Genomic DNA, 115,343 nt, shown 5'->3' with positions numbered 1-115,343 from the left:
TGCCAAGATGTCATCTATCCGCTGTTTGTTGGGCGTTAGCGTGTCTTTTTCAGACAACCAATGATACAAAAAAGAGCGTTGGCGAGCACCTGATAGCTTACCGAACTTTTTTAACTCTAATTGACTGTCCACTGTTAACCTGTGCGTTATTAGCCTGTGTGTTGTTAAATCGTCTACTGCTAAATATCGGTTAGGGTATGGCAGTTGGGTGGCTGAAACACAACAATCATTCACCATCATCTCTTTATCGTTATGGTACACGTCTTGTAAGATGGCATCAGCATCGCTCATCAGATTACTTAAGCGAGTGATGTTACCAATGACCTGTGGATAACGCTGTTCAATGATGGGCAACAACTCACGGCGTAACCAGCTACGGACATTTGTCCCTGTCAAGTTGGTTGGGTCATTGACATAGGGTAGGGCATGGCGGTGGGCGTGTTCATTGATGGCATCTCGGCTGATGCTTAGCCACGGTCGCCATAGATAAATGGGCTTGGTCAATGGCTTGATTGAGCTTGTTGGCAACTGATGTTGGTTTGAATGGTTGTGTTGGTTTGAGTGGTTAATGTTGATGGGTATGTCATGGCATGACCAGCTTGTCATGCCAGATAAGCCTTTTACCCCTGTGCCAGTAAATAATCGCATCAACAGTGTCTCACTTTGGTCATTGGCATGGTGAGCGGTCATGATGATGTCATGGCAGTTGATGTGTTGGGCAATGGCAGCATAGCGAGCATGGCGAGCGGTTTGTTCATCTGTGCCATTCACATAAGCTTTAATGACCACACATTGACTGCCATTGTCGCTTGCCCATTGGCTAACTTGCTTCGCCCAAGCATCATTGGCGGTCTGTATGCCATGATTGACATGGATAAACTGTGGACAAAATGGTAAATGTCCTTTTGCATATAACTGCAAGCACACTGATGCCATCACCAGTGAATCTCGACCCCCACTCAATGCCAGCCAAATGCGTTTGCCTACCAAGTGCGAATGCAGTTGATTCATACTTTTTAGTAAAGCATTCTGTAGCAAAGTTTCATTTGTATGACTTAGCAATGTATGACTGCCTTTATTCCATGTTCAAGATTATTCCATGTTTAAGATGGTGTGAAGTTTAAGATGGTGTGAGCCAACCAAGTGAATAACTCAGCTAACAGCCCAATTGAGAGTTGAAGGCATAAAATTTCTCATAACGTAATTGACAACGCTCATCGGTATCCATGCTCTCAAGCTCTGCCAATTGCTCAAGTAATAAGGCTTTTAGCCCAACCATCACAGTCTTGTCATCTATCTGGGCTCCTTGACCTTCATCAACAACAACATCGATAAGCCCTAACTGATGCAGGCTTTTGGCATCTAATTTGAGTGCGTAACTGGCATCTGGGGCTTTTTCAGCTGTTTTCCATAAAATGGACGCACACCCTTCTGGTGAGATGACCGAGTAGATGCTATTTTGTAACATGTTGATTTTATCACCCATGCCAATCGCCAACGCCCCACCTGAGCCACCTTCACCGATGATGGTAACGATGATGGGTGTTTTTAAACTGCTAAATACTGCAATGCTTTCGGCAATGGCGATGGCCTGTCCTCTCTCTTCGGCTTCTACTCCGGGGTATGCTCCTTGCGTGTCGATAAAGGTCAAGACAGGCAAACCAAACCGTTCTGCCATTTTGGCAAGACGCACCGCCTTACGATAGCCTTCAGGATTGGCCATACCAAAGTTGTGGGCAATGCGTTCTCTGGTACTGCGTCCACGGTGTTGCCCGATGAGCATGACAGGCTTACCAGCCAAACGTGCCAAACCACCAATCACCGCCTTATCATCACCATAGACCCTATCACCATGTAAGATATCAAATTCGCTAAACAACTGATTGGCATAATCCATAAATAATGGACGTTTGGGGTGGCGAGCAAGCAGTACCCGTTGCCATGTGTCGCTGTTAAGGGCATTATCAATGCTGTTGGGGGATTTGGTATTGGTATCATAAGTTTGAGTGTTGGGAATTTGGCTGGTCATATTTGGTCACTTTTTATTCAAAGATGGTTTTATTCAAAGATGGGCATTTAAAAATGGAGTACTAAGGGTATAAAAAAGATACAAGTGTAAACTAATAATAAGTGTAAACCAATCGCTAAATCAAGCTGTTCCTTAAAACCCATCTAAACCTACCCAAAAGCAAATTTAGCGTTTAATTTCTACTTCAACGTTGTTTGCCTTATTCATTTGAACTTGGACTTACATCAACTCCATAGACTAACACGGTAGAACCTACCGCTTGTTTATATTAAGATAAAGTTAGGACTTTATCCGCCTTGTTTAAAATGTTTAAACTTGCATTCACATCACGGTCATGACTTGCTTTACAATTTGGGCAAGTCCATAGACGTGTTGCCAACGTCAAGTTTTCTTTAGCCATCACAAAACCACAAGATGAACAGGTTTTACTGCTTGGATAAAATCTGTCCACTTCTTTAACAGTTTTGTGATGAATGTTGGCTTTGTAGATGAGTTGCCGCTTAAATTCATAAAAACCCAAATCGCTAACAGCACAGCTTAATTTGTGGTTTTTAATCATGCCTTTAACGTTAAGGTTTTCAAGGCAAATCACATCAAATTGTTTTACTAAGTTGGTTGTTAATTTGTGTAAAAAGTCTTTTCTAATGCAGCTGATTTTATAATGCAGCCGTGAGAGCTTGGTTTTCGCTTTTTCACGGTTGTTACTGCCTTTTTGTTTACGGCTAAGCGATTTACTTAGTTGTTGTAATTTTTTAAGGTTTGTTTTTAAAGGTTTGGGTGCCCCAATTTTTGTGCCGTCTGATAACGTGGCTAAATCGGTAATCCCTAAATCAATGCCAACACTTTTGTGTGTTTTGGCATTTAATTTTGGTGGATTGTCAATTTCCACACCAACCGATACAAACCATTTACTGCCTTTTTTAAAAATGGTGGCGTTTAAAATTTTTCCATTAAAACGCAAATTTTCTTTGAGCTTTACCCAACCTAAATTAGGAATTTTTATCTTTTTGCCAATCAATTTAAATTGGTCGTTGGTTAAGCTAAATTTGTCGTTTATGCCTTTTTTCCTAAACTGCGGATATTTGGCTCGCCCTTTAAAAAAGTTGTCAAAGGCTTTGCCCAGTTGAATTATGGCTTCTTGTGGACTGCATTTGGTTACTTTTGCCATAAAGGGAAATTGTTGCTTTTTTATGCTGTTAAGTTGTTTTCTAAGTTTAAATTGATTTGGGCTGTTCAGTTTGGTTTTGTCAGTTTCTATGCCGTTTGCTTGACATTCATCACGATAATTTTTATCCGCTTGGTATTGTTTTTGCCATTCGCTCAATGCCCAGTTATAGGCAAGACGTGCGACACCGCAAGCCTTTTTAAAGTAGGTGGCTTGTTTGTTATTGGGGGCAAGTTCTATTGTGTGTCCTAATATCATGGATTTTCTTTAATCATCTGTTTGATTTGCTTTTTGTATTTTCTAAGTCCATACAATCGGCTACTAAGCTATGAATAATAGCAAGCATGTCTTCAACCAACTCCCCAAAAAAGACACCATCAACCCAGCCAATCATACCGCAATCCAATCATACCGCAATATGGTCAACAAAACCGTATCCATCACTCATTGTTATTGTTGACGCTAAGCTGTCTGTTCCATTTACTAAATTGCTCTTGCTCTTCTTCCAAATCACTTTTCAGTAGGGGCATATCATCGCTATGATGGTTTGCCTCCACTTGCCAATGTGTGTTTGATAAGGCAGTTAGGTGAAAGGGTAAGGGTTGGTTACTGCGACTGTGATTAACCAAAACCGCCAATCGCAACAGCAACACCAGATGCACCAGATTAACGCCACCCACATTCAATGCTTGTTCTAGAGCATCAGATTTGAGTTTACGGCGGTGATTGCCAACCAGTTGTGCCATTTTTAGCTGATCAACCTGTGAAAACCCAGGCACATCAGAATGCTCAAGCAAATAGGCACTGTGGCGATGATAACCACTGTGGCTAATCGCCAAGCCGATTTCATGCAAAAATGCCGCTCGACGTAATAAATCACCATCTTCAACTTGTAGGTTTAGTGGCTTTTTGACCGCTTCAAATAATTGCTGACACGTCCGTACCACCCGTTTGGCTTGGCGTTTATCCACCGAATATCGTTGTATCAATGCCTGTACACTGCGATCTCGCACATCTTCACTGGCGAAGCGACCAAGCATGTCATACATCACGCCTTCACGCAATGCCCCGTCTGAGTAAGTCATGGTCTCAATTCCCAACACACGTATGACCGCAATCAACACCGCCACCCCAGCAGGAAACACCGCTTTACGATGTTCTTTGACCCCTTCTAGCTCAATGTGGTTAACATTACCGATTTTAACCAGCAGTTTTTGTAATTTTTCCACACCATCATAGGTAATGCGTTCTTGTTTATCTGCCCAACCTTGTTCTACCAATACGTTACGGACAGCTTTAATTGTACCGCTAGAGCCAATCACACTGTTCCAGCCCACCTCTTGATAACGACTGCTGATTGCCAAAATTTCTTTGCGAGCAGCGGCGATGGCTTTGTCAAATGCTTTATCCGTGATGCCACCGTCATCAAAGTAGCCTTTGGTGAACGCCACACAGCCCATCTGTAGGCTTTCGGTTAATATTGGCTCAAACGCTTGTCCAATGATGAACTCTGTCGAGCCACCCCCAATATCGATGACCAACCGCTGGACACTACTGGCATTGGTGTGTGATACCCCCAAATAAATCAATCGAGCTTCTTCTCGTCCTGCGATGATTTCGATGGGTTTGGGCAAAATTTGATTGGCCTGTTTGACGAATTCGTTGGCATTTTTGGCTTGGCGTAAGGCATTGGTTGCCACGATACGCAATCGCTCAGGGGACACCGATTCTAATCGACCGACAAAACGACTCAAACAATCCAACCCTCGTTGCATGGCGACATCGCTTAAACGGTTTTTATCATCTAATCCTGCTGCCAGTTGGACTTTTTCGGACATAGATGCGACTTTGCGAACTTCACCGTGGTCAAGACGAGCAATCGCCAAATGAAAGCTGTTTGAACCGATGTCAATGGCTGCCATCAGTTCATTGTCATCTAAAGAAGCGTTTAAAGACGCATTTGTCAACATGGTGGCAGATAAATTACCAACCATCAACGATAACCTTTATCATACAAGTCTTGATAACCGCCATGGTTAACCACATTGGTATAGCCCATTTCTAAGAGTGTCTTGCGAGCCACCTCAGCACGGCGACCAGAACGACAGTACAAATTGATGGGGGCGTTTTTATTCGGCTCAATGGCTTCAATACGGTTTGCGATTTGGTCAGGCGTGATGTTTAATGCCCCTTGTAAATGCCCATCGGCATACTCTTTGGCACTACGAACATCAATCCACACACCCAAGGCTTTGGCAGGAGGTTGGCTTATGGCGGTTGTTGTGGTTAGATTTTGGGCAGTGGCATTGAATGAGCAGGCACTTAAGCCAAAAGTTGCCACGGATAATGCCAATAAAACGGCGTGTTTCATCATCGTCTCCTGATGAAATGGATTGATTGTGAAGTTATTAAAATTAAAAGCTATTAAAACTAAAAGTTATTAAAACATCACTATTGGGTTACGGTTTTTTCAATCAATTTTTCAGCATTGGCAAGCGTGTCTTTGACATCATCAAAGTCAATCTGACTGCCTGCTATCAGTGCGTGCGTGTCTTCAAAGCTGACCAAAACCTGACCATCTGTTTCGGTAACCAGCACTTTAAGGGGTAATTTTAACGCAAAATGAGGGTCTTTTTTCATCAATGGCGTGCCTGCTTTTGGTGTGCCAAAAACGATGACTTTGGCAGGCTGCATGTCCAAATCCACTTGTTGGGCAGCGTGCTGGTGGTCAATGGTGGCAAAGATGGTCATGTTTTTATCTTTAAAAGCAGACTGCAAGCGACTGACGGTGTCATTAAAATCATAACGGCTGGCGATGGTTTTGGTGGTGTGTGTTGTGTTCATGGCGTGATGCTCCATGGTTTGGGTGGGTATGGTTTTAGCAGAGCTGGGTTGTGAGGTCAGGTGGTTGCCACAAGCGGTCAATGCCATCATGGCAGTCAACGACATCACCATGGGCAAAGCAAACCGCTTGGTTTTTTTAACTGAGTGTTTCACTGAGTGTACTGTCATAAATCATCTCTCTGGGTTTAATTAAAATATTTTTAATGACTTTCTTATTATCCACAAAAAGCATTGGGCAACTCTCCCAATGCTTTTTTTAATGTTGCTTTCAATTTTAATGTTGTTTTCAATGTCGCCAATGTTATTATGTCAGTCATCACATTGTCAATTATCTAAACACCATTATCTAAACACCATTATCTAAACACCATTATCTAAATACCATTATCTAAATACCATTATCTAAACACCATGCCACCATCGGTCAGTATGGTTTGACCTGTGATGTAATCGGCATCTTTGGACGCTAAAAATGACACCAAGTTGGCAACATCTTCTGGCTGTTGTGGGCGACCAACCAAGATGCCTTGGGTAAACTCTTTCCATGCTTGTTTTGGTTCATAGCCTTTATGCTCAACAAAAGCAGCATCAATACGCTCCCACATCGGCGTGTCAGCAACCCCTGGGCAATAAGCATTGACACGGATATTATGCTCGGCAAGCTCTTTGGCGGTAGAATGGGTGAACGAACGCACCGCATGCTTGGTGGCACTGTATAAGCTTAGCATCTCATAAGATTCATGTCCTGCAATGCTGCACGCATTGATGATTTTGCCGATGCCGTCTTGTTTTTTCATCTGCTCAGCCGCCGCTTGTGTACCAAAAATCACGCCTTTAATGTTCACTCCAAGCACACGGTCAATCTCTTTTTCTTCAATTGCCAAAAATGGCTCAACCGACTCAACCCCTGCGTTATTGACAAACACATCTATCTGTCCAAATGCCTTAACCGCTTCATCGACCAAGCGGATTTGGTCGGCTTTTTTAGAGGCATCACCAACAACGCTGATGCTCTCATAGCCTGCTTTGTCAAATTCATCTTTGGCCGTTTTTAAATTGTCTTCGCTGATGTCATGCAACACCACTTTAAAACCATCTTTTGCCAAACGAGTGGCGATGGCATTGCCCAAACCTGCGGCAGACCCTGTTACGATGGCAACTTTGCCGTTATTTTGCTTATTTTGTTGATTGTTTTGTGTGGTCATCATGTTATCCTTATATTAATGTGTGATAAACAAATAAGTAAATTTTTATTGAAGCTCTTAACTTAAATTTAAAATTTAACCAAATCTAAGCCAAATGATTGATTTAAGTGGGCAGTATTTTTAAGCAGGCAACATTGCTAAACTAGACCATGTTGCTAAACTAAGCCATGTCATTTAAAACTAAGCCATGTCATTTAAACATTTAAAAAAGCCACTTAAAAACAACAAAAAATTCACTTATGCTTTGATTATAACAACCAATCATTTTTAAAACAGGCATGATGCGTTATTGGCTTGTGTTGTTTATGTAACAGTGTTTGAAACAACCTTAATAATTGGTTGATAAAAGGTGATTGGATTATTATTTGGCTAGATAATAATGCTCAATTTGGGTAAAATCTAAAGTCTTGGCTTAGGTTTGGTTTTAACTTAAGTTCGGTTTTTTAGGTTGTTTAATTTCAGCTCGCCTGTTTAACTTGTTCGTTTATTTAACTGAGTTAGTTTGGTTTAACAGCCATTTTGGTTTATTTTCATTTTTTTAGGGCTTTTTTAAGGGTAAGTTATGACACATTCTCACAATATCCGCCACACTGAGCATCTCATCATCGGTTTTGGTAAAGCAGGGAAAACTTTGGCTCAAACCCTTGCTAAAGCAGGTAAAGAGGTCATCTTGGTAGAAAAATCTGCCGATATGTATGGGGGTACTTGCATTAATATTGGGTGTATTCCATCAAAAAAATTGGCATTTTTATCACATGAGCGTGATGTGTCATTAAGCGATGCCATTGCCCGTAAAAATCAACTGATTGCTAAGCTCAATCAAGCCAATTTTGATAAAGTCAATGAATTAGATAACGCCACGGTCATCACAGGTGAAGCCAGTTTTATTGATGATAAGACCGTGCAGGTGATGACAGCTGATGACACTCTAACAATCACCGCTGACCACATTCATATCAATACAGGAGCGTATAATTGGCAACCACCCATTGATGGGCTAAAAGACAGCAAATTTGCCCATGACAGCACCAGCATCATGCAGTTAACTCAATTGCCAAAACAGTTGGTCATCATTGGTGGGGGATATATTGGGTTGGAATTTGCCTTTATCTTTGCTGGGTTTGGCAGTGTGGTCACGATTTTAGAAACTGCCGATACTTTTTTACCAAAAGAAGATGCTGACATTCGCCAAAATTTGTTGGGCATTATGGCAAACAAACACATCACTGTCAAAACCAAGCAACAAATTAAGCAGGTTAATGATGCCAACAATCATGCGGTGGTTGTAACCGAAGATGGGGAATTGATGGCAGATGCGATTTTGGTGGCAACAGGTCGTCGGGCAAATACGCAAGGGTTAAACCTTGATAAAGCAGGCGTCACATTGACCGATAAAGGTAACATTGCCGTTAATGATAGGCTACAAACCAGCGTGCCACATATCTATGCGATGGGTGATGTGGCAGGCAGTCCACAGTTTACCTATATTTCCTTGGACGATTATCGGGTGGTCAAAAGTCAAGTGTTGGGTGATGGCACACACACCACAAAAGGACGCACTTTTGCCTATGCGGTGTTTACCAATCCACCGCTTGCCAATGTTGGTATGACCGAGCAAGTTGCCAAGGAGCAAGGGCACGCCGTTAAGACGGCTGTTTTAGAAGCGGTCAACATTCCCAAAGCCAAAATCTTAGAGCAAACCGATGGACTATTAAAGGCGGTGATTGATGCCAAAACTGATAAAATACTGGGTGTGCAGTTGTTATGTGACAATGCCCATGAGTTGATTAACTTTATGGATTTGGCAATTCGTCAGGGTCTGACTTATCAAGAGGTTAGGGATTATATTTTCACTCACCCAACGATGAGCGAAGCGTTAAATGAGTTGTTTGCAGGGGTAGAAACGTAGAAACCGCTTAACCAACAACCGTCGTTGTTTGTTAAATTTGGTTTGTTAAATTTGTTATGTTGATGATGGCGTGTTTTTTGCAATAAAAACACGCCTTAAGCCATTTATGTTTATTTCATTTATGTTTATTTTATGCAGATTTCATATTAGCAAACACCTTATCCGCTGCTAAAATGGTGGCATCTAAATCTTGCATGCTGTGTGCTGATGACATAAATGCTGCTTCAAATGCTGATGGGGCAAGATAGATGCCATTATCCAGCATGCCGTGGAAAAATTGGGCAAAGGCTTGGTTATCGGTTTTACTGACGTCATCAAAGTTTTGTGGAATGTTGTTGTCGGTAAAAAATAATCCAAACATGCCCCCTAAACGATTGGAGCGAATGGCAATGCCGTGTTTATCTGCCACTTGGTGAATGCCGTTTAATAAATAATCTACTTTATCTGCCAGTTGTTGATAAAAGCCGTCTTTGGTCAATGAATCAAACATGGCAATCCCTGCTCGCATTGCCAATGGGTTACCTGATAACGTGCCAGCTTGATAAACCCCGCCCAGTGGGGCAACGCATTCCATGATTGCCCGCTTGCCACCAAATGCCCCCACAGGCAAACCTGCCCCAATGATTTTGCCAAAGCAGGTTAAGTCTGGGGTGATGCCAAAATGTGTTTGAGCCCCACCAAGTCCAACTCGAAAACCTGTCATCACTTCATCAAATATTAACACCACGCCATGCTCATCACACAGTTGACGTAAAGTATCATGAAAATCTTGACTGGGAATGACCATGTTCATGTTACCAGCGATGGGCTCAACAATCACACATGCCAGCTCACTGCCCTGCTCATTGGCAAACTTGTTAAAACAAGCGTGCAAAGCATCAATGTCATTGTAGGGCAGGGTGATGGTGTGTTTGGCAAAATCGCTTGGCACGCCTTTAGAAGTTGGTTCACCAATATCAAGCATGCCAGAGCCTGCTTTCACAAGCAGGCCATCACTGTGTCCATGATAACACCCTTCAAACTTGACGATTTTATCCCGTCCTGTATAACCACGAGCCAAACGAATGGCACTCATGGTGGCTTCTGTGCCTGAGTTGGTCATTCGTACTAACTCCACACTGGGGATAAGCTCACAAATTTTATCAGCAATGGTGGTCTCAAAAGGGGTTGGTGCGCCAAAGCTTAAACCATCTGCTGCTGCTTGTTGCACCGCTTCAATGATGGGTGGATAGGCATGACCTAAAATCATCGGTCCCCATGACCCCACATAATCAATGTACGCATTATTTTCGGTATCAAAAAGCTTACTACCCTCTGCTCGTTGAATAAAAATGGGTGTACCACCCACACCAGCAAAGGCTCTGACGGGTGAATTAACCCCACCAGGAATGTGTTTTTTGGCTTGTAAAAACAGTTGGTCATTTTTGGGGTTGTGATGGGTTTTCATGGTTTTCATGATGTGTCCTAATGTTATCGGTAAAAAAATCATCTAAAGAATGTCGTCTAAAAAATGAATGTCATAAACCATTATTATACTCAAGATAATCCATGATACCCAAATTTGCTGCCATTAATTTGCTGCCACTGTAAAAACACCATTGACAAAAAAGACCATTGACGCAACTGGTCAATGGTCATTGACTTCCTCCCCTCCCTATCGTTCGGGGATTCCTTCTGCAAGACGGTCAAGCCCGACCGCAAGCCTAAGATAGTGGCAACCGCCCGTACGACACACCGTACATCTTAGGTTTTTATTTTAAGCTAATCCTACCGTTAGGATTGTCATAGACACGAATTAGCTTAAGTGTGTGTTTGGAAACGTCTTACCAGTTAAGTTACTGCGTACTCGCAATTTAGTCTTAACTTAACTGTGGAATGTAAGACATTGAATATAGTGAGATGAGTATAGTAAAACTTATCGCATTTAACAATTGCCTTATATCCACCGCCTGAAGGCGCAGGTTTACGGCAACGGAGGATAAAAGCGATTATTTTACCAACAAAAAAGGGTTTACTAAAAAAAGTGGGTTGGTTTTGCTTTTTGTTATTTTGCTTAAGGGCTTATTGTGTCTCTGGAGCCGCTTGGGCAGTTGCTGTGTCAGCCTGTGGTTGCTCACCCCAAATGGCAGGGTATTTGTAACCGGGGAAAGTGCTGTGAGTATATTGCTTAAAGCTGTCTGAGTTGTAGGCATTAGTCACGTCCTGTACCCATTTGGCATCTTTGTCTGCTGTTTTCACTGCTGACCAGTTAACATAAGCAAAGCTTTTTTCTTGATATAAGGCATCGGTCAACTTGATGCCAGCGTCGGTGGCGTAGTTGCCGTTAATGACTGCAAAATCAACTTCTTCACGAGCTCTTGGCAACTGAGCCGCTTCCAACTCAACGATGTCAATATTCATCGGGTTGCTGGCGATGTCAGCTTTTGAGGCGGTGAGTGGGTCAATGCCATCTTTTAGAGTAATCCAACCCAAATCATTCATCATCACCAACGCACGAGCGAAGTTACTTGGGTCATTAGGAGCAGAGACTTTCATACCGTCAAAAGCGTCGGTTAAGGCAGTTTTTTTGCCAGAATAGATGCCAAGCGGTGCGGTTGGGACTTGGAAGACTTCCACCAAATCCAGATTGTTTTCTTTTTTAAAGGTGTCTAAGTATGGCTTATGTTGAAAGACGTTGATGTCCAAGTCGCCTTCTGCCAATGCCAAGTTAGGACGCACATAGTCGGTAAAGGTCACAAGCTTGACTTCATAACCTTGAGATTCTAAGTCAGCTTGGACTTGATTACGCACCATGTCGGCAAAATCCCCTTCGGTTGTGCCAATCACAATGGTGGATTTGTCTTTGGGGGCATCAGCAGAGGTGGTGGCATCGCTACTGGTTGTGCTGTCTGTGGCAGCGGTGTCTGTTGTGTCAGCACTGTTTGTGCCAGCGTTGTTGTTACAGCCAACAAGTACCAAACCAGACAAACCAGCAATGGCAGCCGCTGAACAGATGCGTTTATTGATGGAATAAAGGTCAAATGATGTCATATGAGTGTCCTGAATTAAATGGTTTAAAATTAAAATGATTAAACATGAACGAGGTAATATACCGCAATTAATGAGATATATCCGTGAAAAATATTTGGCTGATGTTGAATAAAATTCTTCATAAAAAAATGCTTCATAAGCCAGTTAGCGTTTGTCTAATTTACTTGCCAACCAATTACCAAATCCTTGAATGCCAATCACCATGACCGATAAGGCAATGACGATAAATACCATGACTTCGGTCTGATAACGATAATAACCATAGCGAATTGCTAAGTCACCCAAACCGCCACCACCAATCATACCTGCTGCTGCTGAATAGGACAACAGACTGATGCACAAAATGGTTATTGACAGCACCAATCCAGAACGAGCTTCGGTCAACAGCACCTTGATGATGGTCAAAGGGTTGGCTCCCATGGATTCAGTCGCTTCGATGATACCACGGGGAACTTCACGTAAATTTTGCTCCACCAAACGAGCAAAATAAAATGACCCTGCAATGGCAAGTACCAGTGACGCAGCAATCGGGCCGATGCTTGTGCCAATCAAAGTTTTGGTAAATGGACTCATGGCAATCATCAAAATCACAAACGGAAATGCCCGCATAAAGTTGGTAAAACCACCCAACACAGCATATAATGGCTTATTTTGCAACAGTTGACGATCACTGCTCAAAAACAAAAACACCCCAAATACGCCACCAATTAAAATCGCAACGGTGGTAGAAATGCCCAACATGATAAAAGTGTCAATGGTTGCTCGCCAAATCTCTGGCTTTAGTGTCCAAAGTTTATTAACCGCTTCATTTAAATCCATGGCAGCCATGTCAATCCTCCTGCACCAGCACCAGACTTTGACCCACTGGGGTGGTGGCATGAATTTCGCCATCACGAATGTCAGCAACTTCTAATAGATGCCCTTTATCTAACAATGCTGTTCGATGACAGAGTCGACGCAACACGCTCATTTCATGGGTAACAATGACAATGGTTACACCCAGCTGTTCGTTAATGTCTTTAAGTACCGCAAGCAAACTGCGTGTGGTGGCAGGGTCTAAAGCACTGGTTGGCTCATCAGCAAGCAAGACTTTGGGGTTTGGGGCAATGGCACGAGCGATGCCAACCCGCTGTTTTTGTCCACCTGACAGTTGGGCAGGGTAATGGCTCGCCCTGTCGCTAAGCTCAACGATATCAAGGCATTGCATGATACGCTGATGACGTTGTGCTTTTGGATAGCTTGAAACTTGTAAATTAAAAGCAACGTTGTCATAGACGGTGCGATTTGCCATTAGGTTAAACTGTTGAAATATCATACCAATATGATGACGGGCTTTGCGTAGTTGATTGGCGGACAGATTGGTCAATACTTGGCCATCAATGATGACGTTGCCAGAATCAGGCTTTTCCAGTAGATTCATCAGTCGCAATAGGGTGGATTTGCCAGCTCCTGAGTAACCCATTAAACCAAAAATCTCTCCTTGCTTAATGTGTAATGACAGTGGTTCAACCGCTGTGAACCAATGCGATTTGCCATCTTTTTGACTTTGGAATTTTTTACTGACTTGTTCTAAAACTATCATGATATGGGCAACTGACTTTGGTTGACTGATGGGTAATAAAAAATGGCTAAAAAATGGGCAAAAAGTGGGTGAAAACTGGGTGGTTAAAAAGACGATGTAATATATCATAGCTGGCATATGCCTGCATCTGTTTAACAGATAAAAGCTTATGAAGATTTTGCATAATCAGCATAAATAATTTGCATTAATGAGTTGCATGTCCACATCAAAGTGCGTCGTGCATCAAGTTGCGATTTATTTAGATTTGATTGGCAGTACCACCAAAAAGCGGGTATGTCCTTGCCAAGTGTCGGTAATGATATGACCTCGATGAGCTTCAACAATTTGTGCCACCAAAGACAGTCCTAGCCCAGAGCCTTTTTTTTCTTGTTTTAGACGGACAAAGGGACTAAAGATGTCTTCACGTTTGTCGATTGGCACGCCTAAACCTTGGTCGATGACTGCCAACACAGCATGGCGATAGACGACAGTGGGTAGGGGCTTTTGTCGCATTTTTGCCAAAGTTTCTTGGGCTTTTTGAGCCGTATCACTCATGGCGATACGGGCGGATTTTTTATGGTTTTTGTTTGGGTGTGCTTTTGGGGAATGCTTATCATGTTCCTTATCAAGAGTATGGTGGTTGTTAAGATTGTGTGGGCTGTCAAGATGATTAAGATTGTCGTATTGGTTTGAATGTTGAGTTGTCAGAACGGGGTGGTTGATATTGGTGTGAGCCAAATCGGTATGAATGACATCGACATCAGTGTCTTGTTTATCAGCCCCTAATGTATCAACAGTCAATGTATCAACAGCCAAGCGAGTGGGGATAAACTCAACTTGTTGCATGTTTTCCACGCCATACACATACACTTGCACAGGCGGTATGCCATGTATCATGGCATTATTCAGTAGATTGCGTATTAGGTGAGTCAGTAGTTGTGGTTGTCCGTCAATGATGATTGATTCACCATAAAGATGAGATTTAGGGTAGTGTTGTGATTCTTGTTGTACAAGGGTGTATAGGTCTAATCGTTCAACCTGTTGTAAGGCATGCCCTGCATCTAGACGGCTGACCAATAAAATACTTTCAACCAATTGATTTAAACCAGACAAGTCTCGGTTAATGGCAGCAGCTCGCTTATCAAATTTAAGCTTTTTATCTTCGCTTAGCTCTTGTGCCAGCATGTCCATCATCTCAACTTGTAGGCGGATACGAGTGATGGGCGTACGAAGTTCATGTGAGGCATGTGCCAATAACAAATTATTGGCAGCGACCAGCTTTTCAATTTTTTGTGCTGCTTGGTTAAAGCCCCTTGCCAAGCTTGCGATTTCATCATCGCCATGCACACCAACCCGAGCAGTGAAGTCTCCTTCACCAAGCTGGGCAAGTTGATGATTTAATTGATTGATTCGCCACGTCATCGAACGAGCAATCCACCATAATACCCCAGCCATCAGCATCAATAACAACAATGTGCCTGTGAATAAGTTAAGCACCGCTGATAACGTTGAGCGATGCGGTTGATGTCTGGGTTCATATAGGACGGTATGGCCTGTGCTACTGGTAATTTGTGCTTGGATAGGGGACACTGTCCCAAACAAAATGGGAAAGTTACTCATCAGCCAAGAAGGTTCTTCTGGCAGTTTGGCAGGCAAATCGGCGTTATCAGTCTTAAACACCAAATAACCATCAACAGAATACAAGCCAATTTTGGCATCAAGTGAATCATCGAAGATTTCAAAAGTTTTTTTGACCACTGCCAGCATGATTTGAGCTTTGATGGGGCTGTCAGACGCTTGAGCTTTTTGCAAAAAAGGCTCAACTTGGTTCACTAACTGACTGGCGACCGCTCGAGTTCTTAAACTGGCAGAATTATTTTGTACCGACTGGTTTAACAACAACATGGCAATGGCAAATAATATCAGTGCCACAAGGACACTGACAAATAATTTGGCAAATACCGAACGAAATTGAAACCAACGCATTTAAAACCATTTACCCATACTAACTACCCATACAAATACTAACTACCCATACAAAACAACTGTCCATACAAATTAAGACCATACAACTTAAAATACATCGAATTAAAATACATCGAAATTAAACATGCCCTAAATTTGATCAGTGGCAAACTGATAACCCACACCACGCACGGTGATGATGCGTTTGGGTTGGCGTGGGTTGTCTTCAATCAACGCACGCAAGCGAGAAATATGCACATCAATGGCACGATCGATGTTGTCTGAGCTGTCATCATTGGGCATGGCTTGCCATAACTGCTCACGGCTTAGCACCTTGCCAGCATGGGTGGCAAAATAATGTAATAACTGAAATTGATGGGTGGTCAGACGTACTGATTGCTCATCAATGGTTACTTCATGGCTATCAGGAAAAATACTCAATCGCCCAAAAGTTAAGCTCTCTGATTGGTTGTCAGTGTTATTGGGTAATTCATGACGACGCAACACCGCACGAATACGAGCCAATAACTCTCTTGGTTCAAAAGGCTTAGAAATATAATCATCTGCTCCCATCTCTAACCCCAACACACGGTCAGTGGTGTCACCTTTGGCGGTCAACATGATGATGGGAACTTTATTGATAAGATTGTTTTTGCTGTTGCGAATTTTTTGACAAACCTGCATGCCGTCCATATCAGGCAACATCAAGTCTAATACCAACAAATCAATGTCTTGCTCTTTGACATCTAACATCTCTAACCCTTCGGTGGCGGTGGCTTTGGCGGTAACATCATAGTAATTCATTGACAGATAATCACCGATAAGCTCAGACAAATCTGGGTCATCTTCAATCAATAAAATATGCTTGCTCATACTTGGTTATCCTAATAAAGTGTAAAAAAACAAAAAGTAAAAATAAAAAAGTGAAATTGAATAAAACCATCAATAAAGGTTATGATGCCCAAACATGAAGCAACATCTCAACAGCTAAAATGTTACCAAGACAGCTGTCTTTTTGCTGTGAGCGTTGGCTATTTTGCACAATGGTAAATTTATTTAAACACCTGTTGATGATGTTGCCTTTGTGCATGTTTGTGCATATCGCTGTTAGCAATACAAACGCTAAGGCATAAGCCTTGCCACTTTACCTTCGGCACTTTTTGGCAAATTTGCCAAACATATTAACACTTCTGGCGGAATACCAGAAACCAGATATTGCTGAGTTTGAGCATCATATCGCACCACCATGATAGGCTGGCGAGTCAAGGTCAAATCTTGGTTGATGATCCACACATAAGCCTTGATTGGGGCAGCAACATGGGCATGGGGCTGTAAAAATGCGGACAAATCTGCACCCATCACCGCCGACTTTGCCACCAAAGTACCAACTTCAATCTGACCATAATCCACTTTACCTTGTACCCATAGCCCTTCTTTTAAATAGGGGCGTGACTTATCATCTTCAATGACAGTGATGGTTACTGCCAAACTTTTGTTGCTGATTGGGTCTATTTTAGCAATTTGCCCTGTCATTTTTATGGGCATGACCGTGTTTTGTGGTGAGAAATTGACCACCTGCCCAACCGAAATCTGTGAACGAGTGTATTCTGGCAATATGCTGATAAAATGAAACTCTCGAGTATCGCTAAAAGTGAGCAACGGTTGTCCTTGGTTTAATGGTGTGGACTTGTTAATATATGGCAAATAACTGTGCATCACTTGTCCTGTATAAGGGGCAAGCAGTTCGGACACCACCGCAGATGGGGTGATTTGTTTTAGGGCGGTTGCTTGAATTTCTGGTGTTTTCTGTGGAGGTGGATGACCCACCGCAAATGTTCGCCGTTCTGGCGGTGGGCTGTTGTCTTGCTCAAGAGCAAAGGCATCGCCATCAGAGATTTCGCCAGTGATATGATTGTCGCCATTGTCGCCAAAGACGTGAGCGTTATCTGTGTTGTCATCATAATCATTTGCCCCATGATTATCTTCATGGGTTGTTTTATTGGTCATTTTGTCATCTGAGCTTTCATTGTCTGGGCTTTCATCATCTGGGTCTGTTTGATTGGCATCAGGCACGCTGTCATCGTTAACGCTGTTATTGTTAATATTGCCCCAATCATTATCATCAATGAGCGATTGAGGTAATGATTGGGGCAATGGTGGGGGTGCGATTGATGGCTGTTTGATTATTTGATAGCTCAGTAACACATCACCCTTTTTTACCCATTGGTTAGGTTTTACAAACACTTCTTTGATTTGCCAGTTGGCTTCTGCTTTTAAGAGATGTTGAGTTTTGGGCAACAGACGACCATAGAGCGTCAAATGGGGTTGATAACGTTCAGGCTTGAAGTTTTGAATATGCTCATCAGCCAGCGTGACCCGAGTTGGGGTAATCGTAACCACATGATGGTTGTTTTGGTTGCTATGATGGTTATGGTTATTTGCCTGCTGTCTATTGGCTTGTCCATCATTGTCATGGTCGTTGATTGCCAAATGATTAAGGTGAGGTGCTTGCTCACAAGCACTCAAACCCATTAACATCAAAATAACAAGAACCTGCCAACATTTTGCTGGCTGAGTTAAATAAAGGCGATTAAAAAAAGACTGTTTGAGCATAGAAAATGATAAAATAACCAGCACAACCACCAAACTGAGCAAAAGCCAAACGTAAGTAAAAAGCAATCAGATGGCTGTTATCTTAAAAACTGTCATCTTAAAAAATGTCTTTCTTATCATATCAAAATAAAATAGCAAGATAAGACACCAAGACAAGACACAAATATTGACAAATCGATAAAAATAAGTGGAAATTATCCCTTAATTATGCTAAAAATTGCACAGTACAGTATGTCAGCTGATGTTAAGTGGTTGTTAACCAACAGTGGATTCGACAGTCAGCTTAGACGTTATTATATGACGTAGATGTTATATAAGACGCCATGATAAGCGCCATGTGTCATATATCATAGGCAAATGCTTGCATTTTATCGACAGTAAGATACTATTTTATTTGGTTGATTTATACAACTCCTTTATTTAAACAATAGGACAACACAATGGATAATAATTTTGAAGGGTTAAAAGTCATGATTATTGATGACTCAAAAACCATTCGCCGTACCGCAGAGACTTTATTACAAAAGGCAGGTTGTGATGTGGTAACAGCAGTCGATGGGTTCGATGCCTTATCAAAAATCGTTGACAATAACCCAGACATCATTTTTATAGACATTATGATGCCACGCCTAGACGGTTATCAGACCTGTGCCTTAATCAAAAATAACCCAGAATATGCCAACAAGCCAGTCATCATGCTGTCTTCAAAAGATGGTTTGTTTGATAAAGCCCGTGGACGCATTGTCGGTTCTGATGAATACCTAACCAAGCCATTTAGTAAAGATGAGTTGTTTGGGGCGATTGAACGTTATCGTTAATCACGACACAGATAACGATACAGATATAGGAGAAAGGCATGACTACCGTGCTCGTTATTGACGATTCACCGTCTGAGTTGGCAAAGTTTCGTGAGCTACTGAGCAAGAATAACTACACCATGTTGGAAGCCACCAATGGCGAAGATGGGGTAAAAATGGCACAGGAGCAACTGCCTGATGTCATTTTAATGGACGTGGTGATGCCAGAGATGAATGGCTTTCAAGCCACCCGAAAAATCACCAAAAACTCAGCCACCGCTCATATCCCAGTCATCATTGTCAGCACAAAAAATCAAGAAACCGATCGGGTTTGGGGTAAACGCCAAGGAGCAAAAGAATATCTGACCAAGCCGGTGGAAGAAGCCGAGCTTTTACGCATCATTCGCACGGTAGTGAGGTAAAACAGCGTGGCTGCTAAAGGGTTTATTGAGCTTCTTAGGCTGGCAGATTTGGCAGAAGCCAGAAAGTCAGGTCGTCATAACATTCAAAAATCACAGTGGACAGGCATTGTCTTTGAGATGGCAGGTGAGCGTTTTGTTGCTCCGATGGGAGAAATTAACGAAGTGCTGTCATTTCCAGAGTACACCAGTGTGCCACTTGTCAAGCCGTGGTTGCTTGGGGTGGCAAATGTGCGGGGGCGATTGCTTCCTTTAACCGACATGGTTGCATTTTTGGGGCAAGATAATAAAGTTCGTCTCAATCAAAAAAAAGTGCTGGTTGTTGACCAAGAGCCTTATTACTTAGGGTTGGTGGTTGATCGAGTGATGGGCATTCAGTCATTTGTTGAAAGTCAGTACCGAGCAGAAGCCTTACCCATTGATTCACCATTTGCCAAATTTAATCATGGCAAGTTTTATAAAGATGAACAAGATTGGTTGATATTCATGCCAAGCTTGCTGGTGCAAGATAATCGCTTTATGGATGCCGTGGCGGTGAATTAAGTCAGTGAATTAAATGACTTACGATTTTATCCAGTGTTGCCGTAAAACCACCCACTTCAGGGGGTGGATACAAGGCAACTTAAGTAGTTATGCTTACGCATCGACCGCTGTTTAGTGTGGCGTCCTTTTTAACAGTAAAAAAGGCAAACTAGCCAAAAGCGTATATGACGCAGGTTGGTTTGAACTCAAACGACAACTGGAATACAAATGCAAGCATGCAGGTTGTCGTTTTGAAATCGTGAATGAGAAATACACTACCCAAACCTGTTCGCACTGTGGCGATATGTCCAGTAGTCCGAAAGGTAGAGCAGGTCTTGGAATAAGAGAATGGACTTGTGCAAAGTGTGGCACATGGCATGATTCAGATTTAATGCCAGTAAGAACATTCTTGCGGTGGGGCTTCACCGTCTTGCAGAAGGAATCCCCGAACGATAGGGAGGGGAGGAAGTCAAGACACATTCTATGACACCACATTCTATGACACATTGTTTTAGCGTTGTTTTAACGTTGTTTTATGACAAATTGATGACAAGCCAGTCAATTTATGACAAGTGAATTAGTGAATTTATGATAAGCCAATCATTTCGATTGTTTTGTGCAATCCAATATTAAAACATCATCACATCAAATTATGATGCCAAACCACATCATTAGGTATTGAGGACAATCACCATGAGTAATGCAGTAGCTCCCACTGACACAGGCATAAAAAAAACGTCTGGCAATAAATGGAGTGCGATTTTATGGATATTTGCCGTCGTTGCGGTCATTAGTATTTTATTGGTGTTGTATGCCATTTATGCCGATATGGGAACGAACATGGCAATGGGATTTGGTGTGGCAACCGCCATTGGGGTGTTGGGCACAGCATTTAGTGCCAATAAAGCCATCGGTGGACGACAAGTCATAGAAAGGCTACAGCTGGAGCGTGAAACACTGCGTCAACGCCAAGAGATTGAGGTGGAATCTGAGCGGGCACGCAAAATTCAAGAAGAAAACGAACGCAACCAGATGGCGATTTTGCGTCTGCTTGATGAATTGGGTGACTTAGCGGAAGGTGATTTGACCGTTAATGCCACGGTATCAGAAGACTTCACAGGGGCGATTGCTGACTCAGTGAACTTTGCGATTGACCAACTTAGACAGTTGGTATTGGCAATTAACAGCACTGCTGATAAAGTTGCTCAATCATCAGAACAGACTCAGATGACAGCGGTGGAGCTTGCTGAAGCATCTGAACATCAAGCTCAAGAAATTGCTGGTGTGTCTGCCGCCATTAATGAGATGGCGGTGTCGATTGATCAAGTGTCTAACAACGCCACTGAATCAGCATCGGTTGCCCAGCGTTCGGTTGCCATTGCCCAAAATGGTGCAGACACTGTACAACGCTCAATTGAAGGCATGAACACCATTCGTGACCAAATTCAAGAGACTTCTAAACGCATCAAACGTTTGGGTGAATCATCACAAGAGATTGGTGATATTGTCAGCTTGATTAACGACATTGCTGAGCAAACCAACATCTTGGCGTTAAATGCCGCCATTCAAGCATCGATGGCAGGGGAAGCAGGTCGAGGTTTTGCGGTGGTTGCAGATGAGGTTCAGCGATTGGCAGAGCGTTCAGCTAACGCCACCAAACAGATTGAAACTTTGGTTAAAACCATTCAGGCAGATACCAATGAAGCGGTTATGTCAATGGAGGTTACCACCACCGAGGTGGTGCGTGGGGCAAACTTAGCCAAAGATGCAGGTGAAGCACTCGAAGAGGTGCAGACCGTATCTAACAACTTAGCAGACTTAATTCAAAACATCTCAAACGCTGCCCAACAGCAGGCATCATCGGCAGGCCATATCTCCAGCACCATGAATGTCATTCAAGACATCACCGCCCAGACTTCGTCAGGTACGTTGGCAACCGCTCGTTCTGTTGGTCAATTAAATGAGATGGCGGCAGCCTTGCAAGAATCAGTATCTGGCTTTAAGTTATCTGAAGATGATGTTTTTACCGCTGATGTTGATTTATAAGTTTTGATGGGGTTGTCAGCTGCTTATTAAAAGCCAAAGTTATTAAAAGCCAAAGTTATTAAAAGCCAAAGTTATTAAAAGCCAAAGTAGCCTTCTGTTATTGACTATTGACTGTTATTGTTGCCGACCTATTAAGGCATGATTTGCCAAACTGTAAATACTTAAATAAACCGCAAGAAACATAAACCGCAAGAAATTTGGCTGACATAACTCAAAACGTCAGTATGATGGATTGATGGATATCAGGTGAACATGAAACGTGGACTTATCAATCCTAAGCAGTGGCTGGTATACATTGAGCAACAAATTGGCTTTATATTACCAACTTCTCAACAGCTTTGGTTGACTCATGCGATTGAGCAGTTTGCCAAGCAATCAGCGATAAGCACAGAAACACTTTGGCAGTCCTTGCCAAATGACAAAGGCTTACAACAACGCTTTATTGACCATGTGGTGATTGCTCAGACCCATTTTTTTCGTCATAAGCCTTCCATTGAGTTTGTGACGCAAGTGGTTGGCGGTCGGTTGTCTTATATTCTTACTCATTCTGAACTGTCTGATTTGAGACCATCACCAAGCACGATGCCAACCATAACAACACCAACCATAACGCCCACGTCTTCTAATCGCATATTCTCTAATACTTCAAATGCAACAACGGACGCAGTTAAGGTGTGGTGTGCAGGTTGTTCAACAGGTCAAGAAGTGTGGTCGCTGGCAATGGCGATACACAATCAGGTGTCAAAGCTGACGGATAATACTGAGAATTGGTTAGCCAATTTGAGTATACTGGGTACAGATGTCAGTCTTTCGGCGATTGAGCAGGCAAGGCAAGCACGATATCCCAAGCGTCAGCTGATAGAAATACCCAAGCAATACCATTGCCATGTTCATCATAATGATGCTAAGCAGGGTGAAGATGGTCAGGATAAAGACAACGGTAAAAGCAGCCATAAAGTAAATAAAGCAGATACAGAGCAGTTTTGGCAAGTCTCCAGTCATTTATTTGCAATGGTGAACTTCGTTCAGAGTAATTTATTTTTGCCAGCAAAGACTGCCCAAGCAGACATGTATGATGTGATTTTTTGTCAAAATTTGCTGATTTATTTTCGAGAATTTGACCAAAGGGACTTGTTGGCTCGGTTTGTCAAGCACTGCCGTGTGGGTGGCTATTTGTTGTTGGCCCCCGGTGAAGCCATGTCATGGCAACACCCTTTAATGAAACGAGTGAAAAGGACAGACATCAACGCTTGGCAAAAAGTGGCCAACACAAATGCGTCTTGAGCAAATGTGTGTCTATTTGTATGGGTGATAACAACAGATGATAAAGAAAGACAAAAAATATCATTTTTTAAAAAGTTGCATGATTTTTGCAGATTTTTTTAATGCTTGTGCTAAATTAGAGACATGCCCTAATCGATATGCCTTAATAAATAAAAGCCATATTGACATCATTGTATGAATATGAGCGTTTGATGAATTCAGATGGCACGATTCAGACAATCTTATTAAGCTAATTTTATTAAGATAACATTAAATAAAGCGACAAGAAAGCCAAAAGCCACTAGGAGCTAATATGACCATTACAAATTCAAATCTATTGTCTTTAGACTGGCTATTGCCAGTATTAAATGCCGAATTGGCATCTATTCAGACATCGGTTGCGAATGGTGAAAAAGACAATGGAAAGCTTGCTCCAGAATCATGGCAACAGATTGCCAAGCAATATTGGCAATTATATGGGGCATTATCGGTGGCGAATTTGCCTCAATTTGCTCATGTCGCATCGGTGTTGTCAGCAACCAGCCGATATTTGTCTCAAGATGATGTGGCAGATGAATCGATGATACTGCTGGTGCAGTTGTTAAAAGTTACCCACTCAAGTTTGCATCATCAGCTTAAGCAACGCATCACGGTGGGGACTTACCAGCCATCGTTACTTGCCCAAAGTTGTGAGTATTTATATGAACGACTGCCCGAGCAGTTTCAGCAGTTGGTGCCGTTTGCCCATGACGAGCGTGAATCAACTCACCCTCATCAGCCAGATGCCCAAGTTGATGATGCAATGGGTGTCATGAGCGAAGATGATGCCAGTGATGCCAACCATCAGCAAGATTTGTTGTCTTTCATTCATTTACCAGAAAATTATCAATTAATTCAATTGAATGAAACACAGCAACAACAGCTACATTTGGCATGGCGGCATCAGCTCAATGCGTTATTGAAAGCCAATAGCAATGACAGCCAAGCCCTTAAACAACTGGATAAATTTAGTCACTATTTGTGGCGGTCAGCTCAGCTTATCAGCCTTGCCAAAGCTTGGTATTTGGGGCAAGTGTGGTTTAATGATTTGGCACACAATTCGTTGCCCAAGCCACGGCAATATGTTCATGTGTTGTCGCAGTTTGATGGTTTGGTTGAAGAGACACTCACGTTAACAGAGCAGATGCCAGCTGACGTTCAGCTTAAAGTCAATAAGCTGTTGGCACAACTGTTCATTCAGCTAAATATTTTGCCCCATAAATCTGAACAAACCGACAAATTAATTAATGGTTTGCAAGGGGTGATGACAGATGAACAACAGCTGTTTAAGGACATTTTACAGCGTTTAGAGTCGTTGATTTTTTCGTTAGATGCCCCTGAGACTGTGCTAACAGAGATGCAAAGCATTAAAAAACAGCTCAGCCATCGTGGTTGGATACTGTATGTCAATTATATTGACCAAGTGTTACAAGACTTGCAAATGGTTACTGCTGAACCTGACATGCTGGGCAATTTGCAATGGCAAATTGAGCGACAAATGCAAGAGCTTTATGGGGCAATCTTTAATACCCAACAAACCATTGAAGAAAAAATCGGTGAAAGTGCTTACAGTAGCCCTTATCATCATGACCATCAAGCGATGCACGGGCAAAGCCTGTCATCTGAGAATGTGGACGAACGCCAAGCCTTACGACAAGTACGCATTGACATTGAGACGGTTAAAAAAGACTTTAAATCTTACTTGCGTCATCAAGACAGCCGTGAGCTGCCAAAAGCTGAGCAATTAACAGACATTGAACAAAATTTAAGTGCGTTGGCACTCAATGACGTATCCGCCACAGTCAATCAGTTGGGGCAGTTGTTTGAAGCGTTACGTCAAAGTAATCTACAACAGCTGGATTGGCAGTTGCGTGATGCGGTTGCCGAAAGCATCGCTGAATTTGAGCTGTTTTTGGATTATTTGGCGGGGCAGATTTTTGATGATGTGCGGTTACAAAAAACAGAACAAAAAATTCAACGGTCTTTGGCATTGTTACAACAACAATTGGCAGAGCCTAATAACATTCATGTTGAAAATCCAGACAAAATCGCCCAACCTGCACAAGTACGCTATGATGACAGTGGTGAAATCCAATCAGACGGTGTGAATCAACCCACAGATGGCGTTAATATGAGCGTTGATGCTGGCAATGATGCTAATGACGCTGATTCTGGTGCGAATGCTGATGATGATAATGTCAATCTGACAGATGACGATGTGTTTATGAGTGAGCCTGTTTTGTCCTCTGATGACGCTGGCGTTTCTGCATCAGGTTGGCAGCTGACGGCTGAATTTATCAAAGCTCAAGACACGCTTAAGCCAGATGACTTTGACATGGACGAAGAGTTTAGAGAAATCTTTGTTGAAGAAGCAGGCGAAGTGCTAGAGAGTATGGAAGAGCTGTTACCTCGTTGGCAACAAGACCCCACAGATTTAGAGACGTTAAAAGAGATTCGCCGTGGTTTTCATACCTTAAAAGGCTCTGGACGCATGGTGGGGGCTTACAATGTTGGGGAGATGGCATGGGGTGTTGAGAACATGCTCAATCGGGTATTGGATAAAACCTTGCCTGTGAGCAATGAATTGGTTGAATTCATGGCTGAAACTCAAGCACAATTACCAATTTTGGTTGAGAATTTTGCTCAAAGTCAACCGCCATCCATCGACCCTGCGGTGACGGTTGTTAAAGCTCACAATCTCTTAGCACAACAGCCCATCAACACAGGATTGGTCAGACAAGGGACAGTCAGACAAGAGACAACAAAAGACGTTCAAACTGAGCCAAGCACACAACAGCCAGTTGATGTGATTGATGATGCTGATGCGATTCATGATACCGATGTGCCAGTCATGGCTGACGTGAGCAGCGGTACAATCAATGGCGAAAATCAGCCTAACGCTGGCTTACCTGCGGTGATTGAAGCGTTTTTAACCAACATGAATCTGCCTGCTGATGACGATGGCACCGATGCTGACATCAAAGACATTTTCATTGAAGAAGCTTATGAGGTATTAGACACCATTGTCCCTGAATTTGAATCATGGGCGGCAGACACAAGTAACCTAAAAGCATTGACAGAAGTCAGACGAGGATTCCATACCTTAAAAGGTTCTGGACGCATGGTGGGGGCAAACCACTCAGGCGAGTTGGCGTGGCATGTTGAAAACATGCTCAACCGAGTGTTGGACCACAGCATCGCCCCAGACCGTGGCATGATACAGCTGATCAGTGATGTGCTCAATCATTATCCAGTCATCATCAAAGCTTTTGAACAAGGTGATGACAGCTACCCTAAACAAATGTCATTATGGGCAGCCACCGCCCATGCCTATAGCAAAAAACATGGCGAAGAATTTGATTATCTTGCCATCAGCGATAAACAGCATCATTCAGACACAAAACAAGAAGAGGCAGACACAGGACATCAAGACTCAATTGTCCAAGATGCTGTTATCCAAAATACTGTTATTCAAGACACAGCCGTCCAAGACACAGCAACCCAAGATGAGCTTGTTCATACTCAAGTTAATCAAGCTAATCAAGTTAATAAAAATCACCAAGATGGTTTAGATGGCTCACAAGCCCTGTCTGCAATTCATGACATTAATCAGCAGTTTTCTGCTGATACCGTCAATGCTCAATGGTCAGCAATGGGTAATGAGCAACGCATTTTTAATGATATTTTTGTTGAAGAAGCCAGCGAACATCTGCAAATGATCAAGCAGTTTATTGATAAGCATCAGCAGCATGACAATCAACCCATTGATATCACTGATGAATTGGTCAGAGCATTCCATACATTGCGTGGTGCATCAGGATCGCAAGCTCTGCTTGAGATTAGTGACGTGAGCGGTGTGATTGAGCAGACTTTGGCTCAATTACAGCAACAAGAAGAAAGTCTAAATTCAGGGCATTTATCCGCACTTAAGCAATCTGTGAAGCTCATCGAATCGTACCTAACTGCCTATCAACAACAAGCCAACACCGCCAATGCGACCGTCGCAACTGAGCAAACCAAACTTGAGCCAAACAAACTTGAGCAAAATAAGCAAGACTCTGCTGAAGTCGCTAAGACCGCAATGACAGAAAAAAGCAGTCATGAAAAACATCGTGATGACGTTGAAGCACTGCAAGACATGTTAAACGATTCAAAACCAGCGACTGATGATAAGCCAGCCCTACAAGTCCATAAATTATTGGCTGCTAACATTGATGAATTGCTTGATGCTGAATGGGAGCTTGAGCAGTTTTTACTATCAGAAGACAGTCAGCGTGCTAAAGAGTATGCCCAAATGCAGCTTAAGCACATTGACACGCTCAGTAAATTGACTGAATCGAGTAAAAAATTTCAACGCATTCTATCTGTGCTGGCAAGCTTATATAACAGTTTGGCTCACAAATTGTCTCACCAGCCTGACACGGCAGTACAAAATGATATGATTGGTGATTTGCTGGTTTGTCATCGTCAGTTGACCGATTTGTTTGATGCGTTGGCAGGTGGCATGACCCAAAAAGTGGACGAGCCAGTCTTAGCCAAAATTGAGCAAAAACTGGCACAGCAAAATGATGACAGCGATAATGATGACATCGAAGACAAAAAAACCGTCACTAACGACAAAATCGAATCTGACATCAGCCAAACCAATGCACGCACAGATAACGCACCATTACACATCGAGACCATAAACACTGACCCTGAATTGCTAGAGATTTTTTTAGAAGAAGCTCAAGAGCTTGATAACAGCATCGTAGAGACTTTTGCCACATGGCGACAGTCGCCAGAAGATTTGGAGGCATTAAAATCTTTGCAACGCCATTTGCACACCATCAAAGGTGGGGCAAGAATGGCAGGCATCAGCAGTATTGGTGATTTGACCCACGAAATGGAGACGATATACGAAGCCTTTGTCAACCATAACAAAACGCCAAGTTCTGCTTGGCTGACGGTCATGCAATCTGCCCAAGACATGCTGTCAATGTTGATTGATAGGGTAAAAACGCAAGGGCATTCATTCTTTGTGCCCAGTGTGATTGAACAGTTGCACCAATTTGCTGAGTCAGAACAGCTGCCAGACAACACGCAATTACAACTGCCTCAACTGGACGAAGAACCAGCGGGTACTCAAGAAGCAGCAACAGATACCCAAAAAACTGACACAACCACCACTCAAACAACTGCTGATGTAGATGAATTATTGCTTGGTGAGACAACTTATCAGACTTTACTTGAGCAATCGTGGACAGAACAAAAACCAGACTCAGATATCTTGAACGTCTTTTTAGAAGAAGCTGAAGATTTGGTGGAAAGTAGTGGTGAACGTCTACAGGCATTTCGTAACAACACCAGTGATGTGACTATTTTGCAAGAGTTACAACGTCAGCTACACACCATCAAAGGTGGGGCTAGAATGATTGGGGCTAACGGCATTGCTGACTTGGCACATAATATGGAGACGGTCTATGAATCATTGGCTGACCGTCGTCGTCCTGCCACTCGTATGGTGTTGCAGTTGTTGGCACTGTGCCATGATTGGATTGCCCAAGCGGTGATCGTATTAAAGCACAACCTTAACCCACCCAAACCAACCCAATACATCATTGCACTGGAGAAATTTTATCAACAACCTGATAGTTTGGCTGAAGTGCCTAAGCAAAGTTTGCAAAGTTACTTAGATGCCATTGCTGAACATGAACAGCGGATAAAAGATTTGTATGAGGTGACGCATGACATCAGTGATATGCCTGCATCATCGGGTAACTTTGCTCAAGTAACTGACACCACCATGACTGCCAATGAAATGATACGGGTGTCGGCATCGTTGATGGAGCGTATGATTAACTTATCAGGAGAGTCTGCCATCAACCGAGCCCGTATTGACATGGGCATCAGCAGTTTAAGTAACAGCATCGAAGAGATGGGCACAACCGTCCAGCGTTTGGCAGACCAGCTAAGACGCATGGACATTGAGCTAGAAGAGCAAATTTTGGCTCAAATAGATGATGAAACATTGATGAGTAATGAAGGTTTTGACCCCTTAGAGATGGATCAATATTCTTCATTAAACCAGTTGTCAAAATCGCTGTCAGAGTCAGCATCGGATTTATTGGACATTAAGACCACGCTGCTTGAGAAAACTCGTGATGCAGAAAGCCTGCTTTTACAACTGTCTCGCACCCAAGCAGAGCTACAAGATGGACTGATGAATTCACGTATGTTGCCTTTTTCTCGTCTATCACCTCGTTTAAATCGGATTGTCAGACAGACCGCCAATGAGTTGGGTAAACATGTGGAGCTGACCATCATTGGGGCAGATGACGAGATGGACCGAACCATTTTAGAACGCATCACGTCGCCTTTAGAACACATGCTCAGAAATGCGGTTGACCATGGTATTGAGCCACCACAACAGCGACTGGCTCAAGGCAAAGACCGCACAGGGCATATCACTTTAGAGGTCTTACGTGAAGGTGGCGAGGTGGTTATTCACTTGACTGATGATGGCAACGGCATCAACGTCAAACGGGTAAAAGATAAGGCAATCGCCCAAGGACTGATAGACCCTAATGACACCAGTTTGACTGATTTAGACATCATGCAGTACATCTTTAACGCTGGCTTGTCTACCTCAAGCTCAGTCACGCAAATCTCTGGTCGTGGTGTGGGCATGGACGTGGTACAAAGCGAAATCCGTCAGCTGAGTGGTACGGTATCGGTTGATTCTGAGCAGGGCAAAGGTTCTCGCTTTACCATGCGTGTGCCTCTGACTGTGGCGGTGTCTGATGCACTGGTGGTGCGTGTGGCAGACAGGCATTATGCCGTGCCACTTGTACAGATTGAGCGGGTGGTGCAAGTAAGCCCAGATGAGTTGTATCAATTTTATCAGTCTGATGAACACACCATGACCATTGGTAATCAATCCTATCGCTTGCGTTATCTGAATGAAATTTTAACTGGAGCGTTGATTAACGAGCTAGCGATGAGTGGGCACACCACTTTACCTGTGTTGATTGTTAAAAATCAGACAGGACAATATTTGGCATTGCAAGTAGATGAAATTGTCGGCTCTCGTATCGAGGTGGTGGTCAAGCCATTGGGTAAACAATTGTCGCACATCTCTGGCATATCTGCTGCCACCATCATGGGTGATGGGTCAGTGATGCTCATCTTAGACTTGATGGCACTTATCCGTAATGCACCTGCACGTTCTGTGCTTGAACAGCATAACAAACCACAAAGCAGTGTGGCAAAACGCATTTTGGTGGTTGATGACTCGGTAACCGTGCGTAAAGTAACATCACGTTTCTTAGAGCGTGAAGGTTTTGAGACACAGGTTGCAAAAGATGGCGTAGATGCCATCGAGATTTTACAAGACATGACACCAGACTTGATATTGTTAGACATTGAGATGCCACGTATGGACGGTTTTGAGGTGGCAACCCAAATTCGCCATACTGACCGTTTAAAAGATATCCCCATCATTATGATTACGTCCCGCACAGGAGACAAACACCGCCAGCGTGCTTTGGACATTGGGGTTAATGACTATATGGGCAAACCATTCCAAGAAGCTCAGCTGTTACAAAAACTTGGTCAGTTACTAAACGTTGAGGTAAATCTGGAATGATGCCACGTAACCCAGAAGACATCAAAGTTGTGGCGGTTGCTGAATCTCAACAGCAACGTCTTGCCTTGAGTGATACCATCAAATCCATCGGATTGAATTTGGTTGAGTGTGTGTCTAGTCAGGCATTGGTACATCAAAAAATTCCCAATAACATCGATTTATGGCTTGTAGACAGCCAGTATGACGAAGGTCTAAGCCGCTTGATTGGGCAACATGCCAGTGATGCCATGTTGGTGGGCTTTAGTGAAGCACCTTATCTTAATGAAACTCAAATGTATCATCGTTGGCAACGCAAGCTAAAAAAAAGGCTTGCCAAGATACTTGACATGCCAGACATCTATGATACCAAACGCTATCAAATCAAGGACAATCATTGGGATTATGTGGTGGTGCTTGGTGCTTCTATGGGTGGGCCTGTGGCGATTAAGGCATTTTTGGATAATTTATCCCCTAATTTGCCCATTTGTATCCTGCTGGCTCATCACTTTAGTCCAGAGATGGTACAAACACTGCCTAGGGTATTGACTCGCCATAATGATTGGCGATGTCAACTTATCACCACCACTCAAAGCCTACAAGTCGGTAAGGTGTTGATTGCTCCCACTCATCAAATTATCATTTGCGATTCTAATGGGCGGGTTATTTTATCTCGTGAGCAATGGCAATGTGGTTATAACCCGTCTATCAATGATATTCTTAAAAATGCCAGTGATGTGTATGCTGACCAGCTGATTGGCATTATCTTTTCTGGCATGGGTGATGATGGTTGTAAATATATTGATGACATTAAAGCCAATAACAGCCAAATTTGGGTACAAGACCCCAATAGCAGTGCCAGCCCTAGCCAACCACAAGCCATGATAGACACAGGATATCCACAGTTTGTGGGAACACCCATTGAACTTGCTAAAAAGTTAAATGAATTTGTCCATGGTTAGTCCATTTAGGCATCATTGTGTTAACGGTCATGGTTTTAAACATCATGATGTTAAATAAACGCACGCCATAAGTCATTTGTCCTATTTATTGTATTTATTAGGGAGACATCAGATTGAAACAACAACTTAAGCACAACTTTGAAGCAGTCAGTTTGTTGACCACTCGTAACGGTCTACTCGATGTAACCATTGTGCCAGCGATTAACCAACCAGATTGGCTGATACCAACAGCGTTAATCTTAACCATCGAGAACTATGATGAACGCATTTGGACATATTTGTGGCAACAACAAGAAGTATCTGTGTACCATTTGATACCCAGAGACATTGTGCCTGAGAAGTTGATTATCTTAGAAGGTAACACAATGGTGCATCGTTTTGCTTTACAAATCAATGGTGAATTACAAACTCGTTCCATACGCATTTCAGATTTGTTAGATGCCGAGCTGCCACCATCTTTTGCTAAGATAGAAGAGGATAACAGTCGAGAGGACATACGTTCAGGGGTGAATGCTTTGTACCCTTATCAAGTTGGTAAGACTGCCAATACCGCCAATGATGAAGAACAAACGCAAGCCCCAGATGGTGAAAGCACAATGGCAACAACCTATTTGCCATTTGTGTTTCAACCAGTGAAATTTGAGCATGAAGATGCTGTTTATGTGATACCAAACTTAGACAGCATTGCGTATCGCCTAGTGGACTTAGATGGTTAATTTTTTTAATGGCGAAAGGAGCTGGAGCTGGCATGCGGTTTCACAACATGCAATCTGATAAGAAAAAGTGGGCAGTCAGCGTCAGATGGTTTCATTGGAGCAGTGTGGCATTGCTGTTTTTGGTGTGGTTAATGATTGCTCTGGCTGACAGTGATGTCCAAGGTTTTGCCTTTATGGATTGGCATAAAGCCTTGGGAGTGAGTTTATTATTTTGGATTTTAGCAAGACTGATGAATCGCATCATCAGCTCATCTGTTCCACCAATATCCATGCCAAAGTGGCAACATCATATCGCTGTTTTAACGCATTTGGCACTTTATGCCACTTTAATTGCCATGCCCATGGCAGGTATGTTGATGGTGATGTACTCTGGCAGAAGCATCAGCATGTTTGGTTTGTTTGAGATTGGGGGTTGGGTAACACCTGATCGCACCATGTCACGATTTTTTAACAATTTACATACCGATATTCTCTGGCCACTGCTTTTAATTTTTATGGGGTTACATGTGGCTGGGGCGTTGTATCATCAGTTTGTGCTAAAGGATAATAATATTTTGCAACGGATGCGTTGATTGAGATTGGTTGTTGTACTTAAGCTTTAAAAGCCACCTAACTGAAGTTAAATCATTGATATTAAACAACTCAAGCCATTTAATTGTGCATTTGTATGCCCCCATGATTATTATCATTTGGGGGCATCGCTTGATTGCCTAAAATGACGCTTTTATGCGACTGTTTAAAGGCAACGGTTGAAAAGCAACGGTTTAAAAGAATCAATCCAACGCCAGCGTGTCAAGGAACTTTTCAGCATCTAATGCCGCCATACAGCCTGTACCAGCAGAAGTGATGGCTTGGCGATACACATGATCTGCCACGTCTCCTGCGGCAAAAACGCCTTCAATGCTGGTGGCGGTGGCGTTACCAGTTAAGCCACTATTAACCACAATGTAGCCATCTTTCATCTGTAGTTGCTGAGTAAATAGGTCAGTATTGGGCTTATGACCGATGGCAACAAACATGCCCATGACATCTAGCTGTTTGCTTGAGCCATCTTGAGTGGATTCAATGACCACGCCGTTAACCCCCATGTCATCACCCAACACTTCTTTGACTTGGGCATTCCATTCTATGCGAATGTTGCCATTTTTGACTTTGTCAAACAGCTTGTCTTGTAGGATTTTTTCTGAACGCAGGCCATCACGGCGATGAATGAGCACCACTTCGCTGGCGATGTTAGACAGATATAGGGCTTCTTCAACAGCGGTGTTGCCACCACCAATAACCGCCACTTTTTGGTCTTTATAAAAAAAGCCATCACAAGTGGCACAGGCAGACACGCCCAGACCTTTGAATTTTTCTTCAGATTCAAGCCCTAAGTATTGGGCGGACGCTCCTGTGGCGATGATAAGGGCATCGCAAGTGTAACGAGCATTATCACCAATCAGCTCAAAAGGTCTTTGTTGCAGATTGGCGGTGTGAATGTGGTCATAAATCAAAGTTGTGCCGAAGCGTTCGGCATGGGCTTGCATACGCACCATCAAATCAGGACCAGTTAAGCCATGAGCGTCGCCTGGCCAATTATCCACTTCTGTGGTGGTGGTTAGCTGTCCGCCAACTTGTAACCCTGTGATGATGACAGGGTTTAGGTTGGCACGGGCAGCATAAACAGCGGCTGAGTAACCAGCAGGTCCTGAACCTAAAATAATGAGTTTGTGGTGTTGGGCGGTGGTGGTCATAAATGTTCCTTAAAACGGTCATGATAAAAAGACAGGAAAAATGGCAGTATAAACTGGGTGATAACATAAGGGCTTATGCAAATAATAACAAGGGGATTGAGTTAAATTCTATGATTGATTTTATGAAAGATGGGTTTACTTGGTTCTGTGCCAACCCATACCAACCCAAGTAAACACAGTAAAAAAATAACCAACAGTGTCGCAAGATAATGAGCCACATCAGCAAGTGGTACGCCCATTTGGTTGAGCATGACTGACGCATTCATGGCTGATGTGCTGGGGAATACCCAACGCAGATACAATAGTGGTTCAGGCAACATGTGAGTTGGCCATGTGACCCCTGATAAAAATAAAAGTGGCATGGAGCTTGCGACCAATATTTGCATGGCTCGCTCTCTAGAACCCAACCAGATACCCAACAAACACCCCATGGCAATGACCGCAGGGAAATACACCATTAATAACCCCAAAGAACCCAATAAATTTTGATTGCGTGGATAATCATGACTGGGAAATACCCACCCATAATAAAAACACCCCACCCAAAAACCCAAACAAGACAATGCTAAGATTCTGGCAAGCCAACCCTTAAACGTGGTGCGATGGGTGCGATTTTCTACCCATGTGCCAACCAGCATTGCTGTTCCCATCAGATACATCTGTTGCAAAATCAGCATAGAAACAGGGGGAACAACATAACTGCCATAGCCTTCGGTGGTGTTGTATAACGGATTTATGGTTAAGGAGATGGCGTTAACATTTTGCTTGGCTAAGGTGCTGTCTTGCCCTGTGGCAATGGCTTTTTGAATTTTAATGCCAGCCGATACTGTGCCAACCACTTCCAAAAAACCCGTTTGCACTTGTTTATTTAGCAAAAAATAATTGCCATTGGCAAGCACGCTGACTTTGGCAGGTTGTCCCATATTGACGTGTTGATATAACCCTTTGGGAATGACCATATAGCCTGCAATGGTGTTTTGCCACATCAATTCTTGGGCATGATGCTCATTTTGTGCCACTTGCACATCAAGTCGTGGGCTGGCGGTGGCATGATTGATGATGTTTGTGGATAACGGTGAATGATCATCATCAATGATGGCAACAGGCACATCACGAACCACTTCTGTTTTGTATGGCAATGGATAAAAAAATCCATAAAATATCGGAGCAAGGAGCATCATCATCAAACACCCCTTATCATTAAAAATCTGTTGCCATACATTCAAAACTTGGCTGATAAAGCTTTGGGCAGTATTTTGGTCAGTCAAGTTATGCTGAGCAATTTTTTGTTTAACCAACGGTTGTCCAGCAGATGCTGGATTGGTTGGTGTGGGGTGATTGTCCAAATTGGGTGTGGTCATCAGCGTTGCCCCCATTTGCTTGGCGTGCGTAACGCTTGACGGCAGAGTAATGCAGATAGGCACAAACACACCATGACTGACATCATAAACCCAGCCATTGTTGGTAAAGCCAATGCTAAGGGAGCCTGCATTTGTAATTGTGGCGTTTGAATGTGCAAATAATGGGTAAGTGGTAACGCATTTGCCCAATGTTGAGCGGTTGGGTTCATGGCAAGCAAAGGAAAGGTAACTCCTGAAAACGCATATGATGGAGCAGAGATAAGCCCTGTTAATGATAAGCCTTGTCGGTATGACAACGTGGCAAGCGTTAGTATTGCACCTAACCAAAAGGACAGCATCATAAATAATAAAAAGGCAACATAAGTGATTGCCAATGATGATAATGGCACAGGATACAGACGGGTCATGAGCGTCAATGCCATTGCACCCCATAAAGTGTACGCCAGCATCGCCCAAATTAATTTACCATTTAACCCTGCGATGATAAGCCATAGGCTAGGTTTGCCAATCGGTTGGGTAGGATTTAAGCACGCATGCCACTCACCCAATGTCTTATCTCGTAACTCCCTGCCCAACACAGATGCCCCAATGACCATGGATAAAATATGTAACATGGCAGGCAGGATAGTAACTGCCAAAAATTGTTGATAATTATTGGCAGAATTGAACAGACCAATGCTTTGTGTCTGTATGGGGGTGTGGCCAGCTTGCACAAGGCTGATGTCTTCACCCTTGGCAATCCGTTGCTTAATCTCTGTTTCGGCGGATAACGTGGCGACTGCCTTTTGTACGCCTTTTTGTATCATGCCTGAGTGGGTGGCGTATTGGGCATTGACATTGAGCAACAGACGGGTTGGCTTGCCAGCCAATAGATGCGTGTCAAACTCATGGGGAATTTCTAACACACCATATATTTGTGTGCGTTCTATGGCTCGCTGAGCGGTTTGCTGATTAGGCAGGTGCATGGCAATGGTCAGCTCAGGGCTGGCTTGCAGATGACGCATTAAAGTCATTGATTGCGGTGAATGGCTATGGTCTATCACCGCAATGGGTATGTTCACCAATAAGGCATTGGCAAAAGTCCACCAAATCAGCCCCACAAACACGATGGGCAACCAAAACAGCATGGCAAAATCCCAACGATGCTGGCTTAAAAAATGCCATTCTCGTTTGGCACTGTATAAAAATGCCCCCATAAACCGACGCATGCCCCCCTGGTTACCAAAATGTCTGTTGCCAAAATATCTGTTGCCAAAAGACCTGTTAACAAAAGAGCTTGCTTGTGGGCTGTCTTGTTGGTGGTCATGGTCATTCGCATGAAAATGATGGTTGGGTGCAGATGGGTTGGTCATGGCAGATGCTCCTGTTCACTGTGCCTGTTTACCGTTTCGGTCAGTGGCTCTGCTTGGTTTATTTGGGGATTTCAACCAACACGCTCATGCCTTGACGCAGTTGTGTGTTAGGGTATTGGGGACGTGCCAGCACTTCAAAGGTACGCATGTCGTAACCGTCTTGGCTGTTGGTGGGTCGCCATGTGGCAAAGTCAGATAATACCGAGCTGGCATACACAATAAACGTTTGTTCATGGGTTTGCCCATTGACTGACAAGGCAGGAATGGTGGCGGTAAACGACTTGCCAATGGCAAAGTGTTGCAAGTGGTCTTCGGTCACATTTAAAGCAAGCGATTGGTCTGTTGGGTCAATGACGCTGACCAATGGCACGCCTTGCCCCACCACTTGCCCTGCTTTGGCGATGATTTTATCAACCCGACCTGCGATGGGACTCTTTAAGTTGGCTTCTTCTTTGGCGATAAGGGCTTCTTTGAGTTTGCCTTCCACTTGTTTAAGCTGAGCTTTGGCAGCGGTTCTATCTTCTTCTCTTGCGCCCATTTTGGCAAGTTCATATTGGGCTTTGGCGGCTTGGGCTTTATTGTCGCTGGCGATGTGGTTAGTGCGTGCTTCATCTCGTTTTTGCTCACTCATCAACCCTTCATTGGTTAATCGGTCAATGCGTTGATGGGTTGTTTTGGCAAGTTCGGCAGCCACTTTGGCGGCTTGGTATTGGTGATATGCCATTTGTATTTCTTCTGGCCTTGCACCGTTGTTGGCTTTATCCAGTTGGCTTTGTGCCATGGCTTTGGCGGCTTGGGCTTCTTCTATTTTGGCGTTGATTTCAGGGCTGTCCATGTCAATCAAGGGAGTGCCAACGTGAATGTCATCGCCTTCTTTGACATGAATATGGGCAATGCGTCCTGCCACTTTGGCGGCGATGGGTGTTTGTTGTACTTGTATCTGCCCTTGTAGCACGATGGGGGCGGTGTCTATGGCAGTTTTGTCTTTTATCAACCCCCAAACCACAAAGACAATCAACGCCAGTATGATTAGGCTGATGATAAGACGGCGGTTGTGGTTGGGCGTTTTAATGGATTTATGGCCCATGTTGTTACTGTTGGTCGTTAAGATGGGTGGGGTATTTGGATAATTGGTTTGGTTTGTGTTGTTGGTTTGGTTTGTGTTGTTGGTTTGGTTTGGGTTGTTGGGCTGGTGCTGGTTAAAAGCGTTATCAGAATCAGTCATAAAAAACCTGCTTATGGCGTGTAACGGAATGTAACTGTATATAATAATGGCATGGGGCATGAGAGTATGGGGTGCTTTTGTTATCCGTTATTTCATCTGTGTTTAATTTGTGCTTAATCCATGTTTAATGATTGTTTAATGATTGTTTAATGATTGTTTGGTGGTTTAATCGTGTTGGTATTGTAAGTAAACGACAGGCAACTTGACATCAGCAGTCTGCATGTGGTGATTAAATGCCAATGGTGTGCCACAACTTTGCATTAAGTCAGCAAGGGCTTGTACATAGTCATTGGCGGTTTTGGCTTGTTCTGTTTTGGCTTTTTCCAAGTTGGCTTCAGCTTGCATGACTTCCACAGCGGTATTCATGCCTTCTTGGAATCCCAATCGGCGAAATCGCACCAATTCTTCTGCCATTTCTATGTTGCTGGCAAGGGCGATGTAATTTTTTTGAGCATTTTTTAAACTTTGCCAGTTTTTTTCTACCAATAGCATGATGTTGTCGTTGATGTCAATTTGGCTAAATTCGGCTTGGTGCAATTTGGCAAGGTTAGACTGGGTAAGCAATCGTTGGTCAAGTCCACCCCACAGCTTCCAATTAGCAGAAACACCAACCAACCAGTTGGGATTTTTGTCCAGTTCAGCACGCATAAACACATTAACCGTGGGTTTGTTACCTGCTTTACCCATGGCGTGTAGGGCATGTGCTTGGTTGTATTTGGCAGAGACCTTGGCAAAGGCAGGGTGATGTTGTTTGGCTTGCTCAATAAAATAACTCAGCTTGGGTATGGGTTTGGTTGAAATAAATAGGGGTGTGGTTGGTTTGATTGGGTATGGTGTCCGCATCAGTCGTTGTAGGGCATTCATTGCCAGTTCTGCATCATTTAAGGCTTTGGTGTTTTCATAATCAGCGTCTGCCAAGGCTTTTTTGGCTTCCAAGCGTTCTAATCGGGAGATAAGCCCCATATCCAAGGCTCGTTGTGCCGCATAATCGGTCTCTTTGATGGCTTGTAGGGCTTGACTGCGTAAAAATGCAGCTTTAATCGCCAGTTGAACTTGAAAATATCGTTTGGTTAAGGTGGTGTATTGTTCTGCCAATGAAATATCAGCATCAGCACGGCTTTCATCAGTCATGCCATTAAGCAGTTGGGTGAGTGATTTGGCTCGTTGTCCATCATAAGCTGACCAAAGTAAGGTTACATTGGCATGACTGCGGGTTTTATCAGTATCAAGGGCATAGGTATCGGGTAGGGGATTGGTTAATAACTCACCAATGTTCACAGATGGATTGGCAGATGGGTTGATGGGTAACGTTTGGCTATTTTGACCAATTTGTTGATTGATGCCATCACTTAAACGGTTTTTTAAAGGTTGGGTATTGATGTGTTCGTCAAGGTGTAAATGAGATGCCGTTGCTCCAAGATAGATGATGGGTTTATTCAATGATTGACTGGCTTTTGCCCGTTGTTCATTGCTGACAATCAACGCATTGTCAGCAGCGATTTTGGGGGAGATTTTAAGTAATAAGGCTTGGGCTTGGCTTAGACTTAAATAATCAGGTACATGAATGTCATAAGTGGGTGGAGATGGTATGTGTGTGGAATGCTCAGCAATATGGTCGCTGATTTGTACCGCAACTTGTTCATTCATTGACTCGTGAATGGGGGTGAAGCTACTGACTTCAATTGGGGCATCAAAACCATGACTGTCATGCCCCATCTTATCATCAGCATACGCCCAGCCAGAGCAACATAAACCCATCATAATCAGCAAATATTTGCCTGTGTGATTGCGTGCCATTAAAAATATCCTGCCGTTCCTTAAAACCTACCTAAATTCACCCAAAGGCAAATTTAGCGTTTAATTCCTACTTCAACGTTGTTTGCCTTATTCGTTTGAACTTGGACTTACATCAACTCCATAGGCGTTTTTAATTGGGGATAGAACTTACCCACCAACGATTAATATTAAGATAAAGTTAAAACCTTATCTGCCTGATTTAAAATATTGATACTTGCATTAATATCACGGTCATGATTGGCATGGCAACTAGGACAAATCCAATGTCTAACCGCAAGTGTCAAGTTTTCTTTTGCCATAATAAAACCGCAATTTGAACAAGTTTTAGAGCTTGGATAAAACCTGTCCAATTCTTTGATGGTCTTGCCCCATTGGTTGGCTTTATAAATAAGTTGCCGTTTAAATTCATAAAATCCCAAATCATGGATAGACCTTGCAAGCTTGCGATTTTTAACCATACCTTTAACGTTAAGGTTTTCAAGGCAAATCACGTCATAACTTTTGACAAGTTGTGTTGTGAGCTTATGAGTAAAGTCTTTTCTGATACAACTGATTTTGTAACGTAGCCGTGATAGCTTGGTTTTCGCTTTTTCACGATTTTTAGAGCCTTTTTGTTTTCGGCTGAGCTGTTTGCTTAGTCGTTTTAATTGTTTGAGTTTGGTTTTTAATGGCTTAGGAGCTTGTGCTTTTGTGCCGTCTGATAATACGGCTAAATCACTTATGCCTAAGTCTATGCCAACTTGTTCGCCTGTTTTGTTTAATGGTTTGTTAATTTCATCAAGTTCAACGGCAACTGATACAAACCATTTACCGCCCTTGGTAAAAACTTTGGCGGATAGGATTTTGCCATTGTATCTTAGATGTTCGGTCATTCTAACCAAGCCCAGATTGGGGATTTGAATGTGTGGTTTGTTATTTTTACTTTTAAGTTTAAATTGGTCGTTGGATAGGCTAAATCTATCATTGACACCTTTCTTTCTATATTGGGGGTATTTGCTTTCGCCTTTAAAAAAGCGTTTAAAGGCATCTCCAAGTTGCATGATGGCAAGTTGTGGGGAGCATTTGGTAATTTCTAGCATAAAGGGGAATTGTTCACGCTTAATGGCATTAAGCTGTTTTCTTAGTTTGCCTTGTGTGGGTTTGTGAAGTTTGGTTTCGTCAAGGGTTAAACCTAATTTTTGGCAAGTCTCACGGTAATTTTTATCGGCTTCATATTGTTTTTGCCATTCGCTCAATGCCCAATTATAGGCAAATCTTGCAACACCACACGCTTTTTTGAGATGGGTGGCTTGTTTGTTATTGGGTTTAAGTTCTATGATGTGTCCACGAATTATAGTCATTCCAACATTGCCTTAACTGTTTCTAAGACTTTTTTGTTTTTCTTGCTTTGTGAGCCGTATAAACGAGCAGAAATAGAGACACCTAATCGTTTTGACGCTTCGTTTATGCTAATTAATCTATTCATAATTGGGCATTATAAACTGGATTTGGGTAGAAATTAACTGGCTGTTTTTAGTCCTTGCCATTGTTTGCATTGTTTGACAGCCATGTGCATATGATAGATAACCAGTTTGGCTCACAACAGCATCGCATCATGCGAAAAGAATGGGTATCTTTTTTTTGCTACTTTTGCTAATTGGCAAGTAAAAATAACCCCATCGTACCACATTTTTCACCCACACAAAACCCAACTGACCCCAATACAATATCAAAAAATGCTCAGGCTCAATGAAGCCAAACGGCTGATTTTATTGCACAAAACCACCATCACCCAAATTGCTTTACAAGTCGCTTATGAAAGCCCCAATCAATTTAGCCGAGAGCATAAGCGATTGTTTGGAATCAGTGCCGAACAAACACAACAGCAGGCTTAAGTCGCCATCTAAGCGATGGTTTGTGTCATTGGTTAAGTCATTATTTATGCCATATTTATGCCATTTTTTGTCATGCGGTTTTTGGGGTTTGTTATAATGGGGGTTTTATCAATTTTGCCCGTATCTCTTTTATGTTGATTGCCAACCCATCTTAACCTTATTAACGTGTTAATGTCTTTAACGTGGTTGACGTTATTAACCATATTAATAGTGTTAAAAACATTAACAACATGAATGATTAATTAATGTTGTTAACATTGTTATGATGGAAAAATTTGGCAAAGGGCTGTCAGCATCAGGTGGTGATTTCTGTGTCCATTGAGCAAGTGATTGTGTACGTTAAAAAAGGCATCTTAACCTTGTGGTGGTTGTCATTGGGGTTATATGTGTTTGTGATTTTGGCATCATACTCACCCAATGACCCCAGTTGGTCGCACATCAGCACCGACATGGCAGAGATAACCAACATGGGAGGCACAACTGGGGCGTGGCTTGCGGATATTTTGTTATCCATGATTGGGTTGGCAGCTTACTGGTTGGTACTGATGGCACTGTATGAAGCGGCATTGATTTGGTGGGAAAGACGGAGCAGTGGGGTCAGATGGGCATTGGTGCGAGCAGTCAGTTATTTGTTTTTGCTGATGAGCAGTGCCACCTTACTGTATGTGGTGGGATTGTATGCGATGGGTACGTGGTTTGGTCAAGGACAAACGGCTGACTTGGCAAGCCAAACATCGCTGGGCATCAAAAGCACAGGCGTGGCTGGTTATGAGCTTGGAAAACGCTTACAAGCAGTGCTTGGGACATGGGGCAGTTTTTTGTTTTCACTGCTGTTTATCTTTGCGTTAATGACGATGACGTTTGACATTTATTGGCGAGCATTTTTTACTCAACTGCTATCATTGCAATGGCGTGGATCACAGCAGGATAATCAATTGCCTATTTTTAAAGCAAAAAATAGCCTGCGTGATGCCATGGATAAACAAGATGATGAATTTGAGCCAAATCAACCTGATGTTAACAAAACCAATGTCGCCGCCCGTCAAATACCCTTGCCACTTGTGGACAGACAAGCGGATAAACAACACAAACCAATTGATGAACAAACCCATACACGTCAAGATAATTTTGGCTCATCAATGTCATTAACACAGACAGCTAAAGCCAGTAACAACCAAAACAACCCAGTGGGCAGCTATTTGCGTCAGTTTGTCAAGCAGACAGGGCTACAAGAAATCATTGCCGAGCAGATGGCCAATGCTCAGATTGACCATACAGAAAATCAGCATGACAAACCTCCTTTACCAGATTATCCCATCTCTCATCAACCTCTACAGAAACAGCCTCCAGTGTCCACAATATCAACCACGCCCAGCGCTCCAGATATACAGTTACCACCATCTCATCAATTTGACCATCAATACATTGATAAACCCACTGATTACCCGATTGATGAGATGAACATGACTGATGATAAATCTTGGGCATATGAAACCTTATGGAACGATAAACCACGGTGGGACGATGACTCAGGGTGGAACAGCAATGAAAAAAAATCTTTTACCCCCAATAACACCCCACCTGCCAACCCACTAAAACCGCATCAAGAGCATTCTTTAACTCACAAAGAAGACAGTGAACGGACAGCTAAGAATATCGAACACGTCAACATGATGCCTAAAACCAAAAGCATCATGCCTAAATCGCCTGAATCAGAGCAAACAAACATCAGTCAAACCAAGATTAACCATGACGCATTAAAGCAACGCACACCGCCCAACATTCGTTTTGATGTTCCAGATGTGGCACAAAGTAACCTTATCACCGATATGGTTAATGATGATGACGATGATAACAACAATAATAATGGCAATGACAATAATAATGGCAATAACATGAATAATGGCAATAACATGACCAATAACCATATGGTGATGCCAGACATTCATGATGACATGGCGTTTGCTGGTAAATCTCGAGCCATGCACACCGCCAAATATCGTGCCAACCTGCCAACCTTGCCACCACTGAACATACTGGACAAGCCTGACCCTAACCGCAAGCCCAGCTATACTGCTCAAGAGCTACGGCAATTATCTGAACTGCTGGAAATAAAACTACAAGACTTTAATGTCAAAGCTGACGTGGTCAATGCCATTCCAGGACCTGTGGTTACTCGTTTTGAAGTGGAGTTAGCAGCAGGGGTTAAAGCCAGTAAAGTTGTCAGCATCTCCAGAGATTTGGCACGCTCACTGTCCATGGCATCGCTTAGGGTGGTGGAAGTCATTCCAGGTAAGCCTTACATCGGTATCGAAGTGCCTAACCGTAAGCGAGAAATGGTACGGCTTATCGAACTGCTTGCCACCGATAAATATAAAGACCCCAAAGGGCAAATCAGCATGGCAATGGGCAAAGACATCGGTGGCAAACCCATCATCACCGACTTAGCAAAAGCCCCCCACATGCTGGTGGCGGGCACAACAGGCTCAGGAAAATCAGTACTGGTTAACGCCATGCTGTTGTCCATACTGCTAAAATACACCCCAGAGCAACTTCGCTTGATACTCATCGACCCAAAACAGCTTGAGCTTGCTAACTACAATGACATTCCGCATCTGCTGACCCCTGTGGTTACCGATATGACCGAAGCTGCCAGCAGCCTGTCATGGTGCGTGGCAGAAATGGAACGCCGTTACCAACTCATGAGCCTGCTTAAAGTGCGTAAGCTCAAAGAATTTAATAAAAAAGTCATCGCAGCCGAACAAGCAGGCACACCCATCATCGACCCCCTATGGCGACCTAATGACAGTGTTAGCATTGACAAAGCTCCCAAACTCAAAACCCTACCCATGATTGTCATCGTAGCAGATGAATTTGCTGATATGATAATGCAGGTGGGCAAACAAGCCGAAGAACTCATCACCCGACTTGCCCAAAAGTCTCGAGCCGCAGGCATTCACCTGATGTTAGCCACCCAACGCCCATCGGTTGATGTCATCACAGGGCTTATCAAAGCCAACGTTCCTGTGCGAGTTGCCCTAAGAGTCAACTCAAAAGTGGACTCACGCACCATCTTAGACAGTGGTGGTGCAGAAGACATGCTGGGTAATGGCGACATGCTGTTTTTAGGGCCTGGACAAATCGAACCAGAAAGGGTACATGGGGCATTCGTCAGTGATGAAGAAGTCAACCGAGTGTGTGAAGCATGGCGAGAGCGAGGTGCTCCTGACTACATCGACAATTTTTCTGATAACTTTAATCCCATAGAATCTGGCAGTGGTGGCAACAACTCAGGTGAAGACGATGACTTATACAATGAAGCCGTTGCCTTTGTTATGGAAACTCGCAAAGTTTCCGCTTCCAGCCTACAACGAAAATTTAGCATTGGCTACAACCGAGCCGCCCGCATCGTCGATTCCATGGAAGAAGCAGGGCTCATCAGCCCCATGGACAAATCAGGCAAGCGAGAATTGTTGTTTTAGCCCATTGAACCTGTTCATGACGCATGAAAAGCATGCGTTACGCAAAAAACCATAAAAATAAAAACACCACCATACATCATGTATGGTGGCGTTTGGCATTTATTAACCTAAGATGTCTAAATCAGGTGTTTAAAATAAACCACCTTTTGAATTATTTAATCTTGGCTTCTTTAAAAATAACATGTTTGCCAGCTTTTGGATCAAACTTTTTGATTTCCATTTTGCCAGGCATGGTGCGTTTGTTCTTTGTGGTGGTATAAAAGTAACCAGTACCAGCACTTGAAACTAATTTAATTTTATCACGCATGGGGTTGCTCCAAATTGACAGATAAGATTGGGCTGATTGGGTTGACAGTCTTAGATTTTTTGACCTTGGGCACGCAAATCAGCCAGGACTTTATCGATACCGTGTTTATCAATGATACGCATGCCTTTGGTAGAAACACGCAAACGTACAAAGCGATTTTCTGACTCTACCCAAAAACGATGGTTATGCAGATTTGGCTGAAAACGACGACGGGTTTTGTTGTTCGCATGCGAAACATTATTGCCCACCATGGGGCGTTTTCCAGTCACTTGACAGACTCGAGACATGGGGAACTCCTAATCTATTGATGCCCACATAGGGACATCTTTCACAGTGTGCTAGGGCATTTGTAGAGTAAGTGGCATGGACACAAACAAACGCTGGCAAAGCAAATGATAATAACACCCAACATCAAAAAATGACCACCAGTTAAAGGCAAACAGATGGCTATGGATTGAGTATGCTGAGTGTGTTGGACGAAATTTTAAAGCGGTAATTTATACCACTTTTGCCAAAAAAAAGCAAATAATTTGATGAGCTTTTGCCGTTTAGCCCAAAAATTTGCGTTGACAACAGATTATTTGATATTTTAGGTTGTAAGTTTGTGACAAACAAAGTAAAGTTATGCAAAGATTTCTGCAACATTGAGAATGGATTGAAATTTGTGGTACATGTCAATTTTTTTGTATGAAATCACCTATTTTTTCTAAACTTATACTGCAATAAAGCGACATTGTAAGATTAAGATACTGCAAATGATCACATGTACTAAGTGAGATTTTTGAATTATTTAGGCAGATAATCAATGCTTTAAACCATCAATGACTGACAAATTGATTGATAGATTATTTTTTATGACATTACGGAGATGACAAGATATGTCAAAATCAGCTCTTACTTGGACTTCCAAGGCATTTCATCTGACTGCTTTATCAACAGCATTGGTTTTGGCTGGTTGTGGCGGTGGTGGCAGTAGCGTTGACTCAATTGTTCCTGCCCCTGATTTGGGGGTTGTGCCAACCCCAAGCGATAATCAGGCAGAATCAGAATCATCAAATAATAATTATGCACTTTATATGACTTCAAGTGTACCTGCACTCATGCTAAACCGTGGCACAACTGTGAAAGTATCAGTGCGAGCGGTAGATGGTAAGACTTACGGAGTTGTTGCTGATAAAGAAGTGAAATTCTCCATTACCGATCCCACTTTGACAGGGGTCTTTAATCAAAATGCTGGTGTGGTTAAGACAGATAAACAGGGCGTTGCCACCATTACATTAGAAGTCGTCAATACTTTAACACCAGAACAAAAACAGCATCTGAAAGACAAAGGATTAACCATAACTGCAAGTTTAGGTAATGGTCAAGCAACCCTAAATCTAAAAGGAACAGATAAGAAAGTTACTGCTGAAAAGAACTCAGTGTATGATCTGTATATTACCACGTCTAAACCTAGATTAAAAACAGGCACAGACACCATGACAGTGACGGTCAATGTCAGAAATAAAGATGGTGGCATTGAAAGTGGTGTTCCCGTTAACTTCTCAATTATCGATCCAGTTAAGTATGGTATCACGCTGGCGGGTAAGTCTAGTCAAATAACAGATGAAAAAGGTCAGGTACAGATTCAATTAGAACAGTCTAGTACCACATCTTTGTCTCGTTTAAATCATGAGACTAAGCTGGTTATTACCGTTGATGATACTAAAAATGCAGTTGAAACCATGAGTCTGCCCCTTCAGGTTGTTGGTACTAGAATTCTTGGCATTAGTAGCAACCTAAATATGATATCAAATCAAGACAGAGTAAATATCACTGGTCGTCTGATTGATGGCTCAGATAGAAGCATTGCTAATATTGAAGTTGCGTTGATGAATGCAAACAAGCAAATAGCGTCTGTAAAAACAGACAGTAATGGTCAATTCACATTTTCTGGCATAAGCAGTACTCAATTAATCAAGGAAGATGATGGCTACATATTCGATATTGTTGTTAATCCCAATCCCAAAAAAGATGAATTACAAACATTTAATGCAGCTATTAAGCTGGCAGCAGTTGTTGATAAAGGTATTTCCATATCTAGGGTTAGTGATATCGTTGTAGATAAGATTGAAGAAATAGAAGTATTAGTGCCAGATGCATCTAACGGTGATAAAGTCACCTTAACAACCACCAAAGGACGATTCACCAATGATAATGGCAGTCAGAATGGTAGTAGCAGTCAGACAGCTACAATATCAAATGGTAAGGCTGTTTTTAAAATTCGATCTATTGCACCAGGAGTTTTTAACTTAACAGCAACATACAAAAATAAGAAACAATCTAAGAATTTAAGATTTGTTTCAGTTAAACCTGATAAACTCTTATTACAAGCTAAAAATATTCAAATGACCACTAACTCTTCCACGGAAGTGAAGGTGCGAGTATTAGATGCTAAAGGAGGTGCTGTAAAAAATGCCATTGTTAATTTTTCTGTGGTTGAAGACAGCTCAGGTGGTCATATCGATCAAGCTATTGTAAAAACTGATGAAAATGGCATTGGTGTTATTGCTTACACTTCAGGTAATAATCCGACTGCTAATGGAGGGGTTCGTATTCAAGCCAAGGTGAATGCAGTGGAGTTGCCTGATGGTAAAGTAAATACGGTTTCTGTTGGACCTGCAGAAGTGAAATTAACGGTTCAAACAACGGCTTCATCCATTGCAGTTGGTTTGTCTGATAAAATATCAGACGATGAATCAAAAGTATATTATTTCCGTAATGGCTCAGCATTTGTAACTAATAATAGTGGTCAGCCTGCTGCCAATCAACTGATCACCATTTCCTTAAAACCCAAGACGTATATTAAAGGCAAGTTTAAGGTTGTAATAAAAAATAAAGAAAAATTATGGGAACAAGAAAGTCAAGAATGTGCAAATGAAGATCGGAACTTTAATAGCATTCTTGATATGGGTGAAGATAATAATAATAATGGTCAATTAGATCCTGGATATAAAGCGAGTATTTTATCCAAAAATCTAGTGAGTACGTCTAACAATGGTGTTTATAATTTAATAACAGATGAAAATGGTCGAGCTGATTTTCAAATTCGTTATTTAAAAGAATATGCTGATTGGTTCACCATGGATATGACTGCTGCTACTCTTGTAGATGGTTCTGAATCTAGCCAGCTCCGCGGAGTTTATTTTCCCATATTATCTGATGATCAAGACATAAGTCTTGTTAAACGACCAAATCTAAGAAGTCCATTTGGTATTCACCCAACTTGTAAGTAATACCAACAAGATAAGCCAAAATTAATATAAAATAGTCAATCTTAAAAGATTGGCTATTTTATTAGAAGACAGCTCAGGTAAAATCGATAAGATATCAATTGCTGATATTGGAAGATGATTTATCTAGGGTGTGTTGAACATTGAGAAAGAAAATTTTGCCAAAAAAAATAGCGAGATAGTACACTTTAAGCTCTAACCCAAAAAGAGAACTACTCGCTATGACTAAGCCCAGACTCATGCTAAATGATAAGCAATACAAAAGACTTAAACCCATTCCACTTGAAATTGGATTGTATGACAAACCCAACTTACGAAAGACTGTAGAAGGTATATTGTATCGAATGCAAGTAGGCTTACCATGGCGAGACCTACCCAAATATTTTTAGAAACACAAGACAGTTTACAAAGCCTTCAACCGTTGGTCAGCCAATAACAAGCTCATTTTACTGTTTAACAAAGTAATAAACCAACCAGACATGGAATGGGTCTTTATTGATGGTAGCTACATCAAAGCCCATCAACATAGCAGTGGAGCAAACCCTAAAGACCAAGCGATTACTAAAAGTCGTGGGGGTAATACAACTAAAATACATTTAGCCGTTGATGCTCATGGCAATCCAATTACCTTTATCATCACTGATGGCACAACCCATGACATCAAAATGGCAAAAGACTTGGTAGATAAAGTTGATTTAACCAATGTTGTCATGCTAAGTGCTGATAAAGGCTATGATTCACAGGATTTTCGTGCGTATGTTGAAGAAAAAAAACGCATGCAAACATTCCACAAAAATCAAATAGTAAGCAATCCAATGACCACATGGATTGGTATTTATATAAGTTTCGGCATTTAGTCGAAAACGCTTTTTGCAAAATTAAAGATTATCGAGCGATTGCCACACGCTTTGATAAGCTAAAAAGAAACTTTGAAAATAATGTGGTTCTAGCCTTTGCTTATCAATGGCTTAAGATATGAATGTTCAACAGACCCTAATATTTACTGGAATTTACTAAGATTTACCCAAGCTGTTTGAGCAAGTTGTCCATACCATTTTTATTTTAGCCACAGGGAGATGGTTGCAAAATAATCAATAAAAGATGACAAATAGCAAAAATTCAGCTATAATATCTCGCTTAAAATCGGTGAAGTGGCTGAGTGGTTGAAAGCGCACGCCTGGAAAGTGTGTATACGTTAATAGCGTATCGAGGGTTCGAATCCCTCCTTCACCGCCAACCAAATTTTTTATGTCTTTCCACAATGCCTTAAAGCACCAACACCTCAAAGCTTTCTCTGCATGCGTTATGCGTTTTTTAACTGACCATGGGTCACTTTTCGCCCATCATCTTTAATTTAAATTTAGGTGGGTGGAGATGTCAGCGCTGACACCCTACTCAGTGCATTGCCGTCGCCATAATAGACAATCAATATAAATGATGCTAGTGTATGACCAATGGTGAAAACCAAATATCATGACCGTCATATCCATGTACTCAACAAGATACGCCAAAGATATTAACAGACGTTAGGTTTTGCTGGAGGGCATGGGTTAATTAATCAAAGGATGGGCAATATGCGTTTACTTATTTCATTAATTTTTCCTTGGCTGACATTTTTTACAATAGGTCGCCCAATAGCTGGCATCATTTGTCTGTTACTACAAGTGACCATTCTTGGATGGTTACCTGCAACAATTTGGGCCATATATGCTTTAGATCAATATAAAACAGATAAAAAAATTAAAAAAGCACTCATGCGAGAATAGAAACATATAGAAACATGATGCCTTAAACGCTAAAGTAACAGTAATCGCCACTGGTTAGATTGGTTTATTAAACAACTTTTTGTTTGGGACATCAGATGCTAGCGGTAGAAAGCCCCTTGCTAAAGCTAGAAGAATATGCCACCGTGTGATGGTCCTAGAATTTTCTTGATAAATGGTGTAGAATAATGCCACTTTTTGTTATAATAACGACCATATGCTACTTTAGATTGTGTACTATTTGAGTGGCAACATGTTTAGTAGCAACGTTATTTATTTATATTAACTCAACTTTTTTAATCACTTAAAGGACTCAATCCATGGCCAAAGAGAAATTTGAACGAAACAAACCCCACCTAAACGTAGGCACAATTGGGCACGTTGACCACGGCAAAACCACCCTAACAGCCGCCATCGCTACTGTTGCTGCTAAGCACCATGGAGGCGAAGCCAAAGACTACGCCGCCATCGACAACGCCCCTGAAGAAAAAGCCCGAGGCATCACCATCAACACCTCACACATCGAATACGACACCGCCAACCGCCACTACGCCCACGTCGACTGCCCAGGGCATGCCGACTACGTCAAAAACATGATTACCGGTGCCGCCCAAATGGACGGAGCCATCTTAGTCGTATCAGCCACCGATGGACCAATGCCCCAAACACGTGAGCACATCCTACTATCACGCCAAGTAGGCGTACCCTACATCATGGTATTCATGAACAAATGCGACATGGTAGATGACGAAGAACTCCTAGAACTGGTTGAAATGGAAGTACGTGAACTGCTCAGCGACTACGAATTTCCTGGTGACGACACCCCAATCATCAAAGGATCAGCCCTAGAAGCCCTAAATGGCAAAGACAGCAAATACGGCGAACCAGCCATCTTAGAACTACTAGAAACCCTAGACACCTACATACCAGAACCAGAAAGAGCCGTTGACAAAGACTTTCTAATGCCCATCGAAGACGTATTCTCAATCTCAGGGCGTGGCACAGTCGTCACAGGACGAGTTGAATCAGGCGTCATCAAAGTCGGCGAAGAAATCGAAATCGTCGGCATCAAACCCACCACCAAAACCACCTGCACAGGTGTTGAAATGTTCCGCAAACTACTGGACGAAGGACGAGCAGGCGAAAACTGTGGCGTACTTTTACGTGGCACCAAACGTGAAGAAGTACAACGTGGGCAAGTACTGGCCAAACCAGGCTCAATCACCCCCCACACCAAATTTGACGCTGAAGTCTACGTACTAAGCAAAGAAGAAGGTGGACGTCACACCCCATTTTTAAACGGCTACCGTCCACAATTCTACTTCCGTACCACCGACGTTACTGGAGCAATCACCCTACAAGAAGGCACTGAAATGGTCATGCCAGGCGACAACGTCGAAATGAGTGTTGAGCTAATCCACCCAATCGCCATGGACAAAGGATTACGCTTCGCCATTCGTGAAGGCGGTCGTACAGTAGGTGCTGGTGTAGTATCATCTGTAAAAGACTGATTCTGATAGACTTATTTTAAGAACAGACAATTCACAAAACAAAAATCCACAAAACAAAAAAAGAGTCACTTCGGTGGCTCTTTTTTGTGGTTTGTTATTAAGACAGTGATTGACAGTGGCTATAATGGTTATAAGGATGGCGGTTATTAGGGGAGTAACAGCGAACAATAAAATTTTGTGAAATGCTTGCAAAAAACAATTATTTGCGTATAATAATGCAATTCAAACCACAGGCGATTGGCTCAATTGGTAGAGCATCGGTCTCCAAAACCGAGGGTTGGGGGTTCGAGTCCCTCATCGCCTGCCATTATATTCTCTTCGATTGATTTTGATTCCTTAAAAAGGCGTATCTATGAGCAATCAACAAGACACACTTGATGAAAAGCTTGCTCATGCCAAACAGCTTCTTAATCGGAGGGTAAAATCCAATACTGCAGTTGAAGTGGCTAAGACCAGATCACCCATTGATTATGTGCTTTGGATAGTTGCAGCCATCTGTTTAATAGCAACAACATTTGTAAGGGAACGTTTACCAGGTTATTTGGCTGCTGCTAATGATTTGTGGGTACAAATAGCAATTATCGTTGGTTTGATTGTGGTTGCTTTAGTGTGTTTAGCCATGACTCACCAAGGTAAGGCGTTTAAGACTTTATTAGTGGATGCAGGTGTTGAGCTTAGACGAGTTACTTGGCCTAGTAAAAATGAAACTTTTCATTGGACTTGGGTTGTGATGGTGGCGATTGTTGTTTTTGGTTTTATTGTGTGGTTATTAGACACCATATTTAACCAACTGATTGGTTATTTTATTGGCTAAAATGTGTGGTTGGCTAAGTGCATTGGTCATTTGTCAACACATGATGATTTTAAAGACTTCTGACACAAGAGGCATGACATGCGTTGGTATATTATTCAAGCATTTTCAGGTTATGAAAAACAAGTCCAACGTGCGTTGAAAGAACGAGTACAACGTAGTGATTTCTCTGAGATGTTTGGCGATATTTTAGTGCCAACCGAAGAAGTCATCGAAATGAAAGATGGCAAAAAACGCAAAAGTGAGCGTAAGTTTTTTCCTGGTTATGTACTCATCGAAATGGAAATGAACGATGATACATGGCATATTGTCAATGAATGTCCAAATACCATGGGCTTTATTGGGGGTACACCAGAAAACCCTGCACCCATTACTCAAGTAGAAGCAGATAGAATATTAAACCGTCTGAAGCAAGGTGAACAAGCACCACGTCCTAAAACCATATTTGAGCCAGGTGAAGAGGTGCTGGTTATCGATGGTCCATTCACTGACTTTAAAGGCATGGTGGAAAAAGTTGATTACGAAAAATCCAAATTGCATTTGACTGTTAATGTTTTTAATCGACCAACTCAGGTCGAATTGGAATTTAGTAAGGTTGAAAAACTAAACTAAATAAATCAAACTCACTGGGGAGCCTAATTGGCGTTATTACCCATAAGGAGACAACTCATGGCAAAAAAGATTGATGGCTACATCAAACTACAAGTGCCTGCTGGTAAAGCAAACCCATCACCACCAATTGGTCCTGCATTGGGTCAAAAAGGGGTGAACATCATGGCATTTTGTAAAGAGTTCAATGCGGCAACTGCTAACATGGAACCAGGTTTGCCAATTCCAACTGAAATTACTGTGTTTAATGATAAATCATTCACATTTATCATGAAATCACCACCAGCGGCTTATCTGTTATTAAAAGCAGCTGGCATTCAAAAAGGTTCTGGTGTGCCTAACGCAACTAAAGTGGGTAGTGTCACTCGTGCACAGCTTGAAGATATTGTTAAAACCAAAGAAGCTGATTTAACTGCTGCTGGTTTGGAAGCGGCGGTACGTACCATTGCTGGTACAGCACGCTCTATGGGCATCACTGTGGAGGGTGTGTAAATGGCTAAATTAACCAAACGTCAAAAGCTTATTAAAGAGCGTGTGGATAACGATAAGTTATATAGCATTGAAGAAGCTGTCCAAATTCTTAACGATTTGCCACCTGCTAAATTTAAAGAGTCTATCGATATCGCCATTAATTTGGGGGTTGACCCACGTAAGTCTGACCAAGTGGTGCGTGGTGCGACTAACTTGCCAGCAGGCACAGGCAAAACTAAGCGTGTTGCTGTGTTCGCTCAAGGTGCTGCTGCCGATGCTGCCAAAGAGGCAGGTGCAGATGTGGTTGGTTTTGAAGATCTTGCTGAAAGCATTAAAGCAGGTAACTTAGATTTTGATGTTGTCATTGCTGCTCCAGATGCCATGCGTGTGGTTGGTCAGTTAGGCACCATTTTAGGTCCACGTGGCTTAATGCCAAACCCAAAAGTTGGCACGGTAACACCAGATGTGGCTGAGGCCGTGAAAAATACCAAATCAGGTCAAGCTCAGTATCGTGTTGATAAAGCGGGTATTATTCATGCCACCATTGGTCAAATTGGCTTTACAGCTCAACAAATCGAAGACAATGCCAAAGCGTTGCTATCAGATTTAAAGCGTGCCAAACCAGCCACGTCAAAAGGCATTTATATCAAAAAAATCACGCTATCTAGCACCATGGGTCCAGGCATCACCATCGACCCTGTGCCTTATCGTGTTGCAAAATAAATTATACTCATGATGTTGATTGGTGTTTAAAAAAGCCAATTGATTTTAAAAAGCCAATTGGCTTTAATAATTAATTATTGAATTTAGGTCAGCATGAAATATCATGCTGTCTAAGACCGTAGGTGGGTGTTGCCATGATGTGGCTAAGTTTAATTGCCAATATTTCCAGTACCCTTAATCAGATCAATGTGTGGTTTGGCCTACGCAGACGGTGACCTTATTAGTTATTTTTATTTATCCTGATGTTGTCGTTATGACAGTTATGACTTTATGACTTGTCGTTATGACAATGGTTGAATGAATTAAGTATGGCTAAAAGGACCGTATTGGGTGTCACAGACAAATCGTGTTTTTATGTTTGTCTGTGATTTGATATCAAGCCTTGTTTTTAATGGCAAGGTAAGATTAAGGAGTCAACTTATGGCATTAACGCTAGAACAGAAAAAACAAGTTGTGGCTGAAGTGTCTGAAGTGGCTGCTAATGCCTACTCAGCGGTTGCTGCTGAATATCATGGGATTGAAGTTGCGAAAATGACCGAATTACGCAATAAAGCTCGTGAAAAGGGTGTCGTTTTAAAAGTGGTGAAAAATTCACTGGCAAAACGTGCTTTTGAAGGCACCGCATTTGAGTGCATGTCAGACGGTCTAACCGGTCCTGTCATTTTGGCTTTTTCTATGGAAGATTTGGGTTCTGCTGCTAGAGTCGTGTTTGACTTTAACAAAGAAAACAAAGATGCCCTAAAAACCAAAATTGTATCGGTTGGCGGTGAAGCATATGGACCATCAGAGCTTGAGAGAATCTCTAAACTACCAACCAGAGACGAAGCTTTGGCAATTTTGATGGCCACTATGAAAGCACCAGTAACCAAGCTTGCTCAGACCATGAAAGAAGTTCCTGGCAAGTTTGTTCGTACCGTTGCCGCAGTCAAAGACGCAAAAGACGCTGCTTAATTTTTTTGAATTATGTATTTTTGTTTAACGTAATTCAATCATTTAACCTTTTTAATCGGAGTTACACTCATGTCACTATCTAGAGAAGATATATTAAACGCCATTGCTGAAATGTCTGTTATGGACATCGTTGAGCTTATCAAAGACATGGAAGATAAGTTTGGTGTTACCGCTGCTGCTGCTGCTGTTGCCGCAGGTCCTGCTGTTGCCGCTGATGCTGGTGCCGCTGCTGCTGAAGAAAAAGATGAATTTGACGTTGTTCTTGCTGGCTTTGGTGATAAGAAAGTTGGTGTTATTAAAGCAGTTCGTGAAGCCACTGGTCTTGGTCTTAAAGAAGCCAAAGAGTTGGTTGAAGGTGCTCCTGCACCCATCAAAGAAGGTGTTTCTAAAGCTGAAGCTGAAGAGCTTAAGAAAAAGCTTGAAGAAGCAGGTGCTACTGTCGAACTTAAATAATCGACATTTTTCTGGGCAAAAAAGGCCAGTGGTGCATTGCATTGCTGGTTTTTTTTTATTATAATTAACGACTTAACTTTGACCACTGGCACGCCTTAAGGGTATTTCTTGTCTTAATAACTTGTGTGCGTCGCATGTATTAAGCCAAGCTGTCTGTATTCATCATCTGATTTATTATGCTAACCATGCTAATTATGTAAAGTCGACAATAAAGTGTTTTTAGGCTTTTTAGTTTGTTTGCTTGTATGATATTTGATGTGTGTATCACAGCAGTTGAACAATGTGTTTTGAGCAATGTGTTTTTTGATGTGAATTCAATGTCATTGTTCTTGTTCATCTCTTTGCTGATTTGGTAAGATTTCACATAAGGATTTCCCATAACATATGTGCATACGCATATCGGCAGAACCATTGATTATTATTTGCTAGACACCCATCAGTGTTTGGCGTTTTGTTGTGCGTGTTTTTTGCCATTATTGGATTGGTTTTGCCATATTGATGCCATGATGGTATGGGTCAATGGTTGATGGTCAAATGACGTTCTGTTTTAATCTTCGATACTAGGTTTTAATCTTCGATACCAAGCTGATTGGTTTGGTTGTTCATTTATCTACTTTAAGGACTATGAATGGCATATTCTTATACTGAAAAAAAGCGTATCCGCAAAAGCTTTGCCCAATTGCCCAATGTCATGGATGTGCCGTACTTGCTCGCCATCCAAGTGGATTCTTATGAGCAGTTTTTGCAAGAGCATAAAAAGCCTAAAGGTCGCTCTAATACAGGTCTGCAAGCGGCTTTTTCATCTATTTTTCCTATCGAAAGCCATACTGGTAATGCTGAACTGCAGTTTGTTGAGTATTATTTAGGTGAGCCTGAGTTTGATGAGCGTGAGTGTATTTTGCGTGGTTCTACGTTTGCTGCTCCTTTGCGTGTTAAAATTCGTTTGGTCATTAAGGATAAAGACAGCAAAGATAAAAACAGTAAAGCTGCCATTAAAGATGTGCGTGAGCAAACTGTATTTATGGGTGAAATTCCTTTAATGACACAAAATGGTACGTTCATTATTAACGGTACTGAGCGTGTTATTGTGTCACAATTACACCGCTCGCCGGGTGTGTTCTTTGATCACGATAAAGGCAAATCACATTCTAGTGGTAAAGTGCTGTATAACGCTCGCATCATTCCTTATCGTGGTTCTTGGTTGGATTTTGAGTTTGATGCTAAAGATTTGGTGTTTGCTCGTATTGACCGCCGTCGTAAGTTGTTGGCATCGATTATTTTGCGTGCTATTGGCTTGGATACTGCTGAGATTTTAGATATTTTCTTTGACAGCATTCGTGTTTATAAAGGTGCTGAACAGTTTGAGATTGATTTGGTGGCAGATCGCTTGCGTGGTGAGATGGCACAGTTTGACATTGTCTCTGCTGATGGTGAGGTGTTGGTTGAGCAAGGCAAACGCATCAATGCGCGCCGTATTCGTCAAATTGAAGAGTCAGGTTTGACTAAGCTTGCTGTGCCTGATGAGTATTTGTATGAGCGTATTTTGGCACACGATATTGTTGTGAATGATGAAGTCATTGCTCGTGCCAATACGTTAATCAACCATGAGTTGTTGGTTAAGTTGTCTAATTATGATGTCAAAGAGTTTGGTATTTTATTTACCAATGATATTGACCATGGTACTTATATTGCTGATACGTTGCGTGCAGACAGCACTGGTAGCCGTGAAGAAGCGTTGATTGAGATTTATAAGGTCATGCGTCCGGGTGAGCCACCAACTTTAGATACGGCAGAAAAGCTGTTTGAAAGCATGTTCTTTAATCCTGATCGTTATGATTTGTCTAATGTTGGGCGTATGAAGTTCAATCGTCGTTTGGGTCGCACGTTCGAAGATACAGATGATGTTGATGTGCAGCGTGAACGCAGTGTGTTGAGCAAAGAAGACATCATTGATGTGCTAAAAGAGTTGATTGAAATTCGTAATGGGCGTGGTGTGGTTGATGACATTGACCATTTGGGTAACCGCCGTATTCGCTCCGTTGGTGAAATGGCAGAAAACCAGTTCCGTATTGGCTTGGTGCGTGTTGAACGTGCGGTTAAAGAGCGTTTGAGTTCAGCTGAGTCAGATAATTTATCACCACAAGATTTGATTAATTCCAAACCTGTGGCAGCAGCGGTTAAAGAGTTTTTTGGCTCTAGCCAGTTGTCACAGTTCATGGATCAAAATAATCCATTGTCTGAAATCACGCACAAACGTCGTGTGTCAGCTTTGGGTCCCGGTGGTTTGACTCGTGAGCGTGCAGGATTTGAAGTGCGTGATGTGCATCAAACGCATTATGGACGTGTTTGTCCTATTGAAACGCCAGAAGGCCCTAATATTGGTTTGATTAATTCATTGGCTGTTTTTGCGAAGACCAATTCGTTTGGTTTTTTAGAAACGCCTTATCGTCGTGTTGAAAACGGTAAGGTTACTGATGACATTATTTATATGTCTGCCATTGAAGAAGTGGGTACGGTGATTGCACAAGCCGATTCACCAATGAATGAAAAAGGTGAGCTGACTGATGAGATGGTTACTGTACGTAGTCATGGTGAGACGGTGCGTATGCCTCCAGAAAAAGTCACGCACATGGACGTATCTCCAAGCCAAGTGGTTTCGGTTGCAGCAAGTCTTATTCCATTTTTGGAGCATGATGATGCCAACCGTGCGTTGATGGGTTCAAACATGCAACGCCAAGCTGTGCCTACTTTACGTGCTGATAAGCCATTGGTTGGTACAGGCATGGAGCGTCATGTTGCTCGTGATTCGGGGGTGTGTGTCATTGCTAAGCGTGGTGGTGTCATTGAAGATGTGGATGCGTCTCGCATTGTGGTGCGTGTCAATGAAAATGAAATGAAAGCAGGTGAAGCAGGTATCGATATTTATAACCTGATTAAGTACACTCGTTCTAACCAAAATACCTGCATCAACCAACGCATCATTGTTAACCAAGGCGATGAAATTGCTCGTGGTGATATATTGGCAGATGGTCCATCAACAGATTTGGGTGAGTTGGCATTGGGGCAAAACATGCGTGTTGCTTTCATGCCGTGGAATGGCTATAACTTTGAAGACTCGATTTTGGTTTCTGAGCGTGTGGTGAAAGAAGACCGCTTTACCACCATTCACATTCAAGAGTTGACCTGTGTTGCACGTGATACCAAGCTGGGTACAGAAGAAATCACTGCCGATATTCCGAATGTGGGTGAAGCTGCGTTGTCAAACTTAGATGAAGCAGGCATCGTCTATATTGGTGCAGAAGTTGATGCAGGGGATATTTTGGTGGGTAAAGTCACACCAAAAGGTGAAACCCAATTGACGCCTGAAGAAAAATTGTTGCGTGCCATTTTTGGTGAAAAAGCTGCTGACGTGAAAGACACGTCATTGCGTGTGCCATCTTCATCAAAGGGTACGGTCATTGATGTGCAAGTCTTTACCCGTGATGGTGTTGAAAAAGACAGCCGAGCTCAAGCCATTGAAAAGGCACAACTTGATGGTTATCGTAAAGATTTAAAAGAAGAACTAAAAATCTTTGAGCAAGCCACTCGTGGTCGTATCATCAGCCTGCTTGACAAGCAAAAAGTCAGCGGTGGTGCTGGCTTAAAAGCTGGTACAGTATTGACTGCTGATGCCATGAGTGAAATGACATTAGACACCTTACTTGACATTCAACCTGTTGATGAAGAAGTGGCAGAACGGCTGACACAAACGGCTGAATTTCTTAGCGATAAGCAAAAGCAAATCGATGACCGCTTTGCAGAAAAGAAACGCAAACTAACCGCTGGTGATGATTTGGCCCATGGTGTGCAAAAGATTGTCAAAGTCTATTTGGCAGTCAAGCGTCGCATTCAGCCTGGTGATAAAATGGCAGGTCGTCATGGTAACAAAGGGGTCATCTCCCGCATCATGCCCATTGAAGACATGCCTTATGATGAACATGGTAATCCTGTTGACATTGTGCTAAATCCATTGGGCGTGCCTTCACGAATGAACATCGGTCAGGTACTTGAGACCCATCTGGGTATGGCAGCACATGGCTTGGGTGAGAAGATTGACCGCATGATGAAATCACAGGTGGCGGTCAAAGAGTTGCGAGAGTTTTTAGATAAAATTTACAACCAAGTTGGTGGTGAGCCTGTTGATTTGTCCAGTTTGAATGATGAAGAAATTGTGGCGATGTGCCATAATTTGCGTGAAGGTGTGCCGATGGGTACGGCGGTGTTTGATGGTGCTAAAGAGACGCAAATCAAAGCCCTACTTGAGTTGGCGGATTTATCAACCACAGGTCAGCAGGTGCTTTATGATGGGCGTACAGGACAGCAATTTGACCGCCCTGTAACCGTCGGTTATATGTACATGCTTAAGCTCAATCACTTGGTGGACGATAAGATGCACGCACGTTCAACAGGGTCATATTCATTGGTGACGCAACAACCATTGGGTGGTAAAGCACAATTTGGTGGTCAGCGTTTTGGTGAAATGGAAGTTTGGGCATTGGAAGCATATGGTGCAACTTATACTTTGCAAGAGATGCTGACAGTCAAATCAGATGACGTCGATGGGCGTACTCGCATGTACAAAAACATCGTTGATGGTGAGCAGTACATGGATCCTGGTATGCCAGAATCATTTAACGTATTAACCAAAGAGATTAAGTCTTTGGGTATTAATATTGAGTTGATTGATAAAAAATAATGGCTGAGCGTGTGGCATGTTTCTTCCTTTATTGAAGATAAATTCATGTTGCACGCTGTCATCACTCGTCCAGATTGTTCATTTTATCTTGTGTTGCCTTGATTTTTTATGATGAGATTTTTGTTGTGATATCAGCATTATTTATCTAAAAAACATTGTTTAAAAAATACTGTTTAAAAAACACTGTTTATTGAAAAGCATTGTTTATCCAAAAATATCGTCTACCCAAAAAACATCTGATGCAACCTTAAAAAATAACGGAGAAGCAGTTTGAAAGATTTACTCGATATTATGAAAAGCCCTGCCGATTTTGGCAGCCGTGAATTTGACAGCATTCAAATTTCTTTGGCATCACCAGACACCATCAGATCATGGTCGCATGGAGAAGTCAAAAAGCCTGAAACCATTAACTATCGTACTTTTAAGCCAGAAAGAGATGGTTTGTTTTGTGCCAAAATTTTTGGTCCTGTCAAAGATTACGAATGCTTATGTGGCAAGTATAAGCGTCGCAAATTCCAAGGGGTGATTTGTGAAAAATGTGGCGTTGAAGTGACCACTGCCAAAGTACGCCGTGATCGCATGGGTCATATCGAATTGGCAAGTCCTGTGGCACATATTTGGTTTTTAAAATCTTTGCCTAGCCGTATTGGTTTATTGCTTGATATTACCTTGCGTGATATTGAGCGTGTGTTGTATTTTGAAAGCTATATTGTTACTGATCCAGGTTTAACCAGCCTTGAAAAGTATCAACTGCTTGATGATGAAGATTATTATTCAGCATTAGAGCAGTTCGGCGATGAGTTTACTGCTAAGATGGGTGCAGAAGCGATTCAAGATTTATTAAAAGACATTGACTTAGACGCTGAAATTGACTTACTTCGTGAAGAGATTCCCAATACAGGGTCTGAAACCAAACTAAAAAAAATGTCCAAACGCTTAAAATTATTGGAGTCATTGCGTGATTCTAATAACAAGCCTGAATGGATGGTGATGGATGTTTTGCCTGTATTGCCACCAGATTTGCGTCCATTGGTGCCTCTTGAAGGTGGGCGTTTTGCAACATCAGATTTGAATGACTTGTATCGTCGTGTCATTAATCGTAATAATCGTCTAAAACGCTTACTTGAACTAAATGCTCCTGACATCATTGTTCGTAATGAAAAACGCATGTTACAAGAGTCAGTAGATGCCTTGCTTGATAATGGTCGTCGTGGTCGTGCCATTACTGGTAGCAATCGCCGTCCACTCAAATCATTGGCTGATATGATTAAAGGTAAGCAAGGTCGTTTCCGCCAAAACCTATTGGGCAAACGTGTTGATTATTCTGGTCGTTCAGTCATCGTGGTTGGTCCGACTCTGCGGTTACATCAATGTGGTCTGCCTAAAAAGATGGCATTGGAGTTGTTTAAGCCGTTCACTTATGCCAAATTATTGTCACACGGCATTGCTCATACCATTAAAGCTGCCAAAAAAATGGTCGAGCGAGAAGAGCCACAAGTATGGGATATGTTAGCGATGGTCATTCGTGAACACCCTGTACTGCTTAACCGTGCCCCAACCTTGCACCGTCTTGGTTTGCAAGCGTTTGAGCCTGTATTGATTGAAGGTAAAGCCATTCAGTTGCACCCATTGGTTTGTACTGCCTTTAATGCTGATTTTGATGGTGACCAAATGGCGGTGCATGTGCCATTGACTCTAGAAGCACAGCTTGAGTCACGAGCATTGATGATGTCAACCAATAACATTTTATCACCTGCCAATGGTGAACCCATCATCGTGCCATCACAAGACGTGGTATTGGGCTTGTACTACATCAGCCGTCGCTCTATCAATGCCAAAGGCGAAGGTATGGTGTTTGCTGATATGTCAGAAGCATTAAGAGCATTAGGCAGTGGTGTGTTGAGCGTCAATGCTCAAATTAAGGTGCGTATTACTGAGACTTTAATTGATGATGAAGGCAATCAGTCTAAAATCACCTCCTTAAAAGATACGGTTGCAGGACGTTTGTTGATTTGGAACATCATGCCAGAAGGCATGGCGTTTGAAGAATGTGATAAAGAGATGACCAAAAAGAACATCTCAAAACTGCTTAACTCTTGCTATCGTAAGATGGAAGTAAAAGACACTGTTTTGTTTGCTGACCAGCTGATGTATTTAGGTTTTGCTCAGGCAACTTTATCTGGGGTATCGATTGGTATGGAAGACATGGTCATTCCGCCGAGTAAAAAAGACATCATCGATGCTGCTGATGCTGAAGTGCGTGCCATTGAACAGCAGTTTGCAGAAGGGTTTGTGACCGCAGGTGAACGTTATAACAAAGTGGTGGATATCTGGTCTCGCACCAATGACAAAGTGGCCAATGCCATGATGGAAAACTTAGCAACTGATAGTGTGGTGAATGCTGACGGTGAAAAAGTTGAGCAAAAATCTTTTAACTCAATCTACATCATGTCTGATTCTGGCGCTCGTGGTAGTGCTGCCCAAATTCGTCAATTAGCTGGTATGCGTGGTCTGATGGCAAAACCTGATGGTTCTATCATTGAAACTCCGATTAAAGCAAACTTCCGTGAAGGTTTGACCGTTTTACAGTATTTTATTTCTACTCACGGTGCGCGTAAGGGGTTGGCAGACACCGCATTGAAAACTGCCAACTCTGGGTATTTGACTCGCCGTTTGGTGGACGTGGCACAAGATTTGGTGATTACCGAAAACAATTGTGGCACAGACAAAGGTGTGTTGATGACTCCACACATCGAAGGTGGTGAAGTTATCGAAAAATTGGGTGACCGAGTATTGGGTCGTGTTACTGCCAAAGAGGTGTTGACCGCAGAAGGTGAGACATTAATTGCCGCTGACACACTCATTGATGAACATTGGGTTGATGTGCTTGATAAAAATGGCATCGATGAAGTTCATGTTCGTTCGGTGATTACGTGTGATGCCAATCATGGTGTCTGTGCCATGTGCTATGGACGTGATTTGGCTCGTGGTCACTTGGTTAATATTGGTGAGTCTGTGGGTGTCATGGCGGCTCAATCCATCGGTGAGCCAGGCACTCAGTTGACCATGCGTACCTTCCACGTTGGTGGGGCGGCAAGCTCAGCTTCTGTGGATAACAGCGTGGTGGTTAGAAATGGTGGCACTGTTCGTTTCCATAACATGCGTTCGGTAGAGCATGCTGATGGGCATTTAGTGGTGGTATCACGTTCTGCTGAGATTGGGGTGGCAGATGAGTTGGGACGTGAGCGTGAACGTTATCGTTTGCCTTATGGGGCGAATGTTACGGTCAAAGACGAACAAAAAGTTGAAGCAGGTCAAACCATTGCCAAATGGGATCCGCACACCCACCCAATCATCACAGAGGTGACAGGTAAGGCTCGCTTTAGTGACATCATCGATGGCATGACCGCCACCGTTAAGATTGATGATGCCACAGGCATGAGTTCATTTGAAATTTTTGCCACCAAAGACCGTCCAAGCACCAGTAAGGACATGCGTCCATCCATTGTGCTTGAAACCAATGACGGCAAAGAGGTGGTGTATTTCCTACCTGCTGAAACGGTCATTCGTGTGTCAGAAGGCACTCAAGTAACCGCAGGTTCTGTGCTTGGTCGTGTGCCACAAGCCACTTCAGGTACTAAGGACATCACAGGCGGTTTGCCAAGGGTTGCTGACTTGTTTGAAGCTCGTAAGCCAAAAGAACATGCCATCATGGCAGAAATGACAGGGGTGGTTAGCTTTGGTAAAGAAACCAAAGGTAAAAACCGCTTTGTCATTACCAATGAAAATGGTGAAGAACACGAAGAGTTGATACCAAAATGGCGACAAATAAACGTATTCGAAGGACAGACGGTAGAGCGTGGTGAAATCATTGCTGATGGACCGATGAACCCACACGATATTTTACGTCTCAAAGGTGAGACTGCCCTTGCTAATTACATTGTTGATGAGGTACAAGAAGTTTATCGCTTACAAGGTGTGAAGATTAATGACAAACACATAGAGGTTATTATCCGTCAAATGCTCAGAAAAGTAGAAATCACTGATGGTGGCGACTCTAACTACTTTAAAGGCGACCAGGCGGAATATAATGACATCAAGGCAACCAATCAAAAACTGATTGCTCAAGACAAATTCCCTATACAATTTGAGCGTCAACTGCTTGGCATCACGAAAGCCAGCTTGGCAACAGAAAGCTTTATTTCAGCAGCATCTTTCCAAGAAACGACTCGAGTGTTAACCGCTGCTGCCGTTACAGGCAAAGTTGATGACTTACGTGGTTTGAAAGAAAACGTGGTGGTGGGACGCTTAATCCCTGCTGGGACAGGTCTTGCTTACCATCAGTCTCGTAAAGAGAATAAGTCCACCAGTAACGCAACTTTTTCTGTTCCAACAGCCACTGACATGGATGCCGCTTTAAATGCAGCGATGAACTCTGTGTCTAATAATCAAAACTTCAGCGAGTTTGATAAGGCGTTTGTTAAAGAGTTAAACGAAGACAATAATTCATCATTATCATGACGTGTGTTGTTGTTTTTGCTGTTTGGTTTTTACTGTTTAACTTATTATGTTATTGATTGTATGTTATTAATTGATATAAAGCTCAAATCAGAAGATTTGAGCTTTATTTTTTTTATCATGGTCATTGATGTGAAAAAGATGTCATTGATGTGAAAAAAAGAGTCAGTGGCTTAAATGGGCGATTAATAAATCAACCGTTTACTTGATTTAACTTACTGTGTTGGTTGTGTTGGATTAATTTGGGTTGGGTTAATGGCGGTATGATGGATTTTACTGGTTATGGTCTGTTTGTCTGGCTCTTTATTTGGTGTTTTGTCTGATTTTTTGTCTGGCGGTGGTTCATTAAGGTTATTGGGGTTATCAAAATTATCAACGCCATCAAGGTTAAGGCCAGCAAAATTATCAATGCCCTTAACGTCAGGTGGTGGTGATGAGCGCAACTCTTCTTTTGTCATTGGTAACTTGGATTCGTCCGTATCATTCATCGTCTCTTCTGCCACGCTATTAAGCGGTTTGTCCGTCAGCTCCATACTTTCTTGCTTATGTTCTCTGGATTTGGCTTGATTGTTTAATGAGACCCATTCATTGGGTGTGTCTTTGAGCTGTTTGCCCATAAATTCTATCCACACAGGTAAAGCAAGTACCCCCCCATAAGCACGGTTACCAAGCGTGGTGGGTTGGTCAAAACCAATCCAAACCACGGTAGTCATGGTAGGGTGAAAACCTGCAAACCACGCATCTTTAAAGTTATTGGTTGTGCCTGTTTTGCCAGCAATGTCTGAACGCCCAAGTGATTTTGCTTTGGTGGCTGTGCCACGTTGCACCACATCACGCAAAATATCTGCCATTTCATAAGACGCTCTGGGAGATAAAATGCGAGGTGCTTGTTCGGCTCGATTTAATAAAGGTTCAATGAAGTGAACTTTGTTAAAGGCATCAATCTTTGTGATGCGTTTGGCATCGGCTTGGTTATTTTTATTTTTATCATGATTTTCGGTCACAGTCGATTGTAATACTTTGGCACGTTGTTGATTAATTTTTTCTAAATTTTTATTATAGCAAATGGCACAGGCTTGTTTGGGATTGGCTTGATAAATTAATTGATTATCAAATGAATAAATTTGTTCAATAAAATATGGCTGAATGCGATGACCACCGTTGGCAAAAGTCGCATAAGCAGTGGTCATCTGTAAAGGGCTGGTTTCTCCTGCCCCCAGTGCCAAAGATAAGGTAGCGGGTAGTTTTTCTTTATCAAGACCAAATTGGTCAAGTAGGTTTAGGGCAGTGGGAGTGCCAACTGATTGTAACAGGCGAATGGACACCAGATTGCGTGAAAGATATAAGGCTTTTCTTAAAGGCATTATGCCATAATAACGACCATCTGAATTTTTTGGTTGCCAATCTCCCACTCGTAAAGGGCTGTCGGCTATCATGCTGTCAGGGTGATAACCTTTTTCGAGTGCGGCTGAATATACTAAGGGTTTGATGGTTGAACCAGGTTGTCGCCATGCACTGGTGGCACGGTTAAACTTACTGCCATAATAGTCAAAACCACCCACCAAGGCGATTAAAGCCCCATTGTCTGGATTGATAGACACCAAACTGCCTTGTACTTTAGGAACTTGTGCTAATCGCCAAGTGGCATGGGTTAAATCAGACTTCATGTCAGTCAGGGTGTTATCGCCATTCATTAAGTCTGTTTCTGTCCGTTCAGCATCATCATTGTCTTTAACACCATGGTCTTTAACATCATTGGCTGGTGTGTTTTGTTTATTGTTGTTTTTAAATGAAGGAATTACTCGGACAATATCCCCCATTTTTACCAAATCAGTTGCTCGATTGGGATAACGCCCTTTTTGATTGGCATTTAAATATTTTTGAGCCCGACTCATGCCAGACCAAGGTACATTGATTATCTCACCATTGATGAGTTTGGCATCAAAGTTACGATAATTGATTTTGACCACTTCAGCAGGATACATGCCACCAACCACATTGTATTTAGACAGTGGTTTGTCAGCCACATTGCCTTCAGAACCACGATACCCATGAGCTTTATCATAAGCAAGTAAGCTTTTACGTATGGCATTATCGGCATCTTTTTGTATGTTGCTATCAACGGTCAGTCGAACCTTCCACCCACTGTTCATCACCTGATTGCCATATTTACTAACCAAAGCAAAGCGGGCCATTTCTGCCAAGTATGGCATGTCACCATCAAGTGGTAATTCATACATATTAAGAGCAATTGGTTCTTGAATGGCGGCATCGTGCTGGGCTTTATTGATGTAGCCAAGTGTCAACATGCGCCCAATAATCCAATTACGCCGTATCAAGGCACGTTCAGGGTTGGCAACAGGATTGTATCTTGATGGTGCTTTGGGCAAACCTGCAATCATCGCTGTTTGAGCAATGCTCAGTTCATCAAGAGATTTGTCATAATAACGGCGAGCCGCTGCTTGAATGCCATAGGCACCTTCACCAAGATAAATTTTATTGACATATAAAGTCAAAATCTCTTTTTTGCTAAGCTCTTGCTCTAGCTTTCTGGATAAAAATAACTCAGTTAATTTACGAGTAAAGGTACGCTCAGAACTTAAAAAATAGTTCTTAGCCACCTGCATGGTGATGGTTGAACCCCCTGTTTGTGAGTCATCATCTGTAAATATTTCGGTAACCGCCCGCCCAAGCCCCTTAACACTGATGCCAGAATGTTGCATGAAGGAATCATCTTCTGCTGCCATAAAGGCTTGTATCATCTGTTTGGGCATGTCTTCAAAGGCAATGGGTAATGACATGTCATTGCCAAATTTACCAATCAGCTTACCATCGTGGCTATAAATTTCTAAAGGCATGGATAGCTGGGCAGTTTGAATCTCTGTGACACTGGGCAAACTTGGCTCAATGTACATCGCCATGCCATAAAAACCAATGGGTATGGCAAGCACCAATACCAAAATAAGTGCAAGTACTGCCAAAAACAGTTTTATTAGAACAATCAACAACTTGGAAACAAAGGCTATGGCAGAAGAATTGGACATAGATATCAATTATGACAGTTAAATGACGATTTGTTAGCACTGCCATCATACATGACGTGTACAAATGACAAATAATGAAAAAAAGTTAGGGGTTGGGCTAGTAAAAATGGTCATAAGTTGCGATACTATACCATAAATTAGCCCCCTTGCATGGGCAAAAAAATGATTCAACCATTCAAGGCGACTGACACGTTAATAAACATAAGGATAAAGGCGTTTTTTGTATGGACATGAACATACAGACAATTTTACTGATGAAAACGGTTATTTTTCCTTTTGTCCTATAAATGTGTAAAACTTGTCAAAAAAAATGATGAATAAACTTGAATATCACCTTTAAGTAACGTATTGTTATGCTTTATTACCACATGTATCAAATTACCACATGTATCAAAATGACAGATAAAGGAACATATTGTGGGACTACTTCAAAAGAAAAGTCGACAGTTAGTGGGTGTTGACATAAGTGCCACTTCTGTAAAAGTTGTGCAACTTGAACGTCAGCAACGCATGTTTAAGTTAGTGGCGTACGCAATTGAGACATTACCCCCAGGCTTGGTCGTTGATAAAAATATTGTTGATGTCGAAGCGGTGGGTGAAATTGTCGAAAAAGCACGATTGCGGTCAGGTGCGACCAGTAATATGGCGGCAACGGCTGTCTCAGGTTCGGCAGTAATCACAAAAATCATTGACATGCCAGCAGGTCTTAATGACATCGAAAGAGAAGCCCAAATTCGTTTAGATGCTGACCAGTACATTCCTTATGCGTTATCAGAAGTCAACTTAGACTTTGAGGTCTTAGGACCATCGCCCATAGACCCAAGCCAAGTTCAGGTGCTGTTAGCAGCGTCTCGTTCTGAGAATGTTGAGCAACGAGTAGATACGTTGGCGATTGGTGGACTTAGCACTAAGGTAATGGACATTGAGTCTTATGCCATTGAGCGTGCCTATGGTCTGATGGTAGACAGTTTACCAGCACAGTCTGAATTGGTGGCATTAGTGGACATAGGTCACACTCAGACCACACTTTATATTGCTGATAAAGGTCAATTTGTCTATAGTCGTGAGCAATTATTTGGTGGAGGACAGCTGACAGAAACCATTCAAAATCGCTATGGCCTAAGTTTTGAAGAGGCGAGTATTTATAAGCGTGAACAGACCTTACCTGATGATTATTACAGTGAGGTGTTATCACCGTTTATGGATAATATCGTACAACAAGTTACCCGTTCATTGCAGTTTTATTATTCTTCTAGCCAATACAACAATGTTGACCATATTGTCCTTTGTGGAGGCAGTTCGGTGATTCCAGGGCTGGCAGGTCTGATAGAGCAACGCCTAGGCATCAAGGTGACTTTGGCAAATCCTTTCATCAATATGACCCTTGGTAGCCGTATAGACGGTGGCCAATTAACGACAGACGCTCCGGGGCTGATGGCGGCCTGCGGCTTGGCATTAAGGAGCTTTGACTGATGGCACGCATTAACTTATTACCTTGGCGTGAAGAGGCCCGAGAAAGAAAAAATAAAGAGTTCATTACTCAGGTAGTGTTAATATTTTTATTATCTGCTGCTGTTGCCTTGGCTGTCTGGTACTATTTTGATAATCAGCTGACCGAACAACAGCGAGCCAATGATTTGGTTTCACAAGAAAATCAGCGTCTTGATGGGGTGTTGACTGAAATTGAGACGTTAGAACAACGTCGAGAAGATATCATCTCTCGCATGAAAGTCATTCAAGATTTGCAAGGTACTCGACCTATTCCAGTGCGAGTTTGGGATGATTTGGCTCGTGCCATGCCAGAAGCTTTGTATCTCACCAGCTTAAAACGAGAAGGTAATCTGATTACCTTAAATGGTCGAGCAGACAACCCTAATGTGGTCTCAAATCTTATTCGCAATTTAGACAACAGTGACTGGATGACTGCATCGGCGGTAAGATCGATTACCAAAGACATTCCAAATAACTCCGCTGAAATCATCACACCAGAGCAACAATATGTTACCTTTGAAGTGACAACAACTGTAGTCATACAAGCTGCTAAACCAGATGAAGAACAAGTAACAGAGGATTCACCAGCAGAGGTGACACCATGATGAATTTACGTAAGCCAAAAAAAACATCTAACAACACACCAAAACCTGATAAAGAATCGTTCGACTTTAATGAATTTAGACATAGTTTTGAATCATTAGATACGCAAAATTATGGCACATGGCCATTACCTGTTAAGCTAACGGTGTTTGTTTTTATTGTACTATTAATTGGTGCATTGACATGGGCGTTGCCTGTCAGTAGCAAAATAGATGCCATCAAAGCAGCAGAAAGCGAGCGAGCAACGTTATTAGACACCTATCGTGAAAAAGAATCAAAAGCTCGTCATCTACAAGAGTATAAAGATCAAATCGCTCAGATGGAAACAGAGTTTACCGCCTTATTGGATCAACTGCCAAAAGACACTCGTGTGTCAGAGTTGGTTGAGGGCATCAACATGACAGGTGTTGGCAGTAATATTCGTTTTACTGACATTAAAGTTGAGCCAGAAATCGAACAAGAATTTTTTATCGAACAACCCATCAGTATCAATGCTTTGGGTGGATATCATGAGTTTGGCAACTTTGTTAGTGGTTTGGCAGCTCTGCCTCGTATCATTACTGTGCATGATTTTACAGTAACACCTCGTAGTGAAACGCCCATAGGTCAAAATATCATGGAGAAAATACCAGAGCTTAATCTGTTATTACAAACAAAGACTTATCGATCAAAAGAAGTGGTAGATATCGATGATGGCACAACAATGGAGGCAGCCCAATGATGAACACATCTAATCATTCAGCATTCAAGCTGATGTTGTTGGCATCAGTGATGGTCTTAAATGGTTGTGGTGATCGTGTGGCAATAGCAGATCAAGCAATGGTAGACATTCGCAATCAGCCAGCCCAGCCCGTCGAACCACCACCACAGCCGCAAATCATTGAGGACTTTATTTATAGTTCCAATTCACTAAGAAGCCCATTTATACCACCTGGTTTGATGAATATGCAAAGTGTGCCTTTAACTAATACAGGAGTTCGTCCTGATTTAAACCGAGAAAAAGAATCTCTAGAAGCGTTTGAGTTATCACAATTGGTATTTAGAGGCATGGTGGTATCACCAGAGGGTGAGCAACATGGCTTAGTACAACGTCCAGATGGCTCCATTACCAGTGTGAAAGTGGGTAACCATATGGGGCTAAATGATGGAAGAGTTGTTGAGATAACCCCGACACAGATTAACTTAATTGAAATTGTGCCAGACAGTCGAGCTGGGTTTATTGAACAACCACAGTCACTGGTATCACCTATCAGTTAAATGGCATTTTTTTTGAGGATATTTTTATGAAATGGGATAACAAATCACAACCATCTTATTGCAGTAAACTTAAGTGGGTTTCCATAGATTCATCAGTACAAGGCACATCTTTTATGTCTCAAGCTCAAAGAAAATCTCATAAACTGTTGCCTAAGAGCATGTTGTTTACATCATTAATGTCATTACCCTTATGGGCATCAGCTTCTAACATTGTGGATGTGGATACCAAATCTATCTCGGATTTAGTCTCAGTGGTAACAGTAACTTTTGATGGAGCAGCGGTGGTACCCGAAGCTTATAAATCAAATGTTGATAATCGTATTGTCTTAAATTTTTCAGACTCTCAATCTCCGTTGGCTGGTAATCAGCCTGTTACTGGGACGGGTCTTGTTTCTTCAACCACATTGGCGAGTACTGAACAAAATACTCATTTATTTCTTGACACAATTAAAGCCAGTAATTACAGCTCAGTTGTTGACGGTAATAAATTAATTTTGACCATTAACGGAATGAATACAACCGATACGATGGAGATGTCATCTCCCATCTTATTGTCTCCACAAACCCCAACGCCTATTTTAGAAACACAAACCACCACTCCTGCCACAGTCATTAAAACCACTTCTGAGCCAAAGCAAGAGACGATGTTGGTTAAAATCAATCCTTTGCTTGTGCCACCTTCGAAAGATGGAGCAGGTATGATATCAGGGCAGTATAGTTACGATGGTTTGACTGCTGTTAACTATACAGCATCAGAGCAGGGCGGCAATATCACCATTGACTTAACCAATCCTGCCATTCCTGTGGATATACAGCGTCAAGGCGATAAATTGGTGGTGCGAATGACAGGTTCAACCGTACCTAGAAACTTACTTAAACGTTTGAATATTGGCAGTTCAATTATTACCAATATTGATGCGGCGAATCGTGGGCAAAATGGTGTCATTACCATTAATACCACTGGTGATTTTGAGTATCAAGCATATCAATCTGGTAGCCAACTAAATATTTCTCTCACACCAGCACAAAGTGTGTCTCAGCCCACTTTAGAAGAAAAGGTTTATAGTGGCGAGACTTTATCCATGGAATTCCAAGATGTGGAAGTTCGCAGTGTGCTTGACATCTTGGCTCAGTTTACCGAAATGAACGTGATTGCCAGCGACTCGGTAAGTGGCAACATCACCATAAGGTTGATTAATGTGCCTTGGGACCAGGCGTTGGATATTATCTTAAAAAGTAAGGGACTTGATAAACGTACCAATGGTAATGTGATATTGGTTGCTCCAGCAACAGAATTGGCAGAACAAGAGCGAAAAGAGCTGGAAGCTCAGCAAGCAGTACAGACTTTTGCTCCCTTACGCACAGAGTATATTCGCTTAAGCTATGCCACCGCTCAAAATATATTTAAACTCATCTCTGAAGGACGTGGTGCAACCAGTAGTAACAATCCCAATCACAACAATAACTTAGATAATGGATCACTGCTATCTCCCCGTGGTACTGTGACGGTGGATGAGCGTACCAATACTTTGATTGTTAAAGATGTGTCTGAAAGTATCCGCAATATTCGTGCGTTGATAGAGAAAATTGATATTCCTGTTAAACAGGTGATGATTGAAGCACGGATTGTCTCTGCAACTGAGAGCTTCGGTAGAGAAATGGGTGTGAAATGGGGTATTTTATCTAATGGTGCTGCCACCAATCGTAATTTACTTGTGGGCAGTAATTTGGGTACAGTCAATTCTTTGAAAAATTTTACGGTAGAAAGCACCACAGTTGGTGGCAAAACCATCAATTACCCTAAATATGATGTGAGTATCTCTGATAACTTAAATGTTGATTTGGGTGTGGGAAGTGCTGCTGGTCGTATTGCTTTTGGTTTACTGAGCATGTCAGATTTGTTGCTTGATTTGGAACTTTCTGCCATGCAAGCTGATGGTCGTGGTGAAGTCATCTCTACTCCAAAAGTGTTGACTTCTGATAAACAAAAAGCCAGTATTGTCTCTGGTACACAGATTCCTTATCAAGAAGCGTCTGCCAGTGGTGCAACTTCAACCAGCTTTAAAGAAGCAGCATTGAGTATGGAGGTGACCCCAAATATTACCCCTGAAGGTAAAATTGGTTTGCAGTTGGTCATTAATAATGATGCACCAAGACAGCTTGCCACAGGTGAATATGCCATTGATAAAAATAGCATTAATACCAACGTGGTGGTTGATGATGGTCAGACCATGGTATTGGGTGGGGTGTTCCGTAACACGTTATCTAATGCAGAAGATAAAGTGCCTTTTTTGGGTGATTTGCCTTATGTTGGCAATTTATTCAAACGTAAAGCTCGTTCGAATAATAAAGAAGAGTTGCTAATTTTTGTGACACCCAAACTGATTAATAGTGGTGAGTTAATTCAATAATTGTTTGATAAAGATAAGTAAAATAGAAAAGACGAGCATCAGCTCGTCTTTTTTTGATATAAAACTGGCATCAAAAGCCGATAGTCTGTATGATGAATCTTTATTATTCGGGGAAATTAATGGCTAAAGTACTGCCATCATTGATACTTGTGGGGCCTATGGGGGCGGGGAAATCAACCATTGGACGATTGCTTGCCAAACAATTGCATAGAAATTTTGTGGATACTGACCATCATATAGAAGAAAATACAGGTGCTGATATTCCATGGATTTTTGCGATAGAAGGTGAGGCTGGCTTTCGTCAGCGTGAAACCAAAGCACTGAAAAAATTAATTAAGCATCCTAAACAGATATTGGCAACAGGTGGCGGTGTGGTGATGAGAGAAGAAAACCGCCACATGCTTAAACAAGCAGGATTAGTGATTTTTTTGCATGCTGATGTTGAAACTCAATGGCAACGCACCAAAAGAGATCACAACCGTCCGCTAATCAATCAAAAGAATCCCAAACAAGTCTTGCAAGAGCTTTATGATTTACGCCTGCCACTGTATCGTGAAGTGGCACACATCGAGGTGATGTCCAAAAAAATGTCCACCAAAAAGATGGCAATGTTGGTATTAGAAAAGATACGGGAGTTGGGTTATGATTGCTAAGGGCTAAAAGGTTATGATTGCTAAGGGCTAAAAACAGCCACTTTAAATCTACCTAAATCTACTCTATAATATGTGATTATGAGTAAATTAATTACAATGACAACCATTCGTGGACACATCATTGCCTTAGACCCCAACAACACCCAAGCCACTTATTTTAAAAAGGCTTGTGGCGTTGCAAGATTTTCCTATAATTGGGCATTGAGCGAGTGGAAAAAGCAATACGAAAAAGACAAACAATACCGTGATGACTGCCTAGCCAAAGGCATACAGATTGATGAAACCAAACTTCACAAACCATCTCAAGGCAAACTAAGAAAACAACTTAACAGCATAAAAAGACAACAATTTCCCTTTATGCTAGAAGTTACTAAATGTAGTCCACAACTTGCCATCATGCAACTTGGAGATGCCTTTAAACGCTTTTTTAAAGGTGAAAGCAAATACCCCCAATATAGAAAGAAAGGCGTCAATGACCGCTTTTCTCTTTCCAACGACCAATTTAGAATTGATGGCAAACGCATTAAAATTCCTAACTTAGGTTGGGTTAAAATGCGTGAAAACTTACGCTTTGACGGTAAAATCCTATCCGCCAAAGTCTTTACAAAGGGCGGTAAATGGTTTGTATCTGTTGCGGTTGAATTAGATAAAATTCAAAAACCTTTACCCAAAACAGGTAAATCAGTCGGTTTAGACTTAGGCATTACCGATTTAGCCACGCTTTCAGATAGTACAAAAATCCAAGCCCCAAAACCACTTAAAAACAAACTTAAAAAACTGCAAAGATTATCCAAACAACTAAGCCGAAAACAAAAAGGCAGTAACAACCGTGAAAAGGCGAAAACCAAGCCATCACGATTGCACCTTAACATCAGAAATATCAGAGCTGACTTTTTACACAAACTCACAACTGATTTGGTAAAACGATTTGATGTGATTTGCCTTGAAAACTTAAACGTAAAAGGTATGGTACAAAACCGCAAATTAAGCCGTGCCATCTCTGATTTGGGATTTTATGAATTTAAACGGCAACTCATATACAAAGCAAATCAATGGGGCAAGACAGTCAAAGAAGTGGATAGGTTTTATCCAAGTTCAAAGACCTGCCATTGTTGTAATCATAAAGTAGATGAACTGCCTTTAAACATCAGAAACTGGATATGTCCTAACTGCAACGTAAGCCACGATAGAGACATTAACGCCAGTGTTAATATTCTAAATCATGCAACAAAGGTTTTAACGATGACCTAATCGTTAAAAAGGCGGTGAGTTCCACCGTGTCAGCCTATGGAGCTTATGTAAGACCCAAGTCAAACGACAAGGGCAACGAGCGATGAAGTAGGAAGAAAACGCCAAGTTTGCCCTATGGGTGGGTTTGGGTGGGTTTTTTGGAACGGTATTTTAATCGAGTGTAAATTAAGACAATAACCATCATCAAGACAACCAATATGACCAACATAAGGGGCAAATCAAAAATGGCATCAGAGATTGTGATGGTAGACAGTGCCAGTCACCGCTATGGCATTCATATTCATACTTGTGTGACAGACTGGCGATTGCTGATTGTGCCACATATTGCTGCCAAGCAGGTGATGATTGTGACTAATGATGTGGTCGCTCCTTTATATATGGAGCGTATTTGTCATGCTCTTGATGGTTTTGATGTGCATGTGTGTACGTTACCAGATGGTGAACAACACAAAAATCAACAAAGCATCAATCAAATTTATGATGCGTTGATGCACGCCCACTGTCAGCGAGACGTGACCTTGGTGGCTTTGGGTGGTGGTGTGATTGGAGACATGACAGGATTTGCAGCAGCCAGCTTTATGCGTGGGGTGCGTTTTATTCAAATTCCAACCACATTGCTGGCACAAGTGGACTCCAGTGTGGGCGGTAAAACAGGCATTAACCACCCACTGGGCAAAAATATGATTGGGGCATTTTGGCAGCCACATGTGGTGGTGGCAGATATGAGTGTGTTTGGTACTCTGCCTAAGCGAGAACTGTCAGCAGGGCTGGCTGAAGTCATCAAATATGCTTTAATCATGGACATGGATTTTTTAATGTGGTTAGAAAATAATATGTCGAGACTGTTGGCGTTAGATGAGATGGCATTGCAATATGTGGTTAAGCGATGTTGTGAAATGAAAGCACAGATAGTTGCTCAAGATGAAAGAGAAGCTGGGTGCCGAGCTTTATTGAATTTTGGGCATACCTTTGGCCATGTGATTGAGACGCATGAAGGTTATGGTCATTGGTTGCATGGTGAAGCGGTGGCGGTGGGTATGGTGCAAGCAGCACAACTGTCGCAGAAGATGGGCTGGATAAGTCAGACAGACTATGCACGAGTAAAAAAGTTGATTGCCAGTGCCAAATTGCCCATTAAGCCACCTAATATTGCAGTAGATGTGGCATTAGACTTGATGCAACATGATAAAAAAGTGCAAGCAGGGCAAATTCGACTGATTTTGTTAAAAGCTTTAGGCGAAGCGGTGGTTACCACAGAGTTTAACCAAATGGATTTGTGTGAAGTGCTATCGTGATACAATGTATCTTTTATTGTGGTTGTCATAAGATTTTATCTAGGTAAGTTAGTTATGTCACAAGCCAAATCCCATCATTTTTCAACCCATCGTCGTGGCTTGGCGTTAGTATGGTTGTTTTTTACTTTGATGATGTTGGTATTGACCGTGTTGTTATGGATGTTCTCGGCTGCTCCCAACATGTCACATGCCATCAGTAATGAGCCAATTGAAGATAATGATAAGTTAGGCAAGTCAGGCACAACCATACAGCAACTGACCATGTTCGATAAACTTGATGAACTCAATGAACTGAGTAATGATGTTCAACCAATTAATCATCATAATGTCATCTATGATTTAAGGGATTATCCCTCTGAATTTCAAGATAAAGCTTATTTAAACAAGCACAAAAATAAATGGACGGTACAAGTGATGAATGTGGCTGAGAATGAAATCATCACTGACTATTTAAAGGGGAGAGAAGATAGACAAAAGTTTGCTTATTTTCGTTTTTTAGATACCAATAATCAGCCTCGCTATATGCTTACCTATGGACTTATGAACAGTGTTCAAGAGGCAATGGGAGCGACCAAATTGGTGAATTTTGGCTTGCCTAGAAATGTACGGGTCATTCCTGAACAAATCAGTCGCTATATTGGCATTATTGATGATTATGAAAAAATGCAACCGTTAGTGGATTTGGATCATAGTCATCACAGAGAAGTCAATCTGCAAGCGACCAGTAAGGAAGTGCCTGCTAACCCACAAAGCACACAAGAGACACCATCACAACAAGATGAGGGTGATGAAGTGACTGCCAATGACACTGCTCAAAGTAGCAACCTAACTCAAAACGGTGTGTCGAATCGTCATCAAACGTTAAGCATTCGTTCTTCTGATGATAAATCGGATACCTTGTCCATTAACGAAACAAGAATGGTTGCTGATGATGATCTTAGCCCAGTTAGCAGGGCAACAAAGAATCATGCCAATGTTGTGGATAATCCTAAGGCAAATCAAGGCAAATCTGCCAATGTGGCAGGCAATGTCAATGTCCCTAAGCCGAAGCCTTTTGACCCCAATCAATTTCCGAACCAAAAAATAGTCGGTGATGATGACATGCCATAACAAAGCATCGGAAGTGGGTGCTTGGGAAGATGATTCACAAAGATGACCCACAAATGTGCTGGCAAAGGCAAAGGGCGTTTTGGTCATGGGCAAATATTGCCAGACATGTTGTCAGGACCTGTTACTAGGACAGTGATGGGTCTTCTATTGACCAGCCATTAACCAATGGATAACGACGTTCACGCCCAAAGGCTTTTTTGCTCACTTTTGTGCCGATGGTGGCTTGACGGCGTTTATATTCGCTGTTATCTACCATGCGAATGATGGTTGCTACCATATCTGCATCAAATCCTTTTGCCACAATCTCTTCAAAGCTGGTATCTTTATCAACATACAAAGACAAAATGCTGTCAAGTGTCGGATAGTCAGGCAAATTATCTTCATCTTTTTGCTCAGGGCGTAGCTCTGCTGATGGGGCTTTTGTAATGACACGCTCAGGAATCACAAGCACGTCTTCTAAGCGGTTACGGTAGTTTGCCAATTCATATACTTGGGTTTTATAAATGTCTTTTAGCACGTCAAAACCACCAACCATATCACCATATAAAGTTGTAAAGCCAATCGCCAGCTCAGACTTATTGCCCGTGCTTAACACCAAATGGCCAAACTTATTAGACAATGCCATCAAGACCATGCCACGGGCGCGTGCTTGAATGTTTTCTTCGGTGGTATCAGCACGAGATTTACTAAATAAGGGAGCTAACGTATGACGAATGCCTTCAACCGCATCATGAATGGGGCAGACGGTATAAGACACGTTGAGACGGCGAGCTTGAGCTTGAGCATCTTCAAGGCTAGTCTGTGAGGTATATTCATAAGGCATCATGACCGCATAGACTTTATCCGCTCCCAACGCATCGACAGCAATGCACAGAGTTAATGCCGAGTCGATGCCACCTGATAAGCCCACAATCACACCTTTAAAACCAGAATAATTGACATAGTCACGCAAACCCACCACTAAGGCTTGATACATCTCTGACTCTTGGCTAAGTTTTAAAGGAGCTTTACTTTGTTTATCAAATTGCTTTTGTTGTTGGTCATAAGTGATTTTGAGCATCTGTTCTAAAAAACAACTGGCTTCATGGGCAATCTCACCATTGGCTTGTACTGCCATCGAACCACCATCAAACACCAAGTCGTCTTGTCCACCCACACAGTTAACATAAATAATGGGCAACTCATTGTCTTTGGCACGTGTCTGCACACAAGCAATTCGCTCGGTTTGTTTGCCCATCTCAAAGGGTGACGCATTGATGACCACCAGCACATCAGCACCTTGCTCTTTCAAAGTGTTGATGGGGGCTGGTTGCCATAAATCTTCACATATCAATAAACCAATGCTCACACCTTTATAGTCAAACAGCACTTGGTTACGTCCTTTATCAAAATAACGACGCTCATCAAATACGCCATAGTTTGGCAAGACTTGTTTATGATAAAAGCCTTTTTGTTGACCGTTATGCAGTATTGCAGCCGAGTTGAACGTGCCATAATGATCAACATGTGGATAGCCAACAATCATCACAATGCCTTCAATATCAGCCAGTTTGCTTAAACCTGCCTTAACTCGATTGGCAAGGCTTGGACGCAACAGCAAATCTTCTGGTGGATAGCCCAACACCGCAAGCTCGGGAAAGATGATGACATCACATTCTTGAGCTTTGGCTTTTAGGGCTTGTTGTCGCATTTTTTTGATGTTATGTTCGATATCACCCACCAAAAAACTACTTTGAGCCACAGCAAAAGTCAAATGGTGATGTTGATGAACAGTTGCATTGGTATTGGGTTGTTTTGACATATGGGTAATCCTTTTATGTGTTGTAATCAACTTCAACTTATTGTTAGCCTTGGTATGGCGTTGGTTTATTTCACATGGAATAAAAACAAATATTTTAAGGGTTGCGTATTGAGCGTATTTATTTTTTATTATAGCATTTTGCCAACCATAAGACATAACCATTAAGACGCAACGCATCAGGCATAACGGCTTTATGATTGGCTTTATAAATCATTTAAGCCACTTAAGCCATTTAAGCATGGCTAAACATGATGATTTGGCAAACGTGCTATCCTAACACGATAATTGATGGCAATTTTAAACTGATGAGTTATTATTGATTGTCATTGTCATTGTCATTGTCATTGTCATTGTCATTGTCATTGTCATTGTCATTTAACGCAGTTCTGCTGATTTTGGCATGTGTGGCTGATTAAAAGCTGTTGTGCCAAATTAGGGACACCCCTTAAACATCACGTCCTAATATTAGGAGTCATTGTGTTTGCATTCATCACCATTTTGTTCATCACCAGCATCATCATGTGGGGATTTTTTAAATTCATGTACCCCAAACCCCCAAAATACTCATATCCACAAGAGGGCGATGTGATAAGTCCACGGTTGTGTGATGAATGTGGTTACCCCTTGGCCCAATATCGTGGGGTGATTGAGCCGATAATTGAACAACCATCAGCACAAAAACTGACAGCCGATACTGCCAATGCCAAAAATTTACGTCAACAGCGACAGATGGCTGTTAAAAAAGGTAAGGATAAAGATGTGATTGAGCTTGATGCCTTAATTTCTCAATGGGAACAACAATGGTTCTTTTGTAATTATGAGCATCAAGCACAATTTCATCAACGGCATCAACATCATTAAGAACATCATTAAGATGGTCAACATTAAGATTATCAATGATGCCTTAAGCCCCAGTTGGCAATCAGTCTGGCAAAATGGATTGGGCATCTTGACTGATTTTCTTGATTAATACCTGCATTCGTTCATTTTCTAATTGATGATGCTTGTGTTGCGATTTTTGGCTGTCGATTTGCTCGTATAAATTAAGACAGCACAATACCAACAAATTTTCGTGGCTTAAAGTGGGTGCTTGTTTGCGAATGTCGCCAATAAACTGGTTGATAAAATCGCTGGCCTTTTGTAATGCGTGTACTTCGTTGGCAGGGCATTGAATGGGGTAGGTAACCCCTGATATGACCACATCTACCAGTTTGGTTTCGGATTTTTTTGTGATGTGTTGGGTTTGCTTGCTGTTGGTTGGTTTTTGTGTGGATAAGTTTTGCATGGTGAGCGACCCCTTTGTCTGTGGTTTGGGTGAATGTTGGTTCATTTGCTGTGTTTTATTGGCAATGTCAGTATCAGTGTCATTGGGCTGATGGTTGATGGGGCTTTGTGCCTTATTGTTGACTGTATTGCCAAGACTGCTAAATAGGCTAGAGAAAGTTTTGATGGCAGCATTGGTGATGTTGGTTTTTTGTTGACTCATAGGATATCCCAGAAGTTTTGGGCTAAATTTTTTGGTTAAGTCATTCATTAAGTGATTAATTGATTAACTCAGTAAACAAATAATTGGGCATGAATGTGTTGTTTGTTGACCTTGGCTTTGGTTGATTTGACTTGATTTGATGGGCATGTTCTTTGGTCATGCAGATATTGCCCAATCAGTTGCTTTGTTCAATCTGTTGCAGCTGTGCCAAGATATTTTTGCTATGTTCGGTTGCGATGAGGTTTTTTTGCTGAAGCTCTTGATTGTGAGTTTGCAGATATTTGACTTGCTCTTTTAATTCGGCAAATCTTTCACTCATGCTGATGTGTTCTTGCTTGAGTTCAGATAAGGCTTGCTCCAGCTTCTCATAGACATTACTTTTATTTTGTAACTGATGTTTTAGCTGATTATTTTCATGTTTGGCGTTGTCTAGCTGGGCTTGAAGTGCATGGGTGGCGGATTGTATGTCGCTTTTGGTTTTGTTTTTTAGATTCACAAGTTCGGTGGCAGTGATATGGTACTGCTTACGCACTTCAAGAATGATGGTTTCAAGGTGTTTAAGTTGCTCAATCATGGTCATGTCGGTTGCTCTGATGAATGTGGTTGTCATAGACAAACAAGGAAAAAATATGGTGTTAACATGATGGCGTTAACATGATGCCATTAACGCCATTAACATTGTGGCTTTAATAATGCCACATTTGCCCACATAATATCTACACCCATATACACCCACATTTTTTTTAAGGAATGACTATGAATGATCATCTATCAGGTTGGACAGATTGGCAAGAGGCGTTTACCGATTGGACAGACATCAGCATCAGTGAATTGCATGGTTTGATGACAGGTTTGATGACCGTTTGTGATGCTCCAACTGCTGATGCTTGGGCTAAGATGCTTGAAGAGCTGAGCTTTAGTCAGCTTGATGATGATGCCCTTGAACTGCTTACCGAAGAAGCCGAAGATCTCGTTTTTCAGCTGAAAGATAAAGAAGATGCCTATCAATACGCCCCACTTGTTCCTGATGATGAGCATGACCTGTATGAGCGTGTGCAAGCACTCAAAGATTGGGCAAATGGCTATTTAACAGGCATTGGCGTGGCGGACATGAGCCTAAGTGATAAAGAGACAGAAACTTTGAGCGATTTGGCAAAAATCGGTGGTATCCGTATTGAGCCTGATGATGAATTTGAAGGGGGTGAAGAGTCGTATCTGCATCTGTATGAATTTGCTCGTATGGTGCCAGTTAGCTTAGCCACTCGTCGCCGTAAGCCGTTGTTATCGCTGCCAATCATTGCAGGCTTGCCACTTGGGGCAATGACCGTTAAAGAGCAACAGGCACAAAAAAATCATCTTGATGAGCATGTTCATGACAATATTAATGACAATACTGATGATAAGGTAAATCACATCATGCCCCCTATGATTGATGCCATGAATAAACGTCCGTCATAAGCTCGTTATCATAAGTTTGCCGTCAGACGTTAATGCCTGTCATTAAACGTTAATAACAGTGAATGGCATCACATGTCCATGAATGTCTTTGCCGTTGTTATCGTTACCGTGATTGTCATCGCCACATTCGCCACATTGCCATTAAGGAAATACCATGCACCATATTCTGCCTAAGGTTTTGTTCTCTCAGCATAAGACTACTGATGCAAACAGTGTTTATCCAACAGACCATTTGTATCCAACAGACAGTGTGGCATGGCTTGAGCGATTGATTGGCTTTAATACCACGTCTCGAAGTTCTAATTTGGCATTGATTGATGATGTGAAGATGTTTTGTGACAGTTTGGGTTTGTTGCCTGTATTAACCTTTAATGACAGCAAAACCAAAGCCAATTTGTTTGTTACCGTTCCTGCTGGCACACAACAAGAGATTATCAACGGTGGCATGGTGCTGTCTGGACATACTGATGTGGTGCCTGTTGATGGGCAGGCGTGGCACAGCGACCCATTCACCGCCCGTATTGAAGATGGCAGATTGTATGGGCGTGGGGCGTGTGATATGAAAGGGTTTATCGCCTGTGTGTTACATCTATTGCCAAAGGCAGTCACTCAATCGCAAGCAGGCAAGTTAGCCAAGCCATTGCATGTGGCATTTTCTTATGATGAAGAAGTTGGCTGTTTGGGAGTGCCTGTCATGTTAGCAGACTTGGCAGAACGTGGTATACAACCAGATGGGTGTGTTGTGGGTGAACCAAGCAACATGCAGTTGGTGGTGGCACACAAAGGTATCCATGTGTTTTGTTGCCGTGTGCATGGTAAGTCAGTGCATTCATCGCTCACTCCCAAAGGGGTGAATGCCATCAGCTATGCCAGTCGTTTGATAACTCACATCGATGAGCTGGCAAATCAGATGCAAACCCCTGACGTTGATAAACGTTTTACCAGTGATTCTTTGTTTGATGTGCCATTTTCTACTTTATCTGTTAATGTCATCACAGGTGGTACTGCCAGCAACATTGTGCCAAATCTGTGTGAATTTACCTTTGACTACCGCAATTTACCAATGATGGACAACACTGCCATCTTAACCCCCATCAAAGCCAAAATTGCCGAACTGACCTGGCAGATGCAGCAAATTGACCGTCATGCTCACATTGAGCTAATCCAACAAGAAGACGTTCCTGCCATGACCGATGCTGACAGTGACGCATTGCAACAATTGGTAAATGGATTGCTTGATGATGACTTGCTTGATGATACTGATGCCATTCAAACCAATCCTAAAACCAAGATGCCACACAAAAAACAAAAGGTTGCTTACGCCACCGAAGGCGGGCAGTTCACCCAAGCAGGCATACCCACGGTGATTTGTGGTCCGGGCAGTATTGAACAAGCACATAAGCCCAATGAATATGTTGAGCTGGCTCAGCTAGAGCAGTGCGATGCGTTTTTGTTAAAACTGCTTGAGCGGTTGCAAGCTAAATAAGATTGTGCTGAATCAGGACACACCCTTAATTATAGGGTAAAATAAAAAATTGATGACTTTTCTAAATTGACAGCCATTTTTTTATTTAAACTGATTGAAACCGACTTTAAACAAACTGATAAACAAACTGATAAGTGATTTTAATATGACCAACCAATCCGACAATTTAACTGACCGTATCAACGACACGGCAGGCATCTTGACTTTTCAAGCACTGATTTTAACCCTGCAAAATTATTGGGCATCTCGTGGCTGTGTGGTGCTGCAACCTTATGATATGGAAGTGGGGGCTGGGACATTTCACACCGCCACTTTTTTGCGTGCTTTAACGCCCGAAAAATGGAACGCTGCCTATGTTCAGCCATCTCGTCGCCCAACCGATGGGCGTTATGGTGATAATCCCAATCGCTTACAACACTATTACCAATTTCAAGTGGTGTTAAAGCCCAATCCTGCCAACATTCAAGAGCTGTATTTAGGCTCTTTAAAAGCCATTGGCATTGATACGCTGACCCATGATGTTCGCTTTGTTGAAGACAATTGGGAGAGTCCAACGCTTGGGGCTTGGGGTTTGGGTTGGGAAGTATGGCTAAATGGCATGGAGGTTACCCAGTTTACCTATTTTCAGCAGGTTGGCGGCATTGAGTGTTTTCCTGTGACAGGTGAGATTACCTATGGGCTTGAGCGTCTTGCCATGTATATCCAAGGCGTGGACAGTGTGTATGATTTGGTGTGGGCAGATGGTGAGTTTGGGCGTGTGACTTATGGTGATGTGTTCCATCAAAATGAAGTGGAGCAATCTGCCTATAATTTTGAACATGCCGATGTGGCTAAATTGTTTGAATTATTTGATTTTTATGAAGAGCAAGCAGATAAGTTGGTTGCGGTCAATTTACCGTTGCCTGCTTATGAGATGGTGTTAAAAGCCAGTCATGCCTTTAACCTGCTTGACGCTCGTGGGGCGATTAGCGTTACTGAACGCCAACGCTTTATCTTGCGTGTACGCACACTGGCCCGCAAAGTGGCAATCAGCTATACCGAAGCTCGGGCAAAATTGGGCTTTCCTTTGGCAGATGATGCCCATAAGGCAGAAGCGTTGGAGAAGTGGTTGCCAAAAGAAGATGACAAATAAGCTCATACCATGATTGAAAACTTTTCTAAAGAGCTGATTATTCAACGACTACTTGCCATCAGCCTGTTGGTGGTGTTGATTATATTATGTTTTATGGTGGTGCAATTTTTTATTGTGCCTGCTCTTTGGGCGGCAATCATTGCTTATGTTACTTACCCTTTGTATAACTTTTTTCATCAAAAGGTAAAATTAAGCTCGGGCATGAGCTCAGGCATTATGACGATTAGCATTTCTTTGTTAATTGGCATTCCTTTGGTGATTGGGCTGTTTGTGCTACAACAAGAAGCGTTAAGTCTGTATGGCACACTTATCCGCCGTCTTAAAGCAGGTTATGTGGATTTGCCAGATGCCATCAAGGATTTGCCTGTGGTTGGGCAACAAATTAAAGATACCTTATGGGAAATTAACAAAAACCCTGAAAGTTCCATGCTTGCTTTAAAGCAGTGGATACAGTCGCACCTGTATTATGGCAAAGTGGCGTTAGATGTGCTGTTTAGTAGCCTTGCTAAATTAGGCATGGCGTTGATGACGCTGTTTTTCTTTTATCGAGATGGCACAAGCCTAATTAAGCAAATTCGTCAGGCGTTACGCAACATCATTGGCAATCGGATTGATGGCTATATTGATTCGGTGGGGGTAACCACGCAAGCGGTGGTGTATGGCATTGGTTTGACAGCATTGGCTCAAGCATTGTTGGCAGGAATGGGATATGCACTGGCAGGAGCACCCAACCCCATTTTATTGACGTTATTGACGTTTGTGGTGGCATTGATACCTTTTGGTACGCCGTTTGCGTGGGGTGGGGTGGCGTTGTGGTTGATGAGTCAGGGACACACCACCGAAGGGATTGGTTTGGCGTTGTGGGGGATATTTGCCATCAGCTGGGTGGATAATCTCATTCGTCCGATTGTCATCAGTGGGGCAACACGCATTCCATTCATCATTATTTTTATTGGTGTGCTTGGTGGTTTGACGGCATTTGGTTTTGTGGGGTTGTTTATTGGTCCTGTGGTGCTGGCGATTGGGCTTGCTGTATGGCGTGAGTGGATAAGTCAACACAAAAATGAGCTGTTTAGCAAAGCCAATGAGCAAGACCAACGTTAGGACGTAAGACCAACACCAAAGTCGCATCACAAGTGAACAAATCACACACTTATCAGTGCTTGCCTTTGACCACAGTTAAGGTGGTTTTTATGAAAAATACGCTCAATACTCCTCACCTCAATGCTCTTCACATTGTGGCTGACCAGAACATTGCTTATTTACAAGACTATTTTAATTTACCAATATTGGGTGTGCCTGTTAAAATAACTGGCATGGCAGGGCGAGAGATAACCGCTGATGTGCTTGCCAAACATCAGCCCGATGCGTTACTCATTCGCTCAGTAACCAAGGTGGATGCCAAGTTGTTGGCAAACAATGACAGCGTACAGTTTGTTGGGTCAGCAACCATTGGCACTGACCATGTGGCAACCAGATATTTGGCAGAGCGTGGCATTGGTTTTGTTAATGCCATAGGTTGTAGCAAGCATTCGGTGGCTCAATATGTGTTGACCGCCATTTTGACTTTACGCCCACAGCATTGGCATCAGCCCATGACCCTTGGCATCATTGGCATGGGTAACATTGGCTGGACGTTAGCACAGTATGCCACTGATTTGGGTTGGCAAGTTTTGGCGTACGACCCTTTTGTTTCTGTTGTTGATAAACAGGCAGAGCGGATAAAAATGGCAAGGATAAAACAAGTGGATTTGCCAAAGTTGCTGACAAATTGTGATGCCATCAGCTTGCATGTGCCATTGACCAATGACAGTCAAAGCCCATACCCCACCCATTGTCTGATAGATGCCAATGCTTTGGCCATCACCCCCGTTGATACCTTGCTGATAAATACGGCTCGTGGGCAAGTGGTGAATGAAGCGGACTTGTTAGCAGACATGATAAAGACCAAACGCCAAGTGGTGCTAGATGTGTTCGAACATGAACCTGTGGTGAGTGTTGATTTGCTAAAACGGTTACACATTGCCACACCACACATCGCAGGCTACACACTGGAGGGCAAATTGCGTGGCACGCAGATGATTTATGATGGTTTGGTTGAGCATTTTGGATTAAACCGCCGTCAAGACATGGTAAACTTATTGCCTAATAATCCATACCACTGGCAACACTTAAAACAGCACCCAAACCAATTACCAGCATACTATGACATTATGGCAGATAATCAAGCCTTACACGCCAAAATAACAAAACATATTAACCATGTCATCGGAGCAGACTTTGATGCTTTAAGAAAAAATTACCCACTACGCCGTGAATGGTGTTCAACCATATCTGAGATATGAAAAAACCACTCATATTGTGAATATGGGGGTAAATTTTTTTTCCATAAATTATTGCCTTATCGTTATTTTTTATGTACTCTTTGTCTGTGTTTTAATTGTTTGTGTTTTAATTGTTTGCGTTTTAATTGTTTGCGTTTTAATTGTTTGCGTTTTTAGTATTGATGTCTTAATTGCTTGGAGAATTTTATGAAAACTGTCTCAAAACTTTCAACTGTTGCGGTCATTGTAACCACTTTATTGCTACAAGCATGTGCCACCCCACATGTTGTGGAAGTCAATAAGCTTAGTGATGCAAACTTATCGTGTACTCAACTAAAAGCAGAAATTGAGGAAGCTAAAATGTTTGAGAAAAAAGCACGTGATGAGCGTAAAGTAACAGGTAAGAATGTTGCTGCCGCTGTTTTATTTTGGCCAGCTTTACTTGGTACTTACAGTAATACAGAAGAAGCCATCAATGCTGCCAAAGACCGTCAAAATACCTTAACCAAAATATATCAACAGAAAAATTGCCGTTAATGTGTTAATGTCATGGTGGACTTGAAAGTAGTTAACTAACTCAATAGAAATTATAAAACCCTCCTTTGTTAAGATGGCAAAGGAGGGTTTTATTTGATGAGAGATTTAGATAAGGGGTTTTATCTTTGTTTTTATCGTCTTTGTCGATATTCTATCCAATAATCAACACTCAAAAAACGACCACCACCATACATCAGCAAAAATAGTAGAATTAAAAAATATGTTGAAGCAAATTCAATGCCATTTTGTAAAATGATGAAGTTGCCCATTTCAGTTAGCCATTCATAATTACCATGTTCTTGTAAGATATGGCGTGCCATGGTAAGCCGTTCATTTACCTGCTCACTGGCAGTGATGCTGACTTGTGCTGATGATGACCCAAACCAATCAAAAAATCGTGCAGTACTGGTTGAAGCATCAGATGGAGCGATTGCAAACCAACCATTTTTAAGATGTACCGTCCATGCTGCCACCACCATGGTGATTGCCAACATCAGGCTAAACACACGAGTCATGACCCCAAATAATAAGGCAAATCCCCCCACAAACTCTGCCAAAATAGTTAAGCCTACCAGCACAGCAGGCATGGGTAATCCTAACCCCCAATCGGCATTGCCATACCACTCAGCGGTGCTGGCAAAATTCTGCCATTTGTTTAAACCTGCGATGATAAAAATAGGAGCAAGATAAATCCGTGCCAATAACAAAGGGATAAAATCAAGTAATGTCAGTTGTTCTATGACACGATTATATGTTATCGAAGTTTTTCGGATAAGACAGTTGTCTTGTTTGCAGGTTGGTATGTTGACTGAAGTTTTTGACATGATTCATTCACACAATTCATTCATATGATTTATTATGGTAAGATTTATTGAACATAAAGTAGCTGTTTTGTTACCAAATCTGCCACCAATTCTTTAAAAAATGTCAGCATATCATCATTAAACTCACCACCAAGTAAAGGCAGAAATTCTTTTAATAACTCACTGTCATTGGAAAAAATGGGTCTTGATGTTATCTGTGGTATTTGAGTTTGCTTTTGTGATGGTTGCTTTTGCAATTTTTCTTGTACAAAATCTAATAACACAAAGGTAACAGGGGTTAAGTTGAGTGTTTCAATGCGTGTTTTAATGCGTGTTTTAATACCATCGCCATCTTGATGTCGATACATGGCTAAAAAAGTTGGCTCTGGCATCATGTTCTGCCATTCATTGCTTGAAGATGCTGATTGAAAAAAAGCTGGTTGATTAAATTGTTGTACAGGGTATTGATATTGCAAAAGCAGCAAACTGCCATTTAGTCTGAGTTGTGGCTGTTTTAATGGGTGGGCTGTTGAATTTTTGATTGATGTGTCTGGCCAGTAAGGCATTATCGGTGCAAACATGCGGTTTGGAGCAATGTCAGTTTGCAGTTCTGCCCATTCAAAATGAGCAAGCTCTGGCAAAAATGCTGGCAAGTCAAATGCTGGTAAGTCATCAGTCATGTGTTGGGAATCTGTGGTGATTTGAGCAATGAATTGAGTAAATTCATCATTAATATCAGTGAAATAAGGGCTATCCATCAGATGATGAGCGACAAACTTTTGACACAGTTCGTCAAAAACCTGCTCACCGACCACTTGTTGGCATAAGGGAAAACATTGTTTGGGAAAACTTAATATGCTGTTTTTGACCAGTTCTTGATATAAAGTACCAACACGTTTTGGCACAAGTGCTTCATCTTTTGTGGTGTGTGTGCCACGGCGTATATATGCCCCAAACGTTTGTTGAAAATCTGCCAAATCAGATTGTTTAGGTTGATTGTGGGTGATGGTGGACATGGGCATAATTTCAGACCGCTTGGCGAGAGTAAGTTTTTGTTTGATACGCTTTAATCATTGAAGCTTCGTCTAACAATTCTGCTAAAGGCGGAAAGTTAAAATCACGCTCAAGGCAAGTTGGGATATCTTTTGCTTTTTTACCTGTGGCTTCAATCAAGCCATAAGCATCATCTAATAAGCTCCAAACAGGGTCAATGACTTTATTGCCATGTGTGTCAATTAAGAACCCATCAGGCTCAACATAATGTCCTGCCACATGCAGATAACACGTGCGTTCAAGTGGTAATTCACGTAAATACTGATGAGCATCAAAGCCAAAATTATGACTATTGACATAGATGTTATTCACATCTAAGTGTAGCAAGCAGTTGGCTTCTTCACAGATGGCGGTGATGAATTCGCCATCGCTCATGTCGCTCATTGTTGGGCGAAAATAATAAGATGCGTTTTCAAAACCAATCTGTTGTCCCATGATGTCTTGTGCTTGTTTGATTCGGGTTGATACCAGTTTAACCGCCTCTTGGGTGCAAGGAATGGGTAATAAATCATACAGATGCCCAGCGTCATCGCTACACCAAGACAGATGTTCAGTGTAGAGCTTGATGTCATGGGTTGTCATAAATGCTTTGATGTTTTTTAATAAGTTGCTGTCTAATTGACGGCTACTACCAATAGATAACGATAAGCCATGGCAGACAAAAGGAAAACGTTCGGTAAATTCACGTAATATGCTGTCATAAGCACCACCCATCTGACCATCTTTGGTTAGCCAGTTTTCAGGCGATAGCTCAAAAAAATCCAATACAGATAGGTCGTGTGTGCGTAATTGCCCCACAAGGCTACGACGAAAGCCAAGCCCTGTGCCACCAAGTTTTTGTTTTTCATTGCGTTTTTTACTTTTGTTGCTTGTTGTGCTTTGATGGTTGGTGGCGGTGTGTCGTTTGTGCTGAGTAACTTTGTGTTGGTTAACTTTGTGCATGACAAAAAACCTTGTCGTATTTTAAATCTGGTCGTATTTTTTTGTGGTGTGTTGGGATTTTTAAAAACCTGTATGGATAAATACAGGCTTTTAGTGTTTTATGGTTGTTAACAATAATGATGATTATTAACACTGTGGTTAATGTTAACGATGAATGTCAGTGGCTTGCACCACATTTGGCTTCACCGCACATGCCTTCGCTACAGGCAGCTTCAGTAACTTTGTTGGTGCTTGCACCACATTTTGCCTCACCACACACGCCTTCACTGCAAGCAGCTTCAGCAGTTTTGGCTGATGTGCCTATGTTTTGTTGCGTTTGTACATCTTGTGTGCTTTGTGGGGTATTGGCTGTTTGAGTACTGCCAAAGGGGTTTTGAGTACAAGCAGTAACACCAAGTGTTGCCAGTGATGCGGTGGCAAGGGTTTTGGCAAGGGTTTTTTTGGAAGAAAGTTTCATAATAATCCTGTTCTATGGGTTAATGGCTGTTCTATTCTTCTATTCTATGGGTTAATGGCTTGCACCGCATTTTGCCTCGCCACACTTGGCTTCGGTATTTTTACTTGGGGCTTTACTGGTTTTGGTGCTTGCACCACATTTGGCTTCACCACATTTTGCTTCAGTGTTTTTAGCTTTGACTTTGGCAGCTTTTGCCTTAGCCTGTAGACAGGCTCTGTCATCTTTTTTACACTCTGTGGCTTGGGCATTTTTTGCCGTGAAAGGGTTGGCATGTGCCACGGTGGTGGATAATAGTACCGCAGAAGCTGCCAATAAAGCGGATTTGTTCAATGTTTTCATGGTAATGCTCCAAGTTAATTCAGTTTAGGTTCAGGTTTAAGTCAATCTTAATCCCAGTACATATCGCATCTGCATTGTATTTGTTATTTGTGTCTGTTTTATGTAATTTTTGTAATTATTTGCTAATATTGGGGTGTGTTACTAATTTGGTACAAATTCGGCATGACAGTTTTTTATGGGCTAAAAATGCCCATATTTGGCAAAATGGTGTTTTAGGGATTTGTTTTTTGTGGTTTTGCTATAATAATGAATGGTTACTTTTAAATGGTTGCTTTTAGTTGTTGCTTTCATTCATTGTACTTTCATTCATTGTACTTTCATTCATTGTACTTTCATTCATTATTGTTAACTTTTATTCATTATTAATTAATAGGGGACATGTTTGTATGCTTAATCATCATGGTCATGATAAGTTTTATGGCTTAGCGACGGATACTTTTGATTCCACCACCACCTCCACCAATTTTGCCCCTATGATGACTCTTGGTATGGCAAAAAAACGAGCGAATTTACTCGCTAAGATGCGTCAATTTTTTGCCCAGCGTAACGTGCTGGAGGTTCAAACCCCTTTGCTGTCGCAAGCAGGCAATACCGATGTGTATCTACAGTCTATCCCTGCTGATGCCACTTATTTAGACAGATTAACCCGTTTTTATTTGCACACATCTCCTGAATTTGCGATGAAACGTTTGCTTGCCAGTTGGCAAGTGCCGATATATCAGATTTGTCCTGTGTTTAGAGACAATGAGCGAGGCAGTCGCCATAATCTTGAGTTTACCATGCTAGAATGGTATCGCCCTAATTTTGACTTAAGTCAGTTGGCACAAGAGCTGACGCAGCTGTTAGAGCTGGTGTCAGGGCAACAGCAAATACTTAGCCACTATCGTTATGTCGATGCGTTTATGGATCATGTTGGCGTGCATCCGTTAACCAGTAGTACCACCGTATTAAAGGCGGTGGCAGAAGACAAAGGAATTACCCATCACCTGCCTGAATCGGGCGTGGATGAGCATCAGATGTGGCTGGATTTGTTGTTTAGTCATTTGGTTGAGCCAAATTTGGGGCGTGAGTTGCCAACGTTAATCGTTGATTATCCTAAAGCAACGGCAGCGTTGGCTCGGATAGAAAAAGACAAAGATGGTCATGAAGTGGCCAAACGTTTTGAGTTGTATATCAATGGCATTGAGATTGCCAATGCTTATGATGAGTTGGCAGATGCTAAGGCATTGCAACAACGCTTTGAGTTGGATAATCAAATGCGTCAAGCCCAAGGATTGCCAGTGATGCCAATAGATAATGCCTTGTTGCAAGCGGTGGAGCAGATGCCTGTCTGTAGTGGCATTGCTTTAGGGGTGGATAGGTTATTAATGGTGCTGACAAACTCAAACCACATTGATGAGGTGATTGCTTTTGGCAGTGATAGGGCTTAAATGGTTTTTATCAATTTTTTATTGTCTTGAAATTGTGGCAATTTCCCCCATATTCATTTGCCAATCTATAGATAACAAACCATAGATAACAAACCACATACTTTTAGGTACGCCATGACATGAATACCAATCAAAAAAACAAGTTTAGTATCCACCCAGCCTTTGAGTTACTCTCACATCATAGCATTGACGCTTTATCATTGGACGTGTTGGTTTGCCAGCACAAGCAGACAGGGGCGATACATTATCACCTTGCTCACCCCAGTGATGAGAATGCGTTTTTGATTGGTTTTCGTACTCAGCCCATGGACTCAAAAGGCGAGGCTCATATTCTTGAGCATACCGCTTTGTGTGGCTCAGCCAAATATCCTGTGCGTGATCCGTTTTTTTCGATGATTAAACGGTCACTCAATACGTTTATGAATGCCATGACAGCGGCTGATTGGACAGTATACCCCTTTGCCACACAGAACCGTAAGGATTATTTTAACTTGCTGTCGGTGTATTTAGATGCGACATTTTTCCCCAATATTGACCCATTGGATTTTGCTCAAGAAGGCATTCGCATTGAACTGGACGAGGCAGACAAGCCCCAATTTAAGGGCATTGTGTTTAACGAGATGAAAGGGGCGATGAGTGGTGAGATTGACCAGTTGTATCATGCCATTGCTCACCATCTGTTCCCTACAACCACGTATCATTACAATTCAGGTGGTGATCCTGCCAAAATTCCAGACTTGACCCACGAAGAGCTTGTTCATTTTCATCAAAGCCATTACCAGCCGACCAATGCGGTCATCATGAGTTTTGGTAATATTGCGGTTGCAGACATTCAAGACAAATTGCATCATGATGCGTTGGTTAGGTTTGATAAAGGGCAAAAACACCGCTCAGTACTGGAGCAATCATTCACCGCTCCTGTGGTGGCAACAGAGCATTATGGTGTGAATGAGTTGACTAAAGAGCAGACGCATCATGTGTTGGCGTGGTTGTTACCGCCCATTGTTAATCCCAAAGAGCGTTTGGCATTGCGGTTGCTTGAAGGGGTGCTGACAGAGCATTCAGGGTCGCCTTTGCGAGCTTATTTAGAAAGCCATTCGTTGGCAACTGCCCCCAGTCCGTTATTGGGGTTAGATGACAGTCATTATCAGATGGTGTTTTATGCAGGGGTGCGAGGTTCTGAACCACAGCATGCCAAAGCGATAGAACAAGGCATCATGCAGTTATTGACAGACATGGCTGCCAAACCCATTGATGATGAAGAAATAGAAACCATTTTGCACCAAATTGAGCTTAATCAGCGTCATATCGGTGGCGACAGCATGCCTTATGGGTTAAATTTGATGCTAGAGGCATTTAGCACCGCCATTCATGATGGCAATCCCATTGATGTGTGGCAGATTGATGAGCATTTAGCATGGCTACGTGAGCAAGTCAAAGACCCCACATGGTTGCCCAGTCTGTTACAAAAGCATCTGGTGGATAATCCCCATCGAGTGCGTGTCAGTCTTGTGCCTGATGACAAACAAGCCGAACGCTTGGCAAAAGAAGAACAACAGCGTCTAGATGCCATCGATAAGACTTTGAGTGAAGCGGATAAAGCCCATCTGCGTGAGCAAGCGGTAGCATTGGCTAAGCGACAAACCACGCCAGATGACTTAAGTTTATTACCCAAAGTGGGCTTAGAAGACGTGCCAAAGTCCATCAGCTTGGCAAAGGGCAGTACTAAGTCCATTCGTTTGGCAGGGCAAGACACCACCTTGTATCAATATGAAACAGGCACGAATGGCTTATATTATCATCAAATCATTGTGCCATTGGCAGGGCGTGATGACATCATCAATCATTCGCTGTTGCCCATCTACCTTGCCTTATTGACAGAACTGGGGACAGACAGCTTATCTGCAAGACAGATGCAAGCCAAGCAAGCATCATTATCTTCTGGGATAACTGCTCGCATCAGTCAACGCACCAGCATCAATGACCCTTGGCGGTTACAAAGTTATTTTGTCATGGCAACCAGAGCCTTGGTAAGCAAACCACAAGCCATCAATTTGTTAAAAGAGGTGATGTTAGAGGGGGTGTTTAGCGAACATGACCGCATCAAGGAGTTGCTAAAACAAAAGCAGAATGCTTGGCAGTCAAGCCTTTCTCGGTCAGGTCATGCCTATGCCATGCAGACCGCCAGTCGTGGCATGAGCCGACAAGCCCAGATAGAATATGTGCGTGGTGGCTTGCCTGCGTTAAATGCCCTAAAAGCCTTTTTGACTCAAGCCAGCACCGATAAGACTGCCTTTGATGTGGCGTTTAATCAATTATCAAATGGTTTAATGGCATTGCATCAAAGCATCATCAACTTACCCATGCAAGCCATCTTAGTGGCAGAAGCTGATGATTTGCCAATGCTGACCGAACACTTAATCAATGCTTGGTCAGACACGCATCAGACAGACGCATGTCAAGCTGAAAAGCCATTGAACAGCGATGCCATAAACAGCGATGCCATAAGTAGCCACTTGCCACCTGCTTTTGTGCAGACAATACCAGAGCTGGCAAATGGACAACTGGTTGGAGAAGTCAATGAAAAACAAAGGGTGGCGGAAGATTTGGCTTGGTTGGTTGCCACCAATGTCTATCACAATGCCAGCAGTTATCCTGTACCCCCTGCCAATCACGCTGATACCCCTGCTTTGATGGTGCTTGCTCCCTATTTGCGTCATGGTTATCTACACAGTGCCATTCGTGAGCAAGGTGGGGCATATGGTGGCGGAGCAAGCTATGATGCCGATGCCTGTGCTTTTAAATTCTTTAGTTATCGTGACCCACAATGTCAAGCAACATTTGAACACTTTACCAACAGCATTGACTGGCTGTTAACCACTGAGCAAAAACCAGAACAGCTACCAGAACAGCTAGAAGAAGCCATTTTAGGCGTGGTGGCAGGCATGGACAAACCAGGCTCACCTGCAGGGGAAGCCGTCAAATCTTGCTTTGCAGATTTACATGAGCGTGGCGAAGCTTGGCAAAACGCCATGCGAGCTAAAATTTTAGCGGTAACTTTAGATGATTTACGCCGAGTGGCGAAAACCTATCTTAAAAACCAACCACATACCAAAGCCAGCCTAGCTCCTTATGATAAAGCACAAGATTTACAGGCATTGGGATTTGCTGTTAACAAGATAACTGGCTAAAAATAGGTAACTGGTTAAAAACAGATAACTGGCTAAAAAAGGTGATGAGTTAACGCTAGCGTCCTGCTTGTGATAACTCACGGCGTTTTCGGTGAATGTCGTGAGTGATAAAAATTTCATCATCTTCTGGCATGTCAAACCATTGTGGATAAGCAAAGGTAGACTGGATATCTTCTAGCCCACTTTGCCAATGGTCGAGCATGGTTTTTCGGCTAAATTCGTAGTCTTTATAGCCTTTTTGGTAAGATTTGCTGTGATAAATCAGCTGAATGACGTTTTTTACCCCCACCTGGGTGAATTGGCAAGCATGTTTAAGCAGCTCTTTATGAGCTGGGGTTTTGATACAATCAGGCGTGTTTTGAATGACATCAACCAGTTGGTTTATCATGCGATTGTATTCAAGCTTTTGTTTCATTAAATCGGTAATCATGCGAGTTTTACTGGAATATTGAATGTCTTTGATGCGTTCGTCAACCTCCAACATGTTCTCTGGCACAATGCCTTTAGCGTCCCACAAATCCACTTGAAAAATTAACTGGTTAAGATGTTCTTCATGATTTAGGATTTCATTTAATGGGGTGTTGGAGACCATGCCCCCGTCCCAATAATAGTCACCCTGTATCTCCACCGCAGGAAACCCAGGGGGCAATGCCCCTGATGCCATAAAATGCTCAAAACGTAGTGGTTGGTCAGCGTTGCAAAAAATTTCAAAGTTACCTGTACGGACATTGACCGCAGAAACCGTTACTTGCAAACGCTCAGGGCGATTGATTAAATCCAAGCAACAATGCGACGCCAGCGTATCTTTTAGCTTATCAATGGTATAGTAGCTTAAATGATTGGGCGTGGTTGCAAACGAAAGCTGATGGCGTGGGCGAAAAAATCCCTGTTGACCGTAAAGGGCAGTTTCAAACGCTTCAGCACTGGACTCAAGCATTCTTAGCTGATGTTTTAGCAGACCATTATCAACCAACCATGGCATCGATTGTGCCATCATGTCAAACTGACCAACAGTGTTGAGCCATTTTAATGACATATCAAATGGATTAAATCCCAAACCAAAATAATTACTTTGTGTGATGGTATTCCAAAAGCTTTTTAGTGCGTCCACACAATCTTCTGGGTGATTGCCAGCGATGATGGCGGTATTTAATGCCCCAATGGAAATGCCAGAGATGCTGTTAATCGAAATGCCTTGGTTATATAACCCTTCGTAGATACCAGCCTGATAAGCACCCAATGCCCCACCGCCTTGTAACAGTAAGGCAATGTGGTCGTATTGTTGTAATTTATCAAGTAATTGTGGGGTATAAGGGACAGACGTGACAAGCGTGGGGAAGTTGGTATGTTTTTGGTAACGATTGGTCATCAGTGCAAGCCTTTTTATTGACGTTTTATCTTTATCGATGTTTTATTAAGCCAGTTTTATTCAGTTGGTTTTATCCAGCGTTGCCTTGTATCCACCCACTTCAGGGGGTGGATACAAGGCAACTTAAGTAGTTATGCTTACGCATCGACCGCTGTTTAGTGTGGCGTATTTTGCACATGGTCATCCTCACCGTCAAACTCCACAAGCTCGGCTTCAAACTTTTTGCACACACCATCAAAGATAGCCTCAAGGTCATCAAGAACTTGTTTGGTGAAAACTGCTCGTCGATACTTTGTCACAAAGACCAAATGCACATGAAGATTGTAAACAACGTGCCTACCACGTCTTAAATCGTTTGACACATAATTAGACCAACTGTAAAATAGAAAAATTCAATTATACCTAAACCCATGAAAACCCTCAAGCTACGCATCAAAGACAAACACGCAAATCAGCTAAACAAAATAGCTGGCAGTGTTAACTATGTGTGGAACTACGTTAATGAATTAAGTTACAAGCACCTACAACGAACAGGCAAATTCTTTAGTGCCTATGACCTAAATACTTACACCAAAGGCAGTGGAGAACTATTAGGCTTACATTCCCAAACCATTCAAGCCATTAACGAAACCTATGCCAAAAGCCGTAAGCAATTTAAAAAGGCTAAACTTAACTGGCGAACCAATAACCCAAAAGCCAAACGCAAAAGCCTAGGCTGGATACCCTTTAAAAAGTCTGCTATTAAGTATCTAAGCACAAGACAAACAGGCAAAAAAACACTTAAATCAACCATACAGCTATCGCTCTCTAAGGGTCAAAAGCTCATCATAGATGTCTTTGATAGCCATAACCTAAGCCTATATCAAATCAACACGCTTGAGATAGTACAAGACAGCCGTAACCGATGGTACGCCTGTATCACCGTCAAAGACTATCCTAAAACCACTTGCGGAACAGCCAGCGTTGGCATTGATTTGGGTTTAAAAGACAGTGCCACCACCTCAAACGGTGATAAACTACAAATCAAACAAACACTCAAATACGCCAAAGACTTAGCCATTGCCCAAAGAGCCAAAAACAAACAACTTGTCAAGGCAATTCATGCCAAAATCAAAAATACAAGGTTAGACTTAATTCATAAATTCACCACCCAATTAGTTAGGGATAATGCCTTAATTGTTGTTGGTGATGTTAAATCACGCTCATTTACTGCTAAGAAAACCAAACTCGCTAAATCAACATACGATGCTGGTTGGTTTGAACTCAAACGACAACTGGAATACAAATGCAAGCATGCAGGTTGCCGTTTAGAAATCGTAAATGAACGATACACTACCCAGACCTGTTCGTGCTGTGGCGATATGTCCAGTAGTCCGAAAGGTAGAGCAGGTTTGCGAATAAGAGAATGGACTTGTGCAAAGTGTAGTACATGGCATGATAGAGATATTAATGCCGCTAAGAACATTCTTGCGGTCGGGCTTGACCGTCTGGGAGCAGGAATCCCCTCACTTTAGGGAGGGGAGGAAGTCAATAAGCCAGTCATCAAACTCAACCAACTCACCTTAACAAAAATTAATCAGCAATAAAAGCAGTTTTAAAAGCAGTTTTGCTTAGATAATGATTTAGGTGATTTGCTTGGATAAATCGTTGCCAAGACTGTTGCTAAACAAGATTGTTACCAAATGATTGCTAAAATTGTTGCCAAATCTGACTTATTGACTCAGGATTGCTTGATAAATGTTATAATGCCACCATTATTAATGGCTAATCAGAGACAAAAAACAACGCTTTTTAATCCTGCCACCCTAAATCCTATCAATCTAGGAAACCCATCATGACCGACACCACAGACACACCCCTAAGCAGTAATATCCAAATCACCGAATCTGCCCAAGGTTATCTGACCGAGCTACTTGCCAAGCAGGACACCGATGGCATCGGTGTGCGTATTTTTGTGGAGTATCCCGGCACACCACGGGCAGAATGTTGCATGGCATATCGTCAGCCTGATGAACATGATGACACAGATTTGCGTTTGGATTATCCAACCTTTTCAGCATTTATTGATGCCCATTCCATTCCTTATCTACAAGATGCGGTGATTGACTACAACAAAGACCGCTTTGGTGGTCAGCTTACCTTTCGAGCCCCTAACTCTAAAGTTCCAAAAGTGGGTGAAGATGCCAGTGTTGAAGAACGCATCAACTATGTGTTGCAATCAGAGATTAACCCAGGACTGGCAGCTCATGGGGGCATGGTAGAGCTACTAGAACTGATAGAAGAAGAAGGCGTGGGATTGACTGCGGTGCTGAAGTTTGGTGGTGGTTGCCAAGGCTGTGCCGCTGTGGACGTTACCTTACGTCAAGGGGTGGAAGTGCAACTTAAACAACAAATTCCAGAGCTGACACAAGTGGTGGACGAGACCGACCACACCCATCGTGAAAATGCCTATTATCAGTAGCTGTTTGGCAAATCAGCACATTGCCCCACCAAGAATATTGACCCATCAAAATTAACCCAGCAATCAACACTCACCTAACAGCAGTTAAGCAGTTAGGTGAGTGTTTTTTGTAAAAATTTAGAAATAGTAATTATTATTATTTACATTGTTGTTATTAAAGTTTATAATCACAAACATTGCTAACCATTCTGATACATGACTGACATTCAATAGGAGTAAATGCTTATGGTTAATGTTTCTAAAACCACATTAAGCTTAGCAGTTGCAATGGCTTTGACAACTCAAATGAGTGTTGCTGCACCACAACAGCCAACCACCCAGCTTGAGGCGTTAACATTTAAAGCAGATCGCATGGGGGCTAAGAACAGCACTGACGTTGTGACCACTGAGACTCAAGACGAAAGCACCGCCACAGATTTGCGTGGTCTGTTACAAGGTGAGCCTGCCATTGATTTCGGTGGCGGTAGTGGTACTTCTCAATTTGTCAGCATCCGTGGCATGGGTCAAAACTCGATTGATACCAAAATTGATAATGCCTATACTGACAGTCAGTTTTTGTATCACCAAGGTCGCTTTATGTTAGACCCCAAAATGGTTAAAGTGGTCAAAGTACAAAAAGGGGCAGGCTTTGCCAGTGCAGGCATTGGGGCAACCAACGGTGCGATTGTTACCAAAACCTTAGATGCTGATGAGCTTTTAAGAAACAGCGACAAAGATTATGGCTTTAAAGTTGGTGCAGGCTTATCAACCAACAAAGGTCATTCTTATCATGGCAGTGCCTTTGGTAAAGCACAGACAGGATTTGGTCAGGTAGATGCTCTTGTCTCTTATAACAAAGTAGATGAAAGCGACTATAAAGGCGGTAAAGGGTACACCAATCTGTTGGGCAATGATGTGGTTACAAGAAGTGCCTTAGATAAATCCAGCTTCCTTGCCAAGGCAGGGCTAACCACTGGCGATCATCGATTTGTGGTCAGCCATTTAAACCAAACTCATAAAGGCATCCGTGGTGTGCGTGAAGAGTTTGACTTCGCCAATCGTGACTTGACGATAGACATAGAAGATAAAAATAAGAAAAAACGTACCGAAGCAGAGCTTCAGGCAGCATTGGATACAGAGTATCCAGGCATGGGTTATCGGCTTGGTAAAGAAATAAATGGTAAAGATAATAAGGTGGTCGGTTATCATGTGGTCGATGCCAATGGCAGACAGGCGCCTGATTTGGACAGAAACCGCCCAGCTTATCGTGAAACCATTCAACAGAACACCAACTTAGAATACCAAGGCAAACTGCCCTTAGGTAACGTTACTGCCAATATCTATAAGCAAGACAATCTACGTCATGATTCTGCCAATAAGAAAAATGGCTATTTGGGTGGTTTTGAAAAGCCTGTTACCAGCAAGTACATCACCCATGGGGCAAACTTTAATATCGATACTTACCCAATGACCGATTTGGTTGTCAAATACGGACTTAACTATCGCCATCAAGAGCTGATTCCTGCTGAGAAAAAACGAAAAGGTGATGAAGCTGAAATCGGTAAAAAACGCGAAAAATTTCCCTTACCAGTTGATATCATCAATCAAGAAAAAACTGATATTGGCGTCTATGCCGAAGCCATCAAAGATTATGGCCCTTGGACGCTGACAGGTGGCTTGCGTTATGATGCCTTTAAATTCACCGCCATGGATGGTAAAAAACGCAAAGATGGTAACATCAACCCAAGCTTGGGTGTGATTTACCAAGTCAACCCTGATTTGAGTGTCAATGGTGTGCTGAATATGGCAACACGCAGTCCACGCATGTATGATACCTTGTTGGCTCAAGGTCATCGTGGCATCGTGAGCATTGGTAGTAATACCAAGGCTGAACTTGCTAAAAATGCTGAGATTGGCTTCAACTATAATAATGGCACAGTGTTTGCCGATGGCAGTATTTTTTATCAAAAAACCGAAAATGCCTTAGGTAACTTTGCTGATTCCCGTCATGGTGTTTCAATTACTTCTATTCAAAATGTTGGACATATGACAAACAAAGGTTATGAGCTTGGTGTGGGTTATGCTCAAGGGCCGCTGACTGGTCGTATTGGGGTTTCTGAAAGTCGTCCTGAGTTGGTGGGCGTGCAGTTAAGTGGCAACCCAGAGTTTGCCCTACCTGTTGGTCGCACATGGACAGCATCACTTGGCTATAAGGTGATGGATAATCTGGAAGTTGGCATCAACAATAAGAGCGTTCAAGGCACTGACCGTGCTGTGTTATCACACAAAACAGAACCTGAATATCGTCCAGGTTACAGTGTCAGCGACATCTATGCCAACTGGAAGCCTTATGGCAATGATAAGATGAATGTGAATTTTTCAGTGAACAACGTCTTTGATAAAAACTATCGTCCACATAGTGAGCGTGCTTCTGTTACAGCACTAACTGGGGCAGGTCGTGATTTCCGTGTTGGGGTGAACTTTACTTACTAACCACTGAACCACATTAATCACTAACCACTTATTTGCGTCTCTCCACGCCGACTGGTAAATCTTATTTGCCAGTCGGTTTTTTTATGGATATTTGTGATGATGTTGGTGATTTTTTGTTGATTTTAGTGGTTAAGACAACACTTGCTTGGCAATTGCTTGATATTGTAATGGCTCTAACCGAGCGCCAAACTGTTGTACCACTTGACTGGCAACATGGCTGGCAAATTTGCCACACTGGGCAAGCGTGTGTCCTTGAGATAAGGCGTATAAAAATGCCCCTGCAAAATTATCCCCTGCGCCATTGGTGTCTTGTACTTTATCCACGACTGGCGTATTGATGTGTGTCAGATGGGTCTTATCATCAGCATCTTTTTGCCCAATGACACAGCCATTACCGCCTTGAGTAACCACGGCAAGATGACAATGGTGCAGTAATTCTTGAACACAAGCATCAACTGATTGCTGTTTGGTAAACAATTGGGCTTCTTCAAGGTTACAAAAAATCACATCCACACCGTTACCAATCATATGCGTTAGCCCTGCTTTAGCAACGCTGACCACCGCTGGATCAGCAAAACTGACGGCAATTTTTTTATTTTGGCGACAGGCTTGTTGGCGTAATTTGCTGATTGCAGAAGCCATCTGCTCTGACATGGCAAGATAGCCTTCAAAATACAGCCACTCACTGTCTGTTAATATGCCAAAATCGATGTTTTTCTCATCAATGTCGCTTGATGCCCCCAAATGCGTTTGCATGGTGCGTTCACCATCGTCGCTGACACATACCACACAAGTACCTGTGATTTTGCCCTGATGAATGGCCTGCTCACTGGTATGTACCCCAGCGTCGTTAAGATTTTTTAGATAAAATGTGCCTTTGTCATCATCACCCACTTGGCAAGTATAATGGCATTTGCCCCCAAGGCTGGCGATGACATACATGGCATTGGCAGCTGAGCCACCACCCATAAGCTGACTGGGTTTAAGACCAAGGGCATCAAGTTGGTGCAATAAGTGTTGTTGTTGGTTGGCGTCTGCTAGGGTCATATTGCCTTTTTTTAACTGGGTGCTTGCCAGTTGGGCATCGGTTAAACGGTATTCGTGGTCAACCAAAGCATTGCCTATTGCCATGATGTGATACATGTTTATCCTTAAGATGATATTGATGGTGATTTAAGTGGCTCATAATTGCACGATAAAGACATCACAGTTAATGTCTGGCAAAATGTTATCGATGGTTGTGCCTTTAAGTAAGGCAGATAAGCCATGACGCTCATGACGTCCAATAATCATTAAATCCACCTGATGACTGTGGCAATAGCTGATGATGCCGTTACTGCTAGAGATGGCGGTATTGATGTTGATGTTACCACTGTCGATGTCATGTCTTTTAAGCAGCTCTTGTGATTTTTGTTGGGCAATTTGTTGGCGTTTTTTATCCACACCGTCATAAATGCTTGAAGCTGGGATTAACTCATAACCAAAGCCCACCATGTTATCTTTGACCACATGCAAAACCGATAGTTGAGCATTAGGGTGGGCATTTAGCATCATTTTGGCTTTAGCAGCGACAAGGTCGGCATCATTTTTTAGGTCGGTAACCAGTAATATGTGTTGGTAGTTCATACAGATTCCTGCTTTTTAAGTGTGACTTTTTAAGTGTGGCATGTGTGCTGTCATCTCACCAGACGATTTAACGCATCAGCGAAGGCTTTTTTGTCTTTGCTGCCATAGGGCTTTTGTCCAGTTTTTGCTGTCTCTTGTGGATTAATCACCGTTCCTTAAAACCTACCTAAATCTACCCAAAGGCAAATTTAGCGTTTAATTCCTACTTCAACGTTGTTTGCCTTATTCGTTTGAACTTGGACTTACATCAACTCCATAGGCGTTTTTAATTGGGGATAGAACTTACCCACCAACGATTAATATTAAGATAAAGTTAAAACCTTATCTGCCTGATTTAAAATATTGATACTTGCATTAATATCACGGTCATGATTGGCATGGCAACTAGGACAAATCCAATGTCTAACCGCAAGTGTCAAGTTTTCTTTTGCCATAATAAAACCGCAATTTGAACAAGTTTTAGAGCTTGGATAAAACCTGTCCAATTCTTTGACTGTCTTGCCCCATTGATTTGCTTTATAAATAAGTTGCCGTTTAAATTCATAAAATCCCAAATCATGGATAGACCTTGCAAGCTTGCGATTTTTAACCATACCTTTGATGTTAAGGTTTTCAATGCAAATCACATCAAATCGTTTTACCAAATCAGTTGTGAGTTTGTGTAAAAAGTCTTTTCTGATGTTAAAGATTTTAAGGTGCAATCGTGATAGCTTGGTTTTCGCCTTTTCACGGTTGCTACTGCCTTTCTGCTTATGACTAAGTTGTTTGCTTAGTCGCTGTAATTTTTTAAGTTTATGTTTAAGTGGTTTTGGGGCTTTGATTTTTTTGCCATCTGATAGTGTGGCTAAATCGGTAATGCCTAAGTCTAAACCGACTGATTTACCTGTTTTGGGTAAAGGTTTTTGTGTGTCATCTAATTCAACAGCAATAGACACAAACCATTTACTGCCCTTTGTAAAGACTTTGGCGGATAGGATTTTACCGTCAAAGCGTAAGTTTTCACGCATTCTTACCAAGCCTAGATTGGGGATTTGAATAAAAGGCTTGTCTTTTTTAAGTTTTAATTTAAGTTGGTCGTTGGAAAGAGAAAAGCGGTCATTGACGCCTTTCTTTCTAAATTGGGGATATTTGCTTTCACCTTTAAAAAAGCGTTTAAAGGCATCGCCTAGTTGCATAATAGCAAGTTGTGGGGAGCATTTGGTAACTTCAAGCATAAAGGGGAATTGTTCACGCTTGATAGAATTAAGTTGTTTTCTTAGTTTACCTTGTGATGGTTTGTTAAGTCGGTTTTCGTCAATGGTTATGCCTTTGGCTAGGCAGTCATCACGGTATTGTTTGTCTTGTTCATATTGCTTTTTCCACTCGCTCAATGCCCAATTATAGGAAAATCTGGCAACACCACAAGCCTTTTTGAGATGGGTGGCTTGGGTGTTGTTGGGGGTTAGCTCTATGATGTGTCCACGAATGGTTGTCATTGTAGTACTGCCTTAACAAGCACACCTATTTGGTCTCATTTGCGTAAGGTTGAGATGGACACGCCAAGTTGTTTGGAAGCTTCGTTGATACTGATTAATCTATTCATTTGGATATTATAAGATAGATTTAGTTAGATTTCAAGAAACAGTTCAAAGCCCCTGTGCCACGCATCATGTCCATAAAATCACGCATGTTTAGGGCTTGTTTGATGTTGTCAGCGGTGTATGCTTGCCCTCGTGTGGTGATGACAGATGCCCCTTTATTTATCGCATCGCTGGCAAGTGGAATGTCATTGGTAATCACCAAATCCCCCCGCTGACAGTGCTTAACGATGTGAGCATCAGCCACATCAAAACCTGCTTCCACCACTTGCAAGCCAATCAAGGGTGATTTGGGTAATTTAATGGCTTGATTGGCAACAAAAATTGCAGGCGTTTGTGTTCTGATGGCGGTTTTTCCTATCAGCTCACGGACGATGACAGGGCAGGCATCGGCATCTACCCAAATGCTCATGCCCATCAGTCTAAGCCAACCTTGTTAGGCAATGACGCAATCAATGCTTGTAAGGCAGGCTCTAGGTCGCTGACGTCGTTGGGCATCACAGTGATGTGGGCAATCTTACGCTCGGTGCGTTCTTGTTTATGATAGGTATGATAATGACAGCCATCAATCGCCAATACTTTATCGATATCAGGATATTGGCCCAAGACATTTATCATCACAGATGGATGTACATTGTCAGTATCGCCAAGTGGCAGACCAACCACCGCACGGATATGGTTTTCAAATTGGCTGGTTATCGCCCCTTCAATGCTCCAATGTCCTGAATTGTGTACTCGTGGGGCGATTTCATTTGCCAACACAATCGGCATGCCATCGGCATTTTTGCTAACAAACAGCTCTAACGTCAACACGCCCACATAGTCCAAATGGGTGAGTAATTTGGTAATGGCATGGTGAGCTTGTTCTTGTAATGTTCCCACACCCACAGCAGGGGCTTGGCTCTTAGCAAGGATACCATTGTGATGATAATTTTCTACCAAATCATAACAACGCACTTGCCCATCTTGTCCTCGAACAGCGATGATAGACACTTCACGACTAAAATCAATAAGACTTTCAGCAATCAAAGGGGCAGGCGTGGCAGTCAATGAACCATCACCAGTAACGGCAGAGCCTAGCTTTTGCCAAGCGGTGATGACATCATCATGATGACGGATAATAAATTGACCTTTGCCATCATAACCGCCACGGCTTGTTTTAACGACCAGTGGTAGACCCAAGGTTTGTACCGCTTGGTTCAGTTCTTCTTTGTTATTGACTGGCATAAAGGGGACAGTGGCAATGTCCAGTGCATTAAATAACTTTTTTTCTGCCAGACGGTCTTGAGCGACTTGTAGGGCATAAGCTGGGGGATACATGCCGTATTTGTGTGCGTCATCAGCATCAACATTGGCATCAACATCAATGTCAGTCGTTGGGTTAGGTTGAGACAATTTTTGTAGCCATTGCACGGTTTTGACAGGAACGTTCTCAAACTCTAAGGTAAATACGTCTGCATGATTGGCAAAATCTTCAAACTGTTGGCTACTATATACCTTGCCATACAAGCTGGCAGGGCAATTAGGGCTGTCTTCCAAAAACACACAGCGATAGCCAAGTGGTAAGGCGGCTTGAGCCAGCATCATACCCAGTTGCCCACCACCCAAGATGCCAATGGTTTTGATTTTGGTTGCCTTGGTGCTTATGTTTGTGGTGGTTTTGGGGGTTGGATTGGTGGTCATAATGCTGTCTTAATCAATAGGTTTTAATAAAAATAGGTTTTAACCATCGCTTGTCAATGTTTAAAAATCCGTTTGTCAATGCTTAAGAATTGATAACTCCCGGTATGGGGCTGGTTAAAATGGTCTTCGTTTGTTGTTCACGAAATCTGTCTAATTTATCAGCCAAAGACGCATCCTGCAATGCCAAAATTTGTATCGCCAACAAACCAGCGTTATACGCTCCTGACGTACCAATCGCCAGTGTCCCTACCGCCACCCCTTTGGGCATCTGTACGATAGACAGCAGACTGTCCCAGCCGTTTAGGGTAGATGACTTGATTGGCACACCAAGCACAGGCAAAGGGGTTTGGCTGGCACACATTCCTGGTAAGTGTGCTGCCCCACCTGCCCCAGCGATGATGACTTGTAGTCCGTTGTCTTTGGCAGATTTGGCAAAATCAAATAATCTGTCAGGGGTGCGATGGGCAGAGACCACTTCACAAACAAATGGCACATCAAAGTCCGCCAATAACTGCACCCCAAGCTTCATGGTTGCCCAGTCTGATTGTGAACCCATGATAACGCCGACTTTGGGCGTGCCTTGTGGGGAAGTGATGGGGGCGGTTGTGAGCGGTTGGTTTTTGTCTTTATTTATGGCATTCATGGTCAGTTTTTTCCGTCCTAAAACGCTTCATCATACCGAAATTTGGCGGTGAGCAAAAGGGGTAGGGGCAATAGAGAACGTAAAACAATAAAAAACCCTGTAACAATTGCGATGACAGGGTGCTAAATGTGGTAGGACCATGGTGAAAGAACAATGCTTGCAAAATTAGCTTTTGTTTCTAAGCCACGCATGTGGTGGTGAACAAGCATTCTAACCGATAAACATAAGTCATATCAAGGCTTATCGTAAAAATAACCTTTTTTACCCTATTTTTTTGCCTTGATGTAACTTGTTGATTTTTATCATGTTTTTAAATAACGAAAAAATAAGGGTCATGATAAGTTCTCTTCTACCTAATCACGTCTTAGCCAGTCACAACTGATAAAAATTATGGGCATGTCACGGGTGTACTTGTTCCCAACCATAAAGTGGCAAAGACACACAGATATCCTATCCACCTTACAAAAGTATAAAGTATATTGAAATTTTAGGTGGTCAAGTCCGCATCATCGCCAAAATGCCCAGTGGTCAACATGGGGTGATTGTTCTTCATGGGGTGATTATCTTCGCATCCAAGTGGCGATGGAATGGCGTTGGCGGTTGGTGATTTCCACTTGGTGCATTAAGTCACTTTGGAACAGCACCAAGCGATTGGCCTTTGGTAAAATGTGGTGCTGACTATCAGACAAATCAATTAAGCTTAACCCACCACCGTCCTCATCACTCCAGTCATCATTAAGATAGAACACCGCTGAGAGTATCCGCTCATGACGTCCTTGTGGGTTGTCTTGATGCCATTGATAGCCAAGCCCAACAGGATAATAGGCGTAATGGGCTTCGCTGTGTTGAATGCCAGTGTACAATAAGCGGTTACACAGTTTAGCCAGCTGGTCAATGCTGGCTAAATAATGACTGCCAAAAACACACTCTTGGTTTATCCAGCGGGTTTTATCACCACGGATATGGGTTATTTGTTCACCCTTGGTCAAGGAAGCTTGTTGATATTCACAACTGCCACTTTCAAGTTGCAATGCCTTTAATGCCTTGTCAGTGAACACATCATTTAACACCACAAACCCTTGATTGGCCAATCGCTCTAAATGAGCATCAGTCAGCTGTGCTTGCCAGTTCACCACAAAATCATCAACGGTGACTGATTGGGGCATCTTGATGGGGGATTGCATAAAAACAGCTCCTTGGGCTTTTGTATTCTTTGGGCTTTAATCTGATGCCACAATTTAGTTAATCCGTTAAAACCAATCAGTTAAAATCAATCCGTTAAAACTTAGTCAGTTAAAACAGTCCTATAATCTCACCATCATCATTCACATCAATGCGTTGTGCTGCTGGCTGTTTGGGCAATCCTGGCATTCGCATGATACTGCCACAAATGGCGATGATAAAACCTGCTCCTGTGGCAATGGTCAAATCACGCACATGAATGGTAAACCCTTTGGGTCGTCCCAATAGTTTGAGGTTATCGCTGAAAGAATATTGTGTTTTTGCCATACAGATGGGCAGTTTATCAAGTCCTAATTTTTCTAAACGGCGAATTTGATTCAGCGCATGGCCACTCAGCTTAATATCATCTGCCCCATAGACACGTTGACTGATGGCAAGGATTTTGTCTTTGATGTTGTCATTGACGTCATAAGCAAACCCAAATGATGATGGGGCTGTTTTTGATGGGTTGTGTTTTGATTCATCGGTGAGTGATAATACCTTTTTGGCAAGTTCGATACCGCCTTGACCGCCTTTTTCCCACACATCGCATAACGCCACACTGACCCCCAAACTTTGACAAGCTTCTGTTATCATGTCGATTTCTGCTTGAGTGTCGGTGACAAAACGGTTAATGGCAACCACCACAGGCAGACCAAAAATGCCTTGCATGTTATCTATGTGTTTTAGCAAATTGGGCAAACTTTGTTGCAATGCACTTAAGTTTTCTTGTATTAATTCATCTTTTTTAGCACCACCATTGTATTTTAATGCTCGGATGGTGGCGACAATCACCGCCATGTCAGGTTGTAGTCCTGATAAGCGACACTTGATGTCGCAGAATTTTTCAGCACCAAGGTCAGCGCCAAATCCTGCTTCAGTGATGCAATAGTCGCTTAAATGCAAGGCAGTTTTGCTGGCAATCACCGAGTTACAACCGTGGGCAATGTTCGCAAAAGGTCCACCATGCACAATGGCAGGTGTGCCTTCTAGTGTCTGTACCAAATTGGGTTTGATGGCATCTTTTAATAAGGCTGTCATTGCTCCATGTGCGTGTAAGTCTTTGGCATAGATGGGCTGTTTGTCTCGGTTGTAAGCGACAAGCATGTTGCCCAATCGGGTTTTTAAATCGCTTAGGTCATTTGCCAGGCAAAACACCGCCATGACTTCCGATGCCACCGTGATGTCAAAACCATCTTCACGAGTCACACCGTCAGTGGCCTCACCACAACCGCTGATGATGTTGCGTAATTGACGGTCATTCATGTCGATGGCTCGCCGCCACAGCACTCGTTTGGGGTCAATATTAAGGGCATTGCCTTGATAGATGTGATTGTCGATTAGAGCTGCCAGTAAATTATTGGCTGCCCCAATGGCGTGTAGGTCGCCAGTGAAATGTAAGTTAATGTCTTCCATGGGAATGACTTGGGCATGGCCACCGCCTGCTGCCCCACCTTTCATGCCAAAAACAGGGCCTAAAGATGGTTCACGCATGGCGACCATGGCAGTTTTACCTGTTGATGGGGTCAGCTGATTAATGGCATCTGCCAAACCGATGGTAACGGTGGTTTTACTCTCACCTGCTGGGGTTGGGTTGATGGCGGTTACCAAAATCAGCTTGCCATGTCGATTGGGCAGGTTGGCCATGTCTGTTAAATCGATTTTTGCTTTATGCTTACCATAGGGAATCAGATGTTTGGCTGACAGTCCGATTTTGTTACCAATGTCATCAATGGGTTTGATGTCAGCGTTTTGGGCGATTTGATGGTCATTTAGCATGGTCATGGCGGTTTTCCTTTTTATGTGAGTTCATATGAACTTCCTGCAAAACCACAATTTTATTAGGTTCAGATTTTTTATAAAAGCCTTATACAATAAGAATAATCCGATTATTGGTCATCAGTTTTGCAGGAAGTCTTATGAATGTTACTTTTATGATTTTTACCTGTGTATTCGTCCATTATTGTCAATTATTATCAACAGCTCACTTTATTATAGCTGAAAAAAAGCACCCATGTGGGTGCTTTGATGACGTTATGCCTTTATGATATATGCCTTTATGATAAAAGATGTCTTATGTATAAAGAACTTCGATGATTTCATATTCCACCACACCGCTGGGTGTTTCGATGCGAGCTTCGTCCCCTTTTGATTTGCCAATTAAACCCCGAGCGATGGGTGAGTTGATGGAAATTTTATTGGCTTTGAAATCAGCTTCATCATCACCAACAATCTTGTAGCGTTTTTCTTCTTCAGTATCCACGTTTTCAATAACAACGGTCACCCCAAACACCACTCGTCCCTCTTGTGGCAGGCTGGCAGGGTCGATGATTTGAGCCCCGCCAAGTTTGGCTTCGATGTCACGAATGCGAGCTTCACAAAACCCTTGTTGCTCACGGGCGGCGTGGTATTCGGCATTTTCTTTTAAATCACCGTGTTCACGAGCTTCGGCAATGGCGGCGGTGATGCGTGGGCGGTCAATGGTTTTTAGCTGTTTGAGTTCTGCTTCTAAAGCAGCGTAACCTTGGGGTGTCATGGGATAGCGTTGCATAATTCTTCCTTAAAAACATAAACAAACACTGGCAAACGCAAGGTTGCCAGTGTCAATAAATCATCATAATGAACACAAACACACGATATCAATAAAATAATATGCCTATTTTACCGCATCTCCTGGTTTATGCAAGTTGGTTTATGCGAGTTGATTGATGTAAGTCTTGTAACTGATAAACTGCAAACGGTAACTGCACCTGATAGGCGGTGGCGGTGGCTTGAGCTGAACTTAATGTTGTCATATAAAATACTTTACTTTGCAACGCATTGCGACGGATAGATGATGAATCTTCTTGAGCCTGCTTGCCTTCGGTGGTGTTGATGATGATGTCGATATCACCGTTTTTGATGGCATCTAAGATGTGTGGTCTGCCTTCACGTACTTTATTGATACGCTCGCATTCAATGCCCTGATTGGTCAGATATTCTTGTGTGCCACCTGTTGCCACTAGCTTAAAGCCATAGTCTTTAAACTGCTGGGCAACCTTGGCAAGGTGGGGCTTATCACTGTCACGTACTGAGATAAACACAGTTTTGGTCTCACCTTCGGTGGGCAAACCAGGAATGGTTTGGTTACCACCAGTCACCGCTTTATAAAAAGCCTCACCAAAGGTCTGCCCCACACCCATCACCTCGCCTGTGGATTTCATCTCAGGGCCAAGAATGGGGTCAACGCCTGGAAATTTGGCAAAAGGAAACACCGCTTCTTTGACTGAATAATGACTTGGCACAATCTCTTGGGTGAAGTTTTGCTCTGCCAAAGTCTGTCCTGCCATACAGCGGGCGGCGACTTTTGCCAAAGACACGCCGATACATTTGGAGACAAATGGCACGGTGCGAGACGCTCTTGGGTTGACCTCTAAGACATAGACTGTTTCACCTTTGATGGCAAATTGCACATTCATCAAGCCGACCACACCAAGCTCTTTTGCCATGGCGACGGTTTGGCGACGCATGTCATCTTGAATGTCATCACTTAATGAGTAAGGCGGAATGGAGCAAGCAGAATCGCCCGAGTGCACGCCTGCTTGTTCAATGTGTTGCATGATGCCGCCAATCACCACCTCTTTGCCGTCCGATACACAGTCCACATCCACCTCAATGGCATCATCTAAGAAATGGTCAAGCAGGACAGGGGCTTCATGAGACGCTTGTACCGCATCACGCAAGTAGCGTTTAAGTTCATCTTCGTTATAGACAATCTCCATGGCACGACCACCCAAAACATATGATGGGCGGACAACTAAGGGGTAGCCTACTTTGGTGGCTTCTGATATGCCCTCTTCAAAGGATTTAACGATGCTGTTATTGGGTTGTGTTAAGCCCAATTTTTGTATCATGTGTAAAAAGCGTTCACGGTCTTCGGCTCGGTCAATGGCATCAGGACTTGTGCCAATGATGGGAACGCCTGCTTGTTCTAGGCTACGGGCAAGTTTTAGTGGCGTTTGTCCGCCATATTGGACAATCACGCCCTTAGGCTGTTCGGTGCGTACGATTTCAAGCACATCTTCTAGGGTAATTGGCTCAAAATACAAACGGTCTGATGTGTCATAGTCGGTTGAAACGGTCTCAGGGTTACAGTTCACCATGATGGTCTCATAGCCATCTTCACGCATGGCAAGGGCGGCGTGGACACAGCAGTAATCAAACTCAATGCCTTGTCCGATACGGTTAGGGCCGCCACCGATGACCATGATTTTGTCTTTATTTGATGGGTTGGCCTCGCACTCTTCATCATATGTTGAGTACATATAAGCGGTTGATGTTTCAAATTCAGCGGCACAAGTATCCACCCGTTTGTATACAGGATAAATGCCCATGTTCCAACGGGTTTTGCGAAATTGTTTCTCAGACACGCCCATCAATTTGGCAATGCGTGCATCAGAGAGTCCTTTTCGTTTAAGGTGGCGTAGCAAATTGGGGGTTAAGTCGCCCATGCCAAGGGTTTTTAGCTGATTTTCTGTATGAACAATGTCCTCAATTTGCACCAAAAACCATGGGTCAATGTTGGTATCAGCAAAAACATCATCAACCGATAAGCCAAAACGCAACGCATCAGCGATATAAAAAATGCGTTCTGGGGTGGGGGTTTTGAGTTTGAGTTTTAAGGTGCTGATGATGCTGTCATCATTTTGTTCAAAGTCTAATTGCTCATCAAAGCCTGTCGCCCCTATTTCCAGACCACGCAGTGCCTTTTGCATGGATTCTTGAAAATTACGACCGATTGCCATCACCTCGCCAACTGATTTCATTTGAGTGGTTAGCACGCTATCAGCTTGGGGGAATTTTTCAAAGTTAAAGCGTGGCATTTTGGTAACCACATAGTCAATGGCAGGCTCAAAACTCGCTGGGGTTTTGCCCCCTGTGATGTCATTTTTTAGCTCATCTAGGGTATAGCCGACGGCAAGTTTGGCAGCGATTTTGGCAATGGGAAAGCCTGTCGCCTTAGATGCCAATGCTGATGAACGGCTCACTCGTGGGTTCATCTCAATCACCACCATACGCCCTGTTTTTGGATTGATGCCAAATTGAACATTTGAACCAC

At 42.4% G+C, this 115,343-nt stretch carries 84 protein-coding genes, 2 tRNA genes and 5 pseudogenes (2 of these 91 cut by a window edge); 48 read left to right on the top strand and 43 right to left on the bottom strand.

All coding sequences use genetic code 11. From position 1 onward, the window contains the following. The 7 genes from tilS to WDM69_RS07435 all read right to left on the bottom strand — a co-directional run. Positions 1 to 1,011, bottom strand: partial view of a tRNA lysidine(34) synthetase TilS gene (tilS, locus tag WDM69_RS07465; RefSeq protein WP_338755240.1) — the 5' portion only. 690 nt of this gene lie to the left of the window's left edge; the window shows 1,011 of its 1,701 coding nt (coding positions 1-1,011); its start codon is at positions 1,009 to 1,011; the stop codon falls past the left edge of the window. A 145-nt stretch (positions 1,012 to 1,156) separates the two neighbouring features. Beyond that, complete coding sequence (locus WDM69_RS07460) at positions 1,157 to 1,897, bottom strand: acetyl-CoA carboxylase carboxyltransferase subunit alpha (protein WP_240494931.1); 741 nt, start codon at positions 1,895 to 1,897, stop codon at positions 1,157 to 1,159. A gap of 400 nt (positions 1,898 to 2,297) precedes the next feature. Then, the gene (locus WDM69_RS07455; protein ID WP_338755239.1) at positions 2,298 to 3,452 is read right to left on the bottom strand and encodes an RNA-guided endonuclease InsQ/TnpB family protein; all 1,155 of its coding nucleotides are present in this window, start codon (positions 3,450 to 3,452) and stop codon (positions 2,298 to 2,300) included. A 182-nt stretch (positions 3,453 to 3,634) separates the two neighbouring features. Then, positions 3,635 to 5,164 carry an exopolyphosphatase gene (ppx, locus tag WDM69_RS07450; RefSeq protein ID WP_338755908.1) on the bottom strand — a complete coding sequence of 510 codons (1,530 nt, stop codon included), beginning with the start codon at positions 5,162 to 5,164 and terminating at the stop codon, positions 3,635 to 3,637. A 23-nt stretch (positions 5,165 to 5,187) separates the two neighbouring features. Beyond that, on the bottom strand, positions 5,188 to 5,565 hold the full coding sequence (locus WDM69_RS07445; protein ID WP_338755907.1) for a rhodanese-like domain-containing protein: 378 nt from the start codon (positions 5,563 to 5,565) through the stop codon (positions 5,188 to 5,190). Between the two features lie 80 nt (positions 5,566 to 5,645). Further along, on the bottom strand, positions 5,646 to 6,206 hold the full coding sequence (locus WDM69_RS07440; RefSeq protein WP_338755238.1) for a DUF302 domain-containing protein: 561 nt from the start codon (positions 6,204 to 6,206) through the stop codon (positions 5,646 to 5,648). Between the two features lie 230 nt (positions 6,207 to 6,436). Further along, positions 6,437 to 7,243 carry an acetoin reductase gene (locus tag WDM69_RS07435; RefSeq protein WP_064647632.1) on the bottom strand — a complete coding sequence of 269 codons (807 nt, stop codon included), beginning with the start codon at positions 7,241 to 7,243 and terminating at the stop codon, positions 6,437 to 6,439. Between the two features lie 562 nt (positions 7,244 to 7,805). Here WDM69_RS07435 and WDM69_RS07430 point away from each other — a divergent pair. Continuing rightward, a complete protein-coding gene (locus tag WDM69_RS07430) occupies positions 7,806 to 9,152 on the top strand; it encodes an FAD-dependent oxidoreductase (protein ID WP_078308367.1) in 1,347 nt (448 codons plus the stop codon). A gap of 130 nt (positions 9,153 to 9,282) precedes the next feature. On the opposite strand, the gene hemL is transcribed toward WDM69_RS07430, so the two are convergent. The 7 genes from hemL to WDM69_RS07395 all read right to left on the bottom strand — a co-directional run bounded on the left by hemL (position 9,283) and on the right by WDM69_RS07395 (position 18,246). Then, positions 9,283 to 10,599 carry a glutamate-1-semialdehyde 2,1-aminomutase gene (hemL, locus tag WDM69_RS07425; RefSeq protein ID WP_338755905.1) on the bottom strand — a complete coding sequence of 439 codons (1,317 nt, stop codon included), beginning with the start codon at positions 10,597 to 10,599 and terminating at the stop codon, positions 9,283 to 9,285. Positions 10,600 to 11,213: 614 nt separating this feature from the next. Beyond that, positions 11,214 to 12,182, bottom strand: coding sequence for a MetQ/NlpA family ABC transporter substrate-binding protein (locus tag WDM69_RS07420; RefSeq protein ID WP_338755237.1), 969 nt, complete (start codon positions 12,180 to 12,182; stop codon positions 11,214 to 11,216). A gap of 144 nt (positions 12,183 to 12,326) precedes the next feature. Continuing rightward, complete coding sequence (locus tag WDM69_RS07415; protein ID WP_078308362.1) at positions 12,327 to 13,010, bottom strand: methionine ABC transporter permease; 684 nt, start codon at positions 13,008 to 13,010, stop codon at positions 12,327 to 12,329. A 1-nt stretch (position 13,011) separates the two neighbouring features. Further along, complete coding sequence (locus WDM69_RS07410) at positions 13,012 to 13,764, bottom strand: methionine ABC transporter ATP-binding protein (protein WP_338755904.1); 753 nt, start codon at positions 13,762 to 13,764, stop codon at positions 13,012 to 13,014. 234 nt (positions 13,765 to 13,998) lie between these two features. Then, positions 13,999 to 15,729 (bottom strand): HAMP domain-containing sensor histidine kinase, encoded by a 1,731-nt coding sequence (locus tag WDM69_RS07405; RefSeq protein ID WP_078308361.1) that lies wholly within the window; start codon positions 15,727 to 15,729, stop codon positions 13,999 to 14,001. Between the two features lie 129 nt (positions 15,730 to 15,858). After that, positions 15,859 to 16,581 (bottom strand): response regulator transcription factor, encoded by a 723-nt coding sequence (locus WDM69_RS07400; RefSeq protein WP_338755236.1) that lies wholly within the window; start codon positions 16,579 to 16,581, stop codon positions 15,859 to 15,861. Between the two features lie 249 nt (positions 16,582 to 16,830). Then, complete coding sequence (locus WDM69_RS07395) at positions 16,831 to 18,246, bottom strand: hypothetical protein (RefSeq protein WP_338755235.1); 1,416 nt, start codon at positions 18,244 to 18,246, stop codon at positions 16,831 to 16,833. A gap of 515 nt (positions 18,247 to 18,761) precedes the next feature. Between WDM69_RS07395 and pilG the strand changes: the two genes are divergently transcribed. The 10 genes and pseudogenes from pilG (at position 18,762) to WDM69_RS07345 (ending at position 33,260) form a co-directional block, all read left to right on the top strand. Next, positions 18,762 to 19,139, top strand: coding sequence for a twitching motility response regulator PilG (gene pilG, locus WDM69_RS07390; RefSeq protein ID WP_078308356.1), 378 nt, complete (start codon positions 18,762 to 18,764; stop codon positions 19,137 to 19,139). Positions 19,140 to 19,177: 38 nt separating this feature from the next. Further along, a complete protein-coding gene (locus WDM69_RS07385) occupies positions 19,178 to 19,540 on the top strand; it encodes a response regulator (protein WP_078308355.1) in 363 nt (120 codons plus the stop codon). Positions 19,541 to 19,546: 6 nt separating this feature from the next. Continuing rightward, entirely contained in the window at positions 19,547 to 20,080 is a 534-nt protein-coding gene (locus WDM69_RS07380; protein ID WP_078308353.1) for a chemotaxis protein CheW, read from the top strand. Positions 20,081 to 20,207: 127 nt separating this feature from the next. After that, positions 20,208 to 20,515: pseudogene (locus tag WDM69_RS07375) on the top strand (RNA-guided endonuclease InsQ/TnpB family protein); the annotation flags it as partial. Positions 20,516 to 21,061: 546 nt separating this feature from the next. After that, positions 21,062 to 22,105, top strand: a pseudogene (locus tag WDM69_RS07370) (methyl-accepting chemotaxis protein); the annotation flags it as partial. A gap of 252 nt (positions 22,106 to 22,357) precedes the next feature. Further along, complete coding sequence (locus WDM69_RS07365; protein WP_078308350.1) at positions 22,358 to 23,389, top strand: CheR family methyltransferase; 1,032 nt, start codon at positions 22,358 to 22,360, stop codon at positions 23,387 to 23,389. A gap of 292 nt (positions 23,390 to 23,681) precedes the next feature. Further along, positions 23,682 to 31,034: an Hpt domain-containing protein gene (locus tag WDM69_RS07360; protein ID WP_338755234.1), complete on the top strand. Its 7,353-nt coding sequence runs from the start codon at positions 23,682 to 23,684 to the stop codon at positions 31,032 to 31,034. After that, positions 31,031 to 31,972 carry a chemotaxis protein CheB gene (locus WDM69_RS07355; RefSeq protein ID WP_078308347.1) on the top strand — a complete coding sequence of 314 codons (942 nt, stop codon included), beginning with the start codon at positions 31,031 to 31,033 and terminating at the stop codon, positions 31,970 to 31,972. Before WDM69_RS07360 ends, WDM69_RS07355 begins: the two co-directional genes overlap by 4 nt. Before the next feature lie 113 nt (positions 31,973 to 32,085). Next, positions 32,086 to 32,688, top strand: a complete 603-nt coding sequence (locus WDM69_RS07350) for a hypothetical protein (RefSeq protein ID WP_078308346.1) — start codon at positions 32,086 to 32,088, stop codon at positions 32,686 to 32,688. Positions 32,689 to 32,720: 32 nt separating this feature from the next. Next, positions 32,721 to 33,260, top strand: coding sequence for a cytochrome b (locus WDM69_RS07345; RefSeq protein ID WP_240494961.1), 540 nt, complete (start codon positions 32,721 to 32,723; stop codon positions 33,258 to 33,260). A 201-nt stretch (positions 33,261 to 33,461) separates the two neighbouring features. Here WDM69_RS07345 and trxB read toward each other — a convergent pair whose 3' ends face one another. From trxB to WDM69_RS07315, 6 genes are all read right to left on the bottom strand, one after another. Then, complete coding sequence (gene trxB / locus WDM69_RS07340) at positions 33,462 to 34,424, bottom strand: thioredoxin-disulfide reductase (protein WP_078308343.1); 963 nt, start codon at positions 34,422 to 34,424, stop codon at positions 33,462 to 33,464. A gap of 101 nt (positions 34,425 to 34,525) precedes the next feature. Next, entirely contained in the window at positions 34,526 to 35,848 is a 1,323-nt protein-coding gene (locus WDM69_RS07335; protein ID WP_338755233.1) for an ABC transporter permease, read from the bottom strand. After that, entirely contained in the window at positions 35,785 to 37,137 is a 1,353-nt protein-coding gene (locus tag WDM69_RS07330) for an ABC transporter permease (protein ID WP_338755232.1), read from the bottom strand. Before WDM69_RS07330 ends, WDM69_RS07335 begins: the two co-directional genes overlap by 64 nt. 58 nt (positions 37,138 to 37,195) lie before the next feature. Beyond that, complete coding sequence (locus WDM69_RS07325; protein ID WP_338755231.1) at positions 37,196 to 38,362, bottom strand: HlyD family secretion protein; 1,167 nt, start codon at positions 38,360 to 38,362, stop codon at positions 37,196 to 37,198. A 165-nt stretch (positions 38,363 to 38,527) separates the two neighbouring features. Then, the gene (locus WDM69_RS07320) at positions 38,528 to 40,159 is read right to left on the bottom strand and encodes a TolC family protein (RefSeq protein ID WP_338755230.1); all 1,632 of its coding nucleotides are present in this window, start codon (positions 40,157 to 40,159) and stop codon (positions 38,528 to 38,530) included. 167 nt (positions 40,160 to 40,326) lie between these two features. After that, positions 40,327 to 41,499: an RNA-guided endonuclease InsQ/TnpB family protein gene (locus WDM69_RS07315; protein WP_338755229.1), complete on the bottom strand. Its 1,173-nt coding sequence runs from the start codon at positions 41,497 to 41,499 to the stop codon at positions 40,327 to 40,329. Between the two features lie 231 nt (positions 41,500 to 41,730). On the opposite strand from WDM69_RS07315, the gene WDM69_RS07310 reads away from it, so the two are divergent. Next, a complete protein-coding gene (locus tag WDM69_RS07310; RefSeq protein ID WP_205760133.1) occupies positions 41,731 to 42,033 on the top strand; it encodes a helix-turn-helix domain-containing protein in 303 nt (100 codons plus the stop codon). Between the two features lie 275 nt (positions 42,034 to 42,308). Next, positions 42,309 to 45,515: a DNA translocase FtsK gene (locus tag WDM69_RS07305; RefSeq protein WP_338755228.1), complete on the top strand. Its 3,207-nt coding sequence runs from the start codon at positions 42,309 to 42,311 to the stop codon at positions 45,513 to 45,515. A 151-nt stretch (positions 45,516 to 45,666) separates the two neighbouring features. Here WDM69_RS07305 and rpmG read toward each other — a convergent pair whose 3' ends face one another. Both rpmG and rpmB read right to left on the bottom strand, forming a co-directional pair. Beyond that, positions 45,667 to 45,822: a 50S ribosomal protein L33 gene (rpmG, locus tag WDM69_RS07300; protein ID WP_078308331.1), complete on the bottom strand. Its 156-nt coding sequence runs from the start codon at positions 45,820 to 45,822 to the stop codon at positions 45,667 to 45,669. Positions 45,823 to 45,872: 50 nt separating this feature from the next. Beyond that, positions 45,873 to 46,109 (bottom strand): 50S ribosomal protein L28, encoded by a 237-nt coding sequence (gene rpmB, locus WDM69_RS07295; RefSeq protein ID WP_078308330.1) that lies wholly within the window; start codon positions 46,107 to 46,109, stop codon positions 45,873 to 45,875. A 591-nt stretch (positions 46,110 to 46,700) separates the two neighbouring features. Here rpmB and WDM69_RS07290 point away from each other — a divergent pair. From WDM69_RS07290 to rpoC, 14 genes and pseudogenes are all read left to right on the top strand, one after another. Further along, positions 46,701 to 49,097 carry a hypothetical protein gene (locus tag WDM69_RS07290; RefSeq protein ID WP_078308327.1) on the top strand — a complete coding sequence of 799 codons (2,397 nt, stop codon included), beginning with the start codon at positions 46,701 to 46,703 and terminating at the stop codon, positions 49,095 to 49,097. 218 nt (positions 49,098 to 49,315) lie between these two features. Beyond that, positions 49,316 to 50,073 (top strand): annotated as a pseudogene (locus tag WDM69_RS07285) (IS5 family transposase). A 166-nt stretch (positions 50,074 to 50,239) separates the two neighbouring features. Next, positions 50,240 to 50,330, top strand: a tRNA-Ser gene (locus tag WDM69_RS07280). A gap of 338 nt (positions 50,331 to 50,668) precedes the next feature. Further along, positions 50,669 to 50,860 (top strand): YqaE/Pmp3 family membrane protein, encoded by a 192-nt coding sequence (locus tag WDM69_RS07275; protein ID WP_078308325.1) that lies wholly within the window; start codon positions 50,669 to 50,671, stop codon positions 50,858 to 50,860. Positions 50,861 to 51,177: 317 nt separating this feature from the next. After that, positions 51,178 to 52,368 (top strand): elongation factor Tu, encoded by a 1,191-nt coding sequence (tuf, locus tag WDM69_RS07270; protein ID WP_338755227.1) that lies wholly within the window; start codon positions 51,178 to 51,180, stop codon positions 52,366 to 52,368. Positions 52,369 to 52,599: 231 nt separating this feature from the next. Further along, positions 52,600 to 52,675, top strand: a tRNA-Trp gene (locus WDM69_RS07265). A 45-nt stretch (positions 52,676 to 52,720) separates the two neighbouring features. Beyond that, positions 52,721 to 53,182 carry a preprotein translocase subunit SecE gene (gene secE, locus WDM69_RS07260; RefSeq protein ID WP_338755226.1) on the top strand — a complete coding sequence of 154 codons (462 nt, stop codon included), beginning with the start codon at positions 52,721 to 52,723 and terminating at the stop codon, positions 53,180 to 53,182. 78 nt (positions 53,183 to 53,260) lie between these two features. Continuing rightward, the gene (nusG, locus tag WDM69_RS07255) at positions 53,261 to 53,791 is read left to right on the top strand and encodes a transcription termination/antitermination protein NusG (protein ID WP_078308112.1); all 531 of its coding nucleotides are present in this window, start codon (positions 53,261 to 53,263) and stop codon (positions 53,789 to 53,791) included. Positions 53,792 to 53,848: 57 nt separating this feature from the next. Further along, positions 53,849 to 54,280: a 50S ribosomal protein L11 gene (gene rplK / locus WDM69_RS07250; protein ID WP_078308111.1), complete on the top strand. Its 432-nt coding sequence runs from the start codon at positions 53,849 to 53,851 to the stop codon at positions 54,278 to 54,280. Beyond that, a complete protein-coding gene (gene rplA / locus WDM69_RS07245; protein WP_078308109.1) occupies positions 54,281 to 54,982 on the top strand; it encodes a 50S ribosomal protein L1 in 702 nt (233 codons plus the stop codon). 420 nt (positions 54,983 to 55,402) lie between these two features. Next, positions 55,403 to 55,933 carry a 50S ribosomal protein L10 gene (gene rplJ, locus WDM69_RS07240; RefSeq protein WP_078308107.1) on the top strand — a complete coding sequence of 177 codons (531 nt, stop codon included), beginning with the start codon at positions 55,403 to 55,405 and terminating at the stop codon, positions 55,931 to 55,933. Positions 55,934 to 56,002: 69 nt separating this feature from the next. After that, the gene (rplL, locus tag WDM69_RS07235) at positions 56,003 to 56,386 is read left to right on the top strand and encodes a 50S ribosomal protein L7/L12 (RefSeq protein ID WP_078308106.1); all 384 of its coding nucleotides are present in this window, start codon (positions 56,003 to 56,005) and stop codon (positions 56,384 to 56,386) included. 628 nt (positions 56,387 to 57,014) lie between these two features. Further along, positions 57,015 to 61,121 (top strand): DNA-directed RNA polymerase subunit beta, encoded by a 4,107-nt coding sequence (rpoB, locus tag WDM69_RS07230; protein ID WP_078308103.1) that lies wholly within the window; start codon positions 57,015 to 57,017, stop codon positions 61,119 to 61,121. Positions 61,122 to 61,391: 270 nt separating this feature from the next. Then, positions 61,392 to 65,642, top strand: a complete 4,251-nt coding sequence (gene rpoC, locus WDM69_RS07225; RefSeq protein ID WP_078308101.1) for a DNA-directed RNA polymerase subunit beta' — start codon at positions 61,392 to 61,394, stop codon at positions 65,640 to 65,642. Positions 65,643 to 65,854: 212 nt separating this feature from the next. On the opposite strand, the gene WDM69_RS07220 is transcribed toward rpoC, so the two are convergent. Then, positions 65,855 to 68,683: a penicillin-binding protein 1A gene (locus WDM69_RS07220; RefSeq protein ID WP_338755225.1), complete on the bottom strand. Its 2,829-nt coding sequence runs from the start codon at positions 68,681 to 68,683 to the stop codon at positions 65,855 to 65,857. Between the two features lie 414 nt (positions 68,684 to 69,097). Here WDM69_RS07220 and WDM69_RS07215 point away from each other — a divergent pair, with 414 nt between their 5' ends. The 9 genes from WDM69_RS07215 to WDM69_RS07175 all read left to right on the top strand — a co-directional run bounded on the left by WDM69_RS07215 (position 69,098) and on the right by WDM69_RS07175 (position 78,754). Next, positions 69,098 to 70,156, top strand: a complete 1,059-nt coding sequence (locus WDM69_RS07215; protein WP_205760127.1) for a pilus assembly protein PilM — start codon at positions 69,098 to 69,100, stop codon at positions 70,154 to 70,156. Next, positions 70,156 to 70,779, top strand: coding sequence for a PilN domain-containing protein (locus WDM69_RS07210; RefSeq protein WP_078308096.1), 624 nt, complete (start codon positions 70,156 to 70,158; stop codon positions 70,777 to 70,779). The genes WDM69_RS07215 and WDM69_RS07210 overlap by 1 nt, the downstream gene beginning before the upstream one ends. Next, the gene (locus tag WDM69_RS07205; protein ID WP_338755224.1) at positions 70,776 to 71,498 is read left to right on the top strand and encodes a type 4a pilus biogenesis protein PilO; all 723 of its coding nucleotides are present in this window, start codon (positions 70,776 to 70,778) and stop codon (positions 71,496 to 71,498) included. Before WDM69_RS07210 ends, WDM69_RS07205 begins: the two co-directional genes overlap by 4 nt. Then, a complete protein-coding gene (locus WDM69_RS07200) occupies positions 71,495 to 72,034 on the top strand; it encodes a pilus assembly protein PilP (protein WP_338755223.1) in 540 nt (179 codons plus the stop codon). The genes WDM69_RS07205 and WDM69_RS07200 overlap by 4 nt, the downstream gene beginning before the upstream one ends. 113 nt (positions 72,035 to 72,147) lie before the next feature. Beyond that, positions 72,148 to 74,445, top strand: a complete 2,298-nt coding sequence (locus tag WDM69_RS07195) for a type IV pilus secretin PilQ (protein ID WP_078308144.1) — start codon at positions 72,148 to 72,150, stop codon at positions 74,443 to 74,445. A 119-nt stretch (positions 74,446 to 74,564) separates the two neighbouring features. Beyond that, positions 74,565 to 75,098, top strand: a complete 534-nt coding sequence (locus WDM69_RS07190) for a shikimate kinase (protein WP_078308093.1) — start codon at positions 74,565 to 74,567, stop codon at positions 75,096 to 75,098. Between the two features lie 78 nt (positions 75,099 to 75,176). After that, positions 75,177 to 76,349, top strand: coding sequence for an RNA-guided endonuclease InsQ/TnpB family protein (locus WDM69_RS07185; protein WP_078308091.1), 1,173 nt, complete (start codon positions 75,177 to 75,179; stop codon positions 76,347 to 76,349). Between the two features lie 224 nt (positions 76,350 to 76,573). Continuing rightward, entirely contained in the window at positions 76,574 to 77,644 is a 1,071-nt protein-coding gene (gene aroB, locus WDM69_RS07180) for a 3-dehydroquinate synthase (RefSeq protein ID WP_078308141.1), read from the top strand. 54 nt (positions 77,645 to 77,698) lie between these two features. Beyond that, positions 77,699 to 78,754, top strand: coding sequence for a hypothetical protein (locus WDM69_RS07175; protein ID WP_338755222.1), 1,056 nt, complete (start codon positions 77,699 to 77,701; stop codon positions 78,752 to 78,754). 124 nt (positions 78,755 to 78,878) lie between these two features. Here the strand turns inward: WDM69_RS07175 and WDM69_RS07170 are convergent, their stop codons facing one another. Then, on the bottom strand, positions 78,879 to 80,555 hold the full coding sequence (locus tag WDM69_RS07170; RefSeq protein WP_338755221.1) for an NAD+ synthase: 1,677 nt from the start codon (positions 80,553 to 80,555) through the stop codon (positions 78,879 to 78,881). A gap of 477 nt (positions 80,556 to 81,032) precedes the next feature. Between WDM69_RS07170 and WDM69_RS07165 the strand changes: the two genes are divergently transcribed. Further along, positions 81,033 to 81,416 (top strand): hypothetical protein, encoded by a 384-nt coding sequence (locus WDM69_RS07165; protein ID WP_078308085.1) that lies wholly within the window; start codon positions 81,033 to 81,035, stop codon positions 81,414 to 81,416. A 61-nt stretch (positions 81,417 to 81,477) separates the two neighbouring features. Here the strand turns inward: WDM69_RS07165 and WDM69_RS07160 are convergent, their stop codons facing one another. Together WDM69_RS07160 and WDM69_RS07155 are read right to left on the bottom strand one after the other, a co-directional pair. Then, complete coding sequence (locus WDM69_RS07160; RefSeq protein WP_158077886.1) at positions 81,478 to 82,041, bottom strand: cell division protein ZapA; 564 nt, start codon at positions 82,039 to 82,041, stop codon at positions 81,478 to 81,480. Positions 82,042 to 82,216: 175 nt separating this feature from the next. Beyond that, on the bottom strand, positions 82,217 to 82,651 hold the full coding sequence (locus WDM69_RS07155; RefSeq protein WP_078308081.1) for a hypothetical protein: 435 nt from the start codon (positions 82,649 to 82,651) through the stop codon (positions 82,217 to 82,219). 146 nt (positions 82,652 to 82,797) lie between these two features. Between WDM69_RS07155 and WDM69_RS07150 the strand changes: the two genes are divergently transcribed. The 6 genes from WDM69_RS07150 (at position 82,798) to WDM69_RS07125 (ending at position 88,978) form a co-directional block, all read left to right on the top strand. Beyond that, positions 82,798 to 83,499 carry a UPF0149 family protein gene (locus WDM69_RS07150; protein ID WP_338755220.1) on the top strand — a complete coding sequence of 234 codons (702 nt, stop codon included), beginning with the start codon at positions 82,798 to 82,800 and terminating at the stop codon, positions 83,497 to 83,499. 154 nt (positions 83,500 to 83,653) lie between these two features. Further along, entirely contained in the window at positions 83,654 to 84,985 is a 1,332-nt protein-coding gene (gene argE / locus WDM69_RS07145) for an acetylornithine deacetylase (protein WP_338755219.1), read from the top strand. A gap of 145 nt (positions 84,986 to 85,130) precedes the next feature. Next, positions 85,131 to 86,117: a glycine--tRNA ligase subunit alpha gene (glyQ, locus tag WDM69_RS07140; RefSeq protein WP_338755218.1), complete on the top strand. Its 987-nt coding sequence runs from the start codon at positions 85,131 to 85,133 to the stop codon at positions 86,115 to 86,117. 9 nt (positions 86,118 to 86,126) lie between these two features. Further along, entirely contained in the window at positions 86,127 to 87,221 is a 1,095-nt protein-coding gene (locus tag WDM69_RS07135; protein ID WP_338755217.1) for an AI-2E family transporter, read from the top strand. Between the two features lie 89 nt (positions 87,222 to 87,310). Then, complete coding sequence (locus tag WDM69_RS07130; protein ID WP_338755216.1) at positions 87,311 to 88,462, top strand: 4-phosphoerythronate dehydrogenase; 1,152 nt, start codon at positions 87,311 to 87,313, stop codon at positions 88,460 to 88,462. 186 nt (positions 88,463 to 88,648) lie between these two features. Continuing rightward, a complete protein-coding gene (locus WDM69_RS07125) occupies positions 88,649 to 88,978 on the top strand; it encodes a hypothetical protein (protein ID WP_338755215.1) in 330 nt (109 codons plus the stop codon). Positions 88,979 to 89,109: 131 nt separating this feature from the next. On the opposite strand, the gene WDM69_RS07120 is transcribed toward WDM69_RS07125, so the two are convergent. The 5 genes from WDM69_RS07120 to WDM69_RS07100 form a co-directional block, all read right to left on the bottom strand. After that, a complete protein-coding gene (locus WDM69_RS07120; RefSeq protein WP_338755214.1) occupies positions 89,110 to 89,802 on the bottom strand; it encodes a DoxX family protein in 693 nt (230 codons plus the stop codon). Between the two features lie 44 nt (positions 89,803 to 89,846). After that, the gene (locus tag WDM69_RS07115; protein ID WP_338755213.1) at positions 89,847 to 90,797 is read right to left on the bottom strand and encodes a DNA-binding domain-containing protein; all 951 of its coding nucleotides are present in this window, start codon (positions 90,795 to 90,797) and stop codon (positions 89,847 to 89,849) included. Between the two features lie 10 nt (positions 90,798 to 90,807). Beyond that, positions 90,808 to 91,776, bottom strand: coding sequence for a DUF692 domain-containing protein (locus WDM69_RS07110; protein WP_338755212.1), 969 nt, complete (start codon positions 91,774 to 91,776; stop codon positions 90,808 to 90,810). 157 nt (positions 91,777 to 91,933) lie between these two features. Next, the gene (locus WDM69_RS07105) at positions 91,934 to 92,233 is read right to left on the bottom strand and encodes a hypothetical protein (RefSeq protein WP_338755211.1); all 300 of its coding nucleotides are present in this window, start codon (positions 92,231 to 92,233) and stop codon (positions 91,934 to 91,936) included. 51 nt (positions 92,234 to 92,284) lie between these two features. Beyond that, positions 92,285 to 92,572, bottom strand: a complete 288-nt coding sequence (locus tag WDM69_RS07100; protein WP_338755210.1) for a hypothetical protein — start codon at positions 92,570 to 92,572, stop codon at positions 92,285 to 92,287. A gap of 473 nt (positions 92,573 to 93,045) precedes the next feature. On the opposite strand from WDM69_RS07100, the gene epmA reads away from it, so the two are divergent. Beyond that, complete coding sequence (gene epmA, locus WDM69_RS07095; RefSeq protein WP_338755903.1) at positions 93,046 to 94,002, top strand: EF-P lysine aminoacylase EpmA; 957 nt, start codon at positions 93,046 to 93,048, stop codon at positions 94,000 to 94,002. Positions 94,003 to 94,121: 119 nt separating this feature from the next. Next, positions 94,122 to 97,193, top strand: a complete 3,072-nt coding sequence (locus tag WDM69_RS07090; protein WP_338755209.1) for an insulinase family protein — start codon at positions 94,122 to 94,124, stop codon at positions 97,191 to 97,193. Between the two features lie 55 nt (positions 97,194 to 97,248). Here WDM69_RS07090 and WDM69_RS07085 read toward each other — a convergent pair whose 3' ends face one another. Together WDM69_RS07085 and tnpA are read right to left on the bottom strand one after the other, a co-directional pair. Beyond that, positions 97,249 to 98,562, bottom strand: a complete 1,314-nt coding sequence (locus WDM69_RS07085; protein WP_338755208.1) for a DUF3734 domain-containing protein — start codon at positions 98,560 to 98,562, stop codon at positions 97,249 to 97,251. 173 nt (positions 98,563 to 98,735) lie between these two features. Next, positions 98,736 to 98,924: pseudogene (gene tnpA / locus WDM69_RS07080) on the bottom strand (IS200/IS605 family transposase); the annotation flags it as partial. Positions 98,925 to 98,972: 48 nt separating this feature from the next. On the opposite strand from tnpA, the gene WDM69_RS07075 reads away from it, so the two are divergent. From WDM69_RS07075 to WDM69_RS07065, 3 genes are all read left to right on the top strand, one after another. Beyond that, on the top strand, positions 98,973 to 100,076 hold the full coding sequence (locus WDM69_RS07075; RefSeq protein ID WP_338755207.1) for a transposase: 1,104 nt from the start codon (positions 98,973 to 98,975) through the stop codon (positions 100,074 to 100,076). Between the two features lie 317 nt (positions 100,077 to 100,393). Further along, positions 100,394 to 101,023 (top strand): Fe-S biogenesis protein NfuA, encoded by a 630-nt coding sequence (gene nfuA / locus WDM69_RS07070; RefSeq protein ID WP_338755902.1) that lies wholly within the window; start codon positions 100,394 to 100,396, stop codon positions 101,021 to 101,023. Between the two features lie 225 nt (positions 101,024 to 101,248). Next, positions 101,249 to 103,495, top strand: a complete 2,247-nt coding sequence (locus tag WDM69_RS07065) for a TonB-dependent receptor domain-containing protein (RefSeq protein WP_338755206.1) — start codon at positions 101,249 to 101,251, stop codon at positions 103,493 to 103,495. 129 nt (positions 103,496 to 103,624) lie between these two features. Here WDM69_RS07065 and WDM69_RS07060 read toward each other — a convergent pair whose 3' ends face one another. The 10 genes and pseudogenes from WDM69_RS07060 to carB all read right to left on the bottom strand — a co-directional run. Next, positions 103,625 to 104,638 carry an adenosine kinase gene (locus tag WDM69_RS07060; protein WP_338755205.1) on the bottom strand — a complete coding sequence of 338 codons (1,014 nt, stop codon included), beginning with the start codon at positions 104,636 to 104,638 and terminating at the stop codon, positions 103,625 to 103,627. A 39-nt stretch (positions 104,639 to 104,677) separates the two neighbouring features. Beyond that, positions 104,678 to 105,121, bottom strand: a complete 444-nt coding sequence (locus WDM69_RS07055) for a universal stress protein (RefSeq protein ID WP_078308048.1) — start codon at positions 105,119 to 105,121, stop codon at positions 104,678 to 104,680. A gap of 302 nt (positions 105,122 to 105,423) precedes the next feature. Further along, positions 105,424 to 106,596 carry an RNA-guided endonuclease InsQ/TnpB family protein gene (locus WDM69_RS07050; protein WP_338755204.1) on the bottom strand — a complete coding sequence of 391 codons (1,173 nt, stop codon included), beginning with the start codon at positions 106,594 to 106,596 and terminating at the stop codon, positions 105,424 to 105,426. A gap of 151 nt (positions 106,597 to 106,747) precedes the next feature. After that, positions 106,748 to 107,110: pseudogene (locus tag WDM69_RS07045) on the bottom strand (YaiI/YqxD family protein); the annotation flags it as partial. Positions 107,111 to 107,115: 5 nt separating this feature from the next. Then, complete coding sequence (locus WDM69_RS07040; RefSeq protein ID WP_338755203.1) at positions 107,116 to 108,381, bottom strand: 5-(carboxyamino)imidazole ribonucleotide synthase; 1,266 nt, start codon at positions 108,379 to 108,381, stop codon at positions 107,116 to 107,118. Between the two features lie 82 nt (positions 108,382 to 108,463). Beyond that, positions 108,464 to 109,024 carry a 5-(carboxyamino)imidazole ribonucleotide mutase gene (gene purE / locus WDM69_RS07035; RefSeq protein WP_078308042.1) on the bottom strand — a complete coding sequence of 187 codons (561 nt, stop codon included), beginning with the start codon at positions 109,022 to 109,024 and terminating at the stop codon, positions 108,464 to 108,466. Between the two features lie 560 nt (positions 109,025 to 109,584). After that, positions 109,585 to 110,208, bottom strand: coding sequence for a 2OG-Fe(II) oxygenase (locus tag WDM69_RS07030; protein ID WP_338755202.1), 624 nt, complete (start codon positions 110,206 to 110,208; stop codon positions 109,585 to 109,587). A gap of 109 nt (positions 110,209 to 110,317) precedes the next feature. Further along, entirely contained in the window at positions 110,318 to 112,030 is a 1,713-nt protein-coding gene (locus WDM69_RS07025) for a formate--tetrahydrofolate ligase (protein WP_338755201.1), read from the bottom strand. 289 nt (positions 112,031 to 112,319) lie between these two features. Then, positions 112,320 to 112,796 carry a transcription elongation factor GreA gene (gene greA, locus WDM69_RS07020; protein ID WP_078308038.1) on the bottom strand — a complete coding sequence of 159 codons (477 nt, stop codon included), beginning with the start codon at positions 112,794 to 112,796 and terminating at the stop codon, positions 112,320 to 112,322. A gap of 127 nt (positions 112,797 to 112,923) precedes the next feature. Further along, on the bottom strand, positions 112,924 to 115,343 hold the 3' portion of the coding sequence (gene carB / locus WDM69_RS07015) for a carbamoyl-phosphate synthase large subunit (protein ID WP_338755199.1). Its footprint extends 838 nt past the window's final position; 2,420 of the gene's 3,258 nt are visible here — the last part of the coding sequence; its start codon lies beyond the right edge, outside the window; it ends in the stop codon at positions 112,924 to 112,926.

It is taken from the genome of Lwoffella lincolnii (assembly GCF_037201985.1).
GTDB classification, from domain to species: domain Bacteria; phylum Pseudomonadota; class Gammaproteobacteria; order Pseudomonadales; family Moraxellaceae; genus Psychrobacter; species Psychrobacter lincolnii.
Note: the sequence above shows the minus strand (reverse complement) of the source record. Positions and strands in the feature narration are given on the sequence as shown.

Excerpts from the sequence above, each read along its gene's own strand:
- WDM69_RS07435 (WP_064647632.1), bottom strand. The coding sequence starts at position 7,243 with ATGACCACACAAAACAATCAACAAAATAAGCAAAATAACGGCAAAGTT.
- rplA (WP_078308109.1), top strand. The coding sequence starts at position 54,281 with ATGGCTAAATTAACCAAACGTCAAAAGCTTATTAAAGAGCGTGTGGAT.
- WDM69_RS07125 (WP_338755215.1), top strand. The coding sequence starts at position 88,649 with ATGAAAACTGTCTCAAAACTTTCAACTGTTGCGGTCATTGTAACCACT.
- WDM69_RS07040 (WP_338755203.1), bottom strand. The coding sequence starts at position 108,381 with ATGACCACCAATCCAACCCCCAAAACCACCACAAACATAAGCACCAAG.
- WDM69_RS07115 (WP_338755213.1), bottom strand. The coding sequence starts at position 90,797 with ATGTCCACCATCACCCACAATCAACCTAAACAATCTGATTTGGCAGAT.
- tuf (WP_338755227.1), top strand. The coding sequence starts at position 51,178 with ATGGCCAAAGAGAAATTTGAACGAAACAAACCCCACCTAAACGTAGGC.
- WDM69_RS07190 (WP_078308093.1), top strand. The coding sequence starts at position 74,565 with ATGGCTAAAGTACTGCCATCATTGATACTTGTGGGGCCTATGGGGGCG.
- WDM69_RS07365 (WP_078308350.1), top strand. The coding sequence starts at position 22,358 with ATGAAACGTGGACTTATCAATCCTAAGCAGTGGCTGGTATACATTGAG.
- WDM69_RS07330 (WP_338755232.1), bottom strand. The coding sequence starts at position 37,137 with ATGACCAACCCATCTGCACCCAACCATCATTTTCATGCGAATGACCAT.
- WDM69_RS07065 (WP_338755206.1), top strand. The coding sequence starts at position 101,249 with ATGGTTAATGTTTCTAAAACCACATTAAGCTTAGCAGTTGCAATGGCT.
- WDM69_RS07105 (WP_338755211.1), bottom strand. The coding sequence starts at position 92,233 with ATGAAACTTTCTTCCAAAAAAACCCTTGCCAAAACCCTTGCCACCGCA.
- WDM69_RS07155 (WP_078308081.1), bottom strand. The coding sequence starts at position 82,651 with ATGACAACCACATTCATCAGAGCAACCGACATGACCATGATTGAGCAA.
- WDM69_RS07220 (WP_338755225.1), bottom strand. The coding sequence starts at position 68,683 with ATGTCCAATTCTTCTGCCATAGCCTTTGTTTCCAAGTTGTTGATTGTT.
- WDM69_RS07120 (WP_338755214.1), bottom strand. The coding sequence starts at position 89,802 with ATGTCAAAAACTTCAGTCAACATACCAACCTGCAAACAAGACAACTGT.
- rpmG (WP_078308331.1), bottom strand. The coding sequence starts at position 45,822 with ATGCGTGATAAAATTAAATTAGTTTCAAGTGCTGGTACTGGTTACTTT.
- argE (WP_338755219.1), top strand. The coding sequence starts at position 83,654 with ATGCACCATATTCTGCCTAAGGTTTTGTTCTCTCAGCATAAGACTACT.
- WDM69_RS07160 (WP_158077886.1), bottom strand. The coding sequence starts at position 82,041 with ATGAGTCAACAAAAAACCAACATCACCAATGCTGCCATCAAAACTTTC.
- greA (WP_078308038.1), bottom strand. The coding sequence starts at position 112,796 with ATGCAACGCTATCCCATGACACCCCAAGGTTACGCTGCTTTAGAAGCA.
- secE (WP_338755226.1), top strand. The coding sequence starts at position 52,721 with ATGAGCAATCAACAAGACACACTTGATGAAAAGCTTGCTCATGCCAAA.
- hemL (WP_338755905.1), bottom strand. The coding sequence starts at position 10,599 with ATGAAAACCCATCACAACCCCAAAAATGACCAACTGTTTTTACAAGCC.
- aroB (WP_078308141.1), top strand. The coding sequence starts at position 76,574 with ATGGCATCAGAGATTGTGATGGTAGACAGTGCCAGTCACCGCTATGGC.
- WDM69_RS07325 (WP_338755231.1), bottom strand. The coding sequence starts at position 38,362 with ATGACTGATTCTGATAACGCTTTTAACCAGCACCAGCCCAACAACCCA.
- WDM69_RS07355 (WP_078308347.1), top strand. The coding sequence starts at position 31,031 with ATGATGCCACGTAACCCAGAAGACATCAAAGTTGTGGCGGTTGCTGAA.
- WDM69_RS07460 (WP_240494931.1), bottom strand. The coding sequence starts at position 1,897 with ATGGATTATGCCAATCAGTTGTTTAGCGAATTTGATATCTTACATGGT.
- WDM69_RS07210 (WP_078308096.1), top strand. The coding sequence starts at position 70,156 with ATGGCACGCATTAACTTATTACCTTGGCGTGAAGAGGCCCGAGAAAGA.
- WDM69_RS07420 (WP_338755237.1), bottom strand. The coding sequence starts at position 12,182 with ATGACATCATTTGACCTTTATTCCATCAATAAACGCATCTGTTCAGCG.
- WDM69_RS07030 (WP_338755202.1), bottom strand. The coding sequence starts at position 110,208 with ATGCAATCCCCCATCAAGATGCCCCAATCAGTCACCGTTGATGATTTT.
- WDM69_RS07275 (WP_078308325.1), top strand. The coding sequence starts at position 50,669 with ATGCGTTTACTTATTTCATTAATTTTTCCTTGGCTGACATTTTTTACA.
- rplL (WP_078308106.1), top strand. The coding sequence starts at position 56,003 with ATGTCACTATCTAGAGAAGATATATTAAACGCCATTGCTGAAATGTCT.
- rpmB (WP_078308330.1), bottom strand. The coding sequence starts at position 46,109 with ATGTCTCGAGTCTGTCAAGTGACTGGAAAACGCCCCATGGTGGGCAAT.
- WDM69_RS07150 (WP_338755220.1), top strand. The coding sequence starts at position 82,798 with ATGAATGATCATCTATCAGGTTGGACAGATTGGCAAGAGGCGTTTACC.
- WDM69_RS07085 (WP_338755208.1), bottom strand. The coding sequence starts at position 98,562 with ATGACCAATCGTTACCAAAAACATACCAACTTCCCCACGCTTGTCACG.
- rplJ (WP_078308107.1), top strand. The coding sequence starts at position 55,403 with ATGGCATTAACGCTAGAACAGAAAAAACAAGTTGTGGCTGAAGTGTCT.
- WDM69_RS07455 (WP_338755239.1), bottom strand. The coding sequence starts at position 3,452 with ATGATATTAGGACACACAATAGAACTTGCCCCCAATAACAAACAAGCC.
- rpoB (WP_078308103.1), top strand. The coding sequence starts at position 57,015 with ATGGCATATTCTTATACTGAAAAAAAGCGTATCCGCAAAAGCTTTGCC.
- WDM69_RS07050 (WP_338755204.1), bottom strand. The coding sequence starts at position 106,596 with ATGACAACCATTCGTGGACACATCATAGAGCTAACCCCCAACAACACC.
- ppx (WP_338755908.1), bottom strand. The coding sequence starts at position 5,164 with ATGTTGACAAATGCGTCTTTAAACGCTTCTTTAGATGACAATGAACTG.
- WDM69_RS07025 (WP_338755201.1), bottom strand. The coding sequence starts at position 112,030 with ATGACCATGCTAAATGACCATCAAATCGCCCAAAACGCTGACATCAAA.
- WDM69_RS07110 (WP_338755212.1), bottom strand. The coding sequence starts at position 91,776 with ATGCACAAAGTTAACCAACACAAAGTTACTCAGCACAAACGACACACC.
- glyQ (WP_338755218.1), top strand. The coding sequence starts at position 85,131 with ATGACCAACCAATCCGACAATTTAACTGACCGTATCAACGACACGGCA.
- WDM69_RS07200 (WP_338755223.1), top strand. The coding sequence starts at position 71,495 with ATGATGAACACATCTAATCATTCAGCATTCAAGCTGATGTTGTTGGCA.
- WDM69_RS07445 (WP_338755907.1), bottom strand. The coding sequence starts at position 5,565 with ATGAAACACGCCGTTTTATTGGCATTATCCGTGGCAACTTTTGGCTTA.
- WDM69_RS07385 (WP_078308355.1), top strand. The coding sequence starts at position 19,178 with ATGACTACCGTGCTCGTTATTGACGATTCACCGTCTGAGTTGGCAAAG.
- WDM69_RS07430 (WP_078308367.1), top strand. The coding sequence starts at position 7,806 with ATGACACATTCTCACAATATCCGCCACACTGAGCATCTCATCATCGGT.
- WDM69_RS07055 (WP_078308048.1), bottom strand. The coding sequence starts at position 105,121 with ATGAACTACCAACACATATTACTGGTTACCGACCTAAAAAATGATGCC.
- WDM69_RS07170 (WP_338755221.1), bottom strand. The coding sequence starts at position 80,555 with ATGTCAAAACAACCCAATACCAATGCAACTGTTCATCAACATCACCAT.
- WDM69_RS07205 (WP_338755224.1), top strand. The coding sequence starts at position 70,776 with ATGATGAATTTACGTAAGCCAAAAAAAACATCTAACAACACACCAAAA.
- WDM69_RS07060 (WP_338755205.1), bottom strand. The coding sequence starts at position 104,638 with ATGTATCACATCATGGCAATAGGCAATGCTTTGGTTGACCACGAATAC.
- rplK (WP_078308111.1), top strand. The coding sequence starts at position 53,849 with ATGGCAAAAAAGATTGATGGCTACATCAAACTACAAGTGCCTGCTGGT.
- WDM69_RS07100 (WP_338755210.1), bottom strand. The coding sequence starts at position 92,572 with ATGAAAACATTGAACAAATCCGCTTTATTGGCAGCTTCTGCGGTACTA.
- WDM69_RS07345 (WP_240494961.1), top strand. The coding sequence starts at position 32,721 with ATGCGGTTTCACAACATGCAATCTGATAAGAAAAAGTGGGCAGTCAGC.
- WDM69_RS07135 (WP_338755217.1), top strand. The coding sequence starts at position 86,127 with ATGATTGAAAACTTTTCTAAAGAGCTGATTATTCAACGACTACTTGCC.
- epmA (WP_338755903.1), top strand. The coding sequence starts at position 93,046 with ATGATGACTCTTGGTATGGCAAAAAAACGAGCGAATTTACTCGCTAAG.
- WDM69_RS07400 (WP_338755236.1), bottom strand. The coding sequence starts at position 16,581 with ATGAGCAAGCATATTTTATTGATTGAAGATGACCCAGATTTGTCTGAG.
- WDM69_RS07315 (WP_338755229.1), bottom strand. The coding sequence starts at position 41,499 with ATGACTATAATTCGTGGACACATCATAGAACTTAAACCCAATAACAAA.
- WDM69_RS07415 (WP_078308362.1), bottom strand. The coding sequence starts at position 13,010 with ATGGCTGCCATGGATTTAAATGAAGCGGTTAATAAACTTTGGACACTA.
- pilG (WP_078308356.1), top strand. The coding sequence starts at position 18,762 with ATGGATAATAATTTTGAAGGGTTAAAAGTCATGATTATTGATGACTCA.
- WDM69_RS07395 (WP_338755235.1), bottom strand. The coding sequence starts at position 18,246 with ATGTTAATGGGTTTGAGTGCTTGTGAGCAAGCACCTCACCTTAATCAT.
- WDM69_RS07195 (WP_078308144.1), top strand. The coding sequence starts at position 72,148 with ATGTCTCAAGCTCAAAGAAAATCTCATAAACTGTTGCCTAAGAGCATG.
- WDM69_RS07130 (WP_338755216.1), top strand. The coding sequence starts at position 87,311 with ATGAAAAATACGCTCAATACTCCTCACCTCAATGCTCTTCACATTGTG.
- WDM69_RS07185 (WP_078308091.1), top strand. The coding sequence starts at position 75,177 with ATGAGTAAATTAATTACAATGACAACCATTCGTGGACACATCATTGCC.
- WDM69_RS07360 (WP_338755234.1), top strand. The coding sequence starts at position 23,682 with ATGACCATTACAAATTCAAATCTATTGTCTTTAGACTGGCTATTGCCA.
- WDM69_RS07440 (WP_338755238.1), bottom strand. The coding sequence starts at position 6,206 with ATGACAGTACACTCAGTGAAACACTCAGTTAAAAAAACCAAGCGGTTT.
- nusG (WP_078308112.1), top strand. The coding sequence starts at position 53,261 with ATGCGTTGGTATATTATTCAAGCATTTTCAGGTTATGAAAAACAAGTC.
- WDM69_RS07405 (WP_078308361.1), bottom strand. The coding sequence starts at position 15,729 with ATGCGTTGGTTTCAATTTCGTTCGGTATTTGCCAAATTATTTGTCAGT.
- WDM69_RS07320 (WP_338755230.1), bottom strand. The coding sequence starts at position 40,159 with ATGGCACGCAATCACACAGGCAAATATTTGCTGATTATGATGGGTTTA.
- WDM69_RS07090 (WP_338755209.1), top strand. The coding sequence starts at position 94,122 with ATGAATACCAATCAAAAAAACAAGTTTAGTATCCACCCAGCCTTTGAG.
- WDM69_RS07175 (WP_338755222.1), top strand. The coding sequence starts at position 77,699 with ATGTCACAAGCCAAATCCCATCATTTTTCAACCCATCGTCGTGGCTTG.
- purE (WP_078308042.1), bottom strand. The coding sequence starts at position 109,024 with ATGAATGCCATAAATAAAGACAAAAACCAACCGCTCACAACCGCCCCC.
- WDM69_RS07075 (WP_338755207.1), top strand. The coding sequence starts at position 98,973 with ATGAAAACCCTCAAGCTACGCATCAAAGACAAACACGCAAATCAGCTA.
- WDM69_RS07410 (WP_338755904.1), bottom strand. The coding sequence starts at position 13,764 with ATGATAGTTTTAGAACAAGTCAGTAAAAAATTCCAAAGTCAAAAAGAT.
- trxB (WP_078308343.1), bottom strand. The coding sequence starts at position 34,424 with ATGACCACCACCGCCCAACACCACAAACTCATTATTTTAGGTTCAGGA.
- WDM69_RS07290 (WP_078308327.1), top strand. The coding sequence starts at position 46,701 with ATGTCAAAATCAGCTCTTACTTGGACTTCCAAGGCATTTCATCTGACT.